General features: G+C 55.8%; 80 protein-coding genes, 3 tRNA genes and 2 pseudogenes. 38 read left to right on the top strand and 47 right to left on the bottom strand.

What is annotated here, in order from left to right; translation table 11 throughout:
- Nucleotides 1–552 precede the first annotated feature (552 nt).
- Nucleotides 553–1890: a polyamine export protein PaeA gene (paeA, locus tag D5066_RS21360; RefSeq protein ID WP_080328820.1), complete on the top strand. Its 1338-nt coding sequence runs from the start codon at nt 553–555 to the stop codon at nt 1888–1890.
- A 76-nt stretch (nt 1891–1966) separates the two neighbouring features.
- Here paeA and D5066_RS21355 read toward each other — a convergent pair whose 3' ends face one another.
- On the bottom strand, nt 1967–2173 hold the full coding sequence (locus tag D5066_RS21355; protein ID WP_008501430.1) for a DUF1107 domain-containing protein: 207 nt from the start codon (nt 2171–2173) through the stop codon (nt 1967–1969).
- 324 nt (nt 2174–2497) lie between these two features.
- On the opposite strand from D5066_RS21355, the gene D5066_RS21350 reads away from it, so the two are divergent.
- Nucleotides 2498–3055, top strand: coding sequence for a YtfJ family protein (locus tag D5066_RS21350; RefSeq protein WP_028015282.1), 558 nt, complete (start codon nt 2498–2500; stop codon nt 3053–3055).
- On the opposite strand, the gene cysQ is transcribed toward D5066_RS21350, so the two are convergent.
- A complete protein-coding gene (gene cysQ, locus D5066_RS21345; RefSeq protein WP_119917147.1) occupies nt 3049–3789 on the bottom strand; it encodes a 3'(2'),5'-bisphosphate nucleotidase CysQ in 741 nt (246 codons plus the stop codon). The genes D5066_RS21350 and cysQ overlap by 7 nt on opposite strands.
- Before the next feature lie 190 nt (nt 3790–3979).
- On the opposite strand from cysQ, the gene D5066_RS21340 reads away from it, so the two are divergent.
- Entirely contained in the window at nt 3980–5923 is a 1944-nt protein-coding gene (locus tag D5066_RS21340) for a bifunctional 2',3'-cyclic-nucleotide 2'-phosphodiesterase/3'-nucleotidase (protein ID WP_119917146.1), read from the top strand.
- A gap of 40 nt (nt 5924–5963) precedes the next feature.
- Here D5066_RS21340 and D5066_RS21335 read toward each other — a convergent pair whose 3' ends face one another.
- Nucleotides 5964–6350 carry a winged helix-turn-helix transcriptional regulator gene (locus D5066_RS21335; protein WP_080328817.1) on the bottom strand — a complete coding sequence of 129 codons (387 nt, stop codon included), beginning with the start codon at nt 6348–6350 and terminating at the stop codon, nt 5964–5966.
- 84 nt (nt 6351–6434) lie between these two features.
- On the opposite strand from D5066_RS21335, the gene D5066_RS21330 reads away from it, so the two are divergent.
- The 3 genes from D5066_RS21330 (at nt 6435) to D5066_RS21320 (ending at nt 9230) form a co-directional block, all read left to right on the top strand.
- The gene (locus tag D5066_RS21330; protein WP_119917145.1) at nt 6435–7283 is read left to right on the top strand and encodes an SDR family oxidoreductase; all 849 of its coding nucleotides are present in this window, start codon (nt 6435–6437) and stop codon (nt 7281–7283) included.
- 81 nt (nt 7284–7364) lie between these two features.
- Complete coding sequence (locus tag D5066_RS21325) at nt 7365–8189, top strand: AraC family transcriptional regulator (RefSeq protein WP_119917144.1); 825 nt, start codon at nt 7365–7367, stop codon at nt 8187–8189.
- 75 nt (nt 8190–8264) lie between these two features.
- A complete protein-coding gene (locus D5066_RS21320; protein ID WP_119917143.1) occupies nt 8265–9230 on the top strand; it encodes a DMT family transporter in 966 nt (321 codons plus the stop codon).
- Between the two features lie 79 nt (nt 9231–9309).
- On the opposite strand, the gene D5066_RS21315 is transcribed toward D5066_RS21320, so the two are convergent.
- Entirely contained in the window at nt 9310–10959 is a 1650-nt protein-coding gene (locus tag D5066_RS21315) for a methyl-accepting chemotaxis protein (RefSeq protein WP_119917142.1), read from the bottom strand.
- Between the two features lie 244 nt (nt 10960–11203).
- Between D5066_RS21315 and ytfE the strand changes: the two genes are divergently transcribed.
- Nucleotides 11204–11866, top strand: coding sequence for an iron-sulfur cluster repair protein YtfE (gene ytfE, locus D5066_RS21310; protein WP_119917141.1), 663 nt, complete (start codon nt 11204–11206; stop codon nt 11864–11866).
- 86 nt (nt 11867–11952) lie between these two features.
- On the opposite strand, the gene cycA is transcribed toward ytfE, so the two are convergent.
- The gene (cycA, locus tag D5066_RS21305) at nt 11953–13362 is read right to left on the bottom strand and encodes a D-serine/D-alanine/glycine transporter (protein ID WP_119917140.1); all 1410 of its coding nucleotides are present in this window, start codon (nt 13360–13362) and stop codon (nt 11953–11955) included.
- 312 nt (nt 13363–13674) lie between these two features.
- Entirely contained in the window at nt 13675–14295 is a 621-nt protein-coding gene (gene bamJ / locus D5066_RS21300) for a BamJ family beta-barrel-assembly machinery protein (protein WP_008502892.1), read from the bottom strand.
- A gap of 233 nt (nt 14296–14528) precedes the next feature.
- Here bamJ and D5066_RS21295 point away from each other — a divergent pair, with 233 nt between their 5' ends.
- The gene (locus D5066_RS21295; protein ID WP_119917139.1) at nt 14529–15167 is read left to right on the top strand and encodes an OapA family protein; all 639 of its coding nucleotides are present in this window, start codon (nt 14529–14531) and stop codon (nt 15165–15167) included.
- 46 nt (nt 15168–15213) lie between these two features.
- On the opposite strand, the gene D5066_RS21290 is transcribed toward D5066_RS21295, so the two are convergent.
- The 5 genes from D5066_RS21290 to rpsF form a co-directional block, all read right to left on the bottom strand.
- Nucleotides 15214–16143: a DMT family transporter gene (locus D5066_RS21290; protein WP_119917138.1), complete on the bottom strand. Its 930-nt coding sequence runs from the start codon at nt 16141–16143 to the stop codon at nt 15214–15216.
- 151 nt (nt 16144–16294) lie between these two features.
- Nucleotides 16295–16744 carry a 50S ribosomal protein L9 gene (gene rplI, locus D5066_RS21285; RefSeq protein WP_006810372.1) on the bottom strand — a complete coding sequence of 150 codons (450 nt, stop codon included), beginning with the start codon at nt 16742–16744 and terminating at the stop codon, nt 16295–16297.
- 41 nt (nt 16745–16785) lie between these two features.
- The gene (gene rpsR, locus D5066_RS21280; protein ID WP_000135199.1) at nt 16786–17013 is read right to left on the bottom strand and encodes a 30S ribosomal protein S18; all 228 of its coding nucleotides are present in this window, start codon (nt 17011–17013) and stop codon (nt 16786–16788) included.
- Between the two features lie 4 nt (nt 17014–17017).
- The gene (gene priB, locus D5066_RS21275; protein WP_028015270.1) at nt 17018–17332 is read right to left on the bottom strand and encodes a primosomal replication protein N; all 315 of its coding nucleotides are present in this window, start codon (nt 17330–17332) and stop codon (nt 17018–17020) included.
- 6 nt (nt 17333–17338) lie between these two features.
- Nucleotides 17339–17734, bottom strand: a complete 396-nt coding sequence (gene rpsF, locus D5066_RS21270; protein ID WP_014068637.1) for a 30S ribosomal protein S6 — start codon at nt 17732–17734, stop codon at nt 17339–17341.
- Between the two features lie 341 nt (nt 17735–18075).
- On the opposite strand from rpsF, the gene yjfY reads away from it, so the two are divergent.
- A complete protein-coding gene (gene yjfY / locus D5066_RS21265) occupies nt 18076–18351 on the top strand; it encodes a DUF1471 family protein YjfY (protein WP_080328807.1) in 276 nt (91 codons plus the stop codon).
- 139 nt (nt 18352–18490) lie between these two features.
- Here yjfY and D5066_RS21260 read toward each other — a convergent pair whose 3' ends face one another.
- From D5066_RS21260 to ulaA, 6 genes are read right to left on the bottom strand one after another with little or no spacing between them, the layout of a single operon-like run.
- The gene (locus D5066_RS21260; RefSeq protein WP_119917137.1) at nt 18491–19177 is read right to left on the bottom strand and encodes an L-ribulose-5-phosphate 4-epimerase; all 687 of its coding nucleotides are present in this window, start codon (nt 19175–19177) and stop codon (nt 18491–18493) included.
- Nucleotides 19170–20030 carry an L-ribulose-5-phosphate 3-epimerase gene (locus D5066_RS21255; protein WP_119917136.1) on the bottom strand — a complete coding sequence of 287 codons (861 nt, stop codon included), beginning with the start codon at nt 20028–20030 and terminating at the stop codon, nt 19170–19172. The genes D5066_RS21260 and D5066_RS21255 overlap by 8 nt, the downstream gene beginning before the upstream one ends.
- Before the next feature lie 9 nt (nt 20031–20039).
- Nucleotides 20040–20690 (bottom strand): 3-keto-L-gulonate-6-phosphate decarboxylase UlaD, encoded by a 651-nt coding sequence (ulaD, locus tag D5066_RS21250; protein ID WP_023334265.1) that lies wholly within the window; start codon nt 20688–20690, stop codon nt 20040–20042.
- Nucleotides 20691–20702: 12 nt separating this feature from the next.
- Nucleotides 20703–21170: a PTS ascorbate transporter subunit IIA gene (ulaC, locus tag D5066_RS21245; protein WP_028015266.1), complete on the bottom strand. Its 468-nt coding sequence runs from the start codon at nt 21168–21170 to the stop codon at nt 20703–20705.
- 9 nt (nt 21171–21179) lie between these two features.
- The gene (ulaB, locus tag D5066_RS21240) at nt 21180–21485 is read right to left on the bottom strand and encodes a PTS ascorbate transporter subunit IIB (RefSeq protein WP_003856022.1); all 306 of its coding nucleotides are present in this window, start codon (nt 21483–21485) and stop codon (nt 21180–21182) included.
- 12 nt (nt 21486–21497) lie between these two features.
- Entirely contained in the window at nt 21498–22898 is a 1401-nt protein-coding gene (gene ulaA, locus D5066_RS21235) for a PTS ascorbate transporter subunit IIC (RefSeq protein WP_080328803.1), read from the bottom strand.
- A gap of 359 nt (nt 22899–23257) precedes the next feature.
- On the opposite strand from ulaA, the gene ulaG reads away from it, so the two are divergent.
- Nucleotides 23258–24322: an L-ascorbate 6-phosphate lactonase gene (gene ulaG / locus D5066_RS21230; protein WP_080328802.1), complete on the top strand. Its 1065-nt coding sequence runs from the start codon at nt 23258–23260 to the stop codon at nt 24320–24322.
- A 110-nt stretch (nt 24323–24432) separates the two neighbouring features.
- Entirely contained in the window at nt 24433–25188 is a 756-nt protein-coding gene (gene ulaR, locus D5066_RS21225) for an HTH-type transcriptional regulator UlaR (protein ID WP_119917135.1), read from the top strand.
- On the opposite strand, the gene yjfP is transcribed toward ulaR, so the two are convergent.
- Complete coding sequence (gene yjfP / locus D5066_RS21220; RefSeq protein WP_119917134.1) at nt 25185–25907, bottom strand: esterase; 723 nt, start codon at nt 25905–25907, stop codon at nt 25185–25187. The genes ulaR and yjfP overlap by 4 nt on opposite strands.
- A gap of 158 nt (nt 25908–26065) precedes the next feature.
- Between yjfP and bsmA the strand changes: the two genes are divergently transcribed.
- From bsmA to D5066_RS21205, 3 genes are all read left to right on the top strand, one after another.
- Entirely contained in the window at nt 26066–26374 is a 309-nt protein-coding gene (gene bsmA / locus D5066_RS21215) for a biofilm peroxide resistance protein BsmA (protein ID WP_119917133.1), read from the top strand.
- Nucleotides 26375–26510: 136 nt separating this feature from the next.
- Complete coding sequence (gene yjfN, locus D5066_RS21210; protein WP_080328798.1) at nt 26511–26798, top strand: DUF1471 family protease activator YjfN; 288 nt, start codon at nt 26511–26513, stop codon at nt 26796–26798.
- 172 nt (nt 26799–26970) lie between these two features.
- Nucleotides 26971–28902, top strand: coding sequence for a methyl-accepting chemotaxis protein (locus D5066_RS21205; RefSeq protein WP_080328797.1), 1932 nt, complete (start codon nt 26971–26973; stop codon nt 28900–28902).
- On the opposite strand, the pseudogene D5066_RS21200 reads toward D5066_RS21205, so the two are convergent.
- Nucleotides 28899–30519 (bottom strand): annotated as a pseudogene (locus D5066_RS21200) (isovaleryl-CoA dehydrogenase). The gene D5066_RS21205 and the pseudogene D5066_RS21200 overlap by 4 nt on opposite strands.
- Nucleotides 30520–30713: 194 nt before the next feature.
- Between D5066_RS21200 and D5066_RS21195 the strand changes: the two are divergent.
- Complete coding sequence (locus tag D5066_RS21195) at nt 30714–31988, top strand: MFS transporter (protein WP_119917132.1); 1275 nt, start codon at nt 30714–30716, stop codon at nt 31986–31988.
- Between the two features lie 99 nt (nt 31989–32087).
- On the opposite strand, the gene rlmB is transcribed toward D5066_RS21195, so the two are convergent.
- The 14 genes from rlmB to nnr form a co-directional block, all read right to left on the bottom strand.
- A complete protein-coding gene (rlmB, locus tag D5066_RS21190; protein WP_010427468.1) occupies nt 32088–32822 on the bottom strand; it encodes a 23S rRNA (guanosine(2251)-2'-O)-methyltransferase RlmB in 735 nt (244 codons plus the stop codon).
- A 65-nt stretch (nt 32823–32887) separates the two neighbouring features.
- The gene (gene rnr, locus D5066_RS21185; protein ID WP_080328794.1) at nt 32888–35329 is read right to left on the bottom strand and encodes a ribonuclease R; all 2442 of its coding nucleotides are present in this window, start codon (nt 35327–35329) and stop codon (nt 32888–32890) included.
- A 38-nt stretch (nt 35330–35367) separates the two neighbouring features.
- Nucleotides 35368–35793: a nitric oxide-sensing transcriptional repressor NsrR gene (nsrR, locus tag D5066_RS21180; RefSeq protein WP_014882230.1), complete on the bottom strand. Its 426-nt coding sequence runs from the start codon at nt 35791–35793 to the stop codon at nt 35368–35370.
- Between the two features lie 192 nt (nt 35794–35985).
- Nucleotides 35986–37284 (bottom strand): adenylosuccinate synthase, encoded by a 1299-nt coding sequence (locus D5066_RS21175; protein ID WP_006178975.1) that lies wholly within the window; start codon nt 37282–37284, stop codon nt 35986–35988.
- Between the two features lie 104 nt (nt 37285–37388).
- Nucleotides 37389–37586 carry a DUF2065 domain-containing protein gene (locus D5066_RS21170; RefSeq protein ID WP_003855996.1) on the bottom strand — a complete coding sequence of 66 codons (198 nt, stop codon included), beginning with the start codon at nt 37584–37586 and terminating at the stop codon, nt 37389–37391.
- A gap of 71 nt (nt 37587–37657) precedes the next feature.
- On the bottom strand, nt 37658–38662 hold the full coding sequence (hflC, locus tag D5066_RS21165) for a protease modulator HflC (RefSeq protein ID WP_010427498.1): 1005 nt from the start codon (nt 38660–38662) through the stop codon (nt 37658–37660).
- Between the two features lie 2 nt (nt 38663–38664).
- Nucleotides 38665–39924: an FtsH protease activity modulator HflK gene (hflK, locus tag D5066_RS21160; RefSeq protein WP_080328793.1), complete on the bottom strand. Its 1260-nt coding sequence runs from the start codon at nt 39922–39924 to the stop codon at nt 38665–38667.
- A gap of 56 nt (nt 39925–39980) precedes the next feature.
- Nucleotides 39981–41261: a ribosome rescue GTPase HflX gene (gene hflX / locus D5066_RS21155; protein WP_119917131.1), complete on the bottom strand. Its 1281-nt coding sequence runs from the start codon at nt 41259–41261 to the stop codon at nt 39981–39983.
- Between the two features lie 74 nt (nt 41262–41335).
- Nucleotides 41336–41647: an RNA chaperone Hfq gene (gene hfq, locus D5066_RS21150; RefSeq protein WP_008502919.1), complete on the bottom strand. Its 312-nt coding sequence runs from the start codon at nt 41645–41647 to the stop codon at nt 41336–41338.
- Between the two features lie 85 nt (nt 41648–41732).
- A complete protein-coding gene (gene miaA, locus D5066_RS21145; protein WP_080328792.1) occupies nt 41733–42683 on the bottom strand; it encodes a tRNA (adenosine(37)-N6)-dimethylallyltransferase MiaA in 951 nt (316 codons plus the stop codon).
- Nucleotides 42676–44520 carry a DNA mismatch repair endonuclease MutL gene (mutL, locus tag D5066_RS21140; protein WP_119917130.1) on the bottom strand — a complete coding sequence of 615 codons (1845 nt, stop codon included), beginning with the start codon at nt 44518–44520 and terminating at the stop codon, nt 42676–42678. Before mutL ends, miaA begins: the two co-directional genes overlap by 8 nt.
- Nucleotides 44521–44529: 9 nt before the next feature.
- On the bottom strand, nt 44530–45864 hold the full coding sequence (gene amiB / locus D5066_RS21135) for an N-acetylmuramoyl-L-alanine amidase AmiB (protein WP_119917129.1): 1335 nt from the start codon (nt 45862–45864) through the stop codon (nt 44530–44532).
- Between the two features lie 16 nt (nt 45865–45880).
- The gene (gene tsaE, locus D5066_RS21130) at nt 45881–46342 is read right to left on the bottom strand and encodes a tRNA (adenosine(37)-N6)-threonylcarbamoyltransferase complex ATPase subunit type 1 TsaE (protein ID WP_028015250.1); all 462 of its coding nucleotides are present in this window, start codon (nt 46340–46342) and stop codon (nt 45881–45883) included.
- Nucleotides 46335–47858, bottom strand: a complete 1524-nt coding sequence (gene nnr, locus D5066_RS21125) for a bifunctional ADP-dependent NAD(P)H-hydrate dehydratase/NAD(P)H-hydrate epimerase (RefSeq protein ID WP_119917128.1) — start codon at nt 47856–47858, stop codon at nt 46335–46337. The genes tsaE and nnr overlap by 8 nt, the downstream gene beginning before the upstream one ends.
- Between nnr and queG the strand changes: the two genes are divergently transcribed.
- Complete coding sequence (queG, locus tag D5066_RS21120) at nt 47857–48996, top strand: tRNA epoxyqueuosine(34) reductase QueG (protein WP_119917127.1); 1140 nt, start codon at nt 47857–47859, stop codon at nt 48994–48996. The two genes, nnr and queG, sit on opposite strands and share 2 nt — an antisense overlap.
- Nucleotides 48997–49266: 270 nt before the next feature.
- Here queG and D5066_RS21115 read toward each other — a convergent pair.
- The 3 genes from D5066_RS21115 to orn all read right to left on the bottom strand — a co-directional run bounded on the left by D5066_RS21115 (nt 49267) and on the right by orn (nt 50195).
- Nucleotides 49267–49342: transfer RNA gene (locus tag D5066_RS21115), tRNA-Gly, on the bottom strand.
- Nucleotides 49343–49378: 36 nt separating this feature from the next.
- Nucleotides 49379–49454, bottom strand: a tRNA-Gly gene (locus D5066_RS21110).
- A gap of 195 nt (nt 49455–49649) precedes the next feature.
- Nucleotides 49650–50195 (bottom strand): oligoribonuclease, encoded by a 546-nt coding sequence (gene orn / locus D5066_RS21105; RefSeq protein ID WP_028015247.1) that lies wholly within the window; start codon nt 50193–50195, stop codon nt 49650–49652.
- Nucleotides 50196–50302: 107 nt separating this feature from the next.
- Between orn and rsgA the strand changes: the two genes are divergently transcribed.
- From rsgA to mscM, 3 genes are all read left to right on the top strand, one after another.
- Nucleotides 50303–51355, top strand: coding sequence for a small ribosomal subunit biogenesis GTPase RsgA (gene rsgA, locus D5066_RS21100; RefSeq protein WP_032666746.1), 1053 nt, complete (start codon nt 50303–50305; stop codon nt 51353–51355).
- A gap of 97 nt (nt 51356–51452) precedes the next feature.
- Nucleotides 51453–52421 carry an archaetidylserine decarboxylase gene (gene asd / locus D5066_RS21095; protein WP_080328787.1) on the top strand — a complete coding sequence of 323 codons (969 nt, stop codon included), beginning with the start codon at nt 51453–51455 and terminating at the stop codon, nt 52419–52421.
- A gap of 19 nt (nt 52422–52440) precedes the next feature.
- A complete protein-coding gene (gene mscM / locus D5066_RS21090; protein ID WP_119917125.1) occupies nt 52441–55764 on the top strand; it encodes a miniconductance mechanosensitive channel MscM in 3324 nt (1107 codons plus the stop codon).
- Between the two features lie 37 nt (nt 55765–55801).
- Here mscM and yjeM read toward each other — a convergent pair whose 3' ends face one another.
- Together yjeM and epmA are read right to left on the bottom strand one after the other, a co-directional pair.
- A complete protein-coding gene (gene yjeM / locus D5066_RS21085; RefSeq protein ID WP_119917124.1) occupies nt 55802–57301 on the bottom strand; it encodes a glutamate/gamma-aminobutyrate family transporter YjeM in 1500 nt (499 codons plus the stop codon).
- Nucleotides 57302–57497: 196 nt separating this feature from the next.
- Nucleotides 57498–58475 (bottom strand): elongation factor P--(R)-beta-lysine ligase, encoded by a 978-nt coding sequence (epmA, locus tag D5066_RS21080; protein WP_119917123.1) that lies wholly within the window; start codon nt 58473–58475, stop codon nt 57498–57500.
- Between the two features lie 310 nt (nt 58476–58785).
- On the opposite strand from epmA, the gene frdA reads away from it, so the two are divergent.
- The 4 genes from frdA to frdD are packed head-to-tail and all read left to right on the top strand — an operon-like array spanning nt 58786 to nt 62079.
- Nucleotides 58786–60576, top strand: a complete 1791-nt coding sequence (gene frdA, locus D5066_RS21075; protein WP_080328783.1) for a fumarate reductase (quinol) flavoprotein subunit — start codon at nt 58786–58788, stop codon at nt 60574–60576.
- The gene (gene frdB / locus D5066_RS21070; protein WP_014882214.1) at nt 60569–61303 is read left to right on the top strand and encodes a fumarate reductase iron-sulfur protein; all 735 of its coding nucleotides are present in this window, start codon (nt 60569–60571) and stop codon (nt 61301–61303) included. Before frdA ends, frdB begins: the two co-directional genes overlap by 8 nt.
- A 10-nt stretch (nt 61304–61313) precedes the next feature.
- Nucleotides 61314–61709: a fumarate reductase subunit FrdC gene (gene frdC / locus D5066_RS21065; protein WP_028016425.1), complete on the top strand. Its 396-nt coding sequence runs from the start codon at nt 61314–61316 to the stop codon at nt 61707–61709.
- A gap of 10 nt (nt 61710–61719) precedes the next feature.
- Nucleotides 61720–62079 carry a fumarate reductase subunit FrdD gene (gene frdD / locus D5066_RS21060; RefSeq protein ID WP_119917122.1) on the top strand — a complete coding sequence of 120 codons (360 nt, stop codon included), beginning with the start codon at nt 61720–61722 and terminating at the stop codon, nt 62077–62079.
- A 29-nt stretch (nt 62080–62108) separates the two neighbouring features.
- Here the strand turns inward: frdD and ampR are convergent, their stop codons facing one another.
- Entirely contained in the window at nt 62109–62984 is an 876-nt protein-coding gene (ampR, locus tag D5066_RS21055) for a LysR family transcriptional regulator AmpR (RefSeq protein WP_119917121.1), read from the bottom strand.
- Nucleotides 62985–63116: 132 nt separating this feature from the next.
- Between ampR and blaACT the strand changes: the two genes are divergently transcribed.
- Together blaACT and D5066_RS21045 are read left to right on the top strand one after the other, a co-directional pair.
- Nucleotides 63117–64262, top strand: a complete 1146-nt coding sequence (blaACT, locus tag D5066_RS21050) for an ACT family cephalosporin-hydrolyzing class C beta-lactamase (protein WP_119917120.1) — start codon at nt 63117–63119, stop codon at nt 64260–64262.
- Between the two features lie 105 nt (nt 64263–64367).
- The gene (locus D5066_RS21045) at nt 64368–64898 is read left to right on the top strand and encodes a lipocalin family protein (RefSeq protein WP_119917119.1); all 531 of its coding nucleotides are present in this window, start codon (nt 64368–64370) and stop codon (nt 64896–64898) included.
- On the opposite strand, the gene sugE is transcribed toward D5066_RS21045, so the two are convergent.
- Nucleotides 64895–65212, bottom strand: a complete 318-nt coding sequence (gene sugE / locus D5066_RS21040; protein WP_006178944.1) for a quaternary ammonium compound efflux SMR transporter SugE — start codon at nt 65210–65212, stop codon at nt 64895–64897. The two genes, D5066_RS21045 and sugE, sit on opposite strands and share 4 nt — an antisense overlap.
- A 259-nt stretch (nt 65213–65471) precedes the next feature.
- On the opposite strand from sugE, the gene D5066_RS21035 reads away from it, so the two are divergent.
- On the top strand, nt 65472–66071 hold the full coding sequence (locus tag D5066_RS21035) for a helix-turn-helix transcriptional regulator (protein ID WP_080328776.1): 600 nt from the start codon (nt 65472–65474) through the stop codon (nt 66069–66071).
- A gap of 40 nt (nt 66072–66111) precedes the next feature.
- Here D5066_RS21035 and ecnB read toward each other — a convergent pair whose 3' ends face one another.
- The 3 genes from ecnB to efp all read right to left on the bottom strand — a co-directional run bounded on the left by ecnB (nt 66112) and on the right by efp (nt 67123).
- Nucleotides 66112–66258: a lipoprotein toxin entericidin B gene (gene ecnB / locus D5066_RS21030; protein ID WP_003855942.1), complete on the bottom strand. Its 147-nt coding sequence runs from the start codon at nt 66256–66258 to the stop codon at nt 66112–66114.
- A 108-nt stretch (nt 66259–66366) separates the two neighbouring features.
- Nucleotides 66367–66498 carry an entericidin A/B family lipoprotein gene (locus tag D5066_RS21025; RefSeq protein WP_028015234.1) on the bottom strand — a complete coding sequence of 44 codons (132 nt, stop codon included), beginning with the start codon at nt 66496–66498 and terminating at the stop codon, nt 66367–66369.
- A 58-nt stretch (nt 66499–66556) separates the two neighbouring features.
- A complete protein-coding gene (efp, locus tag D5066_RS21020) occupies nt 66557–67123 on the bottom strand; it encodes an elongation factor P (RefSeq protein ID WP_003855940.1) in 567 nt (188 codons plus the stop codon).
- Nucleotides 67124–67163: 40 nt separating this feature from the next.
- On the opposite strand from efp, the gene epmB reads away from it, so the two are divergent.
- Nucleotides 67164–68192 (top strand): EF-P beta-lysylation protein EpmB, encoded by a 1029-nt coding sequence (gene epmB, locus D5066_RS21015; protein WP_119917118.1) that lies wholly within the window; start codon nt 67164–67166, stop codon nt 68190–68192.
- Between the two features lie 64 nt (nt 68193–68256).
- On the opposite strand, the gene D5066_RS21010 is transcribed toward epmB, so the two are convergent.
- A complete protein-coding gene (locus tag D5066_RS21010) occupies nt 68257–68610 on the bottom strand; it encodes a DUF4156 domain-containing protein (protein ID WP_014882205.1) in 354 nt (117 codons plus the stop codon).
- A 234-nt stretch (nt 68611–68844) separates the two neighbouring features.
- Between D5066_RS21010 and D5066_RS21005 the strand changes: the two genes are divergently transcribed.
- From D5066_RS21005 to iadA, 3 genes are read left to right on the top strand one after another with little or no spacing between them, the layout of a single operon-like run.
- Complete coding sequence (locus tag D5066_RS21005) at nt 68845–69492, top strand: nucleoside recognition domain-containing protein (protein WP_080328774.1); 648 nt, start codon at nt 68845–68847, stop codon at nt 69490–69492.
- Nucleotides 69489–69950, top strand: coding sequence for a YjiG family protein (locus D5066_RS21000; RefSeq protein ID WP_080328773.1), 462 nt, complete (start codon nt 69489–69491; stop codon nt 69948–69950). The genes D5066_RS21005 and D5066_RS21000 overlap by 4 nt, the downstream gene beginning before the upstream one ends.
- A gap of 10 nt (nt 69951–69960) precedes the next feature.
- Nucleotides 69961–71124 (top strand): beta-aspartyl-peptidase, encoded by a 1164-nt coding sequence (gene iadA, locus D5066_RS20995; RefSeq protein WP_119917117.1) that lies wholly within the window; start codon nt 69961–69963, stop codon nt 71122–71124.
- A gap of 64 nt (nt 71125–71188) precedes the next feature.
- On the opposite strand, the gene groL is transcribed toward iadA, so the two are convergent.
- The gene (groL, locus tag D5066_RS20990; RefSeq protein ID WP_023310114.1) at nt 71189–72832 is read right to left on the bottom strand and encodes a chaperonin GroEL; all 1644 of its coding nucleotides are present in this window, start codon (nt 72830–72832) and stop codon (nt 71189–71191) included.
- 31 nt (nt 72833–72863) lie between these two features.
- Nucleotides 72864–73157, bottom strand: a complete 294-nt coding sequence (locus D5066_RS20985) for a co-chaperone GroES (RefSeq protein WP_003855929.1) — start codon at nt 73155–73157, stop codon at nt 72864–72866.
- A gap of 178 nt (nt 73158–73335) precedes the next feature.
- Between D5066_RS20985 and yjeH the strand changes: the two genes are divergently transcribed.
- Nucleotides 73336–74583, top strand: coding sequence for an L-methionine/branched-chain amino acid transporter (gene yjeH, locus D5066_RS20980; RefSeq protein ID WP_119917116.1), 1248 nt, complete (start codon nt 73336–73338; stop codon nt 74581–74583).
- A gap of 22 nt (nt 74584–74605) precedes the next feature.
- Here the strand turns inward: yjeH and D5066_RS20975 are convergent, their stop codons facing one another.
- The gene (locus tag D5066_RS20975) at nt 74606–75070 is read right to left on the bottom strand and encodes an FxsA family protein (protein WP_028015228.1); all 465 of its coding nucleotides are present in this window, start codon (nt 75068–75070) and stop codon (nt 74606–74608) included.
- A gap of 335 nt (nt 75071–75405) precedes the next feature.
- Between D5066_RS20975 and aspA the strand changes: the two genes are divergently transcribed.
- The 7 genes and pseudogenes from aspA to D5066_RS23375 all read left to right on the top strand — a co-directional run.
- Nucleotides 75406–76842, top strand: coding sequence for an aspartate ammonia-lyase (gene aspA / locus D5066_RS20970; RefSeq protein WP_003855923.1), 1437 nt, complete (start codon nt 75406–75408; stop codon nt 76840–76842).
- Nucleotides 76843–76958: 116 nt separating this feature from the next.
- Nucleotides 76959–78260 carry an anaerobic C4-dicarboxylate transporter gene (locus tag D5066_RS20965; protein ID WP_008502949.1) on the top strand — a complete coding sequence of 434 codons (1302 nt, stop codon included), beginning with the start codon at nt 76959–76961 and terminating at the stop codon, nt 78258–78260.
- Nucleotides 78261–78373: 113 nt separating this feature from the next.
- Complete coding sequence (gene cutA, locus D5066_RS20960) at nt 78374–78697, top strand: divalent cation tolerance protein CutA (protein ID WP_014168278.1); 324 nt, start codon at nt 78374–78376, stop codon at nt 78695–78697.
- A complete protein-coding gene (locus D5066_RS20955) occupies nt 78673–80376 on the top strand; it encodes a protein-disulfide reductase DsbD (protein WP_119917115.1) in 1704 nt (567 codons plus the stop codon). The genes cutA and D5066_RS20955 overlap by 25 nt, the downstream gene beginning before the upstream one ends.
- Before the next feature lie 49 nt (nt 80377–80425).
- A complete protein-coding gene (locus tag D5066_RS20950; protein ID WP_119917114.1) occupies nt 80426–81001 on the top strand; it encodes a transcriptional regulator in 576 nt (191 codons plus the stop codon).
- 119 nt (nt 81002–81120) lie between these two features.
- A tRNA-Phe gene (locus D5066_RS20945) sits at nt 81121–81196 on the top strand.
- 99 nt (nt 81197–81295) lie between these two features.
- Nucleotides 81296–81394 (top strand): annotated as a pseudogene (locus D5066_RS23375) (DUF2238 domain-containing protein); the annotation flags it as partial.
- Between the last annotated feature and the right edge of the window lie 169 nt (nt 81395–81563).

The raw sequence follows: 81563 nt of genomic DNA, 5'->3' as shown, positions 1-81563 counted from the left end.
CATATATGCGGGCTGGCACATGCTGCCCCGATTCCACACGGTTGGTCTTCATGATCACCATTAACGATCTATTATTTGCTTATCTCTGGCCTTTAGAAGCATGTTTCGTATTTGCCTTTAGCAGGAAGAGCCTTATAAAAACCTCAGATAGTTCTACTGCACGGTGCTAAGCCACATTCTTATCCCGGGTCCTAAGGCTGACTCCGCTTAGTTTTCCAACTAATCGACACTGACACATAGCCACATAAAAGAGCGTTCAGAGGAAGCCGTCCCGTCCTGATAATGCACATTTTGCTGTGTAAAGATTGGATAAAGATCCGGTTTAGAATGCATGAAAACCCTCTTTAAATGAAAATGATTCCCATCAAATCCCAAGCACAATGCTTATCGGTTCTTAAGCGCCAAAATGTGACCTCTGGCAGGTTTACATCTCTTTACGCTATACTACCCGCTGAAATAATCGGCTCAACGCTACGAGCTGACGTTCAATGTGTTTTCACACAAATGGTATCAACTCCCCTTCTGAGGATCTGGCGAGAAGCCGGATAAACTATGTTAAACAGTATTTTAGTAATACTTTGTCTTATTGCCGTCAGTGCATTTTTCTCGATATCGGAGATCTCGCTGGCCGCGTCCCGTAAAATCAAACTTAAGCTGCTTGCCGATGAAGGCAACATCAATGCCACCCGCATCCTGAAAATGCAGGAAAATCCCGGCATGTTCTTCACCGTAGTGCAGATTGGCCTGAACGCCGTCGCCATTCTCGGCGGTATCGTGGGCGATGCAGCGTTTTCCCCGGCATTTTACAGCCTCTTTGTGAAGTACATGTCCGCTGAGCTTGCCGAACAGCTGAGCTTTATCCTCTCCTTCTCGCTGGTGACCGGCCTGTTCATTCTCTTCGCAGACCTGACCCCGAAACGCATCGGTATGATTGCGCCAGAAGCTGTGGCTTTGCGTATCATCAACCCGATGCGCTTCTGTCTGTACGTGTTTCGCCCGTTGGTGTGGTTCTTCAACGGCCTGGCGAACGTCATTTTCCGCATCTTTAAGCTGCCAATGGTGCGTAAAGACGACATCACCTCTGACGACATTTATGCGGTGGTGGAAGCCGGCGCGCTGGCCGGGGTGCTGCGTAAGCAGGAGCACGAGCTGATTGAGAACGTATTTGAACTGGAATCCCGTACCGTGCCCTCTTCCATGACGGGCCGTGAAAACATTATCTGGTTCGATTTACACGAAGATGAGCAGAGCCTGAAGAACAAAGTGGCGCAGCACCCGCACTCTAAGTTCCTGGTCTGTAATGAGGATATCGACCACATTATTGGTTATGTCGATTCCAAAGATCTGCTGAATCGCGTGCTGGCAAACCAGAGCCTGGCGCTCAACAGCGGCGTGCAGATCCGCAATACCCTGATTGTGCCGGACACCCTGACGCTCTCCGAAGCGCTGGAAAGTTTCAAAACCGCCGGGGAAGACTTCGCGGTGATCATGAACGAATATGCGCTGGTGGTGGGTATTATCACCCTGAACGACGTGATGACCACGCTGATGGGCGACCTGGTTGGCCAGGGGCTGGAAGAGCAGATTGTTCAGCGTGATGAGAACTCATGGCTTATCGACGGCGGTACGCCGATTGACGATGTCATGCGCGTGCTGGATATCGACGAGTTCCCGCAGTCCGGCAACTACGAGACCATCGGCGGCTTTATGATGTTTATGCTGCGTAAAATCCCGAAACGTACCGACTCGGTGAAGTTCTCCGGCTACAAGTTTGAGGTGGTGGATATTGATAACTACCGCATCGACCAGCTGCTGGTGACGCGTATCGACAACAAACCGACCGTACTGGTGCCGAAGCTGCCAGATGCGGAAGAGAAGGTGTCGGCGTAAAGCGCGCTATCTCCACAAACATCAACGGCTCCCATCGGGAGCCGTTTTTCTAACTACCTACTGCATAGCACGTTGGTTAAGCCATCTCAGTCTGCAGACGCATAACCTGACGGTTGACTTCGGACATCACAGACAGGTGCTGTTTGTCCTTCACTTTTGGGACAAGGATCTTGCCCTTATCAAACTCAAAAGCGCCAACATCCTTGATGTACAACCGTCCACGGAACAGGATCTTCACGTACTTCGCCACCTGAAGCGGGTTGTAGCGTTGGAAAATTTTCATTCTTGTATCTCCTGCGAATCATACGCTCTTGCGGTGCCACAATCGGCCCGACTGTCCTGAGCGCAAATTTTGATGCCCAATGACTATAGACCAGAACTACGGTGTTACCCAGTGTGCATAAGTTTATTTACCGTTTGATTACAATTATTCAGAATAATCTTTGCAAAGCGTGACAGGGAGCAGTATAAGCCGTCGTTTTTTCATGGATATGTGCGTTCACCCGCAAACTGGCATCGGGATTGCGGGAAAACCACATTGATCGCACTTATGATTAAAAGCGTATGACCAAGTGGTCGGATCACCTGCAAACAATAAGGAAACGCCATGACCCTACGTAACATCCTTGCAGCAGCTTGTCTGCTGCTGCCCCTGTGGGCTTCCGCTCACAGCATTGAAAAAGGACAACGTGTACCGCCAGTCGGCATTGCTGACCGGGGAGAATTGATTCTCGACAATGATAAGTTTAGCTATAAAGCCTGGAATAGCGCGCAGCTCGCGGGCAAAGTGAGAGTTGTACAACATATTGCCGGTCGTACATCTGCAAAAGAGAAAAATGCCAGCCTGGTGGAGGCGATCAAGGCCGCAAAATTCCCCCATGACCGCTACCAGACCACCACGATTGTGAACACCGATGACGCCATTCCGGGCTCCGGGATGTTTGTGCGCTCCAGCCTTGAGAGTAATAAAAAGCTCTACCCGTGGTCGCAGTTTATCGTCGACAGCAACGGCGTGACGCGTAAGGCCTGGCAGCTTGAGGAAGAGAGCTCGGCGATTGTCGTGCTGGACAAGGACGGTCGCGTTCAGTGGGTGAAAGACGGCGCGTTAACCCAGGAAGAGGTGCAGCAGGTTGTCGCCCTGCTGCACAAGTTGCTGGCTCAGTAAAGAGAAACGCGGAAGCCGGGGTTGAGGAATGACTCGCGCGGGGTATAGTCCAGCGGCCTGCCCTGCCAGTCATGGACATGCGCCCCGGCGGCCGCAGCAACGGCGTGACCTGCCGCGGTATCCCAGACGTTGGTTGGCCCGAAGCGCGGATACAGCTGCGCCTGACCTTCCGCCACCAGACAGAATTTCAGCGATGAACCAATCGAGGTGGTCTGGTGTTCACCCAGCTGCTGCAGATACTCCTCAAGCTCGCTGTCGCTGTGCGAGCGACTAATCACCACCAGCGGCGGACGGGCATCGCGCACCTGTATCTGCTTGCGCACGCCGCACTCCTCCTTCCAGGCCTTCCCTTCTGCGGCGCTGTACATCACCTTCATGACCGGCGCGTAGACCACACCGAGCACCGCTTTGCCCTTCTCAATCAGGGCAATATTGACGGTGAACTCACCGTTGCGCTTGATGAACTCTTTTGTCCCGTCCAGCGGATCGACCAGCCAGTAGCGCTGCCAGTGCTGGCGCTCGTCCCAGCTTTGCGGCGCTTCTTCAGACAGAACGGGGATCTCCGGCGTTAAGGCCTGCAGTCCTTGCAAGATCACCTTATGCGCCGCGATGTCGGCCGCCGTAACCGGGGAGTCGTCCGCCTTGCTGACGACCTCCATCGGTTTTACACCGTCATACACCTGCATGATGGCATCTCCCGCATCCCGTGCGAGCTGACAAATCTTATCTAGCATTTTCCACCTCTTTGTTAACGCAGTGAGGTTAACTCTTTGTTTTAGTTATATCGTAATGTGAACAATTCCGCTATCTGTGAAGCAATTCCGGTTTCAGGTCGCTTTTTTCTGTCAGGATTCACATTTCTGTAAGCAACAAGCGATAGATACATACTCTTTTGTGGAACGGATCGAAAAAAGGACTCCTCTGATGATTAAGTTTAGTGCAACGCTTCTGGCGACGCTGATTGCAGCGAGCGTACAGGCAGCGACGGTAGATCTGCGTATTCTGGAAACGACCGATCTGCACAGCAATATGATGGACTTCGATTACTACAAAGATACCCCTACGGAAAAATTCGGACTGGTACGCACAGCAAGTTTGATCAACGCCGCGCGCGGCGAAGTCAAAAATAGCGTGCTGGTGGACAACGGCGATCTCATCCAGGGCAGCCCGCTCGGCGATTACATGGCGGCGAAAGGTCTGAAGAAAGGCGAGATCCATCCGGTTTATAAAGCGATGAACACGCTGGACTATGCCGTCGGTAACCTGGGCAACCATGAATTTAACTACGGCCTGAAATATCTGCACGATGCGCTGGCCGGTGCGAAATTCCCGTACGTTAACGCCAATATCATCGACGTTAAGACGCAAAAGCCGCTCTTTACTCCTTACCTGATAAAAGAGACCGAGGTTGTCGATCAGGACGGGAAAAAGCAGACGCTGAAAATCGGCTATATCGGCTTCGTACCGCCGCAAATCATGACGTGGGATAAAGCTAATCTCGACGGTAAAGTGACCGTTAATGACATTACCGAAACCGCGCGCAAATACGTGCCGGAGATGCGCGAGAAAGGCGCAGACCTGGTGGTGGTTGTCGCCCACTCGGGACTCTCCGCCGATCCGTATCAGGCCATGGCGGAGAACTCCGTTTACTACCTGAGCGAAGTCCCGGGCGTTGACGCGATCCTGTTCGGTCACGCTCACGCTGTTTTCCCGGGCAAAGATTTCGCCAGCATTAAAGGAGCGGATATTGAGAAAGGGACGCTCAACGGCGTGCCATCGGTGATGCCGGGCATGTGGGGCGATCATCTCGGCGTGGTGGATCTGGTGCTGAATAACGACGGCGGCAGCTGGAAAGTAACGCAGTCAAAAGCAGAAGCGCGCCCGATTTACGACGCGGCGGCTAAAAAATCCCTGGCGGTTGAAGATAAAAAGCTGGTCGAGGTGCTGAAGCACGACCATGACGCCACCCGCGAATTCGTCAGCAAGCCGATCGGCAAATCCGCCGACAACATGTACAGCTTCCTGGCGCTGGTGCAGGACGATCCGACCGTCCAGGTGGTCAACATGGCGCAGAAAGCCTATGCCGAACACTTTGTTCAGGGCGATCCGGATCTGGCAAAACTGCCGGTGCTGTCTGCCGCGGCGCCATTCAAAGTGGGCGGACGCAAGAACGACCCGGCAAGCTATGTTGAGGTCGAAAAAGGCCAGCTGACATTCCGTAACGCTGCCGATCTCTATCTCTACCCGAATACCCTGGTGGTGGTTAAAGCCACGGGGAAAGAGGTGAAAGAGTGGCTGGAATGCTCCGCCGGGCAGTTCAACCAGATCGATCCGAACAGCAGCAAACCGCAATCGCTGATTAACTGGGACGGCTTCCGCACCTACAACTTCGACGTGATCGACGGCGTGAATTACCAGATTGACGTCACCCAGCCGGCGAAATATGACGGCGAGTGTCAGGCTATTAACCCTCAGGCGGAGCGCATCAAAAACCTGACCTTCAACGGCAAGGCGATTGACCCGAGTGCCACCTTCCTGGTCGTGACCAATAACTACCGCGCCTACGGCGGCAAGTTTGCCGGAACGGGCGATAGCCACATCGCCTTTGCTTCTCCAGATGAGAACCGTTCGGTGCTGGCGGCGTGGTTCGGCGCGGAGTCGAAGAAGGCAGGCGAAATTCACCCGGCGGTGGACAACAACTGGCGACTTGCGCCAATCCACAGCGAGACGAAACTGGATATCCGCTTTGAAACCTCACCGTCCGATAAGGCAGCCGCGTTTATTAAGGATAAGGCGCAGTATCCGATGAAGAAGGTTGCGACGGATGATATCGGGTTCGCGATTTATCAGGTGGATTTAAGCAGGTAGCGATGATTGTGCCGGGTAAGGCGAAACCGCCACCCGGCTTTTACGCCGCCCGCTCTTCCCGGTTCGCCATCACCTTCGGCGTATTGACTTCAATCCAGTCCGCCAGCGCGGCGACTTTCTCACTCACCTCAATGCCCATCGGCGTCAGGCTATACTCGACGTGCGGCGGCACGACCGGATACGACACGCGATCGACAAAGCCGTCCTGCTCCAGCGCCTGAAGCGACTGAGACAGCATCTTTTCGCTCACCCCGCCCATTTTATGGCGCAGCTCGCTAAAACGGTGCGTTCCTCCGCGAAGAGCCAGCAGGATCAGCACGCCCCAGCGGCTGGTTACGTGTTTGAGCACCTCCCGTGAAGGGCACTGTTCCGCGAAGAGATTGCCATCGCGCATTTGCTCGCTGAGCGTTGGGATCGTTTTTTTCATACTTACCTTTTTGTACGTACTTACTAAAAGTTAGCTATGGTGATAGTGTGCCACAACACCAGACAAACACGAAGGAGATTTATCATGATCGCGATTACCGGCGCTACCGGCCAGCTTGGCCAACACGTTATTGAAGAACTGCTGAAAACCGTTCCAGCAAACCAGATTGTTGCCATTGTGCGTAACCCGGCGAAAGCTGAAGCGTTAAGCAACCAGGGTATTGTGGTTCGTCAGGCGGATTACGCCGATGAGGCCGCCTTCACTGCCGCGCTGAGCGGCGTGGATAAACTGCTGCTCATCTCCTCCAGCGAAGTGGGCCAGCGCGCGGCCCAGCACCAGAACGTCATCAACGCCGCCAAAGCGGCAGGCGTGAAATTTATCGCCTACACCAGCCTGCTGCACGCGGATAAATCACCGCTGGGTCTGCACGTTGAACATGTCGAAACCGAGAAAGCGCTGGCAGAATCTGGCGTGCCATACGCCCTGCTGCGCAACGGCTGGTACACCGAAAACTATCTGGCGAGCGCGCCGCCTGCGCTGGAACACGGCGTATTCATTGGTGCCGCAGGCGAAGGCAAAATTGCCTCCGCGACCCGTGCAGACTACGCCGCGGCGGCCGCCAAAGTGATCGCTGAAGAGGGTCATGCGGGCAAGGTATATGAACTGGCTGGCGACCACGGCTGGACATTGAGCGAACTGGCAGCGGAACTGAGTAAGCAGAGCGGCAAACCTGTGGCGTATCAAAATCTGAGCGAAGCGGACTTTGCAGCCGCATTGAAGAGCGTGGGTTTACCTGCCGGGCTGGCGGATATGCTGGCGGACTCCGACGTGGGCGCCTCCAAAGGCGGGCTCTTTGACGACAGCCGTACCCTGAGCAAACTGATCGGCCGCCCGACCACCCCGCTGGCGGAAAGCGTCAACGCCATTCTGTAATTGTTACGGATTGGTTATTTTTTGTGGCATCCCCTCGGGTCATCTCTGATAATAAAGTGATGACCCATGAGGAGGCTCACCGTGCAAGGCGTACCAGAACAGTTTACTGACGAGAGAGACAGCGCGCGCTTTCGCCATCTGGCGCAGCTGCCGGGCCTGGAACTCTATCACGCCCATATCTCGGACTACGCCTTTGAGCCCCACACGCATGAAGCCTTCGGCATCGGCACCATCGAAACCGGTGCCGAACGCTTTCGCTATCGCGGCACGCAGCATCTCGCGGCGGAAAAATCCGTTGTCACCATGAACCCGGACGAGATCCACACGGGGGAATCCGCCACCGAAGGCGGCTGGCGCTACCGGATGGTCTACATCGAACCCGATCTTCTGGAAGAGGTGACCGGCCTGCGTCACTGGTGGTTTAGCGACGTTACGCGCCACGATCCGCTGCGCTCGCAGCAAATCGGCCAGCTGATTTACGGACTGTGGCACACGGACGACCCGCTGGCGCAAAAAAGCTTGCTGCTGGATTTGATTGAGACTTTCCAGCCGCTAGCCCATCACGCGCCGGTGATTCACGAAGGTGCGCACCGGTTTGAGCGCGTGCGCGAGTACCTGCACGACAACTACATGCACGCCCTGACGCTGGACGAGCTGGCGAGCGTCGTCTCGCTCAGCCCGTATCATTTCCAGCGCCAGTTCAAAGCCCACTTTCACGTTACGCCGCACCAGATGCTGATGGCGATTCGCCTGTGGCGCGCCAAAGCGTTCCTCACTCACGGCATGCCCGCAGCAGAGGTCGCCGCCGCGACCGGGCTGACCGACCAGTCGCATTTAACCCGCGCCTTCACCCGCCGCTACGGCATTACGCCCGTACGCTATCAGAAGCAGGTCGCCCGGCGCTAATGCGCAATCTCATACAATACGCGCGCGTTTCACCCTCCTAGACTGAGTGCAGAGTAAATCAATGTGGATGGAAAAATGATTAGCGGTGTGTTGTATGCCCTGCTTGCAGGTCTGATGTGGGGGCTGATCTTTGTCGGCCCACTGATCGTGCCGGAATATCCGGCGATATTGCAGTCTACCGGACGTTATCTGGCGCTGGGGCTGATTGCCCTTCCTCTGGCATGGCTGGGGCGCACGCGCTTGCGACAGCTCAGCCGTCAGGACTGGGGCACCGCGCTGGCGCTGACCATGATGGGCAATCTCATCTATTACGTCTGCCTGGCAAGCGCCATTCAGCGTACCGGGGCGCCGGTGTCGACCATGATTATCGGCACGCTGCCGGTGGTTATCCCCATCTTCGCGAATCTGCTCTATAGCCACCGGGACGGCAAGCTGGCGTGGTCAAAAATGATACCCGCCCTGGCCTGCACCGCCGTGGGGCTGGTGTGCGTCAATATCGCCGAGCTGCGCCACGGGCTGGGCGATTTCAGCTTGTGGCGTTACGGTTCTGGGATCGTTTTAGCGTTCATCTCGGTCGCGTGCTGGGCCTGGTACGCCCTGCGTAATGCGCGCTGGCTGCGGGAGAATCCGGATAAGCACCCGATGATGTGGGCGACGGCGCAGGCGCTGGTCACGCTCCCCGTCTCGTTAGTGGGATATGCCGGTGCATGCATCTGGCTGGGTCATCAGCAGCCGGAGTTTGCCCAGCCCTTCGGACCAAGACCCTGGGTCTTTATTGGCCTGATGGTGGCGATTGCGGTGCTGTGCTCCTGGGTGGGCGCGCTGTGCTGGAACATTGCCAGCCAGAAGCTGCCGACGGTGATCTTAGGGCCGCTGATTGTGTTCGAAACCCTGGCCGGGCTGCTGTACACCTTCCTGATGCGCCAGAGTGTGCCGCCGCTGTTAACGGCCTGTGGGATCGCGCTGCTGGTGGTGGGGGTGGTGATGGCGGTAAGAGCGAAGCCGGAAAAACCGAGGGTCGTTCCGGCGTCGGAGATGTGAGCATTGCCCGGCGGCGCTGCGCTTGCAGGGCCTACAAAACCGTAGGCCCGGTAAGGCGTAGCCGCCACCGGGCAAGCCCTTAAAACGTTTCCCAGTTCGCTTCAGCTACGGTCGCAGCAGGCTGCGCTTTTGGCACATAGGTTTTCACCGGCGCCGCTTTAACCGCCTGATTACGCGTAATTTTAAACACCGCTACCGCTTCGTTCAGGCGTGCGGCCTGATCTTCCAGCGCCGCCGCTGCCGCCGCAGACTCCTCCACCAGCGAGGCGTTCTGCTGGGTAACGCGGTCCATCTCCGCTACCGCCTGGCCCACCTGATCGATACCGCGGCTCTGCTCGTCAGAGGCAGAGGCAATTTCGCCCATGATGTCGGTCACCCGGGTAACCGCGTTGACGATTTCCGCCATCGTCGCGCCCGCTTCGTTTACCAGCTGAGAACCCGCATTGACGCGCTCGCCGGAATCATCAATCAACGCCTTAATCTCTTTCGCCGCCTGGGCGCTGCGCTGGGCAAGCGTTCGTACTTCACCTGCAACAACCGCGAAGCCACGGCCCTGTTCGCCCGCACGCACCGCTTCCACTGCCGCGTTCAGCGCCAGAATGTTGGTCTGGAAGGCAATGCCGTCGATCACGTTGGTAATTTGCGCGATTTTGCTGGAGCTGGTGGCGATCTCGTCCATGGTACGCACGACGCCTTCCACCACATTACCGCCTTTTTTCGCGGTTGAGGAGGCATCCAGCGCAAGCCGGGAAGCCTGACGCGCGTTATCGGCGTTCTGCTTCACGGTGGCGGTCAGTTGTTCCATGCTGGCAGCGGTCTCTTCCAGAGACGCGGCCTGCTGTTCGGTACGGGAAGAGAGATCGTTGCTGCCCGCAGTTATTTCACCCGCGCCGGTATAGATGGTGTCTGCGCCTTCACGCACCACGCCAACCGTGTTGGCCAGCGAGGTTTGCATCTCCTGAACGTTGCGCGCCAGGATCGCCATTTCGTTTTTGCCTTCAGCCTGAATCGGCTGAGTTAAATCCCCTGCCGCGATGGCGCGGATATGGTTGATCACCTCTTCCAGCGGCAGCAGCAGCACGCGGCGCATGGCGATCCAGCTGGAGATAATTACCGCAATGACGAGAATCATGACGGCAGAAAGGATCCACAGGATGCGCTTGTAGTCGCTTTCGTTATCCTGAATGCCTTTACTGGTAAGCGCAGCCTGCGCCTCGCGCCACTCGCGATAGACCTTCTGCATTGCCGTCTGCTTCTGTTCGGCATTCTGTTTGAACATCTCTTCCAGGTTGCCCTGGCCCAGCAGAACGTTCATTTGCGTCAACGTGGCGGAGTAGATGCGGTACTGCTCTTCCAGCCGATCGGCCAGGTTCTCATCCAGACCCGGGGTATTCGGCAGGGCGTAGTATTTGTCGTAATGGACCTGCGCATTAGCCAGCAGGTTTTTCGCGGTGTTAACCAGCTCGTTCAGCTGTCCGCCGTTAATCTGAGAGGCCATGCTGCTTTGCAGACGCAGCATCCCGCGGTTTAGCGTGACGCGCGCCTGGTTCAGGCTGATCCAGGCGTCGGTAAATTCCGCCACGTTCTGGCTGGAAAGCTGCGACACGGTGAAGTTGTCTTTATCGTTATTCAGCGCGTTGATAAAGATACCCGCGGAAATCACTTGCATGATGCCGAGCACAAGCAGCACCGAAATAAGAAGAGTTATGACTTTTATACGTTTAAACATGCGTCGCCTTTGTTATATGCAGGTTTGTCTGACGTGTATCTATCGGCACGCGCGGCGGGTTGTTTACTGTTTCTCCACCTTTAAAAACTTTCTAAACCACTTTCTTATGTCCATTCAGGGAGTTAAACGGGACATTTTTTTGTGATCGGCGTCTCACTTTCCCCCTTCCCTCTAAAGGGTTATAGCGTCGCCATAAAGATGCATTTAATATGCACCTTATATTTTTGATGACGAGGTAACTGCTATGGCCTTTCGCGACCAACCCCTGGGCGAGCTGGCGCTCTCCATCCCTCGCGCTTCTGCGCTGTTCCGCAAATACGACATGGATTACTGCTGCGGCGGTAAGCAAACGCTGGCGCGAGCGGCCTCGCGTAAAGAGCTGGACGTGGAGGTTATAGAAGCGGAGCTGGCACTTCTGGCCGAACAGCCTGTCGACAAAGACTGGCGCACCGCCCCGCTCGCTGAAATCATCGACCATATCATCGTGCGTTACCACGACCGCCACCGTGAGCAGCTACCTGAGCTGATTCTGCAGGCGACCAAAGTTGAGCGCGTTCACGCTGATAAACCCTCCGTACCCCGCGGTCTGGCGAAATACCTGACCATGCTGCATGAAGAGCTTTCCAGCCACATGATGAAAGAAGAGCAGATCCTCTTCCCGATGATCAAACAGGGAATGGGAAGCCAGACGATGGGGCCCATCAGCGTGATGGAAAGCGAACATGATGATGCCGGCGAACTGCTGGAAGTCATCAAACACACCACCAACAACGTCACACCGCCGCCGGAAGCGTGCACCACCTGGAAAGCGATGTACAACGGCATTAATGAGATGATTGATGACCTGATGGAACACATCAGTCTTGAGAATAACGTTCTGTTCCCGCGGGCATTGGCTGATAAATAAAAAAGCCCGGTGGCGCTAGCGCTTACCGGGCCTACAACGTCCTCGAACGTAGGCCGGGTAAGCGTCAGCGCCACCCGGCAACATGCTTAACGCATGCCTGCCATACGTTTCTTACCGATAAACAGCCAGCCCAGCCCCAGCGCGATAAACCACAGCGGCGTGACGATCAGCGCCTGACGGGTGTCATCTTCGAGCGTCAGCAGCACCAGCACGAACACGAAGAACGCCATACACACCCAGCACATCAGCTTGCCCAGCGGCATCTTGTAGATCGACTTCTCATGCAGGTGCGGACGCTGTTTGCGGTACACCAGGTACGAGCACAGGATAATGGTCCAGACGAACATGAACAGGATCGCCGAGACCGTGGTGATCATGGTGAACGCGCCAATCACGCTTGGGTTCACGTAGAGCATCACCACGCCACCCAGCAGGCACATGCAGGAGAAGGTCAGCCCTTTCGCCGGCACCGCACGCTTAGAGAGTTTCGCAAAGGCGCTCGGCGCCACGCCCTCCTGCGCCAGACCAAACAGCATGCGGCTGGTTGAGAACACGCCGCTGTTCGCGGAAGAGGCCGCAGAGGTCAGCACCACGAAGTTAATCAGGCTCGCGGCAGCAGGCAGTCCTACCAGCACGAACAGCTCAACGAACGGGCTCTTGTTTGGCACCACCGAGCTCCACGGCGTCACGGACATGATGATAATCAGCGCGAAGACGTAGAACATAATAATGCGCAGCGGAATGGAGTTGATGGCGCGCGGCAGGGATTTCTCCGGATCTTTGGTTTCCGCAGCCGTGGTTCCCACTAGTTCAATCCCCACAAACGCAAATACCGCAATCTGGAAACCGGCAAAGAAGCCGCTGATGCCTTTCGGGAACCAACCGCCGTCATTCCACAGATGGGTAAACGACGCCTGAACGCCAGTCGGCGACTGGAAATGCGTCAGGACCATCACCAGCCCCACCACAATCAGCCCTACGATAGCGACAATCTTGATCATCGCGAACCAGAACTCCATCTCACCGAACATTTTCACGGTGGCGAGGTTCAGGCTCAGCAGCAGAATAATCACCGCCAGCGAGGCGACCCAGTCCGACAGCCCCGGGAACCAGAACTGCGCGTAGGCGGTAATCGCCACGACGTCCGCCATGCCGGTGACCACCCAGCAGAACCAGTAGGTCCAGCCGGTAAAATAGCCCGCCCACGGGCCGAGCAGGTCCGACGCGAAGTCGCTGAAGGATTTGTATTCGAGGTTCGAGAGCAGCAATTCACCCATTGCACGCATCACGAAGAAGAGCATAAAACCGATGATCATATAGACGAAAATGATCGACGGCCCGGCAAGACTGATGGTTTTGCCCGACCCCATAAACAACCCGGTGCCGATGGCACCGCCGATGGCGATAAGCTGTATATGACGGTTTGTGAGATTGCGCCGTAGCGACTGTTCAGACGTCGCCTCTTCTGCAGCGGCGACTTTGACCTGATCTACCATGTAATTTTTCCTGTTTATGCCTGTCTGTGTTGTTAAGGCTCTTCTGGCCTTTAAAAACGTCAAATAAATGACGGTCCCTTTGTAAGGGTTTATCGATATTAGGTAAGAATCGGCGGGATGAATACTATGATTTAGATATTATGTTAATAATATGTTGAAAGTGAGTGTCATATCACTCATGCAGCGCGAAACAGCTCACAAAAATACACGCAACAGTTTCGTTTGCAAGATAAAATGTTGATTCCGTCGTAACTATAGGTTTTATCACTATTTTCCTCTCCCCGGGCGGAGAGAGGAAATAAGAAAAGTCGATTACAGGATTTCCAGCAGCTCGACTTCAAATACCAGGGTGCTGAATGGCGGGATGGACGCGCCAGCGCCGCGCTCGCCGTAAGCCAGGTTGTGAGGGATGGTCAGTTCCCATTTGGAACCCACTGGCATCAGGGTCAGAGCTTCGATCCAGCCTGCGATCACGCCGTTGACCGGGAATTCAGCTGGTTCGCCGCGCGCAACAGAGCTGTCGAACACGGTACCGTCGATCAGTTTACCGGTGTAGTGCACGCGAACGTGGTCGGTACGCGCAGGAATTGCGCCGTCGCCCTGGTTGATTACGCGGAACTGCAGGCCGGATTCGGTGCTGTTCACGCCTTCACGCTCGCGGTTCTCTTCCAGGTATTTCACGCCTTCGGCGGCCATCTCTTCGAAACGCGCACGACGCACGGCGTCAGCACGTTCGTGGATTTCACGCAGCGCACGGTGCACAACGTCAACCGGAACGGCAGGCTGTTTGCCTTCCAGCGCATCAGCGATACCCGCCACCAGCGCTTCAGGTAACAGACCTTCCAGGCCGGATTCGCTCAGCTGCTGTCCTACCTGCAAGCCGATACCGTAGCTTGCCTGCGCTTCGATAGTGTCAAAAGTCGGGGTGGTCATGGGTTTTCCTTCCATCACATTTAAAGTAGCGGGCAGCATATCAGCCATGCCCTTATGGGTAAAACTTTGTCTTAAGTTAAGGTGACAAACCGCGACGAAACAGAAACAATAGAGACAACCAGGATTAATCCCGAACTGATGTCACAGATGTCCAGTTTGCTACGTCGCTCAGGCAGTTAGCGAACTATACTTCGAAGCACAGGATATAAAAGACGCGGAGCAGGAGGAGAGCCATGCCCGGGCGATTTGAACTGAAACCTACCCTGGCGAAAATCTGGCAGGCGCCGGATAATTTTCGCATTATGGATCCGCTGCCTCCTCTGCACCGCAGAGGGATCATCATTGGTGCGCTGATGGTCATCGTGGGCTTCCTGCTTCCTTCTGGCGGTGATGATGTCGATACCGCGCCGGTCACCCGCAATGCGCAGCTGGATCTTCAGTCGCAAACGCGGCCGCAGCCTGACGCGCAGCCGATGCAGACGCAGCTGGTAACCCCGTCTAACGATCCGGGTCAGGTCGCGCCTGTTGAACCCGAACCCGTTCAGGATGAGCAGGAGCAGGCCGCAGCACCGTCTGAGCCGCAAACTCAGCAGCCTACCGGCATTGAGCAGCAGTGGCGTTCCTATCGCGTGGAGTCAGGCAAAACCCTTGCGCAGCTGTTCCGCGACCACAACCTGCCGCCGACCGACGTGTATGCCATGGCAAAAGTGGAAGGCGCAGGTAAACCGCTCAGTAACCTGCAGAACGGCCAGATGGTACAGATTCGTCAGAACGCCAGCGGCGTGGTCACCGGGCTGACCATTGATACCGGAAATGGGCAGCAGGTGCTGTTTACCCGCCAGCCGGACGGCAGTTTTATCAGAGCACGTTAATGGCACAGGCCGGGTAAGGCGAAGCCGCCACCCGGCACTTTTGTTCTCAGGCGTTCCGCTTATTCACCCACCAGATCCCCGAGCAGACCAGCACCAGCGCAATTGCGTATTTGATATCCAGAATGTTTTCGCCGAGGAAAATGGCGGAAAGCACCGTCCCTGCAACAGGAATGACAAAGTTGAACGGAGCAATCATGCTTACCCGGTTCACTTTCAGCAGCGCGCTCCAGAGGGCGAACGCCACCGATGAGAGCAGCGTCAGATACCCCAGCACCGCAACGGCTTTCATGCTGTGCACTTCCAGCGTCCCGCCCGTGGCATAACCTCCCGCAACCAGCGCAGCCCCGCCGATCGCCAGCTGCCAGCCAGTCATCACCGTTGGGTCAACGGTCTGGGAAATACGTTTCCCGTAAAGCGTGGCGGCAGAGAGAATAAAAGCCGCCAGCACCACAAAACCGTCGCCTTTCCAGATAAACTGGAAATCGCTCAACCCGCTGTGGAAGTTCACCAGCATCACCCCGGCAAACCCAAGAATACAGCCCAGCGTTTTGTTATAGCTGAGTTTGTCATTGTGGTAGATAAAGTGTGCCAGCAGCACGCTGAAGAAGGTTCCGGTGGCGTTCATGATTGAGCCGTTCACCCCCGTCGTGTAGGCCAGGCCTATATAGAAGAAAGTGTACTGAATGGTCGTCTGGGTCAGCCCGAGGATCGTAAGCTGGCCAAACTGCGTGGGTGTGAGCCTGCCAATCGGTTTTCGTTGGGCCAGCGCAAACAGCAGCAGCAAGGCGCCGGCAAACAGAAAACGGTATCCGGCAAAAACGACTTTGGATGGAATATCATCGGTCGCAATCTGAAAGAGTTCGTAGCCATTTTTAATGGCAGGGTACGAGCTACCCCAGAGCAGGCAGCAGAGCGTGGCGCAGGCGTAGGCCACATGTCGACGGGCAAAGACGGGCGTGGGCAGAGCGGTATCCATGACAAATCTCATAAATAAAATTGCGTTTCATTTTATTATCAGAGAATACGTCAGGAATAGCGACCATACGAGATAAAAAGAGAATTTCTGGTAGCGTTAAAAAGCAAAACGCCGGCACAAGGCCGGCGCTTCGACGCGAGCAGAGTAAAAATTACTCAGCTACAACGTTAACAACCAGTTTAGCGAACACTTCGCTGTGAACCTGGAAGTCAACTTCGTGCTCACCAGTGGTACGCAGAACGCCGTTCGGCATGCGAACTTCGCTCTTAGCCACTTTAACGCCTGCTGCAGTAACTGCATCAGCGATATCGCGGGTACCGATGGAACCGAACAGTTTACCTTCGTCGCCAGCTTTGGAAGCGATGGTAACAGTGCCCAGTGCGTTGATTGCTTCAGCGCGAGCGTTAGCAGCCGCCAGAACGTCAGCCAGTTTGGCTTCCAGTTCAGCGCGACGTGCTTCGAAAAACTCTACGTTTTTCTTAGTAGCTGGAACAGCTTTACCCTGTGGAACCAGGAAGTTACGTGCGTAACCCGCTTTAACGTTAACCTGATCACCCAGGCTGCCCAGGTTTGCTACTTTATCAAGCAGAATAACTTGCATTACCTTATCCTCTTAAAGTCGTATTAATGGACCGTGCCCGATTACTGATGACGATCAGTGTACGGCAGCAGGGACAGGTAGCGAGCGCGTTTGATAGCGCGAGCCAGCTGACGCTGATATTTTGCACGAGTACCGGTGATACGGCTTGGGACAATCTTACCGCTTTCGGTGATGTAGTTTTTCAGCGTTGCGATATCTTTATAGTCGATCTCTTGAACGCCTTCCGCGGTGAAACGGCAGAACTTGCGACGACGGAAATAACGTGCCATATGGCTAGTCTCCAGTATCTATCAAATCAATCTGCTCGGCATGCAGAACCATTTTGCTCAGGCCGTTCTTTGCCTTGTGGCAAGAGATGAACCCCTGAACGATTACTGCGCTACCGACCGTTAAACTGTGAGTAATGGCCTGGTTTTCGTGTCCGCTAATAATAACGGGCATTTGGCACCACGCCTGCCGGTGAAACCCGGCTTCCTCTTGCACAGAACGATGCTCAAGCACGAACTGGCAATGCGGAATTCCTGATGGACTGACCTTTCGAAGGGGAGCCCTGCATACGATGCCGGACAACGCCAGACGGTTGGTCATCAGAAATTACTCTTCAGAATCCCCAGCATCAGAATCATCTGCGGTTTCGTTTGCGAAATCATCGCGACGCTCACGGCGCTCGTCTTTCGCTTTAACCATCGGAGATGCTTCGGTAACTGCGTTTTTGGTACGCATAACCATGCTGCGGATAACGGCATCGTTGAAGCGGAAGGTAGTTTCCAGCTCATCGATCACTTCCTGCGGCGCTTCAACGTTCATCAGAACGTAGTGTGCTTTGTGCAGTTTGTTGATCGGGTAAGCCAACTGACGGCGGCCCCAGTCTTCCAGACGGTGGATCGTACCTTCTGCACCAGTGATGGCAGCAGAGTAACGCTCGATCATACCCGGAACCTGTTCGCTCTGGTCAGGATGGACCATAAAAACGATTTCGTAATGACGCATCGAATTGCTCCTTACGGATTATTCAGCCTCCTGTCTGGGTCAGCCGAGGCCCGGGGAGGCAAGGAACGTGTTAAAGGTCGGCTGAAAAATTGACGCGTCATAATACTTGCGCGCCCCAGGAAACTCAAGCTGATTGCACAAATAATTCGCACAAAGCGTAAAGCTGGTCTAAGTGGGTGATTTAAAATTAATCGCATCAGGAAGCGTTGTTTTTTTGAACAACTGCATCAGAAATGGTCACGCATCCCCGCCGGATGAATGATTACACTTTAATCAGAGATCACTTGAATTAAAGAAGGAGCATCCCCCCTTTCGCAGCATGCAGTCGTGGAGCGCATATCATGAAAAAAATCGCAGTAGCCATAATGGCGGCGCTTTTGCTCAGTGCAAACGCGATGGCAGCCATCAAACTAGACGGCCGACAGGCCAGAAACATGGATGATGTGCAAAGCTTGGGCGTAATCTATATCAACCATAATTTCGCCACTGAAAGCGAAGCAGATCAGGCACTAAACGAAGAGACCGATGCCCGGGGCGCAACCTATTACCACGTGATGTTAACTCGTGAGCCCGGCAGCAACGGCAACATGCACGCCAGTGCAGATATCTACCGGTAACGCTTTAACGCTAGCACCAGGAAAGACAACAACGAGAACATAGCCATAGTTGACGTTGCCCCCTGCCCGGGGGCTTTTTTTGTGAATGGCTCCGGAATACCACCGGTTACAACTGTTTTTGGTATTCCAGAGCACTTATTCACTTCTGCCCGTAGTAGGCATTCGGGCCGTGCTTGCGCATGAAATGCTTGTTCATCAGGTAATCATCAATGCCCTGAAGCTGTGGATTAATGTCGCGAGCAATCCACGCCATTTTAGCCACCTCCTCCATCACGACAGCATTATGTACCGCGTCGTGGGCATCTTTACCCCAGGCGAACGGACCGTGCTGGTACACCACAATCCCCGGCGTATGCAGCGGTTCAGCTTCACCCAGCGTTTCGATAATCACCTTACCGGTGTTACGTTCGTACTCCCCTTCTACTTCAGCCTGCGATAATACCCGCGTGCAGGGAATGTCACCGAAGAAGTAGTCCGCATGCGTCGTGCCCAGCGCCGGGATGGGTAACCCCGCCTGTGCCCAGGCGGTGGCGTGCGTGGAGTGGGTATGCACAACACCACCCAGTGACGGATAACGCTGGTACAGCGCCAGGTGGGTAGCCGTGTCCGAAGAGGGCCGCCATTTGCCCTCAACGACGTTTCCTTCGAGGTCGACCACCACCATATCGTCAGCTTTCATGGTGTCATACGCCACGCCGCTCGGCTTGATCACAACCAGACCTTGTTCGCGGTCGATGGCGCTCACGTTGCCCCAGGTGAACGTCACCAGGCCATAGCGTGGCAGATCCATATTGGCCTCAAAGACCTGCTGTTTCAGCTTAAGCATGTGCAACCTCCAGCAAACCCGCCCGCGCCATCCGCTCGCGCACCCAGTCCCGCGCTTTTGCCACTTCCGTGGCCGGGTCGTCAGACGTTTCGCTCCACATCTCAATCAGGTACGGCCCGCAATAGCCTGTCTGTTTGAGCGTTTCGAAGCACCGTTCGAAATCCACCACCCCAGTGCCGAACGGTACGTTTTTAAACACGCCAGGACGGGTATCTTTAACGTGCACCGCCACGATATGTCCGATGCCCGCCTGCAGCTCCATCTGCACGTCGTTATCCCACGCCGACAGGTTGCCGATATCAGGATAAAGCTGGAACCAGGGGTTATTCAGATAGTGCGCGTAGCCCAGCGCCTTGCTGATGGAGTTCATCAACGGGTAGTCCATGATCTCCATCGCCAGCGTGACCTGCGCGCGGCTTGCCATCTCAACGCTCTCTTTCAGGCCGTCACGGAAACGACGGCGCGTTTCATCGTTGGCTTCCTGATAGTAAACGTCATAACCCGCCAGCTGGATCACGCGGATGCCGACATCCTGCGCAAAGCGAATGGCTTTGCGCATAATCTCCAGCCCCTGTGCACGCACGGCATCGTCTTCACTGCCGAGCGGAAAACGACGGTGGGCGCTCAGACACATGGACGGCACGCGCACGCCGGTTTCGGCAATGGCGCTCACCAGCGCCAGGCGCTGTTCGCGGCTCCAGTCCAGGCGAGAGAGACGCTCGTCCGTCTCATCCACTGACATTTCGACAAAATCGAAATCCAGCTGTTTTGCCAGCTGTAACCGCTCCAGCCAGCACTCCCCCGCAGGGAGTGCCTTTTCATAGATGCCAAGCGGAACCTGTTTTGACAACATAACCGCTCCTTAACCCCAAAGCTGAGCGATTGAGCGTTTGAACTGACGCGCCGCTTCCACCGGAGATGCCGCGTCGCGAATGCTGCGGCCAGCAATAAAGACGTGAATAGGGATGCCCTGGAACAGCGGCAGATCTTCCAGTGCCAGGCCACCGGTGACGGTGACTTTAAAGCCCATATCCGCCAGACGTTTGATGGCGCTGATATCGGCTTCTCCCCACGCCACGCCTGCGGCCTGAGCATCGCGGCTGCGGTGGTAAACCACCTGCTGGATGCCCGCGTCGCGCCACTCCTGCGCCTGCTCCCAGGTCCAGAAGCCGGTCAGTTCAATCTGCACGTCGCCGTTAAACTCTTTTGCCACGTCCAGCGCACCTTTGGCGGTGTTGATATCTGCGCAGCAGATCACGGTGACCCAGTCGGCGTTGGCTTCGAAGCACATGCGGGAGAGGATTTTGCCTGCGTCGGCAATTTTGGCATCCGCCAGCACGATTTTGTGCGGATAGAGCGCCTTCAGGTCACGAACGGCGCGCACGCCTTCGCCCACGCACAGAATGGTCCCCACTTCGATGATATCCACCTCTTCCGCAATCAGGCGGGTGGTTTCGTAAGCGTGAGACAGCGTCTGGTTATCCAGCGCAACTTGCAACATTGGTAATGACATGTTCAATTCCTCTTAAACGGCCGCCGCTGTGGCGTTATCAATTAAATCCAGTACTTCCTGCGCGGTGCGGCAGGCGCGTAAACGGTCAAAATTGGCTTCGTCATCAAACAGGTTGACGATCTGCATGATGCCCACCTCCTGGTGGGTATTGGCATCAACGGCCGCCATGGTGATCAGGATATCGACCGGGTCGTTATCTTCGTGGTTGAACACCAGCGGCGTTTTCAGCGTCACCAGTGCGAAGCCGGTTTTCTTGACGCCCTCTTCCGGGCGGCCGTGCGGCATCGCCAGGCCCGGCGCAATGACGAAATAGGGGCCGTGCTGCGCCACGCCATCCAGAATGGCCTGGTAATAGCGCGGCTCGACAACGTCCGCCTTAACCAGCAGATCCACACTCAGCTTCACCGCTTCCTGCCAGGTGCTGGCGTCGGCCTGTAAAAGGATGGAGTTATTCTCTGCCAGCGAATCACGTAGTTTCATGCGGCGTCCTTACTTCACGTCTTGTGGGAAGTGTTCTTTGATCACTTCCAGCAGTTTTGGCCCGAAATCCGCAGGCGACAGCATGTTGCGCACACCTACCACATATTTGTTGCCCGACACGCTAATCTCACCGGCAATGTGAGTTGAAGCGATGATGATGTCCGCGCCGTTCAGTTCACTTTTGTATTCACCCACTGCGCAGCTGTTCACCGTGTGGTCGATGTTTGACTGGGTTAAAAACTGGTCCACTTTCATCTTCATGATCATGGAGCTACCTTGCCCATTGCCACACACAGCCAGGATACGTACGGTCATAATCGAAACTCCTTAATGAGCAGACACTTCTGCTGTTTGTTTTTCCGCATCTTCTTCAGCTCGCAGCGAACGGCCAGCGAAGAACATATAAGCCAGAGCAATCAGGATGATGACGGCCATAAAGACCAGACCGACGGAGGCAAAGCCCTGCATCATCGGCGGTGCCAGAATTGACCAGTCCGCCATGCCCATCCAGGCGCTCATACCGGTGAGCTTGACCGCCCACACGCAACCGAAGATTTCCACCATGCCCATCACCAGGCAGATCTTGAGCGCCGCTCGCCAGCCGCCGAAGTGGTTAGCAAACACGCCGATGGTGGCGTTGGAGAAGAACATCGGGATAAAGCCAGGAATAATCAGGATTGAGGAGCCGCAGCCGACCAGGATGCCCACCGCAATCAGCTGGCCGATGGTGCCCCACATAAAGCCCCAGACGACGGCGTTTGGCGCAAAGCTATAGATAGCCGCACAGTCAATCGCCAGTACCGCGCCGGGGATCAGGCGCTGAGAGATGCCGTTGAAGGCTTCCGACAGCTCGGCGACGAACATACGCACGCCCTGAGTGATGATGAAAATCGCCACCGCGAAGGAGAAACCGGTCTGCAGGATATAGACCGTCCAGTGGGTTTTACCCGCCATTGCCTGCACGACATCAATGCCGAAAGAGAGCAGAATGGCGCCGAAGAAGATGGTCATCACAATCGCGGTTGAAACGATGTTGTCGTGGAAGATATTCAGCCAGCCAGGTAGCTTAAGGTCTTCAACGCTCTCTTCTTTTTTACCCAGGTACGGCGCAACTTTATAAGCAAGCCAGGCGGCAAACTGCTGCTGATGACCGATGGAGAAACCGCAGCCGTCGGTCACTATCTGCGTTGGCTTGTACATCATGTTGGAGGTGATACCCCAGTAGAGCGAGACCAGCACCGCGGTGCAGATAATCGTGGTCCACATTGGGTAGCCGAAGATATAGAGAGAAACCGCGATCAGCCCAGCCTGCTGGAACATGATATGCCCGGTAAGCATGATGGTGCGAATACCGGTAATGCGGCGCAGCAGCACATAAATGATGTTGAGCGCCAGCGCGAGCAGGACCGCATAACCCACCCAGCTGTAGGCATCACCCATGCGATCGATGGTCGCCATCATGGAGGCGTAGGTATCAGAGATCGCGCCGTTGATGCCATACACCTCAGACATTTTGGCGACGACCGGCTTAAAGGTACTGGTCAGAATGCCTGACCCCGCCTGCAACAGCATGAAACCAATAATGGTTTTGATGGTGCCTTTAATAATCACGCTCACGCTTTTGCGCAGCAGGATATAACCCAGGCACGTCACGATGCCCAGCAGCAGCGGGGCGTTGGTCATTACCTGATTAAAGAAAACGGTAAAGACGTTGTAGAGGATCTCCATAACTCTCTCCAGAAATGAGAACACGAGGGGCAATCCCTGTGTGGTTGGTGCCATCACTCTATTAATCACAAATAATCACCACAAGATTGCATTTGATTATTTGTGACGCATCACGCAATTTATTTCCATGCTGTTAGTAATGATTTTCACTACCGTACCACAGGAATAAATTAACCCTTACAATTCATTAAATTAATGGTTGATACACGATAATCTAACAAGTAATTCATGGAGAGTCCGTGAGGTCGGGCAGATAAAATTACTCATTTTCACCATTGCAAAGCACGTCAAATAGTGCCAGCATTAATCACAACAAATCACCATATGATTACTTTTGATTAAACCAAGGAGTCAAAACGATGAGTAAAGTGAAATCCATTACCCGTGAATCATGGATTCTGAGCACCTTTCCGGAATGGGGTAGCTGGCTGAACGAAGAGATCGAGCAGGAACAGGTTGCTCCTGGCACGTTTGCAATGTGGTGGCTGGGCTGCACCGGTATCTGGCTGAAATCTGAAGGCGGTGCCAATATCTGCGTCGATTTCTGGTGCGGCACCGGCAAACAGAGCCACGGTAATCCGCTGATGAAAAAAGGCCATCAGATGCAGCGTATGGCTGGTGTGGAAAAACTGCAGCCGAACCTGCGCACCACGCCGTTTGTGCTTGATCCTTTTGCCATTCGTCAGATCGACGCCGTTCTCTCTACCCACGATCACAACGATCATATCGACGTGAACGTGGCGGCAGCGGTAATGCAAAACTGTGCGGACGACGTGCCGTTTATCGGGCCGCAAACCTGCGTGGATCTCTGGATTGGCTGGGGCGTGCCGAAAGAGCGCTGCATCGTCATGAAGCCTGGCGACGTGGTGAAAATCAAAGACATTGAAATCCACGCGCTGGATGCCTTTGACCGTACCGCGCTGATTACCCTGCCGGCCGATCAGAAAGCCGCAGGCGTGCTGCCAGACGGTATGGACGAGCGTGCGGTGAACTACCTGTTCAAAACGCCGGGCGGTTCTCTGTACCACAGCGGTGACTCCCACTACTCCAACTATTACGCGAAGCACGGCAACGAACATCAGATTGACGTGGCGCTGGGCTCGTACGGCGAAAACCCGCGCGGCATCACCGACAAAATGACCAGCGCCGATATGCTGCGCATGGCGGAAGCGCTCAACACCAAAGTGGTGATCCCGTTCCACCATGATATCTGGTCAAACTTCCAGGCCGATCCGCAGGAAATCCGCGTGCTGTGGGAGATGAAAAAAGACCGCCTGAAGTACGGCTTCAAGCCATTTATCTGGCAGGTAGGCGGCAAGTTCACCTGGCCTCTGGACAAAGACAATCTCGAGTATCACTACCCACGCGGTTTCGATGATTGCTTCACTATTGAGCCAGACCTACCGTTCAAATCCTTCCTCTGATTGCGAGGCCACATCGCCAGACCCTGTGTCTGGCGATTTCATATTTCTTTTAGTAATTTCACGCTATTTCAAATATCATCTTTTCAAATCAATTCTTATCGGAATAGCTCATGACGGAAGCGCAACGGCATCAAATTTTACTGGAACTCCTGGCGCAAACAGGGTTTATCACCGTCGAGAAAGTGATCGAACGTTTAGGGATTTCCCCGGCGACCGCGCGGCGTGACATTAATAAGCTGGATGAGAGCGGTAAGCTGAAGAAAGTCCGCAACGGCGCGGAAGCCATCAGCCAGCAGCGCCCACGCTGGACGCCGATGAATATCCACCAGGCGCAGAATCATGATGAAAAAGTACGGATTGCCAGAGCAGCGTCGCAGCAGGTGAACCCGGGTGAGAGTGTCGTCATCAACTGCGGCTCCACGGCGTTTCTGCTGGGCCGTGAAATGTGCGGCAAGCCGGTGCAAATCATTACCAACTACTTACCGCTCGCCAACTACCTGATCGATCAGGAACATGAGAGCGTCGTGATCATGGGCGGCCAGTACAACAAAAGCCAGTCCATCACGCTCAGCCCTCAGGACAGCGAAAACAGCCTCTACGCCGGGCACTGGATGTTTACCAGCGGCAAAGGCCTGACCGCTGACGGCCTGTATAAAACCGATATGCTGACCGCGATGGCGGAACAAAACATGCTCAACGTGGTGGGCAAGCTCGTTGTGCTGGTCGACAGCAGTAAAGTCGGTGAACGCGCAGGCATGCTGTTCAGCCGCGCAGAACAGATCGACATGGTCATCACCGGCAAAGGGGCTAACCCGGAGATCCTCCAGAAGCTGGAAGATCAAGGGGTAAAAGTCCTGCGGGTTTAAAGATGCTGGCGGAAAAACGCCACCGTAGCGTCCAGCGCCGTTGGCGTGATGCGGTGGCGAACGCCCGACTCCCACAAACAGGTCAGATTACCGTCCAGTCCTTCATTTATTAACGCCTGCTGCAGACGGAAGGTTCCATCGGGCGGGACCACATCGTCCGCATCACCGTGCCACAGCAGCAGCGGGCGATCGGCCAGGCGCGGCAATGCCCGGGTCACTTCCCACTCTGCCAGCATCGCCGTAATTTCCGTTAAATCCTGAGGGGGAAAAAGCGTCTTCGCCAGCGAGGTAAAATAGCCCGAGCCCATCAGACAGGCGACAGACCGCACTTCTGGATGATGCGTCATAATCCCCAGCGCCGTCATGCCGCCCATCGACGCCCCGGCCACTGCCAGCCGATTGTCGGCCACCAGCCCGGCTTCATAGAGCGCATCGCGCAACCCGGCAAACTCGGTCAGGCTGCCGTGCAGAATGTGCCAGAACTGCCCAAACCGCGCATGTTCACCGCCCGTGAAGCGCGCGCCGTGGTCAGGCGCATCCGGCATCACCACGCGAAAACCCGCCTGCGCCAGCGCCACCGCAAAATAACTGTAAACCAGCTTCGATGAGGTAAACCCATGATAAAAAACCACAACAGGCAGCGGTTTATCACGTTTCCCCGCCGGTACGGCGTGTAAAATTTCATGGTCGCCGAGAGGGCGTATTTCAATTTCAATCATTGTCGACCCTGTACGAATGAATGATTCATAATGTTGAGAACTGGATTACGGTTTGACGCTATTTTCATTCGAAAATTACGTCCCAGATAACACTTCGGGAACATTCCCCCAAAACTAAATTCGCAGACAACTACACTATGGCTAACAGGAAATGAGATATGGTTATGCACAGGTTTGCTGCTTTATTGCTGGCGTTGCTGCTCAGTGGCTGTAGCGCCCTGCAGGGAACACCGCAACCCGCTCCCCCGGTTGCCGATCATCCGCAGGAGATTCGTCGTAATCAGACGGAAGGATTACAGCGAATGGGCACCGTCTCCGCGCTGGTTCGCGGTTCGCCGGATGACGCAGAAGACGCAATAAAGGCACAAGCCGTCGCCGCCAAAGCAGATTATTACGTCATTATTATGATCGACGAAACCATCATAACGGGACAGTGGTATTCACAGGCAATTTTGTACCGTAAATAATGGTTTACCTTTGAACGACATTTACACTGCTTTGCGTCCATAGACATTTTCCTGTCCACAATAAACTCCATGCCAGCGACAAGAAATGGGAGTTTATTCGCGAAGGATTGCCCGGCGGATACCGGAAATATGTGAAATGGAGCTGACGATGAAACGAACTCTTGCTTTGACCTCTCTGTTGCTCTCTGCAGGCCTTGTGAGCACCACCGCGCAGTCAGCAGAATTCGCCAGTGCGGATTGCGTAACAGGTCTGAATGAAATAGGCCAAATCTCCGTCAATAACATTTCGGGGAGCCCGCAAGACGTTGAACGTATCGTGGCATTAAAGGCCGATGAGCAGGGTGCGTCATGGTATCGCATCATCCAGATGCAGGAAGATAACCACATCGACCACTGGCGGGTACAGGCCATTCTCTACGTGTAAAATCCCTCCTGATAAAAGCCACTTATTTTTAGTGGCTTTTCGTTTTTGCAAATTTTTTATCTTTTATAAAACCGCACAAAAACAATTAAATAACATTTTGTTACATTAATTCAGTAAACGTAATCCCCGCTCTGCCGTTGAAGAACCATACCTTTTCAATGATGAGCAATTTATGATCAATTTTTTCCGCCGTGCGGGCCTTGGAACAAAGCTGTCGCTGCTGACTGGCGTCAGTGTCGCCACGCTGTTTCTGCTATTCACTTTCCTGCTCAGCCAAAAAGCCAGCCAGCAGCTTGAAGCCCTTGCGGTCGAAGATCTGCATAATCAGTCCACCGGTATGGTCGACATGGTGCAGATGTTTAATACCAGCCTGAGCGAGGAAGTCGAAAGCTACACCAGGTTGTTTACGACATTTCTGCCCCAGCCGTTTAGCGTCGATACTCAGCAGACCCGGACCATTAACGGGCTCACCGTTCCCCTGCTGAAAGGGGGCGACACTGAGCTCCATGAAAACACGACGTTTTCTGATGACTTTCTGAATCGTACGGGAGCAATCTCCACGCTGTTTGTTCGCAGCGGTAACGACTTCATTCGCGTTGCCACATCCCTGCGCAAAGAGAATGGGGATCGCGCTATGGGGACAGTTCTGGATAACACCAGCCCGGCGTTTGCCTCTGTCACTAAAGGCGAGGTGTACCGAGGTCTGGCGCTCCTGTTTGGCAAGCGCTACATCACCCAGTACCAGCCCGTGAAGAACAGTGAAGGTCAGGTTATCGGGATTATCTTTGTTGGGGTGGATATCAGTCACTCCTGGAACGTCATGCGCGAGAAAATCCTCAACCGCCGCCTGGGCGAGAGCGGGCACTTCTTTGTGCTGGACCGCAGCAGCGGCAAAACGCGCGGTCAGTACCTGTTTCACGCCAGCGAAGAGGGAAAACAGCCGAAGTGGGACGGCGCGACCCAACAGCAATTGCTGAGCGACTCCTCCGGCACGCTGGAGCGCGTAAGCGAAGATGGCCGCACGCTGAAAATGGCCTATACCCCGCTGCCGGGCTGGAACTGGACCATCGTCGGTGAAGTGGATAAATCGGTCCTGCTCTCCAGCGTTAACGCCATGCGCGACCGTTTCCTGCTGGCAGGCGTAGCGTTATCTGCCCTCTTCGCGGGCCTGTTTGTGGTGCTCATCCGCCGAATGCTGACCCGCCCGCTGCGAAACGTGATCGAACTGGCGCGCCAGTATGCCGCAGGGGATTTGCGATCCAGCCTGCCCGTCACCCGTCAGGATGAGGTCGGTCAGCTGGTTGATGCCATCAACGGTATTGGCGAGGGGCTGCAAAAAATTGTCCTGCAGGTGCGTGAAGCCGCGGGCGAGATCCATTTGGGCACCAATGCGCTGGCTTCCGATACCGGCGAGATTTCAGAGCAAATTAACAAGCAGGCCAGCAGCGTTGAAGAGACCTCCGCCAGCATGGAACAACTGGCCGCGACCGTGCAGCAAAATGCCGCCAACATGGAGCAAACGCAGCAGCTGGTCGGTGAAACCTCACGCGCGGTTCATCAGGGTGGCGAGACGGTCACCCATGCGGTTGCCACGATGGATGACATTCGCGAAGCGTCAAAACGCATTGAAGACATTACCCGCGTGATCGAATCCATCGCCTTCCAGACCAACATTCTGGCGCTGAATGCGGCGGTAGAAGCGGCACGCGCAGGCGAGCACGGAAAAGGGTTTGCGGTGGTCGCGCAGGAAGTTCGCGCCCTGGCAGGGCGCAGCGCCAACGCGGTGAAAGAGATTGAACAGCTGATTGGCGATACGCTGCGAAAAGTGAGCGAGGGCCACGCGCTGTCAGAACAGACGCGTCTGGCGATGGACTCTATCATCGTTCATATCGATAACATCAGCCAGCTGGTCACGGAGATTAACCACGCATCACGCGAGCAGTCCGCCGGGATTGGCCAGGTGAATCTGGCCATGACCCACATTGGCGAAGCGTCGCATATCAACGCCGATCGCGTCTCGCGCAGCGAGCAAACCGCGCACACGCTGCGCGAGAAAGGGTCACACCTCACCCAACTGGTGAGCCTGTTCCAGCTTAAGCGCTAGCCCACCCTGCCCGTGGCGCGCAGCAGCAGATCGTTACGCACCTGCTCGTTCATTAGCGTACCGCCACGGGTATCCAGCATCATGCGGCACCACGCCTGCGCCACGGGAGGCGATGCGTGCCGCAGCATCTGACTTCCAGCACCCAGTAAAAAGAGCTGCTGCGCGATCTCCCTCCCCTGCGCCTCCTGTGGTTTACGCAGCTTCTGCTGTAACTGCCGCCAGCTGCGATCGAAATGTCTGTCCTGCCCTTTGACCTGAGCAAACTCATCGGCAAGCAGGTCGTGGATCCCTGGCTGCTTCGCCAGCACGCGCAGCACGTCCAGGCACATGATATTTCCCGATCCTTCCCAGATGCTGTTCACCGGCATCTCGCGATACAGGCGGGGAAGCTCACTCTCCTCGCAATACCCAATTCCGCCCAGCGCCTCCATCGCCTCCGCCACAAACGGGATGCCCGCTTTGCACACGCTGAATTTTGCGGCCGGGGTGAAAAGCCGCGCCCAGGCAGCCTCCTGCGGGTCGGTGTGGTTGTCCCACGCCCGGGCCAGACGGAACAGCAGCGCCGTGTGCCCCTCCAGCACCAGCGCCATACGGCTCAGCACTTCACGCATTAACGGCTGATCGATGAGGTTTTTGCCGAAGGTCTGCCGCTGATGGGTATGATAAAGCACCACCGAGAGCGCCCGACGCATCAGCCCATGGCTGCCAAGGGCACAGTCGAAGCGCGTCAGCCCGCCCATCTTCAGGATCTGCCGCACGCCTTCGCCCTCTTCACCCAGCAGCCAGCCGGAGGCATCAAGGAACTCCGCCTCGCTGCTGGCGTTCGAGCGGTTGCCGAGCTTGTCTTTCAGACGTTCCAGCCGTACGGCGTTGCGCTGCCCGTCGGGTAAGAAACGCGGGACAAAAAAGCAGGACAAACCGCCTTTCGCCTGCGCCAGCACCAGATGTGCATCACTCTGCGGCACGGAGAAGAACCATTTGTGGCCCACCAGCCGGTAGCTGCCATCGCTGCATTTTTCCGCTTTGGTGGTATTGCTGAGCACATCTGAGCCGCCCTGTTTTTCCGTCATCCCCATGCCGATCAGCAGGCCGCGTTTTTGCGCGCCCGGGGCGAGATGGGGATCGTAGCGATCGCTCATCAGCGGCGTTAACCAGTCATGAAACGGTTTGGGCAGCGACTGTTGCAACAGCGGCGTGGCGGCGAAGGTCATGGTCACCGGGCATAACGTCCCCGCTTCAACCTGAGCATGGAGCACGAAGCGCGCGGCCCTGGCGACGAAAGAGCCTTTTCGCGCCTCCTCCTCCCACGCCAGATTGTGAACCCGGTTAGCGCAGAGTCCCTGCATCAGAAGATGCCAGGCGGGGTGAAAGCGAACGTCATCCAGCCGCTCTCCCGTGGCATCGTAACGCAGCAGCTCCGGCGGGTTAACGTTCGCCAGCCTGCCCAGCTCCAGCGACTCCGCCGTGCCTAACTGTTGTCCGATGCTGGCAAGAAGATCCATATCCCACTCGGCTCCCTCGCGCGCAACCGCGTCGCGCAGGGCGCAGTCAGAGGAAAAGGTTACTGTTAGAGAGTGGAGCGGGTTGATTAAAAACGGTATGGGTCTGCCAGTGCATGCTGTCTCCCTCCTTTCATTGGCAATATGTACAAGTATGGACAGAGGGCTTGCGCGCTGCATGGGAGGGGAGTCACAGGACGACGATCGCATTGATATCATTCGTGAAATAGCTCACAGAACATAAGAATAAACTATTTCATTACTCCGCTTATGCTGAATAATTTATTCTTACCCCGTCTTTGTGAGGTCGTTATGCAACAGGATGCGCACAAGCGTGCATTAATTGCAGGCTCTATTGGTAACTTTATCGAGTGGTATGAGTTTGCGGTCTACGGTTTTCTGGCAACCGTGATTGCGAAGAACTTCTTCCAGCTTGAGGGGGAAGCGGCACTCACCAGCCTGATCCTCACCTGGGCCTCGTTCGCCATCGCCTTCTTCTTCCGCCCGCTTGGCGCGGTGGTCTTTGGCCGCATTGGTGACAGGATTGGCCGGAAGCCGACGCTGATCGTTGTGCTGGTGCTGATGACGCTCGCCACCACGGCCATCGGCATCGTGCCCGTCTACGCCACTATAGGCATTGCCGCGCCGCTGATGATTACGCTGCTGCGCATCCTGCAGGGGCTTTTCGCGGGGGGCGAGTACGGCGGAGCCGTCTCACTGATGACAGAATTCGCCCCGCGCGGCAAGCGCGGGCTGTACGGCGCGTGGCAATCCTTTACCGTGGCGCTCGGGCTGTTAGCGGGCGCAGGTATTGTCGCGCTGCTCTCAGCCCTCCTCACGCCTGAAGCCCTGCACGACTGGGGCTGGCGCATTCCATTCTTCCTTGCCCTGCCGATGGGCGCGGTGGCGCTATGGCTACGGGTGAGTATGGAAGAGACGCCGAGCTTTGTGCAGCAGAAGGAAAAACCGGTTATTGCTCAGGCCAGTACATCCGCCACGCTCAAAATCATCCTGATGGGCATTGGCCGCGTGATGGTCTGGTCCGCGGCGGGTTATACCTACCTCGTGATCATGCCGACCTATCTGCAGTCGGCGCTGCATACCGGGTTTAACCAGGCGCTGCTGATCGCGGTGATTTCTAACCTTGGTTTTGCGCTCACCATCATTCCATCGGGCATACTGAGCGACAGGATCGGGCGGCGCACGGTGATGATCATCGCCACCGCGCTGCTGCTGGTCCTTGCCCTGCCGCTGCTGAAAATTTTGCAGGCGGAGTCCAGCGCGCTGGCGGTGAAGGCGATTGTGGTGTTGATTGCGGGCGGTCTGGTGGGGATGCTCGCAGGGCCGGGGCCGGCAATGCTGTCTGAGATGTTCCCGACGCGCGTGCGCTATACGGGGCTTGGGCTGGCCTATTCTCTGTCGAACGCGATTTTCTCGGGCTGCGCGGGATTGATTATTACCGGGCTGATTAAAGAGACGGGCAATCTGGATATTCCGGCGTACTACGTGATGGCAACGGCGGTAGTGAGTATTTTCGCGCTGATGACGCTGAGGAAGGATGACCATTTGCGGTCGCTGGAGGAATGAGGCTGTCACCGTCTGGTGCCCTCACCACCCCGACCCTATCCCACGGGGAGAGGGATAGGGAGAAAACACTAAAGGCCGTCCTGTGGACGGCCTTGCTGTTTATTCTCCCCGCTGACGCACCGCTTCAAACAGGCAGATACCCGTCGCAACGGAAACGTTCAGGGACGAGACGCTGCCCGCCATCGGGATGCTAATCAGCTCGTCGCAGTGCTCGCGCGTCAGACGACGCATGCCTTCGCCTTCCGCCCCCATCACCAGCGCCAGACGGCCGGTCATTTTGCTCTGATAAAGGGTATGATCCGCTTCACCGGCGGTGCCGACGATCCAGATGTTCTCTTCCTGCAGCAGACGCATGGTGCGCGCCAGGTTGGTCACGCGGATCAGCGGAACGTTTTCCGCCGCGCCGCAGGCCACTTTCTTCGCCGTCGCGTTCAGCTGCGCGGAGCGATCTTTCGGCACGATAACCGCATGCACGCCCGCCGCATCGGCGCTACGCAGGCACGCGCCGAGGTTATGCGGATCGGTGACGCCATCCAGGATCAGGAAGAACGGATTATCCAGCTCGGCAATCAGATCCGGGAGATCGTTCTCCTGATACTGACGACCCGGCTTCACGCGGGCAATGATCCCCTGGTGAACCGCACCTTCGCTTTTCTCATCCAGGAACTGGCGATTCGCCAGCTGGATCACCACGCCCTGCGCTTCCAGCGCGTGGATCAGCGGCATCAGACGCTTATCTTCACGCCCTTTCAGAATAAACACTTCCTGAAAACGCTCCGGTGCGCGCTCGAGGAGGGCCTGCACCGCGTGGATGCCGTAAATCATTTCACTCATTGATGGTTCTCGTAATAAGTATTTCCCCTCTCCCGGTTGGGGAGAGGGTCAGGGTGAGGGGAGAATTACTCCGCCTGCTTTTTCTTGGCTGCGCGCTTCGCTTTTGTTGCGGCAGCAATTTTCTGCGTCTTCGCGGAAGGCTTTTTCGCTGAGCGAGCCTCTTTCTTCGCCGCCTTTGGCTTCTGCTTCTTCTCGCCGCGGAACGCGCTGTCCGGCTCGAAGTTTACCTTTTTGCCCGCCTGGCGACGTTTACCGCTCGCTTTGCCGTTTCCGCCTTTTTTCGCCCTTTCACGCTCAGTTTTACCCACGTTACGCGGCGCGCGCTCGCTGGAGATCAGGCTGAAGTCGATTTTACGGTCGTCCATATTCACGGCTTCCACCTTCACTTCCACGCGGTCGCCCAGACGGTAGGTCTGGCCGCCAGACTCGCCAATCAGACGCTGGCCGACCTGATCGAAGCGGTAGTAGTCGTTATCCAGGCTGGAGACGTGCACCAGACCGTCAATGAACAGCTCGTCCAGACGAACGAAGAAACCAAAGCCGGTCACGCTGGCAATCACGCCCTTAAAGACGTTGCCCACCTGGTCCAGCATAAAGTCACACTTCAGCCAGTCCGCTACGTCTCGCGTGGCTTCATCAGCACGGCGCTCGGTCATGGAGCAGTGCTGACCCAGCTGCAGCATCTCTTCCATTGAGTAGTGATAGCCGCCGGTTTCGGTGGTGTTCCCTTTATGACCCTGCTCCTGCGCCAGCAGATACTTGATCGCGCGGTGCAGTGACAGATCCGGATAGCGACGGATCGGCGAGGTAAAGTGCGCGTAAGACTGCAGCGCCAGGCCGAAGTGGCCCCGGTTTTCCGGATCGTAAATCGCCTGCTTCATGGAGCGCAGCAGCATCGTCTGCAGCATTTCTGCGTCAGGACGATCGCTAATGGATTCCAGCAGCTCGGCGTAATCGCGCGGCTCAGGCTTATTGCCTCCCGGCAGCTCCAGACCGAGTTCAGCCAGCACAGAACGGAACGCGGTGATGGCTTCCGTAGACGGCTTATCGTGAATACGGAACAGCGCAGGCTCTTTCGCTTTCTCAACGAAACGCGCCGCCGAGATGTTCGCCAGGATCATACACTCTTCGATCAGCTTGTGCGCATCATTACGCTGGGTCTGCTCGATACGTTCAATACGACGCTCGGCGTTGAAGATGAACTTCGCTTCTTCACTCTCAAACGAGATCCCGCCGCGCTCTTCGCGCGCCTGATCCAGCGTTTTATAGAGGTTATGTAGCTCTTCAATATGTTTGACCAGCGGCGCATATTGCTCACGAAGATCCTGATCGCCCTGCAGCATATGCCAGACCTTGGTGTAGGTCAGACGCGCGTGAGAGCTCATCACCGCTTCGTAGAATTTGTAGCCCGTTAAGCGCCCTTTGTTGGAGATGGTCATCTCACAAACCATACAGAGACGGTCAACCTGCGGGTTCAGGGAGCACAGGCCGTTGGAGAGCACTTCCGGCAGCATCGGTATTACCTGAGACGGGAAGTAAACCGAGGTACCACGGCTGCGCGCCTCGTTATCCAGCGGCGTATGCGGGCGAACGTAATAGCTGACATCCGCGATCGCGACCCACAGACGCCAGCCGCCACCGCGTTTTTTCTCGCAGTAGACGGCATCATCGAAGTCGCGGGCGTCTTCACCATCGATCGTTACCAGCGGCAGATCGCGGAGATCCACACGGCCCGCTTTAGATTCTTCAGGCACCTCTTCGCGGAGGCCGGAAATTTGTTCTTCAACCGCTTTCGGCCAGACGTAAGGAATTTCATGCGTGCGCAGCGCCATATCAACGGCCATGCCGGTGCCCATGTTGTCGCCCAGCACTTCGACGATTTTTCCGACCGCTTTGGTGCGACGGGTTGGGCGCTGGGTGAGTTCCACTACCACCACGAAGCCCATGCGCGCGCCCATCACCTCTTCAGGCGGGATGAGGATGTCGAAGCTCAGGCGGCTGTCGTCCGGCACCACGAAGCCCACGCCCGCATCAGTAAAGTAGCGGCCCACAATCTGGCTGGTTTTCGGCACCAGCACGCGAACCACGCGCGCTTCGCGGCGGCCCTTACGGTCAGCACCCAGCGGCTGCGCCAGGATCTGGTCGCCGTGGATACACATCTTCATCTGTTCAGATGAAAGGTACAGGTCGTCTTTACGGCCTTCCACGCGCAGGAAGCCGAAGCCGTCACGGTGACCAATAACGGTCCCTTTCAGCAGATCGAGGCGTTCTGGCAGCGCGTAGCACTGGCGGCGGGTAAAGACCAGCTGCCCGTCACGCTCCATCGCGCGCAGGCGGCGGCGAAGGGCTTCAATTTGCTCTTCGCCTTCAATGTTTAATTCAACGGCAAGTTCTTCACGATTGGCGGGTTTTTCGCGTTTAGTTAAGTGTTCAATGATGAACTCGCGGCTGGGAATAGGATTCGCGTATTTTTCGGCTTCGCGTTCCTGGAAAGGATCGTGTGACATGTCGGTTCCTCCGTTGTCAGCTCCGGTGGAAATTTTCTTCATTCCACCAGCAATAATTTATAAAGCGGTTGATTCTCTTCAACCAAATCGGCCAGCGTGTAGTTATCCAGTTCCTTGAGAAAACTTTGCACGGCCTTAGAAAGCGCCTGTTTCAGGCGACAAGCGGGCGTGATGTGGCAGAACTCGCTGCTGCAGTTCACCAGAGACAACGGCTCCAGCTCACGTACCACATCCCCGATACGAATACTCTGTGCCGGTTTACCAAGACGGATCCCTCCATTCTTCCCGCGGACGGCAGCAACGTATCCGGCACGGCTAAGTTGATTGATTATTTTGACCATATGATTACGGGACACACCGTACACCTCTGTCACTTCAGAGATACTGGTCATCTTCCCATCGGGTAACGACGCCATGTAAATCAGCGCGCGTAAGCCGTAATCGGTGAAACTTGTTAACTGCACATCAACCTCAGGAAAAAGGGAAAACGCGGTTTAACCGCAGAGATATTCATTAATGATGATAAACCAGCCAGATAGTTAGCGGCTAATTTATTTGACAGACGGGGCGAAAAAGCGGAGATCCAGGAGCGGTCGCCGGATGGCGCTACGCTTATCCGGCCTGCGGGTTTCCCCGCAGGCCAGCAGTCACGAAGATTATGCGTCGAACGGGTCGCGCAGGATCATCGTTTCAGTACGATCCGGGCCGGTAGAAATAATATCGATCGGCACTTCGGTCAGTTCTTCAATGCGCTTGATGTAATCCAGCGCCGCCTGCGGCAGGCCGCTACGCTCTTTCACACCGAAGGTGGTCTCAGACCAGCCCGGCATGGTTTCGTAGATTGGCTCAATGCCTTCCCAGTCGTCAGCAGCCAGCGGAGTGGTGGTCACTTCGCGGCCATCTGGCATACGGTAGCCTACGCAGATTTTCACTTCTTTCAGGCCGTCCAGCACGTCCAGCTTGGTCAGGCAGAAGCCAGACAGGGAGTTGATCTGCACTGCGCGACGCACGGCAACCGCATCCAGCCAGCCGGTACGACGACGACGACCGGTGGTCGCGCCGAACTCGTTACCCTGCTTGCACAGGAACTCGCCGGTTTCATCAAAAAGCTCGGTCGGGAATGGACCTGCACCCACGCGAGTGGAGTATGCTTTGATGATGCCCAGAACGTAATCCACATAACGCGGGCCCAGGCCGGAGCCCGTTGCCACGCCACCGGCGGTGGTATTGGAGGAGGTGACGTACGGATAGGTACCGTGGTCGATATCCAGCAGCGTCCCCTGCGCACCTTCGAACATGACGAAATCGCCACGCTTGCGCGCCTGGTCCAGCAGATCGGACACATCAACAACCATACCGGTCAGAATGTCTGCAATCGCCATGACGTCATCCAGCACTTTCTGGTAGTCAACAGCGTCAGCTTTGTAGAAGTTCACCAGCTGGAAGTTGTGATATTCCATCACTTCTTTCAGTTTTTCAGCGAAGGTCGCTTTGTCGAAGAGATCGCCGACGCGCAGACCGCGACGTGCAACTTTATCTTCGTAAGCCGGGCCGATACCACGACCGGTGGTGCCGATCGCTTTCGCACCACGCGCTTTTTCACGCGCGACGTCCAGCGCCACGTGATAATCCAGGATCAGCGGGCAGGCTTCGGAGAGCAGCAGACGCTCACGAACAGGGATACCACGGTCTTCCAGACCTTTCATCTCTTTCATCAGCGCAGCTGGAGACAGCACAACGCCGTTACCGATGATACTGGTGACGTTTTCGCGAAGAATGCCTGATGGAATAAGATGGAGGACGGTTTTTTCACCGTTGATTACGAGAGTATGGCCTGCGTTGTGACCGCCCTGGTAGCGTACAACATATTTAGCCCGTTCAGTCAGAAGATCAACAATCTTCCCTTTACCTTCGTCACCCCATTGGGTGCCCAGTACGACGACGTTGTTACCCATTTTTTTCAAAATCACCGTTTGCTTAAAAATGGATTCTACCATCGCTTTTTCAGATATACAGCACTTTTTGACCTCAAAATACGCCGATTGCGCCTACTTTTTGATCAGCCAATCGTTTTCCTCAACATGTAGTAGATAACGATACCTGCAACCACAAGACCGCCGCCAAAACGACGCAAAATATTATCCGGCAGTTGGCTCATCGTGGCGATCATGCGACGCCAGGCGCGCGGATAGAGCATCGGTCCGAGACCTTCCAGCACCAGAACCAGGGCCAGTGCGAGCCAGATCGTTGAATTCATTTTTAATCCTTATAAAAGAAAACCACCGCTCCGTTGGGAGCGGTGGTTTGAATACTCAAACGAGCCTGAGTTTATCGCGTTGCGTTAGTCGGCGTCTTCATATAACGGAAGAAATCGCTGTCCGGGCTGAGCACCATCACATCCTGGTTGCTCTGGAAGCTATTCTCGTAAGCACGCAGGCTACGGATAAAGGCGTAGAAGTCTGGATCCTGGCTGAACGCATCGGCGAACAGCTTCGCGGCTTCCGCATCGCCTTCACCACGCAGAATACGGCCCTGACGCTCAGACTCTGCGAGAGTCTTGGTCACTTCGTAGTCCGCTGCGGCGCGCAGTTTTTCAGCCTCTTCCTGACCCTGTGAACGGTGACGACGGGCTACCGCTTCACGCTCGGCGCGCATACGGTTGTAAATCGCCTCGGACACTTCCGCTGGCAGGTTGATCTGCTTAATACGCACGTCAACCACTTCGATACCCAGCGCAGCCATACTGTTCGGGTTGATCACCGGCACTTTACCGTTGGTTTCAGCCTGAACGCGCTCAGCCGCTTTAGCAATCGCGTCATCTGCTGCTGGCGTTTCCACTTCGTCTTCGGTGCCCGCTGTACCGGAGTTCAGCGCATCGCGCACTTCCAGAGTCAGACGACCGCGGGAGTCGGTCACGATGTCTTTCACATCCAGACGGCCAATTTCAGAACGCAGACGGTCAGAGAACTTACGTTTCAGCAGCACTTCCGCCTGAGAAACGTCACCGCCGCCCGTTGCCAGGAAGTAGCGGCTGAAATCGCTGATGCGCCATTTGATGTAAGAATCAACGATCAGGTCTTTCTTCTCTTTGGTAACGAAACGGTCAGCCTGGTTATCCATGGTCTGGATACGCGCATCCAGCGTTTTCACAGACTGAATGAACGGCACCTTGAAGTGCAGGCCCGGCTCGTAAATCACCGGACGTTTGTCGCCATCACGCACGACGCTGCTGAACTGGAACTTGATCCCACGCTCGCCCTCTTTCACCACAAAGATCGAGGTATACAGCACGACCAGTACGATGACGATGATCGCAATAACTGACTTACGCATCCTTATTCCCCCTGACGCTGGTAGTCGTTACGCTGCGCGTTAGCACGGCGTTGGTCCATAATGTCACCATCGTTCGAAGAAGGCGTTGTGTTCGCGCTTGAGCTGCCTGATGAGGCTGGCGGCAGACGCAGCAGGTTGTTGGCACCGCTGGTGTCTTTCGCTGCCGGAGCAGAACCGCCTTTCAGCATCTGATCCAGCGGCAGAACCATCAGGTTTCCACCTTTGTTGTCGTTAACCAGCACTTTGCGGGTGTGGCTCAGCACTTTTTCCATGGTCTCGATATAGAGACGCTCGCGGGTAATTTCCGGAGCCGCTTTATATTCCGGCAGGATCTTCGCGAAGCGAGCCACTTCACCCTGTGCTTCCAGGATGGTTTGCGTCTTATACGCGCGAGCTTCTTCCAGAATACGCTGCGCCTGACCGTTAGCACGCGGCTGAACTTCGTTGGTGTACGCTTCTGCCTCACGGATGTACTGCTGTTCGTTTTCACGGGCTGCAATCGCATCGTCAAATGCGGCTTTCACCTCTTCCGGCGGACGTGCGGCCTGGAAGTTGACGTCCAGCAGGGTGATACCCATGTTGTACGGACGAATGGTCTCTTCCAGCTCGCGCTGGGTATCGCTACGAATAACGGTACGACCTTCAGTCAGGATACGATCCATGGTGTATTTACCGATCACACCGCGCAGGGCGCTGTCGGTCGCCTGACGCAGGCTGTCATCGGCGCTGGTCACGCTAAACAGATAACGCTCAGGATCGGTCACGCGGTACTGCACGTTCATCTCAACGCGCACCACGTTTTCGTCAGAGGTCAGCATTACGCCGGATGCCGCCAGTTCACGGACGGACTCCACGTTGACCGCAGTCACATCGTCAATGAAGGTCGGTTTCCAGTTCAGGCCCGGCTCAACCAGATGGCTGAACTTGCCGAAACGGGTAACCACGCCGCGTTCTGCTTCTTTAATGGTGTAGAACCCGCTGGCTGCCCAGATGATTACCACCGCAGCGGCCACAATGCCCACTACGCGGCCACCCATTGGCGGGCGTGGACTCTGAGTAGAATTACCACCCGAGCCAGAACCTTTTCCTCCGCCAAGCCCACCAAGCTTTTTGCTCAGCTTGCGGAAGATATCATCCAGATCCGGCGGCCCCTGCTCGCGACCACCTTTGTTGCCATTTCCCCCAGAGTTGCCGCCTTGATTATTGCTGCTTCCCCACGGGTCGCGGTCTTGTCCGTTATTACCGGGCTGATTCCACGCCATGTATATGCTCCATATTTGTTATGCAAGGGCGAATTATTCAGGCTTCCCCTTTCTGATCAGACGATATAGTCCGCCAGCGCAGGTTCTTGTTTACAGAGGCGACGCCAGTCAACGATCGGCATACGCACCTGCATCCCCACGCTGCCGTCATCCTCCATCCACTCTTTTTCTATCGCCTGAAGCTGATAAAACCGGCTGCGCAGCCTGCCTTCCTGTGGCGGCAGTCGCAGCGTGTGCTGAGCTACCTCACCGGAAAGACGTTCTGTCAAAGCCTGGAAAAGCAGTGGCACACCAATACCGGCCTGAGCAGAAAGCCAGACCCGAATCGGTTTGTTCTCTTCATCACGCTCGATACGCGGTTCAAAATCGTCCAGCATATCGATTTTATTCATTACCAACAGCGTTGGGATTTCGTGGGCGTCGATCTCTTCAAGCACCACGTTCACCGCGTCGATGTTCTCCTGCACGCGTACGTCAGCCGCATCAATCACGTGCAGCAGCAGGGTCGCCTGACGGGTCTCCTGCAACGTCGCTTTAAACGCCGCGACCAGATCGTGCGGCAAATGACGGATAAACCCTACGGTATCCGCCAGGACTGTTTCGCCGACGTCAGCAACGTCAATACGACGCAGCGTTGGGTCCAGGGTCGCAAACAGCTGGTCTGCGGCATACACCTGGGCCTCGGTTATCTGGTTAAACAGGGTAGATTTACCGGCGTTGGTATAGCCCACCAGCGACACCGTTGGGATGTCGGCTTTGGTTCGCGCCCGACGCCCCTGTTCACGCTGTTTCTCTACACGTTCCAGACGTGAGAGGATCTGGGTAATACGGCCACGCAGCAAACGGCGGTCGGTTTCGAGCTGGGTTTCACCCGGACCGCGCAAACCAATCCCGCCTTTTTGTCTTTCAAGGTGGGTCCAGCCACGCACCAGACGCGTCGCCAGATGGCGCAACTGCGCCAGCTCAACCTGCAGTTTCCCTTCATGGGTACGGGCACGCTGAGCAAAAATATCTAAAATCAATCCCGTGCGATCGATCACACGGCATTCGCAGAGAGCTTCCAGGTTGCGCTCCTGGGCTGGAGACAGCGCATGATCAAACAACACGACTGACGCGCCGGTTGCTTTTACGGCATCCGCAATTTCTACTGCTTTACCTTCACCAACAAAATACTTTGGGTGCGGCGCTTTACGGCTACCGGTAATCACCTGCATTGCTTCGACACCGGCGGAAGAGACCAGAGATTCAAACTCCTGGAGGTCTTCCATATCTTTGTCTTGCGAAAAATAGATGTGTACCAGCACCGCCTGCTCACCGGCATCATAACGGTCAAACAAGCGTAAACCTCTCTAAAAAGATCAGCGGGGAACGCAGGATCCCTGGCTCCCCGTGTGGATAACAGCCCGAAACCTTATTCGGTTTCGTCGCTGTCCTGCGCTGGCGTTGAAGAACCCTGCGCGTTGCTGCCATGATGGTAGTTACTGCCAGTGCCGCCGCCAGCGTTATTGCTGTGATGAGATACCGGACGGGACGGAACAACAGTAGAGATAGCGTGCTTGTAGACCATCTGGCTGACCGTGTTTTTCAACAGGATCACGAACTGATCGAAAGACTCAATCTGACCTTGCAGCTTAATACCATTCACCAAATAAATAGAAACTGGAACACGTTCCCGACGCAATGCGTTCAGGAACGGATCTTGTAAAGATTGCCCCTTAGCCATTCTATCTTTTCCTTATATGCTTGTTTTGTACTTAGAACCTTGCGATTCTGAAAAATTGCGCACGATACGTCTCAATTGTACACATTCAGTGAGCGATATCACCAACAACCTCAATCACGTCGTTTAACGCCTGTTGCGGTTTTTCACTGTCTAACCAGTGAACCCCCTCCCAACCGCGCAACCAGGTGATCTGGCGCTTCGCTAACTGTCTCGTGGCGCAAACACCTCGATAAACCATTTCATCGTATGAAATCTCGCCTTCAAGATACGACCACATCTGGCGGTATCCCACACAACGAACGGAAGGCATATCCGTATGCAAATCTCCACGGGCAAATAGCGCCCGCACTTCTGCTTCAAAATCTGAAGCCAACATCTGATGAAAACGCTGCTCAATTCGTTGATGGAGCAGTTCACGGCTCGCCGGGGCGATGGCGAACTGATGCACCTGATACGGCAGAGCGTCTCCTGACGTTTGCGTCAGTTCCGTTAAAGTTTTACCCGAAATGAAAAAAACTTCCAGTGCCCGGGAAAGCCTTTGCGGATCATTTGGATGGATTCGCGCTGCGGCAACCGGGTCAATTTCCGCCAGTTGCTGATGCAATACGTCCCATCCCTGCTCTGCCGCCTGCTGCTCAATCTTTGCTCTCACTTCAGGGTCCGCGGAAGGTAAGGGTGACAATCCTTCGAGCAGCGCCTTGAAGTAGAGCATGGTTCCGCCAACCAGCAGCGGTATACGCCCCGCGGCGGTGATCTCGGCCATCTCAGCTAAGGCATCCCGGCGGAAATCCGCTGCGGAATATGCCTCTGCCGGGTCGAGAATATCCAGCAAACGGTGCGGCGCTGCACGCAGTTCTTCTGCGTCTGGCTTTGCCGTACCGATGTCCATCCCCCGATAGATGAGGGCTGAATCCACACTAATCAACTCTACAGGCAAAACTTTACGTAACTCAATGGCTAACGCTGTTTTGCCGGAGGCCGTCGGGCCCATTAAAAAAATTGCCTTTGGCAGGCTCGCCTTGCTTACGTCAGTCATGGTTCAGGGCGGTCATCGCCGTTTTTAAATCAACAGGTTGTAATAACCCACCCGGCGGCGCTTTCACCAGCTGTGGGCAGAGGCGTTCCACCTCCGCCAGCACGGTAATTGCCTGCGCCATACTCCACGGTGAATGTTCGCTGGCCAGATGGCAGGCGATCCACTGCGCGGTGTTGGCGGCCTCAAACGATGTTTGCTGCGCCAAGTAGCCTATCAGTTCAGGAATCAAGTTTTGTAAATTTTGTTGGCGTAAGGGTAAAGGCACTGCACGAATTGTCACATGTTGGGGTTCAAGCACAATTTCAATGCCCATTTGCGCCAGCTGGGCCTCGGCACGCTGCAATACCCTTGTTTCTTCAGCGGATATTTTCAGGCGAACCGGGATCAATAGCGGCTGCGCACAGGCCGCATTTTCCCCCGGCGTCAGTTGCGCCTGCTTGAGCCAGCGTTCGGCAACCGGCAGCGCCAGAAGCATCACTTTACCGTCACGCTCAAGCAGTGCCATATCCGGGGCGATAACCGTCAGCACCCGGCCAAAACTCTGGCTATGACCGTCAAGGGAAGGTGCTGGTGCCGGAAGGTGCTCTTTACGCTCAACGGCTGGCGTGTCCAGCAATTTGCGGTATAACGCCCCTTGCTGCTTTTGATAGCCAGGTTGAGCGTTCGGGTAGTTCGCTCCCGTCGGACGAGGCGCGGCGCCTGCAGAGGAGAAACGCGGGGCTTCCGGTTCACGCGCCACGGCAGGCTCCGCAAAATGGTTGCGGCCAGCAGCGACACGGTTTTCCGGAAGCGGACGCGGTGCAGGAGCGTCACTTTCCAGCGGCAGCGTTGGCTCTGCCTGCTGCTGTAACACGGCGGCCACGCCCTGATAAATGAAGTCGTGAACCAGACGCGACTGATGGAACCGCACCTCATGCTTGGCAGGATGGACGTTGACATCCACCTGATGCGGGTCGATTTCCAGATAAAGGACGAAAGCAGGCTGCTGATCGGCACCAAGCTTGTCTTCGCAGGCCTGGCGAATGGCGTGATTAATCAGGCGGTCGCGCATCATGCGGCCGTTCACATAGCAGTACTGTATTTCAGCGAACGCCGCGCTGCTGGCATTCGGATCGGCCACCCAGCCACGTAAAGCCAGATCGCCGTGCTGCCACTCGATAGCCAGCGCCTGCTCCAGGAACGGCGTCCCGCAGATAGCCCCCAAACGGCGCTCTTTCTGCCCACCTTCTGCCACCGCGCGATACTGGCGCATCACTTTGCCGTTATGGCTGAGGTTAATGGTGACATCGAAACGGGCCAGCGCGATACGGCGAATAATCTCATCGATATGGCCGAACTCGGTCTTCTCGGTACGCATAAACTTGCGGCGGGCGGGAGTATTGTAGAACAGGTCCAGAACTTCCAGCGTGGTACCGACAGGGTGCGCCGCGGGCTTGACCGTGACGTCCATATCGCGTCCTTCGGCGTAGGCCTGCCAGGCTTCCTGCTGCTCGGCCGTGCGGGAGGTCAGCGTCAAACGGGAAACGGAGCTGATACTGGCCAGCGCTTCCCCGCGAAACCCAAGGCTGATAATCGCCTCCAGATCGTCCAGCGAAGCAATTTTACTGGTGGCATGACGCGCCAGCGCCAGCGCCAGCTCGTCTTTCTTAATGCCACAGCCGTTGTCACGAATGCGGATAAGCTTTGCGCCGCCGCGTTCGATATCAATATCGATGCGGGAGGCCCCCGCATCGAGGCTGTTTTCCACCAGCTCCTTCACCACCGACGCAGGGCGTTCCACCACCTCACCGGCGGCGATTTGGTTCGCGAGCTGCGGCGGTAGAACCTGAATCGGCATGAATTCTCCTTAATTAGTCGCGGTCATTTCACCCGGCAGCGCGGCGCTTGCCGTCTGGGCTGCCCCGCCCTGCGGCGCAGACTGAAGCGGGTGCGCGTCAAAGTATTTACGCAGACCGTTATAAATCGCTTCGGCAATTTGCTGCTGATAGCTGTCGCTGCCCAGCAGACGCTCTTCACTGTTATTGCTGATAAAGCCGGTCTCCACCAGAATTGACGGAATATCCGGCGAGCGCAGAACGCCCAGGCTCGCATGTTCAGGGCGGCGTTTATGCAATGCCCCGATGCCCTGCAGCTGGTTCAATACGTTAGTGGCGACATCATACCCGACGCGCTGAGAATGACCGAACTGTAAATCCAGCACCGCCTGGCTGAGGTACGGGTCAGACTGGCTGTTTGCCAGCACATCGCCCGCGCCGCCTAACAGTTCAGACTGTTTCTCATGCTCTTCCAGCCAGTTGGCCATTTCACTGTTCGCGCGACGGTTCGAGAGTACCCACACCGACGCGCCCGTTGCGTTACGGTTAGGCGCAGCATCCGCGTGGATGGAAACCAGGAAGTTCGCATTCTGCTTACGCGCGACGTCCGAACGCCCCATCACCGAAATGAAGTAATCCCCGTCGCGGGTCAACACGCCTTTAAACATAGGGTCGTCATTGAGCAGCGTACGCAGCTTACGGGCTATGGCGATAGTGACATTTTTCTCTCGTGTCCCCCCAGGACCAATCGCGCCTGGGTCCTGTCCACCGTGACCTGCATCGATGGCGATAATCACCTTGTCGCCGCTGACCGCGCGGCGCGCGCTGGCTGCCGGACGCGTCACCGTATTGCTGCTGGTTGCCGCAGTCATGCGATCGTTCTGCGATTTAAACGGGTTACGCGCAGGTTCCGAGGGGCGCGGCGTATACACTGGTTCTTTCACACGTTTCGCCACAACTGGTGGCGGTGGAGGCGGCGGCGCGTCGGCGTTAATAGTAAAGACCACGGTATAGTTCGCACCGTTTTGTTGCTTCACCGCCTTCGTTTTGCCCTTTTCGGTCAGATCGACCACCAGGCGCAGTGACTGGCTGTCCTGCGGCGTACCCGAGCGGATCCTTTTCACCAGATTATTTCCGCTGAACTGCAGCGGTAACCCCTGGATCACGCCTGTCTGTTTGATATCCAGCGCCACGCTGTGGCTGTCCGGTTGTGAAAACGCATATTCAGGGTCACCCATAAAGCTGAGCGTGATCCGGGCCTGGCTTTCGCCGTTTGACACCTGAATATCCGAAAGGCTTGCCGCTCCGGCCTGCGCGCACAGCAGCACCGTCGCAGCCAACACCCAACCTTTAACGCGACTAATCATCCCGTCATCCCTACTCTTAACCGGCGAGACGCGCCAGTAAGGAACACCCTGATGAGGAAACCGCACTGATGCGAGCCTCACGCCCTTGAGCCTGGTAATCTAAGTGAATTTCGACATCCGGGTCAGGCAGCACACCCGCACCTTGTTGCGGCCACTCCACCAGGCAGATGGCGTCGTTGGCAAAATAATCACGGATCCCCATAAATTCCAGCTCCTCAGGATCCGCAAGACGATATAAATCAAAGTGGTACACCATAAGATTATCGAGGGTATACGGCTCGACCAGCGTGTAGGTGGGGCTTTTCACGTTCCCGTTGTGCCCTAACGCCTGCAAAAAACCCCGGCTGAAGGTGGTTTTACCCGCACCTAAATCACCATACAGATAAATGACGGTTGCCCCCTGACAGGCCTGCGCCACGCGCTTGCCGAGATCTAAAGTGGCTTGTTCATCAGGTAAAGGAATCGCTCGATTAGTCATTTTCTACGTCAATCACATCCGGGTTAACAACACGCCGCAGCGTGCAAAAAAGATCGGTGGCCAGCATACCGCGCGTCCCCTCGCGTGCAGCCAGCCTGTCAGCTGCCTCACCGTGGGCCACGCAGCCCGCACAGGCTGCATCATAAAGGGGAAGTTTCTGTCCAAGCAATGCGCCGATGATGCCTGAAAGCACATCGCCCATGCCGCCGCTCGCCATGCCCGCATTTCCGGCATCAATAATGCCCTGCGTCTCGTCACTGGCGACAACGGTTCCTGCCCCTTTCAAAACGGCAACACCTCCGTAACGTTTTACCAGACGCTGAGCAGAAAGTAAGCGATCGCTTTCAATTTCTGCCACGCTGCAGTTGAGCAGGCGCGCGGCTTCGCCGGGGTGTGGCGTCAGAATGCGATTGTGACGCTTATCCGGATTTATTGCCAGAAGGTTAAGCGCGTCGGCATCCCACAGCATCGGTTTACGAAAATTCTCGACCTTTTGCAGGGCCTGTTTACCCCATGCCTGCTGCCCAAGTCCCGGACCAATGACCACCACATCCGCCCATTCCAGGCTTTCTTCCAGCGTCTGGGGCGTAAGCTCATGGGCCATCAGTTCCGGTCGGGCTGTGATGATTGGCGCAATATTCTCGATGCGAGTAAGCACTCGCACTAATCCGGCGCCGCTGCGCAATGCCGCTTCACCGGTCATGCGAATCGCACCTGCCGTACCGTGGTCGCCACCAATAATCACCAGCCTGCCGTGATCGCCCTTATGGGAGGTTGGGCGGCGCGGCGGCAGCCACTCTTTTAGCTGCGAGGAATCAAAACGCGACAGGAGCGTTTCCTGCCCTACGAGCCAGCTCTCCAGCCCCAGCGCGTTATGGTGCAAAATGCCGACCACATCCCGCGCTTTTCCGGTTAACAGACCCGGCTTCAGGGCGATAAAGGTCACGGTGTGAGCAGCATGAATCACCCCCCCCGGCGTTGCGCCGGTCTGCGCGATCAGGCCCGACGGAATGTCCAGCGCGACTACCGGCGCGAAGTGCCCGTTAGCGTGTTCAATAAGCGCGGCAATGTTCTCACGAGGCGCGCTGCGTAGCCCGGTGCCCAGCAGACCATCAACAATCAGATCAACATCTTCCGGCCAGACGATATCAGGCGCGTGAATTACGCCGCCTGCGTTCAGCCATGCCTCCCGCGCCATGCCAGCCTCTTCCGGCAGCGGTTTATCGCTCTCCAGGGCCAGTAGCGTAACGCGGATACCCGCCGCAACCGCGAGACGCGCCATAGCGTAGCCGTCACCGCCGTTATTGCCGTGACCGCACAAAATCAGCCAGTGAGCGGCCTGCGGGTAGGCGCTGCGGGCAACGTTAAACGCGGCCTCACCCGCGCGGAGCATCAGTTCAAAAAGAGTGATCCCGAGGCTGTCTGCGGCCTCTTTTTCGGCGCGCCGGAGGTCATCCGCATGCCAGATGGAATGTGGTATACTTGCGGGGTTTTTCTTCACCGTATGGTCCGTCATGTCACAGCCCCTCGATCTCAATGAATTAGCGCAAAAAATAAAACAGTGGGGTGCTGAACTTGGCTTCCAGAAGGTAGGCATTACCGATACCAACCTCTCTGCCAGCGAGCCAAAATTGCAGGCCTGGCTGGACAAACAATACCACGGCGAAATGGAGTGGATGGCGCGTCACGGCATGATGCGCGCCCGTCCTCACGAGCTTTTGCCGGGCACATTACGCGTTATCAGCGTGCGCATGAACTACCTGCCTGCCAACGCGGCCTTCGCGCGCACGCTAAAAAATCCCTCTTTGGGTTACGTCAGCCGGTACGCGCTGGGGCGTGATTACCATAAGCTTCTGCGTAACCGTCTAAAAAAACTTGGGGAAACTATTCAGCAGCACTGTGTTTCGCTGAATTTTAGACCCTTTGTCGATTCCGCGCCTATTCTTGAGCGCCCGATCGCCGAAAAAGCCGGGCTTGGCTGGACAGGTAAGCACTCACTTATCCTGAGCCGCGACGCCGGATCGTTCTTCTTCCTGGGTGAACTGCTGATTGATTTACCCCTGCCGGTAGACGGCCCGGTGGAGGAAGGCTGTGGCCGCTGCGTGGCCTGCATGACCATCTGCCCGACGGGCGCCATCGTTGAGCCTTACACCGTCGATGCACGTCGCTGTATCTCCTACCTCACCATCGAGCTCGAAGGAGCGATCCCGGAAGAGTTTCGACCGCTTATCGGCAACCGGATCTACGGCTGCGACGACTGCCAGCTGATTTGCCCGTGGAACCGCTATTCCCAGTTGACGGACGAAGAGGACTTCAGCCCGCGTAAGGCGCTGCATGCGCCACAGCTTATTGAGCTGTTCGCCTGGAGCGAAGCCTGGTTCCTGAAGGTGACGGAAGGTTCAGCTATTCGCCGTATCGGTCATCTGCGCTGGCTGCGTAATGTCGCCGTCGCGCTGGGTAATGCCCCGTGGGATGTAGCGAATATTCAGGCGCTGGAAAGCCGTAGAGGTGAGCACCCACTTCTCGACGAGCATATTGAATGGGCGATTGCGCAGCAAATTGAGAAGCGCAATGCCTGCGTGGTCGAAGTGCAGCTTCCTAAGAAACAGCGGCTGGTCAGGGTCATCGAGAAAGGGCTTACGCGAGATGCGTGATATATTCACAGCCTGTGAATAAAAATAAAAACTCAAGCGCCATCTGGGCTTGAGAAGAGGTCAAGTGATCTCAATAACATTTTGAAATGAAATTTTATCCAGTCAATACAGTATCTTGTGAAGATATCATTCACCCTGCTAACTTTCTGTACGGTTTGGGTAAAGCGAGAATTCTGTGGATAACTCTGTTTACAAGAGTATTTCAGATGCAATAGAAAACGTCCCCAGCGCTTCTTTTCGCTGTGGATATTTTATAGATGAAGAAGAATTTGGAGCGGGAAACGAGACTCGAACTCGCGACCCCGACCTTGGCAAGGTCGTGCTCTACCAACTGAGCTATTCCCGCTTGGGCAGTCTGTGCTGTGGAAGCACTTTCAAATTTTGGAGCGGGAAACGAGACTCGAACTCGCGACCCCGACCTTGGCAAGGTCGTGCTCTACCAACTGAGCTATTCCCGCAAATCTGTACTGCTTTTGTTGCTGTCGTAACGTGTAATTCTCTGTCGTTACGGGAGGCGCATTATACGAGAAATCCTTTTAGCTGCAACCCCCTTAAAGCGATTTTTTCGAAATTTAGTTCAAATGCTTATTAAATCGGCAAGCTGAACAATTTAACGACAAAAACCCGGCCACGCAAGGCGCCGGATCTCAAAATCACAGCTTAATAAAGTTTTCGCGGTAGTACGCCAGCTCCGCCACAGACTCGCGAATGTCGTCCATCGCCTGGTGCGTACCCTGTTTTTTAAAGCCGTCCAGGATTTCAGGTTTCCATCGACGCGCCAGCTCTTTCAGGGTGCTCACGTCCAGATAGCGGTAATGGAAGTAAGACTCCAGCTCAGGCATATACTTAAACAGGAAACGACGATCCTGACCGATGCTGTTGCCGCAGATCGGCGATTTACCCGCCGGTACCCACTGCTTCAGAAATTCGAGCGTCGCCAGTTCCGCCTCGCGGTCACCCAGCGTGCTCGCCTTCACGCGCTCGACAAGGCCGCTGCCGGTGTGGGTACGCACATTCCACTCATCCATCAGCGCAAGCTGGTCGTCGGACTGATGCACTGCAATCGTTGGCCCTTCAGCCAGGATATTCAGGTTGGCATCGGTCACCAGGGTTGCAATCTCAATAATGCGATCGCGCTCGGGATCCAGCCCGGTCATTTCGAGATCGATCCAAATCAGGTTGTTTTCATCCGCGCTCATGTTATTTTCCACCCTTCTCGCATAACCAGCAGTAGCAGGTTAACTAGTATTAATTAGAGTGTATCATAGAGGTTTTGCCCCTTACGGGCGACCAGGAGCCAGTGCGATTGAGTAAAAATAAACTCTCCAAAGGGCAGCAGCGCCGCGTGAATGCCAATCACCAGCGCCGTCTTAAAACCACTTCGGAGAAGGTCGATTACGACGACAACCTGTTTGGCGAACCAACGGAAGGCGTAGTCATCAGCCGTTTCGGTATGCACGCTGACGTGGAATCTGCCGATGGCGAAATCCACCGCTGCAACATCCGCCGAACCATTCGTTCTCTGGTCACCGGCGACCGCGTCGTCTGGCGGCCGGGTAAAGAGGCTGCAGAAGGCGTTACCGTTAAAGGTATCGTTGAAGCGGTCCATGAGCGTACGTCCGTGTTAACCCGTCCCGATTTTTACGACGGGGTGAAGCCGATTGCCGCCAACATTAACCAGATTGTCATCGTATCGGCGATTTTGCCCGAACTTTCGCTCAATATTATCGACCGATATCTCGTCGCCTGTGAAACGCTGCAGGTTGAACCGATTATCGTGCTGAACAAAATCGATCTGCTGGATGACGAAGGCATGGCTTTCGTTAATGAACAGATGGATATCTACCGCAAAATTGGTTATCGCGTGCTGATGGTGTCCAGCTACACCAAAGACGGACTGAAACCGCTGGAAGAGGCGCTTACCGATCGCATCAGCATCTTTGCGGGCCAGTCCGGCGTGGGGAAATCGAGCCTTCTGAACAACCTTCTCGGCCTCCAGCAGGAGATCCTCACCAACGATGTGTCTGACGTCTCGGGTCTGGGCCAGCACACCACTACCGCATCACGCCTGTATCACTTCCCTCACGGTGGCGATGTCATCGACTCTCCGGGCGTGCGTGAATTCGGTTTGTGGCATCTTGAGCCGGAACAAATCTTTAATGGATTTGTCGAATTCCATGATTATTTAGGCGCTTGCAAATACCGCGACTGCAAACACGATAACGATCCAGGCTGCGCTATCCGCGAAGCGGTTGAGAACGGTGAAATCGCGGAGACCCGCTTCGAGAATTATCACCGCATTCTTGAGAGCATGGATCAGGTAAAAACGCGTAAAAACTTTTCTGATTCTGATAACTGACAACTAAGCTAAGCATCGCTAAAATCGTCCCCTTTTTTCAGGTTCCGGCGGCTTAACGCCGGATCAGGAACGACAAAACAATGGCCTGGAGGCTACCTTGTTAAACGCATTTAAACTTTCGCTTCAATACATTCTGCCAAAACTGTGGCTCACTCGCCTGGCGGGCTGGGGCGCGAGCAAACGCGCGGGCTGGCTGACCAAACTGGTCATCGACCTTTTTGTGAAGTATTACAAGGTCGACATGAAAGAAGCGCAGAAGCCGGATACCGCCAGCTACCGCACGTTCAACGAATTTTTCGTGCGCCCGCTGCGCGACGAAGTGCGTCCGCTGAACACCGATCCTAACGTCCTGGTGATGCCAGCAGACGGCGTGATCAGCCAGTTGGGTAACATCGAAGACGACAAAATCCTGCAGGCGAAAGGCCACAACTACAGCCTGGAAGCGCTGCTGGCGGGCAACTACCTGATGGCAGACCTGTTCCGCAACGGTACCTTTGCCACCACCTATCTGTCACCGCGCGACTACCACCGCGTGCACATGCCGTGTAACGGTATCCTGCGTGAGATGATCTACGTGCCGGGCGATCTGTTCTCCGTGAACCACCTGACCGCGCAAAACGTACCGAACCTGTTTGCTCGTAACGAACGCGTCATCTGCCTGTTCGATACTGAATTCGGCCCGATGGCGCAAATCCTGGTGGGTGCGACCATTGTCGGCAGCATCGAAACCGTCTGGGCTGGCACCATCACCCCACCGCGTGAAGGTGTGATCAAGCGCTGGACCTGGCCTGCCGGTGAAGCGGAAGGCTCTGTTGCCCTGCTGAAAGGTCAGGAGATGGGTCGCTTCAAGCTGGGCTCTACCGTCATCAACCTGTTTGCGCCGGGCAAAGTGAAGCTGGCTGAACAACTCGAAAGCCTGTCGGTCACCAAACTGGGTCAGCCGCTGGCGGTCTCTACCGAAACCTTCGTGACGCCGGACGCAGAACCTGCTCCGCTGCCGCAAGAAGAGATCGACGCCGAGCACGATGCCAGCCCGCTGGTTGACGACAAAAAAGACGAAGGCTAACAACAGAAGGATCGCTGACGTGCGCCCGATTATCGTTCTACTGATGGCCTGGTGCCTCAGCATGGGGGCGTACGCAGCGACAGCCCCCGACGCCAAACAGATAACCCAGGAGCTGGAGCAGGCTAAAGCGGCCAAACCCGCACAGCCAGAGACCGTTGAGTCGCTCCAGTCCGCACTGAACGCGCTTGAGGAGCGGAAAGGCTCGCTTGAGCGCGCTCAGCAGTATCAGCAGGTTATCGACAACTTCCCTAAACTCTCGCAAACGCTGCGCGCGCAGCTCGCTAATCTGCGCGATGAGCCGCGCGGAGCCCCTGCCGGTATGACCACCGACGCCCTGAATCAGGAAATCCTGCAGGTCAGCAGTCAGCTTCTGGAAAAGAGCCGCCTGGCTCAGCAGGAGCAGGAGCGTGCGCGCGAAATTGCCGATTCCCTGAGCCAGCTTCCACAGCAGCAAACCGATGCCCGCCGCCAGCTTAATGACGTTGAGCGTCGCGTGGGTACGCAAAGCGGCAACACGCCGCAGGCTCAGGCGCAAAATCTGGGCCTGCAGGCTGAATCGGCGCGTCTGAAGGCCCTTGTGGATGAGCTGGAGCTGGCGCAGCTTTCCGCCAACAACCGCCAGGAGCTGGCGCGGATGCGTTCAGAACTCGCTCAGAAGCAGAGCGAGCAGCTGGATGCGTACCTTCAGGCCCTGCGTAATCAGCTTAACAGCCAGCGTCAGCTTGAAGCCGAGCGTGCCCTTGAAAGCACCGAACTGCTGGCGGAAAACAGTGCCAATCTGCCGGAAGGTATCGTCGATCAGTTTAAGGTCAACCGTGAGCTTTCTGCCGCCCTGAATCAGCAGGCGCAGCGTATGGATCTGGTTGCCTCGCAGCAGCGTCAGGCGACGAATCAAACCCTGCAGGTGCGTCAGGCGCTCAACACGCTGCGTGAGCAATCCCAGTGGCTCGGGTCATCAAACCTGTTGGGCGAAGCGTTACGCGCCCAGGTTTCTCGCCTGCCTGAAATGCCGAAGCCGCAACAGCTGGATACCGAAATGGCCCAGCTGCGCGTTCAACGACTGCACTTTGAAGATCTCCTTAATAAGCAGCCGCAAATTCGCCAGATCCGTCAGGCTGACGGACAGCCCCTGACCAGCGAGCAAAACCGTATTCTTGAAGCCCAGCTGCGTACCCAGCGCGAACTGCTGAACTCACTGCTACAGGGCGGCGATACGCTGATTCTGGAACTGACTAAGCTCAAGGTCTCCAACAGCCAGCTGGAAGATGCGCTGAAAGAGGTGAACGAGGCAACGCACCGTTATCTCTTCTGGACCTCAGACGTGCGTCCGATGACCTTCTCATGGCCGATTGATATTGTTCAGGATCTGCGCCGCCTGATTTCGCTGGACACCTTCAGCCAGCTCGGAAAGGCCAGCGTGATGATGTTGACCAGCAAAGAGACGATCTTCCCTCTGCTGGGCGCGTTGATCCTGGTCGGCTTCAGCATTTACTCGCGCAGACATTTTACCCGCTTCCTGGAGCGTTCCAGCGCACGGGTGGGGAAAGTCACCCAGGACCACTTCTGGCTGACGTTGCGCACCGTGTTCTGGTCGATTCTCGTCGCGTCTCCGCTACCGGTATTGTGGATGACGCTTGGCTACGGCCTGCGGGAAGCGTGGCCCTATCCGCTCGCGGTTGCCATTGGTGATGGCGTCACCGCTACGGTGCCGCTGCTGTGGGTAGTGATGATTTGCGCGACGTTCGCGCGGCCCAACGGCCTGTTCATTGCCCACTTTGGCTGGCCGCGTAACCGCGTGGCGCGCGCCATGCGTTACTACCTGATGAGCATCGGGCTGATTGTGCCGCTGATTATGGCGCTGATCATGTTTGATAATCTTAACGACCGGGAATTCTCAGGCTCGCTGGGACGCCTCTGCTTTATGCTGATATGCGGCGCGCTGGCCATCGTCACGCTCAGCCTGAAACGCGCGGGGATACCGCTTTATCTTGATAAATCCGGTAGCGGCGACAACATGTTCAACCGGCTGCTCTGGAACCTGCTGCTGAGCGCCCCTCTGATTGCGATGCTGGCCGCGGCGGTGGGTTATCTGGCAACCTCGCAGGCGCTGCTGGCGCGACTGGAAACGTCGGTGGCGATCTGGTTCCTGCTTCTGGTGGTCTACCACGTAATCCGCCGCTGGATGCTGATTCAGCGCCGCCGCCTGGCCTTCGACCGCGCCAAGCATCGCCGGGCGGAGATCCTTGCCCAGCGCGCCCGGGGCGAGGAAGAGCCAACCCATGTCAACAGTACGGAAGGCACGATGGATGCCGACGAGGTCGAACTGGATCTGGATGCCATCAGTACCCAGTCTCTGCGACTGGTGCGTTCCATCCTGATGCTGATTGCCCTGCTGTCGGTGATCTTCCTGTGGTCGGAAATTCACTCCGCGTTTGGCTTCCTGGAGAACATCTCTTTGTGGGACGTGACGTCCACGGTGCAGGGCGTTGAAAGCCTGGAGCCGATCACCTTAGGCGCGGTGCTGATTGCCATTCTGGTTCTGATCATCACCACCCAGCTGGTGCGTAACTTCCCGGCGCTGCTGGAGCTGGCGCTGCTGCAGCATCTGGATTTAACCCCCGGCACCGGATACGCCATTACGACCATCACGAAATACCTGATCCTGCTTTTTGGCGGGATGGTCGGGTTCTCAATGATTGGTATTGAGTGGTCTAAGCTGCAGTGGCTGGTTGCCGCCCTGACGTTCGGCCTTGGCTTTGGCATGCAGGAGATCTTCGCGAACTTTGTTTCCGGCCTGATCATTCTGTTTGAAAAACCGATTCGCATTGGCGATACGGTGACGATCCGCGATCTAACCGGGAGCGTAACGAAGATCAACACCCGCGCCACCACGATCAGTGACTGGGACCGTAAAGAGATCATCGTGCCGAACAAGGCATTTATTACCGAACAGTTTATCAACTGGTCGCTGTCGGACTCCGTTACGCGCGTGGTGTTGACGGTACCGGCTCCGTCGGATGCCAACAGTGAAGAGGTCACGCAGATCCTCTACACCGCCGCTGAACGCTGTACGCTGGTGCTCGATAACCCTGCGCCGGAAGTGTTCCTGGTTGATTTACAGCAAGGGATCCAGATTTTCGAACTGCGTATCTACGCCGCCGAAATGGGGCACCGTATGCCGCTGCGCCATGAGATCCACCAGCTGATTCTGGCGGGCTTCCGCGAGCACGGTATTGATATGCCGTTCCCACCGTTCCAGATGCGTCTGGAAAGCATGGACGGACGTAAGATGGGTAAAACGCTGACGTCGGCGGCAAGATCGCGCCCGGCGGGAAGTCTGTAACCTTTCTCCCCTCCCTTTCGGGAGGGGCATTTTACCGCTACGCCACTTCCGTGACGTACGCCATAGAGCGACGACGGTAATTCTCATAAATCCCCATCGCCAGCAGCGAGAAGAAGACAGGCCCGCCGACCATCCACAGCGCGCTGTTCCAGTCGTTCGCCTCAACCACGGGCTGAATAACGGTAAAGATGTTGGCAAACGCCACCACCAGCACCACCACGGAGGTCGCCAGCAGCGTTGCCGCGCGGGTTTTGAAGATCACAAACGGACGCTCAAGATCCTGCTTCGCCTTAAAGTACGGGAACGCCAGGGTCAGGAACAGGTACGGCAGCGTCATTGACACGTTCGCCATCAGGGTCAGCTTGTTATAGAAAGCAGACGCCGTATCGCCGCCAAATGACACCAGCAGAATGAAGACGCACACCAGCAGGCACTGCATCCACATGGCATTAGCAGGCATGCCTGCGGTATTCAGCTGCGTCATGCGTGCTGGCCATAGCGCTTTTGGCGTACCCTGGATGATGGCTTTCAGCGGCGAGTAGATCAGCGTGAAGAATGCGCCGGTATAAGCAAGGAACATCGACAGACCGGTAATGCGCGCAAACCAGACACCCATGACAGAAGCTGCCTCCGGGCTCAGGTGCATAGCGTTACCCAGCGTCATCCCCAGGCTTTTCATCAGCACGTAGGTAATGTTGCCGAGGTTGGTGGTGTTGTTACTCAATACCTGCTGCCAGTTGGTGCTGACGCCCCAGAGGAAAATCGCCAGCGAGTAGCCGATGGAGATGACGATGGCGGCAAAAATAATCCCTTTGGCAAAATTCTTTTCCGGATTTTCGGTTTTGTCGACCAGCCCGCCTACCGCTTCAATACCGCCGTACGCAAAAATGGCAAACACCACGAAGGAGAGCATGGCCAGCCCGGACTGGTAACCCGGGTTCGGCGACGAAACAAAGTTGACCTCCTGAGCAAAATGCCCGCCGTTCAGGCACAGAATGGCGATGCTGACCAGCAGCAGCACCAGGTTCAGGCACATCACGGAAATACCGCCAACGGCGGTGATACGGGCAATTTTGTTGATGCCTTTTGACGCCACCAGCGTGACCATCACCATCCAGCAGACCGCCAGAATACCAACCACCTGGGTGGAGCTCAGCCCCGCCAGAGACCAGACCTGCGTTTTATCCGCGCCGAAAAGAAACGTGGAGAAAGGCACCCAGACTTTGGCCGCCGTGCTGACCATCCAGACGACGTAAGAGGAGAACCACATAAACGTCCCGATAAACGCGTAGCGCGGGCCGATGCTGTTGTTCATCCACGAATAAATGCCGCCCTCTTCTTTCCGGTAAGCCGAGCCCATCTCCGCCATCATCAGCGCAAACGGGATAAAGAAGAACAGAGCGGACACGATATAAAACGGCGTCGCGCTGTAGCCCATCAGATAGAAAGCCGACGGGCTGTTGGCAAAGCCAAAGACGGAGGTAAAAATCATCAGGATGAGCCCGGTGAGGGTCATCTTTTTAAGTGAGTGGGACATATCGCCATCCGAAGAGGAATTAAACTGCGCGGATGGTAGCAGATGACCAGACTAATATTGTGGCTATACGAGGCAATTTAAGAAAAAGACCCGTGTATAGAGATAGTGGCAGTTTTTAATGTTGTTACGCGGAAATGGAAAGGAATATTGCCACAGAGGAATGGGCCGGGTAAACGAGGCGCTACCCGGCAATTCTTTAGGCGCGATCGACCGTAAAGGCAATCACATCGCCCAGCTGTTCGGCGCCCAGCGCCAGCATGACCAGACGATCCACGCCCAGCGCCACGCCGGAGCAATCCGGCAGACCGGCTTTTAATGCTTCAAGCAGATTAACATCAATAGGCTGCTGCGGCAGACCGCGCGCGGCGCGCTTGCGGTTATCCTGCTCGAAACGCTGCTGCTGTTCGCGCGCATCGGTCAGTTCGTGGAAGCCGTTCGCCAGCTCGATACCTTTGTAATAGACCTCAAAACGCTCTGCGACACGGTGATCTTCGGTGCTGATCTGCGCCAGAGACGCCTGGCTTGCCGGGAAGTGATAGACAAATGTCGGACGATCTTTGCCAATCTGCGGTTCCACGCCGAAGGTGAACAGCAGTTGCAGCAGCGTGTCGCGATCCTCTTCGGTATCCGCCACGTTGCTCAGATCCAGCTTTGCCGCCACTTCACGCAGCTGGGTTTTGTCCGCCGACAGCGGATCGATCTCCAGATGACGCTGGAAGGCCTGCTGATAAGAGAGCGTTTCAGCTTCTGAACAGTCCAGCGCCTGCTGGAGCAGATCGTCCACCTCGTTCATCAGGCGGTACATATCATAATGCGGGCGGTACCACTCCAGCATGGTGAATTCCGGGTTGTGGTGACGCCCCATCTCTTCATTACGAAAGCTGCGGCACAGCTGATACACCGGACCACACCCCGCCGCCAGCAGGCGTTTCATGTGGTATTCCGGGCTGGTCATCATATAGAGATTCATGCCCTGGGAATGGCCTGGGCCAACAAAACGGGTTTCAAACGGGACCAGATGAATATCCGTTACCGTTGCCTGACTCATGCACGGGGTTTCCACCTCCAGGACGCCGCGGTCGGCAAAGAAACGGCGGATCTCCGTCATAATTGCGGCGCGTTTTAGCAGATTTGGGATGGATGCGCTCGGCTGCCAGGTGGCCGTTTCGCTCATGAGTTTTTCTCCGATTTCAGACAAGGGCACGAAGTCTACTCGTTAGCAGGGACAGAGACAAATTTTGCGCAGTAAAAAAGCGCATTTCATTTAGGTGGATTATTCCGTGACGCAATTCATCAATCACAATGATAAATCACCGCACAGAACAGCAAAAAAATCGAACACGTCAAATTTCCCTGACGTCTACACGGTTATACTCTTTTACCCATAAAGGAGCAGTGGAAACGCTTTCGCAATCGTCCGCCTGGACGGGTGAACTACCTTTAGTTTGTCGCGTTGCGAAATAACAAAAATCTGGAGGAATGTCGTGCAAACTTTTCAAGCCGATCTTGCCGTTATAGGCGCTGGCGGGGCGGGATTACGTGCTGCGATCGCTGCAGCACAAGCTAATCCTGACGCTAAAATCGCATTGATTTCAAAAGTCTATCCAATGCGCAGCCACACGGTGGCAGCTGAGGGAGGGTCCGCTGCCGTTGCGCAGGATCATGACAGCTTTGAATACCATTTCCACGACACGGTTGCAGGGGGCGACTGGCTTTGCGAACAGGATGTCGTCGACTACTTCGTGCACCATTGCCCAACGGAGATGACCCAGCTCGAGCAGTGGGGATGTCCGTGGAGCCGCCGTCCGGACGGCAGCGTCAACGTTCGCCGCTTCGGTGGAATGAAAATCGAACGCACCTGGTTCGCCGCCGATAAAACTGGCTTCCACATGCTGCACACCCTCTTCCAGACCTCCCTTCAGTTCCCACAAATTCAGCGCTTTGATGAACATTTCGTCCTCGACATTCTGGTCGACGACGGTCATGCGCGTGGCCTGGTGGCGATGAACATGATGGAAGGCACGCTCGTCCAGATCCGCGCTAACGCGGTTGTAATGGCAACGGGCGGTGCGGGCCGCGTCTATCGCTACAACACCAACGGCGGCATCGTCACCGGTGACGGCATGGGCATGGCGTTGAGCCACGGCGTGCCGCTGCGCGATATGGAGTTCGTGCAGTATCACCCAACCGGCCTGCCGGGCTCCGGCATTCTGATGACGGAAGGCTGCCGCGGTGAAGGCGGTATCCTGGTCAACAAAAACGGCTACCGCTATCTGCAGGATTACGGCATGGGCCCGGAAACCCCGCTCGGCGAGCCGAAGAACAAATACATGGAGCTCGGCCCGCGCGACAAAGTCTCTCAGGCCTTCTGGCACGAGTGGCGCAAAGGCAACACCATCTCCACGCCGCGCGGCGATGTGGTCTATCTCGACCTTCGCCATCTTGGCGAGAAGAAACTGCTGGAGCGTCTGCCGTTTATCTGCGAACTGGCAAAAGCTTACGTCGGCGTCGACCCGGTGAAAGAGCCGATTCCGGTACGCCCAACCGCGCACTACACCATGGGCGGGATCGAAACCGACCAGCAGTGTGAAACCCGCATTAAAGGGCTGTTCGCCGTGGGCGAGTGTTCCTCCGTCGGCCTGCACGGCGCCAACCGTCTGGGATCAAACTCGCTGGCTGAGCTGGTCGTCTTTGGCCGCATGGCGGGCGAGCGTGCAATGGAGCGCGCCGCTACCGCAGGCGAAGCCAATGGTGCCGCGCTGGATGCGCAGGTGGCAGACGTTGAAAAACGCCTGAAGGATCTGGTGAACCAGGAGGGTAACGAGAACTGGTCGAAGATCCGCGACGAGATGGGGCTGTCAATGGAAGAAGGCTGCGGTATCTACCGTACGCCGGAGCTGATGCAGAAAACCGTCGACAAGCTGGCGGAACTCCAGGAACGCTTCAAGCGCGTGCGCATCACCGACACCTCCAGCGTCTTCAATACCGACCTGCTCTATACCATCGAACTGGGTCACGGCCTGAACGTCGCAGAATGTATGGCGCACTCTGCGCTGGCGCGTAAAGAATCCCGCGGTGCCCACCAGCGTCTGGACGAAGGCTGTACCGAACGTGACGACGTCAATTTCCTGAAACACACTCTCGCCTGGCGCGATGCGGATGGCACCACGCGCCTGGACTACAGCGACGTGAAAATCACCACGCTGCCGCCGGCTAAACGCGTGTACGGCGCAGAAGCAGAAGCCGCCGAGAAGAAGGAGAAGGCGAATGGCTGAGATGCAAAAACTGAAAGTTGAAGTGGTGCGCTACAACCCGGAAGTGGATACTGCCCCCCACAGCGCTTTCTATGAAGTCCCTTATGACGAGCAAACCTCCCTGCTGGATGCGCTCGGCTATATCAAAGACAACCTGGCGCCGGACCTGAGCTACCGCTGGTCCTGCCGCATGGCGATCTGCGGCTCCTGCGGCATGATGGTCAACAAGGTGCCGAAGCTGGCCTGTAAAACCTTCCTGCGCGATTACACCAAAGGCATCAAGGTTGAAGCGCTGGGCAACTTCCCGATTGAGCGCGATCTGGTGGTCGATATGACCCACTTTATCGAAAGTCTGGAAGCGATTAAGCCGTACATCATCGGCAACCCGCGCACGCCGGATCAGGGGCCAAATACCCAGACGCCAGCGCAGATGGCGAAATACCATCAGTTCTCCGGCTGCATCAACTGCGGCCTGTGCTATGCCGCCTGTCCGCAGTTTGGCCTGAACCCGGAGTTCATCGGCCCGGCCGCCATTACCCTGGCGCATCGCTATAACGAAGACAGCCGCGACCACGGCAAAAAAGAACGTATGGCGCAGCTTAACAGCCAGAACGGCGTCTGGACCTGTACCTTTGTGGGCTACTGCTCCGAAGTCTGTCCGAAGCACGTCGACCCGGCCGCCGCTATTCAGCAGGGTAAAGTAGAAAGCTCGAAAGACTTTCTTATCGCTACCCTGAAACCACGCTAAGGAGTGCATGATGACGACTAAACGCAAAGCCTACGTGCGGCCTGTGCCATCCACCTGGTGGAAAAACCTGCCGTTTTATCGCTTCTATATGCTGCGTGAAGGCACGGCGGTACCGGCGGTCTGGTTCAGTCTTGAGCTAATGTACGGCGTTTTCGCCCTCAAACACGGGCCGGAAACCTGGGCCAGCTTTGTGGGCTTCCTGCAAAACCCGATCATCGTGGTGCTGAACCTGATCGTGCTCGCGGCCGCTCTGCTTCATACCAAAACCTGGTTTGAACTGGCGCCAAAAGCGGCGAACATTATCGTAAAAGGCGAAAAAATGGGGCCAGAGCCGGTGATTAAGGGGCTCTGGGCAGTGACGATTCTGGTCACTGTGGTCATTCTGTTTGTCGCACTGTTCTGGTAAGGAGACTACTGTGATCAATCCAAATCCAAAACGTTCAGACGAGCCGGTCTTCTGGGGGCTGTTTGGCGCAGGCGGCATGTGGAGTGCCATCATCGCCCCGGTTATCATCCTGCTGGTCGGCATTATGCTGCCGCTGGGGCTGTTCCCGGGCGATGCGCTGAGCTACGAGCGCGTGCTGGCGTTTGCGAGCAGCTTTATTGGCCGCGTGTTCATCTTCCTGATGATCGTCCTGCCGCTGTGGTGCGGCCTGCACCGCATTCACCATGCGATGCATGACCTGAAAATCCATGTCCCGAGCGGTAAATGGGTATTTTACGGGTTGGCAACCATCCTGACCGTGGTGACGCTGATTGTGGTCGTCACTATCTGACGCTTCTGGCCCGCCATCCGGCGGGCCTTTTATTTCTGCATTTTCCCCACCAGCCACTGTGAAAACTCGCGCATTGCAGACGTTTCAGCTCGCGACTGCAGTCTTGTTAACCAGTAACTGCCCAGGTCAATCTGCGTTGTAAACGGCTGAACAATGCGCTCGCTGTTCAGCAAATGGGTAAACATATCAACAGGGGCAATGGCAATGCCCACGCCTGCCTGGGCGGCTTCCAGCATGGTGACAGACGAATCAAAGACCATCACCCGATGCGTGGGTGACGGGGGATGTTCCCCCGCCGCCTGCATCCACGCTGACCATTCGTCGCGTCGGTAGGAGCGCAGCAGGGTAAACTTCAGGATATCGGCCGGAGACTGCAGCACGGCGGCGATATCAGGCGAGCAAAGCGGTGCCAGCGGCGCAGGGCACATGAACTGCGCTTCGGTGCCGTGCCACGCGCCACCGCCGTAGCGGATCGTATAATCAAGCCCTTCAGCCGCCGGATCGACGCGGTTGTTATGGGTTGAAAGGTGAAGATCGATATGCGGATAACAGCGACGAAAGTCTGCGAGCTGAGAGAACAGGATACCCGTGGCGAAAGTCCCTACCACGCCAACTTTTAGCTTCTCCTGGGCGCGCTGGCTGGCAAAGCGATCCAGCATTCCGGCGATACGATCGAATGAATCATTCAGCACCGGCAGCAAATTCTCCCCCTCCGTGGTCAGCATCAGGCCGCGCGAAACGCGGACAAACAGCTGACAATTCAGATGCTGCTCCAGCGTTTTAACGTGCTGGCTGATGGCAGAATGGGTGACGTTCAGCTCTATCGCTGCATGCGTAAAACTGAGGTGCCTTGCGGCCGCTTCGAAGGCACGAAGCGAATTAAGCGGGAGATAGCTGCGGGTCATCGTTCCATCCGTTAGAAAAATTAACAGCTAATGCTAAATTTAACCGTTTGTCAGCCATAGTCAAATCCAACAGACTACAGCGGTCTGTCGGGCCCGGACACTCCCTTGACCTGCTATTACGGAAGATAATTAATGATGAAAAAATCCCTTTGCTGCGCCCTGCTGCTCAGTACCTCCTGCGCTGTACTCGCCGCGCCGATGTCGGAAAAACAGCTGGCTGATGTCGTAGAGCGTAGCGTCACGCCCCTGATGAAAGCACAGGGTATTCCAGGCATGGCGGTAGCCGTGATTTATCAGGGCCAGCCGCACTACTTTACCTTCGGAAAAGCCGACGTTGCGGCAAACAAGCCCGTTACTCCACAAACCCTGTTCGAGCTGGGTTCTATAAGTAAAACCTTCACCGGCGTGCTGGGCGGCGATGCCATTGCTCGCGGTGAAATTTCGCTGGGCGATCCGGTGACTAAATACTGGCCTGAGCTGACGGGCAAGCAGTGGCAGGGAATTCGCATGCTCGATCTGGCGACCTATACCGCCGGTGGCCTGCCGCTCCAGGTGCCGGACGAGGTGACGGATAATGCCTCCCTGCTGCGCTTTTATCAGAACTGGCAGCCCCAGTGGAAGCCGGGCACCACGCGTCTTTACGCCAACGCCAGCATCGGTCTTTTTGGTGCGCTGGCGGTCAAACCTTCCGGCATGAGTTATGAGCAGGCCATGACGACGCGGGTCTTTAAGCCGCTCAGGCTGGAGCATACCTGGATTAACGTCCCGAAAGCGGAGGAGACGCACTACGCCTGGGGATATCGTGACGGTAACGCGGTCCACGTTTCGCCGGGCATGCTGGACGCAGAGGCGTATGGGGTGAAAACCAACGTGCAGGATATGGCGAGCTGGGTGATGGTTAACATGAAGCCCGACACCCTCCAGGATACTTCACTCAGGCAAGGCATTACTCTGGCGCAGTCTCGCTACTGGCGCGTGGGGGCCATGTATCAGGGGTTAGGCTGGGAAATGCTTAACTGGCCGGTCGATGCTAAAACCGTCGTCGGAGGCAGTGATAACAAGGTTGCTCTGGCACCGTTGCCTGTAGCAGAAGTAAATCCTCCCGCTCCCCCGGTCAACGCGTCCTGGGTCCACAAAACGGGCTCAACCGGCGGGTTTGGCAGCTACGTGGCCTTTATTCCTGAAAAGCAGCTCGGCATTGTGATGCTGGCGAATAAAAGCTATCCGAACCCAGCGCGAGTTGAGGCGGCATACCGTATCCTCGACGCGCTGCAGTAAAACATTGCCGGGTGGCGCTGCGCTTACCCGGCGAAACACACTGCACAAAAACCCCATTTTCCTTGCCGTCATCTACACTTAACAAAAAACAGTAAGGAAACTCCTATGCGCATTCTGCCTGTTATCGCCGCGGTGACAGCCGCGTTTTTAGTGGTTGCCTGCAGTTCCCCTACCCCACCACCCGGCGTCACCGTCGTCACGCCTTTTGATGCACAACGCTTCCTCGGAACATGGTACGAAATCGCACGACTCGATCATCGGTTTGAGCAGGGCCTGGAGAAGGTCACGGCACATTACAGCCCGATGGATGATGGCGGTATTCAGGTGATCAACCGGGGCTATAATCCCGATCGGGAGATGTGGCAGCAGTCGGTGGGGAAAGCCTACTTTACTGGCGACCCGCGACGGGCCGCGCTCAAAGTCTCTTTCTTTGGCCCGTTTTATGGCGGCTATAACGTGATCGCGCTCGACAGAGAATACCGTCACGCGCTGGTCTGCGGGCCGGATCGCGACTATCTGTGGATACTTTCCCGCACGCCAACTATTTCGTCAGAGATGAAACAGCAGATGCTGGACGTCGCGACCCGGCAAGGGTTTGATGTGTCGAAACTCATCTGGGTAAAACAGCCCCGTTAATGGGTGCTGAGCTTCAGTCCAATGATACCGGCCACAATCAGTGCGAGGCTGGCGATACGCGCCAGGCTCGCTGACTCACCCAGCAGCAGAATGCCGGTAATCGCCGCGCCTACGGCACCGATCCCCGTCCAGACGGCATAAGCCGTCCCCACGGGCAGAGAACGCATTGCCCACGATAGCAGAACAATGCTCACGATCATCGCCGTGACGGTAATGACGCTGGGCGTCAGGCGGGTAAATCCGTGGGTGTACTTGAGACCAATCGCCCATACCACTTCGAGCAGACCAGCAATAAAGAGAATAATCCAGGACATCTCGGGCTCCTTAACTTAAAAACAGTTGGGGCCGTCCCCGATGAAGGAAGCGCTTACGGGTCGTCCCGCAAGGCAGATAACACCTCATATTTTGGTTAGCGTGCGATTTTTTTTCAATCATTTTCTGATGAATGCGTTAAGCCCAGAAATAGCCGCAGTATGGCGCGGAGTTCAGGCATTTATAGCTCATCGGACTTCTCTATGATGATGTGCTTTCTGATGGCAGGAAGCCAAACCACTAGCCGACTGCGAATAAAATATGTTCAAGATTCTTTTGATTGACCGTTGTCACTTCACCCGTACGGGGTTTGAAGCATGGCTCAATCATTCCGGTTTGTTCCCGGGGCACTACGTTGTGACCGGGCTGAACAATCTATTCCTCGCCAGAGAGCACATTCTGCAATGGAAACCTGAGCTGGTCATCGCTGATCTCCATGGTTTCAGACAGGATATTCACCATTTCCAGCAACTCTCTTCTTTGCTGAATGCCAGCGAAAAATTACCTTTTATTATGCTGCAATCAGGAGAGGACAAGGACCTGACGACCTGGCTCGGGAATTTCCCGGTCTGGTCTTCGCTAATGAAAAACGCCCCTCTTGAGGAAATCGCGACGGTTATCAATGACGCGTTAATTTCGCGCGCAAGCACGTACCGCCCGACGGTGGCCGCCCCCTTGCTGACCCGACAGGAGGAGAAAGTGCTGACGTTATGGATGGACGGCGCGAGCAACCAAAAGATTGCCGCTCACCTGAGCATTAACGGAAAAACGGTTTATACCTATAAACGCAATATCCGCATGAAGCTGCATATGGATACCCGCTTTTCACCGTTTTTATCCCTGCAGGAAGCAGAGAATTGACGGTACGGTGGAACTGACGCGCCGTACCGTCCATGCTTCATTAGTTCTGAGCTTTAGTTGCTGCACCAGAAATCGCGTTACCACCGTCGGAGATATCTTCCCCTACACCGCGGGTGGTATTACATGCAGTCAACACAGAGGAAAGCACGAGGACAGAAAAGATCGCTGCAATTGTTTTCTTAACCATAATATCTTCCTTTTATAGCCAAAGTTGTTTTGTGTATAGCAACTTAAGAATAGACAAGATCCCGCCGGTTGACGGAAAAGGAAGCAATTTTAGGAAAATTAGACGGACTTAACTGGCTGCGTGAGAAATGATATGACCGAGGTCCTGGATATCTTCCCCCATGCCACGGGCGGTGTTACAGCCGGAAAGCAGTACGCTGGAGAGTGCTAACAGAAGCAGAATTTTAACGGTACGTTTCATCATCCCTGCCTGCAAAAATCAGGCGCAGCGGGCGCTGCGCCTCGAATCATGACGTAAATTACTTCACGCGAGATACGTATTCGCCGGAGCGAGTATCTACTTTAATTACTTCGCCGATCTGAACGAACAGAGGTACTTTCACCACAGCGCCGGTAGAAAGCGTTGCTGGCTTGCCGCCAGTACCTGCGGTGTCACCTTTCAGACCTGGATCGGTTTCAACGATTTCCAGCTCAACAAAGTTTGGTGGGGTAACAGCGATAGGCTGGCCGTTCCACAGGGTCACGATGCACTCAGCCTGATCCAGCAGCCACTTCGCGTTATCACCAATCGCTTTCGCGTCAGCAGACAGCTGCTCGAACGTTTCGTTGTTCATGAAGTGCCAGAACTCACCGTCGTTGTACAGGTAAGTCAGGTTCATATCGACAACATCAGCGCCTTCAGCGGAGTCAGTAGATTTGAAGGTTTTCTCAACACGGGTACCGGTCAGCAGGCGGCGCAGCTTAACGCGTGCGAATGCCTGGCCTTTACCTGGTTTAACGAATTCGCTGGCTTCAACCGCGTACGGTTCGCCGTCCATCATGATTTTAAGACCAGCACGAAAATCGTTGCTATAGTACGTTGCCATAAGGCCCTCTAAATTTGTTAACTGGTAGCTAAGCCACAAAATGGCGCATATTGTAACCCTAAACACCCCGTCCAGAGAAGATTGGTTATCGCAACTTGCCGATGTAATCACCAGTCCTGATGAATTGCTGCGTCTTTTAGACCTCGATCAGCACCCAGCGTTGCTTGCAGGCCGCGAGGCAAAGCGCCTTTTCGCCCTGCGTGTTCCCCGCGCGTTTGTGGCGCGGATGGAGAAAGGCAATCCCGACGATCCGCTATTAAAACAAACGCTTACTTCGCAGGATGAGTTTGTCAGCGCGCCGGGTTACAGCACCGATCCGCTGGAAGAGCAGAACAGCGTGGTGCCCGGCTTGCTGCACAAATATCTGAACCGCGCCCTGCTGCTGGTAAAAGGCGGCTGCGCGGTAAATTGTCGTTATTGCTTCCGTCGGCACTTCCCGTATGCCGAAAACCAGGGAAATAAGCGCAACTGGCAGGTTGCGCTGGACTATATCGCCGCCCATTCAGAGCTGGATGAGATTATTTTTTCCGGCGGTGACCCGCTGATGGCAAAAGATCATGAGCTGGACTGGCTGCTGACGCAGCTGGAAGCCATCCCGCACATCAAGCGTCTGCGCATTCACAGCCGTTTACCGATTGTCATTCCGGCACGTATTACCGACGGGCTGGTATCACGCCTTGAGCAGTCCCGTCTGCAGGTGCTGCTGGTAAACCATATTAACCACGCGAACGAAATCGACGATGAATTTCGCACAGCGATGGCGCGCCTGCGTAAGGCGGGCGTGACGCTGCTGAACCAGAGCGTGCTGCTGCGCGGCGTGAACGATAGCGCTCGCGTGCTGGCAGACCTCAGCAACGCGCTGTTTGATGCGGGCGTGATGCCCTATTACCTGCACGTACTGGATCGCGTGCAGGGAGCGGCGCACTTTATGGTGACGGATGACGAAGCCCGACAGATTATGCGCGAGCTGCTGACGCTTGTCTCAGGGTATATGGTGCCGAAGCTGGCACGCGAGATTGGCGGAGAGCCGAGTAAAACGCCGCTGGATTTGCAGCTGCGGCAGCGCTAAAAGGCAGGTGGCGCTACGCTTACCTGCCCTACGAGGTGGGGCGCAGCGCCATCAGCAAGTTAACTCAGTTCGGGCACTTATAAACCTGGCCGCTCATCTGGCTGGCCGTTGGCACGAAGCTGGAAAGCATCCCTTGCGTCGGGCTGCTCACGCCGTAAATCACGTTACCACCCATAGCAGCAGCCTGGTTACGCAGGGCATTCGCCGCGCCGCGCATAGAACCGCCTTCTTCACCGTGCTGACCCGACATCCAGTTGCTTTGTTCACCGGTGGCCGTGCCTAACAGCTGGCATTCGCTGCCTGGCTTATCTTCCACAAAGCGAACGCCCTGGCCCGCTGCCGACAGTTCATTGCTGGAGCTACACCCCGCCAGCAGCAAAGCTGCTCCTACGATCCCTGCACAGACTTTTACGCGCATGTTATTCCTCGTTTTCAATAAGCTGGACAGTAGTTGTCCGTGTGTGAATCTTATACCTAAAAGATGACTAAAAGAAAAACCCCCGCGCATTTCTGCGAGCCAGATTCCGCACGGTACTCCTCCGACATCTTAAATGAATTCTGATAATGCCCTTTGGGATATCGTGTTTTAGCCCCCGATCGTTTTTAGTGGTGCGACGTACACCTTTTGTACGCGACTAAAAAAGGGGGTTTCATGAGTGCAACATCCTCAGGAGAGGAAAAAGTGTCATGGGTGGGCTATCTGGCGTTTGTCCTTACCATCGTATTTTTCTCGGGCTTTTTCGCGAAAAGTACCGAATGGTGGCGCGTGCTGGATTTTACCGTCTTAAACGGCAGCTTTGGTCCGGTGAACGGCGCGCTAACGTTTCGCGGTGAGGGCGGTACGGGGGCGAAAGACGGCTTCTTGTTTGCCCTTGAACTGGCGCCTTCGGTTATTTTATCGCTCGGGATCATTGCCGTCACCGAGGGGCTGGGCGGGCTGCGTGCCGCACAACAGCTTATGACGCCCATTTTGCGCCCGCTGCTTGGCGTACCGGGCATCTGCTCTCTGGCCCTCATCGCCAACCTGCAAAATACCGATGCCGCAGCAGGGATGACCAAAGAGTTGACCGACGAAGGGGCAATTACCGATCGCGAGCGCGCTATTTTTGCCACCTTCCAGACCAGCGGTAGCGCCATCATTACCAACTATTTTTCTTCCGGCGCTGCACTCTTTACCTTCATCACCGTCCCGGTGATTACGCCGCTTGCCGTCATACTGGTGTTTAAATTTGTTGGCGCGAACTTCCTGCGTCTGTGGATCGCCCAAATGGAAGATCGCCGCGTTCAGGAGGAAAAATGATCGCCCAGCCGCGTAAAAATATCATGGACATGTTTATTGATGGCGCCCGCCGCGGCTTTACCATCGCCACCACCAGCCTGCTACCAAATGTGGTTATGGCGTTTGTCATTATTCAGGCGCTCAAGGTAACCGGCCTGCTGGATATTGTCGGCAGGGTATGCGAGCCGATCATGGCGCTATGGGGACTTCCGGGCGCAGCGGCAACGGTCCTGCTGGCCTCGGTGATGAGTATGGGAGGCGGCGTGGGCGTCTGTGCCAGTCTGGTCGCCGCCGGCACGCTCAACGGTCACGATGCCACCGTCCTGCTGCCCGCCATCTATCTGATGGGCAACCCGGTACAAAACACGGGCCGCTGCCTGGGTACCGCAGGCGTAAACCCCAAATATTATCCGCACATTATTACGGTCTGCGTTATTAACGCCCTGCTCTCAATGTGGGTGATGCAGCTACTCTTCTGAGGAAATAAAAATGGATTTTTCAGTGCTCGAACCCCATCTTTTCCGCAATGCGCATCTTTACGCGCCGGAGGATCGGGGATATTGCGATCTGCTGATCGCCGGAGGAAAAATCGTCGCGATTGAAAAAACGGATCGCGCAACAACGCGGCTTAACTGTCCTGAAAGCGAACTCGCCGGGGCGGTGGTTTGCCCGGGCTTTATCGATCAACACGTGCATCTGATTGGCGGCGGCGGCGAAGCCGGTCCGCACACCCGTACGCCGGAAGTGCGGCTGTCGGCGCTGGTGGCGGCAGGCATTACCTCCGTTGTGGGCCTGCTGGGCACCGACGGCGTGACCCGCCATCCCGAGTCGCTGCTGGCAAAAACGCGGGCGCTTGAGCATGAAGGGATCAGTGCGTGGATGCTGACAGGCGCGTACGGGCTGCCGTCTCCGACAATTACCGGCAGTATCGAAAAGGATGTGGCGCTGATTGATAAAATCATTGGCGTGAAATGCGCAATTTCCGACCATCGCTCTTCCGCACCGGCTGATGACCAGCTCGCGAATATGGCCGCTCAGTCGCGCGTTGGTGGGCTGCTGGGTGCCAAAGCGGGCGTATCCGTGTTTCATCTCGGCAACAGCCCAGCGCTGCTGGAGCCGCTGTTTAACATCCTCAATAACGCCGACGTTCCCCGCTCGAAGCTGCTGCCAACCCACGTCAACCGCGCCCAGGCACTGTTCCTCGCCGCGCTGAACTATGCCCGCGAAGGGGGCTACATCGATATCACCACCAGCATTCATGAACCCATTGATGCCGCCACCGCCATCGTGGCGGCCCGTGAAGCTCAAGTGCCGTTTAACCGTCTCACCCTCAGCTCGGACGGCAACGGCAGCCAGCCGAATTTTGATGCGAACGGTAATCTGGTGGGCATTGGCGTAGCCGGGTTCGAATCTCTGCCTGAGACGCTGCAGCAGCTGGTCAACCGCTATCATCTGCCGCTGGAGGAGGCGCTTCTGCCGTTTACGCGTAACGTGGCGGAGTTTCTCGGGCTGGAGCATAAGGGGCGGATCGCGCCCGGATGCGATGCCGATTTCCTGGTACTGACGGACGATCTGAAGATCCGCGAGGTCTGGGCGAAAGGCCGCCAGATGGTGCGCGAAGGCGTAGCATGCGTGAAAGGAACATTTGAGTAGCGGTAATAAAAAACCCCGGGCATTTCTGCCCGGGGTTCGTTCTGAGAGGTTCAGAACAATATGATTACATCATGCCGCCCATTCCACCCATGCCGCCCATACCAGCAGCACCTAAATCAGGCGCGTCGCCTTTTGGCAGGTCGGTCACCATGCACTCGGTAGTGATCATCAGGCCAGCTACAGATGCCGCGTACTGCAGAGCAGAACGGGTCACTTTAGTTGGATCCAGGATACCGAAGTCGATCATGTTGCCGTATTCTTCAGTTGCAGCGTTGTAACCGTAGTTACCTTCGCCCGCTTTCACGTTGTTCGCAACGACAGATGGCTCTTCACCGGCGTTGGACACGATCTGACGCAGAGGAGCTTCCATCGCGCGCAGCGCAACTTTGATACCCACGTTCTGGTCTTCGTTCTGAGCGGTCAGGCCAGCCAGTTTAGCGGCTACACGCACCAGCGCGACACCACCACCCGCTACTACGCCTTCTTCTACCGCAGCACGGGTCGCATGCAGGGCATCGTCAACGCGTGCTTTCTTCTCTTTCATTTCAACTTCGGTCGCAGCACCAACTTTGATAACCGCAACGCCGCCTGCCAGTTTCGCTACGCGCTCCTGCAGTTTTTCACGGTCGTAATCGGAAGTTGCTTCTTCGATCTGCTTACGGATCTGACCAACGCGGCCCTGAATAGCGGCTTCTTCACCCACACCGTCGATGATGGTGGTGGTGTCTTTGTTGATCACAACGCGTTTTGCCTGGCCCAGGTCTTCCAGGGTCGCTTTTTCCAGCTCCATACCGATCTCTTCAGAGATCACGGTACCGCCGGTCAGGGTAGCGATATCCTGCAGCATTGCTTTACGGCGATCGCCGAAGCCAGGTGCTTTAACCGCAGCCACTTTCACGATGCCACGCATGGTGTTAACCACCAGGGTCGCCAGCGCTTCGCCTTCAACATCTTCAGCGATGATTACCAGCGGCTTGCCTGCTTTCGCAACGGCTTCCAGCACAGGCAGCATTTCACGGATGTTGGAGATCTTTTTGTCAGCCAGCAGGATGAACGGGCTTTCCAGCTCAACAGCGCCAGTTTCTGGCTTGTTGATGAAGTATGGGGACAGGTAACCGCGGTCGAACTGCATACCTTCAACCACGTCCAGTTCGTCTTCCAGACCGGTACCGTCTTCAACGGTGATCACGCCTTCTTTACCGACTTTATCCATCGCTTCAGCGATCAGTTTACCTACGGTTTCGTCGGAGTTAGCGGAGATGGTACCTACCTGAGCAATGGCTTTAGAGTCAGAGCACGGTACGGACAGCGCTTTCAGTTCTTCAACAGCGGAGGCGACAGCTTTGTCGATACCACGTTTCAGATCCATTGGGTTCATGCCAGCAGCAACGGCTTTCAGGCCTTCGGTGATGATAGCCTGCGCCAGTACGGTCGCGGTGGTAGTACCGTCGCCTGCAGCGTCGTTCGCTTTAGAGGCAACTTCTTTCACCATCTGCGCGCCCATGTTTTCGAACTTGTCTTCCAGCTCGATTTCACGTGCAACGGAAACACCATCTTTGGTGATGGTTGGCGCGCCGAAGGATTTATCCAGCACTACGTTACGGCCTTTCGGGCCCAGGGTCACTTTAACTGCATCTGCCAGTACGTTTACGCCGCGGAGCATTTTTACACGAGCGTCGTTACCGAATTTTACGTCTTTAGCTGCCATGTTCTTATTTCCTCAAATTCTCGTGCGTAAATTACGCTTCAACAATTGCCAGAATGTCGCTCTCGGACATGATCAACACTTCTTCATTGTCGATCTTCTCGGATTTCACGCCGTAGCCATCGTTGAAAATTACGATGTCACCAACTTTAACGTCCAGCGGCTGCACAGTTCCGTTTTCCAGGATGCGGCCCTTACCGACAGCGATGATTTCGCCACGCGTTGATTTGGCTGCTGCAGAACCGGTCAGAACGATGCCGCCAGCAGACTTGGTTTCAACTTCTTTACGTTTGACGATCACACGATCATGTAACGGACGAATACTCATTGATAGCTCTCCTTTGAGAAAGTCATTATCAGTTATGGATGACGCCGGTCCGCATGCGGTTTTCCGACTAGTGCCCTGAGAGATGGGGATAGCTTTTTACCCCTTCAAGGGGGAATCGAAAAAAAATTTGCGAAAGTGTTACCATCGCCTCTCTTTTGGTATTGGCAGGATGATGTCAATGAGTGGACTTAAGCAGGAGTTGGGGCTGGCGCAGGGCGTTGGCCTGCTTTCAACCTCCTTGTTAGGTACGGGCGTATTTGCCGTACCGGCACTGGCAGCGCTGGTGGCTGGAAATAACAGCCTGTGGGCGTGGCCGGTGCTGATTGTGCTGGTTTTCCCGATAGCCATTGTGTTTGCCATCCTGGGACGACACTTCCCCAGCGCGGGCGGCGTGGCGCATTTTGTCGGGCTGGCCTTTGGCCCGCGTCTGGAGCGCGTCACCGGCTGGCTGTTTCTCTCCGTCATTCCGGTTGGCCTTCCGGCGGCGCTACATATTGCGACCGGCTTTGGTCAGGCGCTGTTTGGCTGGCATAACGCGCAACTGCTGCTGGCTGAATTCGGTACGCTGGCCATCGTCTGGTGGGTGGGCTCACGCGGCGCCAGCTCGAGCGCGAATCTGCAGACGTTCGTCGCGGTGATGATTGTCGCGCTCATTGGCGCTATCTGGTGGGCGGGCGATATCACGGTAAAAGATATTCCGTTCCCGGCAGTCAGGGACGTCGATCATTCGCAGCTTTTCGCCGCCCTTTCCGTTATGTTCTGGTGTTTTGTCGGGCTGGAAGCGTTCGCCCATTTAGCCTCTGAGTTTAAGCGACCTGAACGCGATTTCCCGCGAGCCCTGATGATCGGCCTGCTGCTGGCGGGTACTGTGTATTGGGCCTGTACCGTGCTGGTGCTGCACTTCAACGCGTTCGGCGAAGATAAAGCCGCCGCCGCGTCACTGCCGGGTATCGTGGTGCAGCTGTTTGGCGTCAAAGCCTTATGGGTAGCCTGCGTGATTGGCTATCTCGCTTGCTTTGCCAGCCTCAATATTTATATCCAGAGCTTCGCCCGGCTGGTGTGGTCGCAGTCTCTTTATAAACCGGATAGCCCCCTATCACGCCTCTCAAAGCGTCAACTTCCGATGAATGCCCTGAATACCGTGCTGGGCTGCTGCGTTCTGAGTTCGCTGGGCATTTATCTTCTCGACATCAACCTTGATGCGCTGATTATCTACGCCAACGGTATTTTCATCATGATCTACCTGCTGTGCATGCTGGCGGGCTGTCGTCTGCTGAAAGGTCGCTATAAAGCACTGGCGGTCGTCGGGGGTGTGCTGTGCCTGCTGTTGCTGGCGATGGTGGGATGGAAGAGTGTGTACGCCATCGTCATGCTGGCGGGGCTGTGGGCATTTTTACCGAAGCGGAAAAATCCACAGGCCCGGTAAGCGAAGCTACCGGGCAAAAAAATTACCGATCGTCTTTATGGTCTAAACGGTCGCGCTGTTCATCCTTGCGCTGATACTCCCCTTCGAAGGTATCGCCTGGCCCTGTGCTGAACCCGCCGCCCGGCATGCGGCTAAACCGCAGATGCGGCAGCAGCTTCATGGTCAGGTGCTTCTGTACCGGCGGCAACAGTAACAGCAGGCCGAGGAAGTCGGTGAAGAACCCCGGCAGGATCAGTAGCAGGCCCGCAATAATCAGCGACACGCTTTTGATCATCTCTTCTGCCGGGCTTTCGCCTGCGGCCATCTTCTGCTGCATTATCAGGAAATTTTTGAAACCCTGATTACGCACCAGCGACATGCCGATGACGGAGGTGAAGATCACCAGAATCAACGTCAACAGGACGCCCAGCACGTGGGCAACCTGGATGAAAATAGAAATCTCAATGTAAACATAGAGAAAGAAAGCAATAAACGGTATCCAGCGCACTGGCATCTCCTGTGTGGCAGGCGCCATCTGGCCCCTGTCTGAATGTGTTCGCATCACGCGTCTGTAAGAGATGGAGACGGTTAGCCAAAATTCAATCGGTTTGCACGGATATTTTTTTCGGAAATATTAAAGCGGTGACACATTTCACAGATTAATAATTATCATGGAATCGGGTCGATAATAAGTGATCCAGCTTACGGCAATTCGCTATCATCAGCATATGATCTCGAACATCTGGCCGATTGAGGGAATAATCGTCGGTCAGAAAATATTCAAAACCACATATATGTTGTGTGTTTAGTACAATCCATCGGCAGCTTGAAAAGAAGGTTCACATGTTAAACAACATTCGTATCGAAGAAGACTTGTTGGGTACCAGGGAAGTTCCAGCGGATGCCTACTATGGTGTTCACACTCTGAGAGCGATTGAAAACTTCTACATCAGCAACAGCAAAATCAGCGACATCCCTGAGTTTGTCCGTGGCATGGTGATGGTGAAGAAAGCCGCAGCGCTGGCGAACAAAGAGCTGCAAACCATTCCTAAAAGCGCGGCAAATGCGATTATCGCTGCCTGCGATGAAGTGCTGAACAACGGCAAATGCATGGACCAGTTCCCGGTTGACGTCTATCAGGGCGGCGCGGGTACCTCCGTCAACATGAATACGAACGAAGTACTGGCAAACATCGGCCTTGAGCTGATGGGCCACCAGAAAGGTGAATACCAGTACCTTAACCCGAACGACCACGTTAACAAATGCCAGTCCACCAACGACGCCTACCCAACCGGCTTCCGTATCGCGGTTTATGCCTCCGTGGTCAAACTGGTCGACGCGATCAACCAGCTGGGCGATGGCTTCCAGCGTAAAGCGGTTGAGTTCCAGGACATTCTGAAAATGGGCCGTACCCAGCTTCAGGACGCGGTGCCGATGACCCTCGGTCAGGAATTCCATGCGTTTAACGTGCTGCTTAACGAAGAAACCAAAAACCTGCTGCGCACCTCCGAACTGCTGCTGGAAGTGAACCTGGGCGCCACCGCCATCGGTACGCGTCTGAACACCCCGGATGGCTATCAGCAGTTGGCGGTTCAGAAGCTGGCGGAAGTGTCTAACCTGCCGGTTGTGCCTGCGGAAGACCTGATCGAAGCCACCTCCGACTGCGGCGCGTACGTGATGGTACACAGCGCCCTGAAACGTCTGGCGGTGAAACTGTCTAAAATCTGTAACGACCTGCGCCTGCTCTCCTCCGGCCCGCGCGCTGGCCTGAACGAAATCAACCTGCCAGAACTGCAGGCGGGTTCTTCTATCATGCCAGCGAAAGTGAACCCGGTGGTGCCAGAAGTGGTGAACCAGGTCTGCTTTAAAGTCATCGGTAACGATACGACCGTGACCATGGCCTCCGAAGCGGGTCAGCTGCAACTGAACGTGATGGAGCCGGTGATTGGCCAGGCGATGTTTGAATCCATTCACATCCTGACCAACGCCTGCTACAACCTGCTGGAAAAATGCATTAACGGCATCACCGCGAATAAAGAAGTCTGTGAAGGCTATGTGTACAACTCTATCGGGATCGTCACCTACCTCAACCCATTCATCGGCCACCATAACGGCGACATCGTTGGTAAGATTTGCGCCGAAACCGGTAAGAGCGTGCGTGAAGTGGTGCTGGAGCGCGGACTGTTGACCGAAGCCGAGCTGGACGATATCTTTTCGGCCCAGAACCTGATGCACCCGGCATATAAAGCGAAACGATATACTGATGAAAGCGAACAGTAACAGTTCAGGCTAGGCTTCCGAAAGGCACGTCACTTGTGACGTGCCTTTTTTCTTTTTAAGCGTTACCTAAATACAACAATTCAATATCAACTTGTTAATAAGCAAGGCAGGTCTTTATGTTTGGAGCAGAACTCGTCATCGTCCTGTTGGCGATTTATTTGGGCGCACGACTCGGGGGCATCGGCATCGGTTTTGCCGGCGGTCTCGGGGTGCTTGTTCTTACCCTTATCTTTCAGATTAAACCCGGCGCAATCCCTTTTGACGTTATCGAAATCATCATGGCGGTTATTGCCGCTATTGCGGCCATGCAGGTGGCAGGTGGTATGGACTACCTGGTGAGCCTGGCAGAGCGTATGCTGCGCCGCCATCCTAAATACATTACTTTCCTTGCTCCGCTGGTGACCTGGTTTATGACCATTCTTGCGGGAACCGGCCACACGGCGTTCTCTACGCTGCCGGTGATTACCGAGGTGGCCAAAGAACAGGGTATTCGCCCGTCTCGCCCTCTTTCTATTGCCGTGGTGGCCTCTCAGATTGCCATTACCGCGTCGCCAATCTCTGCCGCTGTCGTCTTCTTCGCGGGTATTCTTGAGCCAATGGGCGTGAGCTACCTGACGCTGCTGGCGATCTGTATTCCGGTCACGCTGATTGCGGTGATGATTACCGCCGTGCTGTGTAACTTCCTCGGCGCCGAGCTGAAAGACGATCCGGTTTATCAGGAGCGTCTGGCAAAAGGTGAAGTGAGCCTGCGCGGTAGCCAGGTCTTCGAACTGAAGCCGCACGCGAAACGCTCCGTGCTGCTGTTCCTGATCGGTATTGTCGCCGTGATGTTCTACGCGACCGCCATCAGCGACACCGTAGGGCTGATCCAGAACCCGGTGCTGCCGCGTAACGAAGCGATTGTGGTATTCATGCTGACCATCGCCACGCTGATTAGCATCACCTGTAAAATCGACACCAGCGAAGTGCTGAATGCCAGCACCTTCAAATCCGGTATGAGCGCCTGCGTGTGCGTTTTGGGCGTGGCGTGGCTCGGTGACACCTTCGTGAAAGCGCACATCAGCGACATCCAGACCGTTGCCGGCGACCTGCTGCACAACTATCCGTGGCTGCTGGCGGTGGTTCTGTTCTTTGCCGCGACGCTGCTTTACTCCCAGGCGGCCACCACCAAAGCGCTGATGCCTGCGGCACTGATGCTGGGCGTGACGCCGCTGACGGCGATTGCCTCTTTCGCGGCGGTTTCTGCCCTGTTCGTACTGCCAACCTATCCAACCCTGCTGGCCGCGGTTGAGATGGACGATACCGGCTCAACCCGCATCGGTAAGTACGTGTTTAACCACGCGTTCCTGATCCCTGGCGTGGTGGCGATCACGCTCTGCGTCGTCCTCGGCTTTATCATCGGCGGCATTGTGCTGTAAACGGTTAACCGTTGTAAAAATAGTTAAAATCGGGCCGCTCTGCGGCCCGTTTCATTAATGACCAATCGTCTTGCGTGATATAGTGAAGACTTTCGTGATGAGGAGGTCGACTTGTGAACACGCCTGATGCTGTTGTCGTACTGTGTACCGCCCCTGATGAAGCCTCTGCCCAGGATCTCGCCGCCAAGGTGCTGGCCGAAAAACTGGCTGCTTGCGTAACTCTTCTTCCTGGAGCCACCTCCCTCTATTACTGGGAAGGCAAGCTGGAGCAGGAGTACGAAGTCCAGATGTTGCTCAAAACCAATCTGGCGAATCAGCAGGCGCTCCTCGACTGCCTCAAGTCTCATCATCCTTACCAAACCCCGGAACTGCTGGTGCTGCCAGTGGTCCACGGCGATAACGACTATCTCTCATGGCTCAACGCTTCTTTACGCTGATCCTGCTGCTGTGCAGCACGTCAGTATTTGCCGGGTTGTTTGACGCACCCGGCCGTTCAAACTTTATTCCTGCCGATCAGGCGTTTGTTTTCGACTTTCAGCAAAACCAGCACGACCTCAATCTGACCTGGCAGGTGAAAGAGGGATACTACCTCTACCGCAAACAGGTCAGCATCACGCCTGCAAAGGCTAACGTCGGCGCACCGCAGATGCCCGCAGGCGAGTGGCACGAGGACGAGTTCTACGGTAAGAGTGAAATTTATCGCCAGCGCCTGAGCGTGCCCGTCACGGTGAATCAGGCGGATAAAAATGCCACGCTGACGGTAACGTATCAGGGCTGTGCCGACGCGGGCTTCTGCTACCCCCCTGAAACGAAGGTCGTTCCGCTTAGTGAAGTTAAAGCGGCAGCCTCCCCTCTCCCCTCAGGGGAGAGGGCCAGGGTGAGGGGTGAAGGCGAAGCTGCTTCCGATCTGCCTTTCTCAGCACTTTGGGCCTTACTGATTGGTATCGGCATAGCCTTTACCCCGTGTGTCCTGCCCATGTACCCGCTTATCTCCGGGATTGTACTGGGCGGCACGCAACGCCTTTCCACCGCCCGGGCGCTGCTGCTGGCGTTTATCTACGTGCAGGGCATGGCGCTTACCTATACCGCGCTCGGCCTCGTGGTCGCCGCAGCCGGGCTGCAGTTCCAGGCCGCACTTCAGCACCCTTACGTGCTTATCGGCCTGTCAGCCGTATTTATCCTGCTGGCGCTGTCGATGTTTGGCCTGTTCACGCTGCAGTTGCCCTCCTCACTGCAAACCCGCTTAACGCTGATGAGCAATCGCCAGCAGGGCGGCTCTGCGGGCGGCGTATTCGCAATGGGTGCCATCGCCGGGTTAATTTGCTCCCCCTGCACCACTGCGCCGCTGAGCGCTATCCTGCTGTACATTGCTCAGAGCGGCAATATGTGGCTCGGCGGGGGGACGCTGTATCTCTATGCGCTCGGTATGGGCCTGCCGCTGATTCTGGTGACGGTGTTTGGCAATCGCCTGCTGCCGAAGAGCGGCCCGTGGATGGAGACGGTGAAAACCGCGTTTGGTTTTGTCATCCTGGCGCTTCCGGTGTTCCTGCTGGAGCGAATCATGGGTGACGCGTGGGGTCTGCGCCTGTGGGCCATGCTTGGCGTGGCGTTCTTCTCCTGGGCGTTTATCGTTAGCCTGGGGGCAAAAAAAGCGTGGATGCGTCTGGTGCAAATTCTCCTGCTTGCCGCCGCGTTGGTGAGCGTGCGTCCGCTTCAGGATTGGGCGTTCGGCTCGCCTGTGGGCCAGACGCAGGCGCATTTAAACTTTATACATGTTAAGAACGTCGATGAGCTCAACAGCGCGCTGGCTCAGGCAAAAGGTAAACCAGTAATGCTCGATCTCTATGCCGACTGGTGCGTCGCCTGCAAAGAGTTTGAAAAATACACCTTTAGCGATCCGCAGGTGCAAAACGCCCTGAAAGAGACGGTATTGCTTCAGGCAAACGTCACCGCCAACAGTGCGCAGGATAAGGCCCTGCTTAAACAGCTTAACGTACTCGGGCTACCGACCATTCTGTTCTTCAATGAGCAGGGAGACGAGCAGCCAGAACAGCGTGTAACCGGGTTTATGGATGCAACGGCATTCAGCGCGCATTTGCGCAATCGCCAACCGTAAACAACACTTTAGACGGGACATACCGTTGGGAATAGCGGAGGAGATAACCGTGCAACGCGAAGACGTACTGGGACAAGCCCTGCAACTACTTGAGATTCAAGGGATCGCCAGCACCACGCTTGAGATGGTAGCCGACCGTATCGATTACCCTCTGGATGAGCTTAAGCGCTTCTGGCCGGATAAAGAGGCGCTGCTTTATGATGCGCTGCGCTATCTCAGCCAGCAGGTGGATATTTGGCGCAGGCAGCTGATGCTGAATGAAGAACTGACTGCGGAGCAAAAGCTGCTGGCACGCTATACTGCTCTGACGGAATGTGTCAGCAACAACCGTTACCCAGGTTGTCTGTTCATCGCCGCCTGCACGTACTTTCCCGATCCCGGCCATCCTATTCACCAGTTGGCGGATCAGCAAAAACGGGCGGCGCATGACTTCACCCACGAACTGCTGACAACGCTTGAAGTGGATGACCCGGCAATGGTCGCCAGGCAGATGGAGCTCGTCCTTGAGGGCTGTCTGAGCCGTATGCTGGTGAACCGTAGCCAGGCCGATGTGGATACGGCGCACCGCCTGGCGGAAGATATTTTGCGGTTTGCTCAGTGTCGTATGGGCGGGGCGTTAACATAAGCGTAGTTTGGCTTTTTTGCCCCAGAAGCCAGCAAATTGCCGTAAACTTGAGCAGTTGAACAGCTTTTCCCGAAATAGTGTTGACGACCTCACGTGATTGCGGTTTAATGCGCTCCGTTGCCCGGATAGCTCAGTCGGTAGAGCAGGGGATTGAAAATCCCCGTGTCCTTGGTTCGATTCCGAGTCCGGGCACCACTATTTAAAGAACCCAGCCTATGGCTGGGTTTTTGCTTTTCTGTATTTGCAATGCACTGAATTTTCCCTCGTGTTCGCGGGCGTTTACGTCACCTGGCTGATGTCATTATCATCATCCCACTTCTGCTTGCCACACACCGGCGATACCCTTTGGCTCCCCTTCTCTGTACCTTAATTTTCATCCACGCCATTATTCTTAAGCTGTTCAGAAGCGATGCCGGGCACGATATCAGCGAGTTAACGCTGGATGAGGGTGGGATTGCTGAGTTTATTGTGAGGTGGCGTGCGGTCTGACTTGCCGGGTGGCGGCTTCGCCTTACCCGGCCTGCCGTTTTTTCAGCGCAGAAACGCAAAAAGGCCATCCTTT

Origin of the sequence: Enterobacter chuandaensis (assembly GCF_003594915.1) — a bacterium.
GTDB lineage: Bacteria > Pseudomonadota > Gammaproteobacteria > Enterobacterales > Enterobacteriaceae > Enterobacter > Enterobacter chuandaensis.
The sequence above is the reverse complement of the archived record's forward strand: the minus strand, read 5'-3'. Positions and strand labels throughout refer to the sequence as shown.

Coding starts and splice junctions, on each gene's coding strand:
- paeA (WP_080328820.1), top strand. CDS start 553: ATGTTAAACAGTATTTTAGTAATACTTTGTCTTATTGCCGTCAGTGCA.
- D5066_RS21355 (WP_008501430.1), bottom strand. CDS start 2,173: ATGAAAATTTTCCAACGCTACAACCCGCTTCAGGTGGCGAAGTACGTG.
- D5066_RS21350 (WP_028015282.1), top strand. CDS start 2,498: ATGACCCTACGTAACATCCTTGCAGCAGCTTGTCTGCTGCTGCCCCTG.
- cysQ (WP_119917147.1), bottom strand. CDS start 3,789: ATGCTAGATAAGATTTGTCAGCTCGCACGGGATGCGGGAGATGCCATC.
- D5066_RS21340 (WP_119917146.1), top strand. CDS start 3,980: ATGATTAAGTTTAGTGCAACGCTTCTGGCGACGCTGATTGCAGCGAGC.
- D5066_RS21335 (WP_080328817.1), bottom strand. CDS start 6,350: ATGAAAAAAACGATCCCAACGCTCAGCGAGCAAATGCGCGATGGCAAT.
- D5066_RS21330 (WP_119917145.1), top strand. CDS start 6,435: ATGATCGCGATTACCGGCGCTACCGGCCAGCTTGGCCAACACGTTATT.
- D5066_RS21320 (WP_119917143.1), top strand. CDS start 8,265: ATGATTAGCGGTGTGTTGTATGCCCTGCTTGCAGGTCTGATGTGGGGG.
- D5066_RS21315 (WP_119917142.1), bottom strand. CDS start 10,959: ATGTTTAAACGTATAAAAGTCATAACTCTTCTTATTTCGGTGCTGCTT.
- ytfE (WP_119917141.1), top strand. CDS start 11,204: ATGGCCTTTCGCGACCAACCCCTGGGCGAGCTGGCGCTCTCCATCCCT.
- cycA (WP_119917140.1), bottom strand. CDS start 13,362: ATGGTAGATCAGGTCAAAGTCGCCGCTGCAGAAGAGGCGACGTCTGAA.
- bamJ (WP_008502892.1), bottom strand. CDS start 14,295: ATGACCACCCCGACTTTTGACACTATCGAAGCGCAGGCAAGCTACGGT.
- D5066_RS21295 (WP_119917139.1), top strand. CDS start 14,529: ATGCCCGGGCGATTTGAACTGAAACCTACCCTGGCGAAAATCTGGCAG.
- D5066_RS21290 (WP_119917138.1), bottom strand. CDS start 16,143: ATGGATACCGCTCTGCCCACGCCCGTCTTTGCCCGTCGACATGTGGCC.
- rplI (WP_006810372.1), bottom strand. CDS start 16,744: ATGCAAGTTATTCTGCTTGATAAAGTAGCAAACCTGGGCAGCCTGGGT.
- rpsR (WP_000135199.1), bottom strand. CDS start 17,013: ATGGCACGTTATTTCCGTCGTCGCAAGTTCTGCCGTTTCACCGCGGAA.
- priB (WP_028015270.1), bottom strand. CDS start 17,332: ATGACCAACCGTCTGGCGTTGTCCGGCATCGTATGCAGGGCTCCCCTT.
- rpsF (WP_014068637.1), bottom strand. CDS start 17,734: ATGCGTCATTACGAAATCGTTTTTATGGTCCATCCTGACCAGAGCGAA.
- yjfY (WP_080328807.1), top strand. CDS start 18,076: ATGAAAAAAATCGCAGTAGCCATAATGGCGGCGCTTTTGCTCAGTGCA.
- D5066_RS21260 (WP_119917137.1), bottom strand. CDS start 19,177: ATGCTTAAGCTGAAACAGCAGGTCTTTGAGGCCAATATGGATCTGCCA.
- D5066_RS21255 (WP_119917136.1), bottom strand. CDS start 20,030: ATGTTGTCAAAACAGGTTCCGCTTGGCATCTATGAAAAGGCACTCCCT.
- ulaD (WP_023334265.1), bottom strand. CDS start 20,690: ATGTCATTACCAATGTTGCAAGTTGCGCTGGATAACCAGACGCTGTCT.
- ulaC (WP_028015266.1), bottom strand. CDS start 21,170: ATGAAACTACGTGATTCGCTGGCAGAGAATAACTCCATCCTTTTACAG.
- ulaB (WP_003856022.1), bottom strand. CDS start 21,485: ATGACCGTACGTATCCTGGCTGTGTGTGGCAATGGGCAAGGTAGCTCC.
- ulaA (WP_080328803.1), bottom strand. CDS start 22,898: ATGGAGATCCTCTACAACGTCTTTACCGTTTTCTTTAATCAGGTAATG.
- ulaG (WP_080328802.1), top strand. CDS start 23,258: ATGAGTAAAGTGAAATCCATTACCCGTGAATCATGGATTCTGAGCACC.
- ulaR (WP_119917135.1), top strand. CDS start 24,433: ATGACGGAAGCGCAACGGCATCAAATTTTACTGGAACTCCTGGCGCAA.
- yjfP (WP_119917134.1), bottom strand. CDS start 25,907: ATGATTGAAATTGAAATACGCCCTCTCGGCGACCATGAAATTTTACAC.
- bsmA (WP_119917133.1), top strand. CDS start 26,066: ATGGTTATGCACAGGTTTGCTGCTTTATTGCTGGCGTTGCTGCTCAGT.
- yjfN (WP_080328798.1), top strand. CDS start 26,511: ATGGAGCTGACGATGAAACGAACTCTTGCTTTGACCTCTCTGTTGCTC.
- D5066_RS21205 (WP_080328797.1), top strand. CDS start 26,971: ATGATCAATTTTTTCCGCCGTGCGGGCCTTGGAACAAAGCTGTCGCTG.
- D5066_RS21195 (WP_119917132.1), top strand. CDS start 30,714: ATGCAACAGGATGCGCACAAGCGTGCATTAATTGCAGGCTCTATTGGT.
- rlmB (WP_010427468.1), bottom strand. CDS start 32,822: ATGAGTGAAATGATTTACGGCATCCACGCGGTGCAGGCCCTCCTCGAG.
- rnr (WP_080328794.1), bottom strand. CDS start 35,329: ATGTCACACGATCCTTTCCAGGAACGCGAAGCCGAAAAATACGCGAAT.
- D5066_RS21175 (WP_006178975.1), bottom strand. CDS start 37,284: ATGGGTAACAACGTCGTCGTACTGGGCACCCAATGGGGTGACGAAGGT.
- D5066_RS21170 (WP_003855996.1), bottom strand. CDS start 37,586: ATGAATTCAACGATCTGGCTCGCACTGGCCCTGGTTCTGGTGCTGGAA.
- hflC (WP_010427498.1), bottom strand. CDS start 38,662: ATGCGTAAGTCAGTTATTGCGATCATCGTCATCGTACTGGTCGTGCTG.
- hflK (WP_080328793.1), bottom strand. CDS start 39,924: ATGGCGTGGAATCAGCCCGGTAATAACGGACAAGACCGCGACCCGTGG.
- hfq (WP_008502919.1), bottom strand. CDS start 41,647: ATGGCTAAGGGGCAATCTTTACAAGATCCGTTCCTGAACGCATTGCGT.
- miaA (WP_080328792.1), bottom strand. CDS start 42,683: ATGACTGACGTAAGCAAGGCGAGCCTGCCAAAGGCAATTTTTTTAATG.
- mutL (WP_119917130.1), bottom strand. CDS start 44,520: ATGCCGATTCAGGTTCTACCGCCGCAGCTCGCGAACCAAATCGCCGCC.
- amiB (WP_119917129.1), bottom strand. CDS start 45,864: ATGATTAGTCGCGTTAAAGGTTGGGTGTTGGCTGCGACGGTGCTGCTG.
- tsaE (WP_028015250.1), bottom strand. CDS start 46,342: ATGACTAATCGAGCGATTCCTTTACCTGATGAACAAGCCACTTTAGAT.
- queG (WP_119917127.1), top strand. CDS start 47,857: ATGTCACAGCCCCTCGATCTCAATGAATTAGCGCAAAAAATAAAACAG.
- nnr (WP_119917128.1), bottom strand. CDS start 47,858: ATGACGGACCATACGGTGAAGAAAAACCCCGCAAGTATACCACATTCC.
- orn (WP_028015247.1), bottom strand. CDS start 50,195: ATGAGCGCGGATGAAAACAACCTGATTTGGATCGATCTCGAAATGACC.
- yjeM (WP_119917124.1), bottom strand. CDS start 57,301: ATGTCCCACTCACTTAAAAAGATGACCCTCACCGGGCTCATCCTGATG.
- epmA (WP_119917123.1), bottom strand. CDS start 58,475: ATGAGCGAAACGGCCACCTGGCAGCCGAGCGCATCCATCCCAAATCTG.
- frdB (WP_014882214.1), top strand. CDS start 60,569: ATGGCTGAGATGCAAAAACTGAAAGTTGAAGTGGTGCGCTACAACCCG.
- frdC (WP_028016425.1), top strand. CDS start 61,314: ATGACGACTAAACGCAAAGCCTACGTGCGGCCTGTGCCATCCACCTGG.
- ampR (WP_119917121.1), bottom strand. CDS start 62,984: ATGACCCGCAGCTATCTCCCGCTTAATTCGCTTCGTGCCTTCGAAGCG.
- blaACT (WP_119917120.1), top strand. CDS start 63,117: ATGATGAAAAAATCCCTTTGCTGCGCCCTGCTGCTCAGTACCTCCTGC.
- D5066_RS21045 (WP_119917119.1), top strand. CDS start 64,368: ATGCGCATTCTGCCTGTTATCGCCGCGGTGACAGCCGCGTTTTTAGTG.
- sugE (WP_006178944.1), bottom strand. CDS start 65,212: ATGTCCTGGATTATTCTCTTTATTGCTGGTCTGCTCGAAGTGGTATGG.
- D5066_RS21035 (WP_080328776.1), top strand. CDS start 65,472: ATGTTCAAGATTCTTTTGATTGACCGTTGTCACTTCACCCGTACGGGG.
- ecnB (WP_003855942.1), bottom strand. CDS start 66,258: ATGGTTAAGAAAACAATTGCAGCGATCTTTTCTGTCCTCGTGCTTTCC.
- D5066_RS21025 (WP_028015234.1), bottom strand. CDS start 66,498: ATGAAACGTACCGTTAAAATTCTGCTTCTGTTAGCACTCTCCAGCGTA.
- efp (WP_003855940.1), bottom strand. CDS start 67,123: ATGGCAACGTACTATAGCAACGATTTTCGTGCTGGTCTTAAAATCATG.
- epmB (WP_119917118.1), top strand. CDS start 67,164: ATGGCGCATATTGTAACCCTAAACACCCCGTCCAGAGAAGATTGGTTA.
- D5066_RS21010 (WP_014882205.1), bottom strand. CDS start 68,610: ATGCGCGTAAAAGTCTGTGCAGGGATCGTAGGAGCAGCTTTGCTGCTG.
- D5066_RS21005 (WP_080328774.1), top strand. CDS start 68,845: ATGAGTGCAACATCCTCAGGAGAGGAAAAAGTGTCATGGGTGGGCTAT.
- D5066_RS21000 (WP_080328773.1), top strand. CDS start 69,489: ATGATCGCCCAGCCGCGTAAAAATATCATGGACATGTTTATTGATGGC.
- iadA (WP_119917117.1), top strand. CDS start 69,961: ATGGATTTTTCAGTGCTCGAACCCCATCTTTTCCGCAATGCGCATCTT.
- groL (WP_023310114.1), bottom strand. CDS start 72,832: ATGGCAGCTAAAGACGTAAAATTCGGTAACGACGCTCGTGTAAAAATG.
- D5066_RS20985 (WP_003855929.1), bottom strand. CDS start 73,157: ATGAGTATTCGTCCGTTACATGATCGTGTGATCGTCAAACGTAAAGAA.
- yjeH (WP_119917116.1), top strand. CDS start 73,336: ATGAGTGGACTTAAGCAGGAGTTGGGGCTGGCGCAGGGCGTTGGCCTG.
- aspA (WP_003855923.1), top strand. CDS start 75,406: ATGTTAAACAACATTCGTATCGAAGAAGACTTGTTGGGTACCAGGGAA.
- D5066_RS20965 (WP_008502949.1), top strand. CDS start 76,959: ATGTTTGGAGCAGAACTCGTCATCGTCCTGTTGGCGATTTATTTGGGC.
- D5066_RS20955 (WP_119917115.1), top strand. CDS start 78,673: ATGGCTCAACGCTTCTTTACGCTGATCCTGCTGCTGTGCAGCACGTCA.